The 113651-nt window shown below is 72.3% G+C and carries 103 protein-coding genes, 7 tRNA genes, 1 pseudogene and 1 riboswitch (1 of these 112 running past the window's edge); of the genes and pseudogenes, 75 read left to right on the top strand and 36 right to left on the bottom strand.

Annotation, left to right across the window (positions count from 1 at the left end; translation table 11 throughout):
* Positions 1-139 precede the first annotated feature (139 nt).
* Positions 140-361 carry a hypothetical protein gene (locus tag ACFZB9_RS27565; RefSeq protein WP_391451520.1) on the top strand — a complete coding sequence of 74 codons (222 nt, stop codon included), beginning with the start codon at positions 140-142 and terminating at the stop codon, positions 359-361.
* 796 nt (positions 362-1157) lie between these two features.
* Here ACFZB9_RS27565 and ACFZB9_RS27570 read toward each other — a convergent pair.
* The gene (locus ACFZB9_RS27570; RefSeq protein WP_391451522.1) at positions 1158-1586 is read right to left on the bottom strand and encodes a hypothetical protein; all 429 of its coding nucleotides are present in this window, start codon (positions 1584-1586) and stop codon (positions 1158-1160) included.
* Positions 1587-1854: 268 nt separating this feature from the next.
* On the opposite strand from ACFZB9_RS27570, the gene ACFZB9_RS27575 reads away from it, so the two are divergent.
* Positions 1855-2475: an MBL fold metallo-hydrolase gene (locus ACFZB9_RS27575; protein ID WP_391451524.1), complete on the top strand. Its 621-nt coding sequence runs from the start codon at positions 1855-1857 to the stop codon at positions 2473-2475.
* A gap of 24 nt (positions 2476-2499) precedes the next feature.
* Here the strand turns inward: ACFZB9_RS27575 and ACFZB9_RS27580 are convergent, their stop codons facing one another.
* The 5 genes from ACFZB9_RS27580 to ACFZB9_RS27600 all read right to left on the bottom strand — a co-directional run bounded on the left by ACFZB9_RS27580 (position 2500) and on the right by ACFZB9_RS27600 (position 7859).
* A complete protein-coding gene (locus ACFZB9_RS27580; protein WP_391451526.1) occupies positions 2500-3426 on the bottom strand; it encodes a MerR family transcriptional regulator in 927 nt (308 codons plus the stop codon).
* A 140-nt stretch (positions 3427-3566) separates the two neighbouring features.
* Positions 3567-4742, bottom strand: coding sequence for a hypothetical protein (locus ACFZB9_RS27585; protein ID WP_391451528.1), 1176 nt, complete (start codon positions 4740-4742; stop codon positions 3567-3569).
* 200 nt (positions 4743-4942) lie between these two features.
* Entirely contained in the window at positions 4943-5323 is a 381-nt protein-coding gene (locus ACFZB9_RS27590; RefSeq protein WP_391451530.1) for a YybH family protein, read from the bottom strand.
* 136 nt (positions 5324-5459) lie between these two features.
* Positions 5460-6323: a class II glutamine amidotransferase gene (locus tag ACFZB9_RS27595; protein WP_391451532.1), complete on the bottom strand. Its 864-nt coding sequence runs from the start codon at positions 6321-6323 to the stop codon at positions 5460-5462.
* A 231-nt stretch (positions 6324-6554) separates the two neighbouring features.
* Positions 6555-7859 (bottom strand): phosphatase PAP2 family protein, encoded by a 1305-nt coding sequence (locus tag ACFZB9_RS27600; RefSeq protein WP_391451534.1) that lies wholly within the window; start codon positions 7857-7859, stop codon positions 6555-6557.
* 434 nt (positions 7860-8293) lie between these two features.
* On the opposite strand from ACFZB9_RS27600, the gene ACFZB9_RS27605 reads away from it, so the two are divergent.
* The 3 genes from ACFZB9_RS27605 to ACFZB9_RS27615 all read left to right on the top strand — a co-directional run bounded on the left by ACFZB9_RS27605 (position 8294) and on the right by ACFZB9_RS27615 (position 10911).
* Entirely contained in the window at positions 8294-9106 is an 813-nt protein-coding gene (locus tag ACFZB9_RS27605) for an SDR family NAD(P)-dependent oxidoreductase (RefSeq protein WP_391451535.1), read from the top strand.
* Positions 9107-9110: 4 nt separating this feature from the next.
* Complete coding sequence (locus tag ACFZB9_RS27610; RefSeq protein ID WP_391451537.1) at positions 9111-10265, top strand: S-adenosylmethionine:tRNA ribosyltransferase-isomerase; 1155 nt, start codon at positions 9111-9113, stop codon at positions 10263-10265.
* A 136-nt stretch (positions 10266-10401) separates the two neighbouring features.
* Positions 10402-10911 (top strand): hypothetical protein, encoded by a 510-nt coding sequence (locus ACFZB9_RS27615; protein WP_391451539.1) that lies wholly within the window; start codon positions 10402-10404, stop codon positions 10909-10911.
* Positions 10912-10988: 77 nt separating this feature from the next.
* On the opposite strand, the gene ACFZB9_RS27620 is transcribed toward ACFZB9_RS27615, so the two are convergent.
* Positions 10989-12209, bottom strand: coding sequence for a serine hydrolase domain-containing protein (locus ACFZB9_RS27620; RefSeq protein ID WP_391451541.1), 1221 nt, complete (start codon positions 12207-12209; stop codon positions 10989-10991).
* Between the two features lie 201 nt (positions 12210-12410).
* On the opposite strand from ACFZB9_RS27620, the gene ACFZB9_RS27625 reads away from it, so the two are divergent.
* The gene (locus ACFZB9_RS27625; protein WP_391451543.1) at positions 12411-13649 is read left to right on the top strand and encodes a methyltransferase; all 1239 of its coding nucleotides are present in this window, start codon (positions 12411-12413) and stop codon (positions 13647-13649) included.
* Between the two features lie 76 nt (positions 13650-13725).
* Here the strand turns inward: ACFZB9_RS27625 and ACFZB9_RS27630 are convergent, their stop codons facing one another.
* Positions 13726-14958 (bottom strand): GNAT family N-acetyltransferase, encoded by a 1233-nt coding sequence (locus ACFZB9_RS27630; protein WP_391451545.1) that lies wholly within the window; start codon positions 14956-14958, stop codon positions 13726-13728.
* A gap of 209 nt (positions 14959-15167) precedes the next feature.
* Here ACFZB9_RS27630 and ACFZB9_RS27635 point away from each other — a divergent pair, with 209 nt between their 5' ends.
* The 5 genes from ACFZB9_RS27635 to ACFZB9_RS27655 all read left to right on the top strand — a co-directional run bounded on the left by ACFZB9_RS27635 (position 15168) and on the right by ACFZB9_RS27655 (position 22934).
* Positions 15168-16889 carry a sensor histidine kinase gene (locus ACFZB9_RS27635; protein ID WP_391451547.1) on the top strand — a complete coding sequence of 574 codons (1722 nt, stop codon included), beginning with the start codon at positions 15168-15170 and terminating at the stop codon, positions 16887-16889.
* On the top strand, positions 16886-17599 hold the full coding sequence (locus tag ACFZB9_RS27640) for a response regulator (protein WP_391451549.1): 714 nt from the start codon (positions 16886-16888) through the stop codon (positions 17597-17599). Before ACFZB9_RS27635 ends, ACFZB9_RS27640 begins: the two co-directional genes overlap by 4 nt.
* A 189-nt stretch (positions 17600-17788) precedes the next feature.
* Positions 17789-18574, top strand: coding sequence for an ABC transporter ATP-binding protein (locus ACFZB9_RS27645; protein WP_391451551.1), 786 nt, complete (start codon positions 17789-17791; stop codon positions 18572-18574).
* Between the two features lie 60 nt (positions 18575-18634).
* Complete coding sequence (locus ACFZB9_RS27650) at positions 18635-21214, top strand: ABC transporter permease (RefSeq protein WP_391451552.1); 2580 nt, start codon at positions 18635-18637, stop codon at positions 21212-21214.
* A gap of 190 nt (positions 21215-21404) precedes the next feature.
* Positions 21405-22934, top strand: coding sequence for an FMN-binding glutamate synthase family protein (locus ACFZB9_RS27655; protein ID WP_391451554.1), 1530 nt, complete (start codon positions 21405-21407; stop codon positions 22932-22934).
* A gap of 59 nt (positions 22935-22993) precedes the next feature.
* Here ACFZB9_RS27655 and ACFZB9_RS27660 read toward each other — a convergent pair whose 3' ends face one another.
* Genes ACFZB9_RS27660 through ACFZB9_RS27680 form a run of 5 tightly spaced genes read right to left on the bottom strand, consistent with a single transcriptional unit; the run spans position 22994 to position 27108 of the window.
* Entirely contained in the window at positions 22994-23569 is a 576-nt protein-coding gene (locus ACFZB9_RS27660; RefSeq protein WP_391451556.1) for a hypothetical protein, read from the bottom strand.
* Positions 23566-24957, bottom strand: a complete 1392-nt coding sequence (locus ACFZB9_RS27665) for a hypothetical protein (RefSeq protein ID WP_391451558.1) — start codon at positions 24955-24957, stop codon at positions 23566-23568. The genes ACFZB9_RS27660 and ACFZB9_RS27665 overlap by 4 nt, the downstream gene beginning before the upstream one ends.
* Positions 24954-25763 carry an ABC transporter ATP-binding protein gene (locus ACFZB9_RS27670; RefSeq protein WP_391451560.1) on the bottom strand — a complete coding sequence of 270 codons (810 nt, stop codon included), beginning with the start codon at positions 25761-25763 and terminating at the stop codon, positions 24954-24956. The genes ACFZB9_RS27665 and ACFZB9_RS27670 overlap by 4 nt, the downstream gene beginning before the upstream one ends.
* 20 nt (positions 25764-25783) lie before the next feature.
* Complete coding sequence (locus ACFZB9_RS27675; protein ID WP_391451562.1) at positions 25784-26608, bottom strand: zf-HC2 domain-containing protein; 825 nt, start codon at positions 26606-26608, stop codon at positions 25784-25786.
* The gene (locus tag ACFZB9_RS27680; protein ID WP_391451828.1) at positions 26605-27108 is read right to left on the bottom strand and encodes an RNA polymerase sigma factor; all 504 of its coding nucleotides are present in this window, start codon (positions 27106-27108) and stop codon (positions 26605-26607) included. The genes ACFZB9_RS27675 and ACFZB9_RS27680 overlap by 4 nt, the downstream gene beginning before the upstream one ends.
* Before the next feature lie 211 nt (positions 27109-27319).
* Here ACFZB9_RS27680 and argC point away from each other — a divergent pair, with 211 nt between their 5' ends.
* The 18 genes from argC to ACFZB9_RS27770 all read left to right on the top strand — a co-directional run bounded on the left by argC (position 27320) and on the right by ACFZB9_RS27770 (position 49599).
* Positions 27320-28348 carry an N-acetyl-gamma-glutamyl-phosphate reductase gene (argC, locus tag ACFZB9_RS27685; protein ID WP_391451564.1) on the top strand — a complete coding sequence of 343 codons (1029 nt, stop codon included), beginning with the start codon at positions 27320-27322 and terminating at the stop codon, positions 28346-28348.
* Complete coding sequence (argJ, locus tag ACFZB9_RS27690; protein ID WP_391451566.1) at positions 28345-29517, top strand: bifunctional glutamate N-acetyltransferase/amino-acid acetyltransferase ArgJ; 1173 nt, start codon at positions 28345-28347, stop codon at positions 29515-29517. The genes argC and argJ overlap by 4 nt, the downstream gene beginning before the upstream one ends.
* A 110-nt stretch (positions 29518-29627) precedes the next feature.
* On the top strand, positions 29628-30503 hold the full coding sequence (gene argB / locus ACFZB9_RS27695; protein ID WP_391451829.1) for an acetylglutamate kinase: 876 nt from the start codon (positions 29628-29630) through the stop codon (positions 30501-30503).
* Positions 30500-31795, top strand: coding sequence for an acetylornithine transaminase (locus ACFZB9_RS27700; protein ID WP_391451568.1), 1296 nt, complete (start codon positions 30500-30502; stop codon positions 31793-31795). Before argB ends, ACFZB9_RS27700 begins: the two co-directional genes overlap by 4 nt.
* Positions 31796-31813: 18 nt before the next feature.
* A complete protein-coding gene (locus ACFZB9_RS27705) occupies positions 31814-32368 on the top strand; it encodes an arginine repressor (protein WP_391451570.1) in 555 nt (184 codons plus the stop codon).
* A gap of 151 nt (positions 32369-32519) precedes the next feature.
* Positions 32520-32768 carry a ferredoxin gene (locus ACFZB9_RS27710; protein WP_391451573.1) on the top strand — a complete coding sequence of 83 codons (249 nt, stop codon included), beginning with the start codon at positions 32520-32522 and terminating at the stop codon, positions 32766-32768.
* Complete coding sequence (locus ACFZB9_RS27715) at positions 32765-33943, top strand: cytochrome P450 (protein WP_391451575.1); 1179 nt, start codon at positions 32765-32767, stop codon at positions 33941-33943. The genes ACFZB9_RS27710 and ACFZB9_RS27715 overlap by 4 nt, the downstream gene beginning before the upstream one ends.
* Positions 33944-34059: 116 nt before the next feature.
* Positions 34060-35253: an argininosuccinate synthase gene (locus ACFZB9_RS27720; RefSeq protein WP_391451577.1), complete on the top strand. Its 1194-nt coding sequence runs from the start codon at positions 34060-34062 to the stop codon at positions 35251-35253.
* Between the two features lie 156 nt (positions 35254-35409).
* Positions 35410-36834 (top strand): argininosuccinate lyase, encoded by a 1425-nt coding sequence (gene argH / locus ACFZB9_RS27725; protein ID WP_391451578.1) that lies wholly within the window; start codon positions 35410-35412, stop codon positions 36832-36834.
* 346 nt (positions 36835-37180) lie between these two features.
* Positions 37181-37684 carry a GNAT family N-acetyltransferase gene (locus ACFZB9_RS27730; protein WP_391451580.1) on the top strand — a complete coding sequence of 168 codons (504 nt, stop codon included), beginning with the start codon at positions 37181-37183 and terminating at the stop codon, positions 37682-37684.
* 449 nt (positions 37685-38133) lie between these two features.
* Positions 38134-39156, top strand: a complete 1023-nt coding sequence (locus ACFZB9_RS27735) for a methionine ABC transporter ATP-binding protein (protein WP_391451582.1) — start codon at positions 38134-38136, stop codon at positions 39154-39156.
* Entirely contained in the window at positions 39153-39854 is a 702-nt protein-coding gene (locus tag ACFZB9_RS27740) for a methionine ABC transporter permease (protein WP_391451584.1), read from the top strand. Before ACFZB9_RS27735 ends, ACFZB9_RS27740 begins: the two co-directional genes overlap by 4 nt.
* Positions 39855-39985: 131 nt before the next feature.
* Entirely contained in the window at positions 39986-40813 is an 828-nt protein-coding gene (locus tag ACFZB9_RS27745) for a MetQ/NlpA family ABC transporter substrate-binding protein (protein ID WP_391451585.1), read from the top strand.
* Positions 40814-40980: 167 nt separating this feature from the next.
* Positions 40981-41607 carry a GNAT family N-acetyltransferase gene (locus tag ACFZB9_RS27750; protein WP_391451587.1) on the top strand — a complete coding sequence of 209 codons (627 nt, stop codon included), beginning with the start codon at positions 40981-40983 and terminating at the stop codon, positions 41605-41607.
* A 206-nt stretch (positions 41608-41813) separates the two neighbouring features.
* Complete coding sequence (gene cbiE, locus ACFZB9_RS27755) at positions 41814-43034, top strand: precorrin-6y C5,15-methyltransferase (decarboxylating) subunit CbiE (protein ID WP_391451589.1); 1221 nt, start codon at positions 41814-41816, stop codon at positions 43032-43034.
* A 489-nt stretch (positions 43035-43523) separates the two neighbouring features.
* Entirely contained in the window at positions 43524-47396 is a 3873-nt protein-coding gene (gene cobT, locus ACFZB9_RS27760; RefSeq protein WP_391451591.1) for a nicotinate-nucleotide--dimethylbenzimidazole phosphoribosyltransferase, read from the top strand.
* A gap of 102 nt (positions 47397-47498) precedes the next feature.
* Positions 47499-48749 carry a uroporphyrinogen-III C-methyltransferase gene (cobA, locus tag ACFZB9_RS27765; protein ID WP_391451593.1) on the top strand — a complete coding sequence of 417 codons (1251 nt, stop codon included), beginning with the start codon at positions 47499-47501 and terminating at the stop codon, positions 48747-48749.
* A 43-nt stretch (positions 48750-48792) separates the two neighbouring features.
* Positions 48793-49599, top strand: a complete 807-nt coding sequence (locus ACFZB9_RS27770) for a TrmH family RNA methyltransferase (RefSeq protein ID WP_391451594.1) — start codon at positions 48793-48795, stop codon at positions 49597-49599.
* Between the two features lie 7 nt (positions 49600-49606).
* Here ACFZB9_RS27770 and ACFZB9_RS27775 read toward each other — a convergent pair whose 3' ends face one another.
* Positions 49607-50563, bottom strand: a complete 957-nt coding sequence (locus ACFZB9_RS27775) for a hypothetical protein (RefSeq protein WP_391451596.1) — start codon at positions 50561-50563, stop codon at positions 49607-49609.
* A gap of 863 nt (positions 50564-51426) precedes the next feature.
* Positions 51427-52797 (bottom strand): annotated as a pseudogene (locus tag ACFZB9_RS27780) (serine/threonine-protein kinase); the annotation flags it as partial.
* Positions 52798-53277: 480 nt separating this feature from the next.
* Between ACFZB9_RS27780 and ACFZB9_RS27785 the strand changes: the two are divergent.
* Positions 53278-53496, top strand: coding sequence for a hypothetical protein (locus ACFZB9_RS27785; protein WP_391451598.1), 219 nt, complete (start codon positions 53278-53280; stop codon positions 53494-53496).
* A 221-nt stretch (positions 53497-53717) separates the two neighbouring features.
* Here ACFZB9_RS27785 and ACFZB9_RS27790 read toward each other — a convergent pair.
* The 5 genes from ACFZB9_RS27790 to ACFZB9_RS27810 form a co-directional block, all read right to left on the bottom strand.
* Positions 53718-53789 (bottom strand) — tRNA-Val (locus tag ACFZB9_RS27790).
* Between the two features lie 95 nt (positions 53790-53884).
* A tRNA-Val gene (locus ACFZB9_RS27795) sits at positions 53885-53956 on the bottom strand.
* Positions 53957-54051: 95 nt separating this feature from the next.
* A tRNA-Val gene (locus ACFZB9_RS27800) sits at positions 54052-54123 on the bottom strand.
* A gap of 30 nt (positions 54124-54153) precedes the next feature.
* Positions 54154-54227 (bottom strand) — tRNA-Cys (locus tag ACFZB9_RS27805).
* A gap of 53 nt (positions 54228-54280) precedes the next feature.
* Positions 54281-54353: transfer RNA gene (locus ACFZB9_RS27810), tRNA-Gly, on the bottom strand.
* Between the two features lie 241 nt (positions 54354-54594).
* Between ACFZB9_RS27810 and ACFZB9_RS27815 the strand changes: the two genes are divergently transcribed.
* From ACFZB9_RS27815 to ACFZB9_RS27825, 3 genes are all read left to right on the top strand, one after another.
* On the top strand, positions 54595-55662 hold the full coding sequence (locus ACFZB9_RS27815; protein WP_391451600.1) for a chorismate-binding protein: 1068 nt from the start codon (positions 54595-54597) through the stop codon (positions 55660-55662).
* Positions 55663-55702: 40 nt separating this feature from the next.
* Entirely contained in the window at positions 55703-56518 is an 816-nt protein-coding gene (locus tag ACFZB9_RS27820; protein WP_391451602.1) for an aminotransferase class IV, read from the top strand.
* A gap of 73 nt (positions 56519-56591) precedes the next feature.
* Positions 56592-57431 (top strand): GNAT family N-acetyltransferase, encoded by an 840-nt coding sequence (locus ACFZB9_RS27825; protein WP_391451604.1) that lies wholly within the window; start codon positions 56592-56594, stop codon positions 57429-57431.
* Between the two features lie 9 nt (positions 57432-57440).
* Here ACFZB9_RS27825 and ACFZB9_RS27830 read toward each other — a convergent pair whose 3' ends face one another.
* The gene (locus ACFZB9_RS27830) at positions 57441-57929 is read right to left on the bottom strand and encodes a DsbA family protein (protein ID WP_391451606.1); all 489 of its coding nucleotides are present in this window, start codon (positions 57927-57929) and stop codon (positions 57441-57443) included.
* A 148-nt stretch (positions 57930-58077) separates the two neighbouring features.
* Here ACFZB9_RS27830 and ACFZB9_RS27835 point away from each other — a divergent pair, with 148 nt between their 5' ends.
* Positions 58078-58578, top strand: coding sequence for a hypothetical protein (locus ACFZB9_RS27835; protein WP_391451608.1), 501 nt, complete (start codon positions 58078-58080; stop codon positions 58576-58578).
* 64 nt (positions 58579-58642) lie between these two features.
* On the opposite strand, the gene ACFZB9_RS27840 is transcribed toward ACFZB9_RS27835, so the two are convergent.
* Entirely contained in the window at positions 58643-59227 is a 585-nt protein-coding gene (locus ACFZB9_RS27840; protein ID WP_391451609.1) for a CGNR zinc finger domain-containing protein, read from the bottom strand.
* A gap of 319 nt (positions 59228-59546) precedes the next feature.
* On the bottom strand, positions 59547-59960 hold the full coding sequence (locus ACFZB9_RS27845; RefSeq protein ID WP_030056266.1) for an SsgA family sporulation/cell division regulator: 414 nt from the start codon (positions 59958-59960) through the stop codon (positions 59547-59549).
* 399 nt (positions 59961-60359) lie between these two features.
* Between ACFZB9_RS27845 and ACFZB9_RS27850 the strand changes: the two genes are divergently transcribed.
* Together ACFZB9_RS27850 and ACFZB9_RS27855 are read left to right on the top strand one after the other, a co-directional pair.
* Positions 60360-60431 (top strand) — tRNA-Val (locus tag ACFZB9_RS27850).
* Between the two features lie 247 nt (positions 60432-60678).
* Positions 60679-60750 (top strand) — tRNA-Val (locus tag ACFZB9_RS27855).
* Positions 60751-60848: 98 nt separating this feature from the next.
* On the opposite strand, the gene ACFZB9_RS27860 is transcribed toward ACFZB9_RS27855, so the two are convergent.
* Positions 60849-61619: an exonuclease domain-containing protein gene (locus ACFZB9_RS27860; protein WP_391451610.1), complete on the bottom strand. Its 771-nt coding sequence runs from the start codon at positions 61617-61619 to the stop codon at positions 60849-60851.
* A 298-nt stretch (positions 61620-61917) separates the two neighbouring features.
* On the opposite strand from ACFZB9_RS27860, the gene thrS reads away from it, so the two are divergent.
* On the top strand, positions 61918-63897 hold the full coding sequence (thrS, locus tag ACFZB9_RS27865) for a threonine--tRNA ligase (protein ID WP_391451612.1): 1980 nt from the start codon (positions 61918-61920) through the stop codon (positions 63895-63897).
* A gap of 88 nt (positions 63898-63985) precedes the next feature.
* Positions 63986-64537: an HIT family protein gene (locus ACFZB9_RS27870; protein WP_391451614.1), complete on the top strand. Its 552-nt coding sequence runs from the start codon at positions 63986-63988 to the stop codon at positions 64535-64537.
* 59 nt (positions 64538-64596) lie between these two features.
* Here ACFZB9_RS27870 and ACFZB9_RS27875 read toward each other — a convergent pair whose 3' ends face one another.
* Positions 64597-66243 carry a hypothetical protein gene (locus ACFZB9_RS27875; RefSeq protein ID WP_391451616.1) on the bottom strand — a complete coding sequence of 549 codons (1647 nt, stop codon included), beginning with the start codon at positions 66241-66243 and terminating at the stop codon, positions 64597-64599.
* A gap of 153 nt (positions 66244-66396) precedes the next feature.
* On the opposite strand from ACFZB9_RS27875, the gene ACFZB9_RS27880 reads away from it, so the two are divergent.
* The 16 genes from ACFZB9_RS27880 (at position 66397) to ACFZB9_RS27955 (ending at position 82446) form a co-directional block, all read left to right on the top strand.
* Positions 66397-66813 (top strand): thiol-disulfide oxidoreductase DCC family protein, encoded by a 417-nt coding sequence (locus ACFZB9_RS27880; protein WP_391451618.1) that lies wholly within the window; start codon positions 66397-66399, stop codon positions 66811-66813.
* A gap of 126 nt (positions 66814-66939) precedes the next feature.
* Positions 66940-67608: a phosphatidylinositol phosphate synthase gene (pgsA, locus tag ACFZB9_RS27885; RefSeq protein ID WP_391451620.1), complete on the top strand. Its 669-nt coding sequence runs from the start codon at positions 66940-66942 to the stop codon at positions 67606-67608.
* 9 nt (positions 67609-67617) lie between these two features.
* On the top strand, positions 67618-68577 hold the full coding sequence (locus tag ACFZB9_RS27890) for a phosphatidylinositol mannoside acyltransferase (protein WP_391451622.1): 960 nt from the start codon (positions 67618-67620) through the stop codon (positions 68575-68577).
* Between the two features lie 16 nt (positions 68578-68593).
* On the top strand, positions 68594-69763 hold the full coding sequence (locus ACFZB9_RS27895) for a glycosyltransferase family 4 protein (RefSeq protein ID WP_391451623.1): 1170 nt from the start codon (positions 68594-68596) through the stop codon (positions 69761-69763).
* Between the two features lie 61 nt (positions 69764-69824).
* Positions 69825-70370 carry a hypothetical protein gene (locus ACFZB9_RS27900; protein ID WP_391451625.1) on the top strand — a complete coding sequence of 182 codons (546 nt, stop codon included), beginning with the start codon at positions 69825-69827 and terminating at the stop codon, positions 70368-70370.
* A gap of 164 nt (positions 70371-70534) precedes the next feature.
* Entirely contained in the window at positions 70535-71449 is a 915-nt protein-coding gene (pdxS, locus tag ACFZB9_RS27905) for a pyridoxal 5'-phosphate synthase lyase subunit PdxS (RefSeq protein WP_391451627.1), read from the top strand.
* 106 nt (positions 71450-71555) lie between these two features.
* Entirely contained in the window at positions 71556-72185 is a 630-nt protein-coding gene (pdxT, locus tag ACFZB9_RS27910; RefSeq protein WP_391451629.1) for a pyridoxal 5'-phosphate synthase glutaminase subunit PdxT, read from the top strand.
* Positions 72186-72264: 79 nt separating this feature from the next.
* A complete protein-coding gene (locus tag ACFZB9_RS27915) occupies positions 72265-73029 on the top strand; it encodes a YebC/PmpR family DNA-binding transcriptional regulator (protein ID WP_391451631.1) in 765 nt (254 codons plus the stop codon).
* Positions 73030-73194: 165 nt separating this feature from the next.
* Complete coding sequence (gene ruvC / locus ACFZB9_RS27920) at positions 73195-73740, top strand: crossover junction endodeoxyribonuclease RuvC (protein WP_391451633.1); 546 nt, start codon at positions 73195-73197, stop codon at positions 73738-73740.
* Positions 73737-74351, top strand: coding sequence for a Holliday junction branch migration protein RuvA (gene ruvA, locus ACFZB9_RS27925; protein WP_391451634.1), 615 nt, complete (start codon positions 73737-73739; stop codon positions 74349-74351). Before ruvC ends, ruvA begins: the two co-directional genes overlap by 4 nt.
* A 55-nt stretch (positions 74352-74406) precedes the next feature.
* On the top strand, positions 74407-75522 hold the full coding sequence (ruvB, locus tag ACFZB9_RS27930; RefSeq protein ID WP_391451636.1) for a Holliday junction branch migration DNA helicase RuvB: 1116 nt from the start codon (positions 74407-74409) through the stop codon (positions 75520-75522).
* A gap of 161 nt (positions 75523-75683) precedes the next feature.
* Positions 75684-76103 carry a preprotein translocase subunit YajC gene (gene yajC / locus ACFZB9_RS27935; protein ID WP_391451638.1) on the top strand — a complete coding sequence of 140 codons (420 nt, stop codon included), beginning with the start codon at positions 75684-75686 and terminating at the stop codon, positions 76101-76103.
* 111 nt (positions 76104-76214) lie between these two features.
* Entirely contained in the window at positions 76215-78116 is a 1902-nt protein-coding gene (secD, locus tag ACFZB9_RS27940; RefSeq protein WP_391451640.1) for a protein translocase subunit SecD, read from the top strand.
* Positions 78117-78120: 4 nt separating this feature from the next.
* Positions 78121-79254, top strand: a complete 1134-nt coding sequence (gene secF / locus ACFZB9_RS27945; RefSeq protein WP_391451642.1) for a protein translocase subunit SecF — start codon at positions 78121-78123, stop codon at positions 79252-79254.
* Positions 79255-79270: 16 nt separating this feature from the next.
* The gene (locus tag ACFZB9_RS27950; RefSeq protein WP_391451643.1) at positions 79271-79822 is read left to right on the top strand and encodes an adenine phosphoribosyltransferase; all 552 of its coding nucleotides are present in this window, start codon (positions 79271-79273) and stop codon (positions 79820-79822) included.
* A 71-nt stretch (positions 79823-79893) separates the two neighbouring features.
* Positions 79894-82446: a RelA/SpoT family protein gene (locus ACFZB9_RS27955; protein WP_391451645.1), complete on the top strand. Its 2553-nt coding sequence runs from the start codon at positions 79894-79896 to the stop codon at positions 82444-82446.
* 71 nt (positions 82447-82517) lie between these two features.
* Here the strand turns inward: ACFZB9_RS27955 and ACFZB9_RS27960 are convergent, their stop codons facing one another.
* Positions 82518-83747 (bottom strand): DUF349 domain-containing protein, encoded by a 1230-nt coding sequence (locus ACFZB9_RS27960; RefSeq protein ID WP_391451647.1) that lies wholly within the window; start codon positions 83745-83747, stop codon positions 82518-82520.
* A gap of 242 nt (positions 83748-83989) precedes the next feature.
* Positions 83990-84799 carry a peptidylprolyl isomerase gene (locus ACFZB9_RS27965; protein ID WP_391451649.1) on the bottom strand — a complete coding sequence of 270 codons (810 nt, stop codon included), beginning with the start codon at positions 84797-84799 and terminating at the stop codon, positions 83990-83992.
* Positions 84800-85081: 282 nt separating this feature from the next.
* Between ACFZB9_RS27965 and ACFZB9_RS27970 the strand changes: the two genes are divergently transcribed.
* The 4 genes from ACFZB9_RS27970 (at position 85082) to ACFZB9_RS27985 (ending at position 89460) form a co-directional block, all read left to right on the top strand.
* On the top strand, positions 85082-85804 hold the full coding sequence (locus ACFZB9_RS27970) for an MBL fold metallo-hydrolase (protein WP_391451651.1): 723 nt from the start codon (positions 85082-85084) through the stop codon (positions 85802-85804).
* A gap of 11 nt (positions 85805-85815) precedes the next feature.
* On the top strand, positions 85816-87078 hold the full coding sequence (gene hisS / locus ACFZB9_RS27975; RefSeq protein ID WP_391451653.1) for a histidine--tRNA ligase: 1263 nt from the start codon (positions 85816-85818) through the stop codon (positions 87076-87078).
* On the top strand, positions 87075-88865 hold the full coding sequence (gene aspS, locus ACFZB9_RS27980) for an aspartate--tRNA ligase (protein ID WP_391451655.1): 1791 nt from the start codon (positions 87075-87077) through the stop codon (positions 88863-88865). Before hisS ends, aspS begins: the two co-directional genes overlap by 4 nt.
* Positions 88866-88941: 76 nt before the next feature.
* On the top strand, positions 88942-89460 hold the full coding sequence (locus ACFZB9_RS27985; RefSeq protein ID WP_391451657.1) for a GNAT family N-acetyltransferase: 519 nt from the start codon (positions 88942-88944) through the stop codon (positions 89458-89460).
* Here the strand turns inward: ACFZB9_RS27985 and ACFZB9_RS27990 are convergent.
* From ACFZB9_RS27990 to ACFZB9_RS28010, 5 genes are all read right to left on the bottom strand, one after another.
* Positions 89447-89776, bottom strand: a complete 330-nt coding sequence (locus ACFZB9_RS27990; protein ID WP_391451658.1) for a hypothetical protein — start codon at positions 89774-89776, stop codon at positions 89447-89449. The two genes, ACFZB9_RS27985 and ACFZB9_RS27990, sit on opposite strands and share 14 nt — an antisense overlap.
* Positions 89777-89833: 57 nt before the next feature.
* Positions 89834-90805: a sporulation-delaying protein SdpB family protein gene (locus tag ACFZB9_RS27995; RefSeq protein WP_391451660.1), complete on the bottom strand. Its 972-nt coding sequence runs from the start codon at positions 90803-90805 to the stop codon at positions 89834-89836.
* A complete protein-coding gene (locus tag ACFZB9_RS28000) occupies positions 90796-91377 on the bottom strand; it encodes an SdpA family antimicrobial peptide system protein (RefSeq protein WP_391451661.1) in 582 nt (193 codons plus the stop codon). Before ACFZB9_RS28000 ends, ACFZB9_RS27995 begins: the two co-directional genes overlap by 10 nt.
* A 148-nt stretch (positions 91378-91525) precedes the next feature.
* The gene (locus ACFZB9_RS28005; RefSeq protein WP_391451663.1) at positions 91526-92182 is read right to left on the bottom strand and encodes a sporulation delaying protein family toxin; all 657 of its coding nucleotides are present in this window, start codon (positions 92180-92182) and stop codon (positions 91526-91528) included.
* 59 nt (positions 92183-92241) lie between these two features.
* Positions 92242-92607: an SdpI family protein gene (locus ACFZB9_RS28010; protein ID WP_391451665.1), complete on the bottom strand. Its 366-nt coding sequence runs from the start codon at positions 92605-92607 to the stop codon at positions 92242-92244.
* A 369-nt stretch (positions 92608-92976) separates the two neighbouring features.
* Here ACFZB9_RS28010 and ppk2 point away from each other — a divergent pair, with 369 nt between their 5' ends.
* The 10 genes from ppk2 to ACFZB9_RS28060 all read left to right on the top strand — a co-directional run bounded on the left by ppk2 (position 92977) and on the right by ACFZB9_RS28060 (position 104864).
* Complete coding sequence (ppk2, locus tag ACFZB9_RS28015) at positions 92977-93843, top strand: polyphosphate kinase 2 (protein WP_391451667.1); 867 nt, start codon at positions 92977-92979, stop codon at positions 93841-93843.
* Between the two features lie 31 nt (positions 93844-93874).
* Positions 93875-95245, top strand: a complete 1371-nt coding sequence (locus ACFZB9_RS28020) for a replication-associated recombination protein A (RefSeq protein WP_391451669.1) — start codon at positions 93875-93877, stop codon at positions 95243-95245.
* A 340-nt stretch (positions 95246-95585) separates the two neighbouring features.
* Positions 95586-96200: a 30S ribosomal protein S4 gene (gene rpsD, locus ACFZB9_RS28025; RefSeq protein WP_391451670.1), complete on the top strand. Its 615-nt coding sequence runs from the start codon at positions 95586-95588 to the stop codon at positions 96198-96200.
* Between the two features lie 197 nt (positions 96201-96397).
* Positions 96398-96874, top strand: a complete 477-nt coding sequence (locus tag ACFZB9_RS28030; protein WP_391451672.1) for a DUF948 domain-containing protein — start codon at positions 96398-96400, stop codon at positions 96872-96874.
* Between the two features lie 6 nt (positions 96875-96880).
* Positions 96881-97249, top strand: coding sequence for a DUF6167 family protein (locus tag ACFZB9_RS28035; protein WP_391451674.1), 369 nt, complete (start codon positions 96881-96883; stop codon positions 97247-97249).
* Positions 97250-97264: 15 nt separating this feature from the next.
* Positions 97265-99934 carry an alanine--tRNA ligase gene (alaS, locus tag ACFZB9_RS28040; protein ID WP_391451676.1) on the top strand — a complete coding sequence of 890 codons (2670 nt, stop codon included), beginning with the start codon at positions 97265-97267 and terminating at the stop codon, positions 99932-99934.
* The gene (gene ruvX, locus ACFZB9_RS28045; RefSeq protein WP_391451678.1) at positions 99934-100437 is read left to right on the top strand and encodes a Holliday junction resolvase RuvX; all 504 of its coding nucleotides are present in this window, start codon (positions 99934-99936) and stop codon (positions 100435-100437) included. Before alaS ends, ruvX begins: the two co-directional genes overlap by 1 nt.
* Before the next feature lie 92 nt (positions 100438-100529).
* On the top strand, positions 100530-101765 hold the full coding sequence (mltG, locus tag ACFZB9_RS28050) for an endolytic transglycosylase MltG (protein ID WP_391451680.1): 1236 nt from the start codon (positions 100530-100532) through the stop codon (positions 101763-101765).
* 212 nt (positions 101766-101977) lie between these two features.
* Complete coding sequence (mltG, locus tag ACFZB9_RS28055; protein WP_391451682.1) at positions 101978-103972, top strand: endolytic transglycosylase MltG; 1995 nt, start codon at positions 101978-101980, stop codon at positions 103970-103972.
* 61 nt (positions 103973-104033) lie between these two features.
* Entirely contained in the window at positions 104034-104864 is an 831-nt protein-coding gene (locus ACFZB9_RS28060; protein ID WP_391451684.1) for a shikimate dehydrogenase, read from the top strand.
* A 33-nt stretch (positions 104865-104897) separates the two neighbouring features.
* On the opposite strand, the gene ACFZB9_RS28065 is transcribed toward ACFZB9_RS28060, so the two are convergent.
* On the bottom strand, positions 104898-105149 hold the full coding sequence (locus tag ACFZB9_RS28065) for a hypothetical protein (protein WP_391451686.1): 252 nt from the start codon (positions 105147-105149) through the stop codon (positions 104898-104900).
* A gap of 21 nt (positions 105150-105170) precedes the next feature.
* A riboswitch (guanidine-III (ykkC-III) riboswitch) is annotated at positions 105171-105234 on the bottom strand.
* Between the two features lie 177 nt (positions 105235-105411).
* On the opposite strand from ACFZB9_RS28065, the gene aroC reads away from it, so the two are divergent.
* The 6 genes from aroC (at position 105412) to ACFZB9_RS28095 (ending at position 110493) form a co-directional block, all read left to right on the top strand.
* Entirely contained in the window at positions 105412-106596 is a 1185-nt protein-coding gene (aroC, locus tag ACFZB9_RS28070) for a chorismate synthase (RefSeq protein WP_391451688.1), read from the top strand.
* Entirely contained in the window at positions 106593-107123 is a 531-nt protein-coding gene (locus ACFZB9_RS28075; RefSeq protein WP_391451690.1) for a shikimate kinase, read from the top strand. The genes aroC and ACFZB9_RS28075 overlap by 4 nt, the downstream gene beginning before the upstream one ends.
* Entirely contained in the window at positions 107120-108214 is a 1095-nt protein-coding gene (gene aroB, locus ACFZB9_RS28080; protein WP_391451692.1) for a 3-dehydroquinate synthase, read from the top strand. The genes ACFZB9_RS28075 and aroB overlap by 4 nt, the downstream gene beginning before the upstream one ends.
* The gene (gene aroQ / locus ACFZB9_RS28085) at positions 108211-108651 is read left to right on the top strand and encodes a type II 3-dehydroquinate dehydratase (RefSeq protein WP_391451694.1); all 441 of its coding nucleotides are present in this window, start codon (positions 108211-108213) and stop codon (positions 108649-108651) included. Before aroB ends, aroQ begins: the two co-directional genes overlap by 4 nt.
* Before the next feature lie 144 nt (positions 108652-108795).
* Positions 108796-109608: an AAA family ATPase gene (locus ACFZB9_RS28090; protein ID WP_391451695.1), complete on the top strand. Its 813-nt coding sequence runs from the start codon at positions 108796-108798 to the stop codon at positions 109606-109608.
* A gap of 78 nt (positions 109609-109686) precedes the next feature.
* Positions 109687-110493 carry an Fpg/Nei family DNA glycosylase gene (locus ACFZB9_RS28095; RefSeq protein WP_391451697.1) on the top strand — a complete coding sequence of 269 codons (807 nt, stop codon included), beginning with the start codon at positions 109687-109689 and terminating at the stop codon, positions 110491-110493.
* A gap of 7 nt (positions 110494-110500) precedes the next feature.
* Here the strand turns inward: ACFZB9_RS28095 and ACFZB9_RS28100 are convergent, their stop codons facing one another.
* The gene (locus tag ACFZB9_RS28100; RefSeq protein WP_391451699.1) at positions 110501-111856 is read right to left on the bottom strand and encodes an MFS transporter; all 1356 of its coding nucleotides are present in this window, start codon (positions 111854-111856) and stop codon (positions 110501-110503) included.
* 128 nt (positions 111857-111984) lie between these two features.
* Positions 111985-112422 (bottom strand): MarR family winged helix-turn-helix transcriptional regulator, encoded by a 438-nt coding sequence (locus ACFZB9_RS28105; RefSeq protein ID WP_391451701.1) that lies wholly within the window; start codon positions 112420-112422, stop codon positions 111985-111987.
* Positions 112423-112506: 84 nt separating this feature from the next.
* Here ACFZB9_RS28105 and ACFZB9_RS28110 point away from each other — a divergent pair, with 84 nt between their 5' ends.
* The gene (locus ACFZB9_RS28110; protein WP_391451703.1) at positions 112507-113439 is read left to right on the top strand and encodes a zinc-binding alcohol dehydrogenase family protein; all 933 of its coding nucleotides are present in this window, start codon (positions 112507-112509) and stop codon (positions 113437-113439) included.
* A gap of 18 nt (positions 113440-113457) precedes the next feature.
* Here the strand turns inward: ACFZB9_RS28110 and ACFZB9_RS28115 are convergent, their stop codons facing one another.
* Positions 113458-113651: the final stretch of a lipase maturation factor family protein gene (locus tag ACFZB9_RS28115; RefSeq protein ID WP_391451705.1), read on the bottom strand. The gene runs 1213 nt beyond the window's last position; only the last 194 of its 1407 coding nucleotides appear in the window; its start codon lies off the right edge, out of view — the gene reads right to left on this strand; its stop codon occupies positions 113458-113460.

The following is a 113651-nucleotide window of genomic DNA, read 5'->3' on the forward strand; positions in this document are numbered from 1 at the left end:
CGTTGCGATTAACGTCGCACGACGGGTTCGGGAGGAGGCCGCTGGGAAAAGGACCAAGCCCACGGGCTGGTACCTCGCCCGGCGGCCCACCTCACACTGGACACCGCCGCGTGAACCAGGCCCACACGAGGAGCCCGGCATGGGAGACCTGATCCGCCTCCCCACCCGGCCGCCCCGCGTCGAGCGCGCCATCGTCACCCACCTCGACGTCGCGCCCACCCCCGACGCAGCCGTCGGCCTTGATCTCCACCTCGGCCCGGGCGAACACCTCGCCTTCGCCCTCACCCGCCACCAGGCCGAGGACCTCCTCCACGCCCTCGCCGCCCACCTGGGCCACCGCGTCCTCGGAGTCCGCCGGTAAAAGTCGACCCGGCGGACTTTGCGAGCCACTCCAAGTGCGGGAAAGGGACGACCACCTCGGTGATCACACCAGGTACGCAGTGATCATTCCACGGGGGACAGGGGCCTCTGGGCGGGGGATAGCCGAGTTCAGGCCCGCCGTGCCACCACGTCGGTCCAGAATGCCTTCGTGGCTGAGAAGCCAGAAGGTATGGAGAAGGCGCGAGCGTTCCTGGCGTGCGTCGCGGAGGTGGCGCGGCTCCTGGGGGTCGACGTCAACGCGCCAGGGGCAACAGCCATGGGGCAGGCGCGAAGCCTGGCCGTTGGGGTGAGGCGGCCCTTGTCGAGTATCTGAGGTCGGGCAGCGAGGCCGAGCGGGCGGGCGCAGTCCGTGCCTGGTACTGGGCGCATGGTCCGCTTCGCGCCCAGCGGTCGCCGGCCTACTCCCCGGACGGAGTCCGCGACCCCGCCCTGGATGCTTCGCAGGAAACCACGAACGCCTGGCTGGAGGTGTCCATGCAGGTTTTTGCCGAGTCCACGGACCCGAAGATGCAACACCGAGTCCTGCTCGGGTTGCCTCGCTCGCGCGAGGCCTACCCGCCCCGGCTTCACCACATACTCGAAAGCACCCTCACCGTCGCACGGGCTCACCCTGACGAGCACATCCGCCGCTGGGCCACTGCCAGGACTGCGTGAAGACCTGAGAGTGCCGACAAAGCCCACGGTTCCCGGGTAAACCGCTCCTACCTGCGCAGACGCCGGATCGGGTGCACCATCCCGGAGAAGGCCGACCAGGTCCGCAACCGAAGGAAGCTCGGCTAGCAGGTCGGGCCGGAGTGGTAGCCGGACCACCAGTTGACGATCTGGTGGTTGTTCTGGTCGAACTCGATGACCAGCTCGTCGACGCAGGTGCCGGTTCCGTTGATGCGCACCGGGCCGGCGAAGGTGGTGTAGTTCCCTTCGTCGAACCCGCCGTGGACTCCGCCCTGCGTGGTGATGGAGATCTCGGTGAGTGTCTTGACCCCCGCGTACTCCGACTTCACGAAGACCGAGCAGTTGTTGGCGCCGTCCCAGTAGTCGTAGACCCAGCCCGCCGCGTGGCCGCTCATGTCGGTCACCTCGTGGGACCACACGAGGCTGCCCGCGCAGCCGTAGCTGTCGGCGGAGGCGTTCGGGGCCGCGATGACACCGCCCAGCATCGTGAGGCCGAGGACGGAGAGGCCGGATATGAACCTGCGTGCGCGCATGGCGGGGTCCTTGCGATGGAGACGGCCTGACGTGACATCAGGCAAGGGCGTCGATGATCTTAGTGATGCCGGTACGTGTTGATCAACGATCCCCAGCCCAGCCCAGCCCAGCCCAGCCCAGCCCAGCCCCGTCCCGGATCACCGGTGCCGATCAGCCCCAGCCCCTTGGAACGGACCTTTCCGGCCCTGCACGGATGGTGCCCTTGTCGGCCCGGGGCCGCGCGATATTGGCTGCGCGTCGCCCGGGGCCGGTCGGTAGGTTGGGCGGATGCGTCTGACCAAGTACGGCCATGCCTGCGTGCGCCTCGAAGCCGGCGATCGTGTCCTCGTGATCGACCCGGGCACCATGTCCGAGACGGAGTCACTCTCCGGTGCGACCGCCGTGCTCATCACCCATGAGCACGACGACCACATCGACGTCGACAAGCTGAGGGCGGCTCAGGCCGCCAACCCCGCGCTGACCGTCCACACCTACGCCTCGCTGGCCGCGGAGCTCGGCGAGGGCGCGACGGCGGTCGCACCGGGGGACACGTTCACCGCGGCGGGGTTCACGGTGCGCGCGGTCGGCGGCCGGCACGCCGAGACTATCGACGGCCTGCCGGACTGCGCCAACCTCGGCTTCCTCGTGGACGGTGTCTACCATCCCGGGGATTCGTTCTTCGTCCCCGACCAGGCGGTCGACACGCTCCTGGTCCCGGCGTCGGGTCCGTGGCACAAGCTCGGCGAAGCCATCGAGTTCGTCCGGGCGGTGAGTCCGGGTCGGGCGTTCCCCATCCACGACGCCAACCTCAGCGAGGTGGGCCAGGAGAACTTCGACGGATGGCTCGAGGAGAAGGGACGGACCGCCTACGCCCGCATCCCGTTGGGCGGATCGGTCGATCTGCCGTGATCGACGCCAACGCCGGTCTGTCCGTCAGACCCGCAGGGCCTGGATGAGCCAGGAGTACGCCGGGATCAGGCCCGGTACCACCTGCCAGCCGTTGACGATCCAGACCAGCCGCCAGTACCGGTCCACCGCGGGATCGTGCGCCTCTTCGAACCGCGCGGCCAGCCAGTCCCGGAACTCCTTGTCAGGCGTGCGGGCGAGAACCTTGCCGAAGCGCCGCACAAGGTCGTCGACGACGATGGCGGCCCGGTCGGTGAGCGGGTCGATGCCGGACTCCATGGCGTCGGCCACCTGCTGACGGGTGAAGGCCATCAGTTCCTCGCCGGCCTCGCTCTCGATGGCGGGCGGGTGCCCGGCGGTCCGGTGCAGGGTCGCTCGGCGCATCCGGACCCGGAACCCGTCGTCGCCGACCAGCGCGGCGAGTTCCACCCAGGCGGCGACCTGCTCGCTGGACGGGTCGTCGGGGAGACGGGGAGTGGCGGCACGAACCATGGCCACCGCGGCCGGGTCGGCGTCCACCGTGCCGAAGGTGCCGTCCACGAAGTCGTCGATCAGACGTCGGCGCTCCTCGTCGGACAACTGCGTGAGTCTGTGCATGAGTGTGGTCTCCTCGGGATCGGAGCCGCGTTCGGCGACGACCTGCAGAACACTCCGACGCAGTCGCAGCGTCCGGATCTGGACGTCGATGGCGTCGGTGTACGCAGCGGCGACCTCCGCGATGGAGAGCTCACGGTCCATGACCCGCTGGATCGTGGCCAGGTCGATGCCCAGCTCACGCAGTGTGCGCAGGAGTTCCAGGCGAAGCAGTGCGTCGAGGTCGTAGAGCCGGTGTCCGGCGGGACTTCGGGTGGTCGGCGCGGCCACCCCCGAATCGGAGTAGAACCGGATGGTCCGCACGGACAAGCCGGTCCGCCGGGACAGTTCCCCGATCGAGTAGAGGGTCGTCGCGTTCATGGCCCCTACTCTGCCCTCTCCACCTGGTGGAGGTTCAAGGCTCTTTCCGCAGCTGGGCGCCCACCCGCCGCGCGAGCGGCGGCGGGCCTGCGCCGCCGCACGAAACGCGGCGGCGGCGCAGGCTGCTCGACCGGACGTGCTCAGCCCTCGGCGGAGCGGCGGCGGCCGGCGCGGGTCAGGGCCGTACCGGCGCCCAGGGCGACGACGGCGCCGCCGACCAGCCACGGGAGCTCGGTGCCGCCGCCGGTGAAGGCGAGCCGGGTGTGACCGGCGACCGGGGTCGACGCGTCGTAACCGGCGCCGGCCAGGGCGGCAGAAGCCGTGGGCGCGGCGGCGGGGGCCGTGCTGGGAGCCGCGGTGGCGCCCGTGGACGGCCCGGTCTGGTTGGCCTGCAGGGTCGTCACCGCCACCGGCTTGACGCCGGCATCGATGCCGGCCGGCTTGCTCGGGTCGGCGGGGGTCGGCCGAACGGCCTGGCCGCCGCCCGCGTTGGCGTCGGCACCGCCACCGGTGCTCGGGTTCGGGTTCGGGGACGGCGTGTTCTTGGCCGCGTCCTCGGCGGCCTTGTCCTTTGCGCGGGCCTCGAACTGACCCACCTCCAGGAAGTGCTTGATGTCCTCGGCGCTGCCGTTGACCGCCGCCTCGGCCGCCGCCTTCACCGCGGGGCCACCGGCGCTGAAGATCTGGGTCACGCGCACGCGGTCGTCATTGAGGCGGGCTTCGAACTGGCCGACCTCCAGGAAGTGCTTGACCGCCTCGGGGCCGCCGTTCATCGCCTCCCGGCCCGCCTTCTGCACGCGGGGGCCGCCGACGTCGATGATCTGCGCGACGCGCACCCGGTCGTCGTCCTCGCGGGCCACGAACTGGCCCACCTCCAGGAACTGCTTGACGTCCTCGGCCGTGCCGTCGAGCGCGGCCGCGGCCGCCTCCTTCACGATGGGGCCGCCGGCAGCCATGATCTGGGTCGCGCGCACCCGGTCGTCGATGATGTGGGCGTCGAACTGGCCGACTTCCAGGAAGCGCCGCACATCCTGCGGCGTCCCGTCCAGCGCCTTCTGCGCGGCCTCCCGGACGCTCACGCCCGTGCTCGGGTCAGCGAGCATCTTCAGGACCGCGATCCGGTCCTCCTCCGCGGCCTTGTCCTGCGTGGCCTTTTCCTGCACGGAATTGGCCTGGGTGCTCTGCCCCGGGTCTGCGTCGGGCACCGAGGTGCCGGGGGCCTGGCCGGTGTCGGATGCGTTCGCGTACGACGGGAGGAGGACGGCCGGCGCTATCGCGACGGCGGCGATGACCGCCGACACACGGGCCAACTTCATCTGTTCAACCTGCTTCCTAGCTGATCTGAAAATCGTCCTCCGATGATAGGCGAGCTTTGATCTGTTCTTTACCCCGCCTTGGTTCCTTGACGGAATCCGGCGGACTGTCCGTCACCGGCCCTCGCGCCGGCTCGTTCGTGGACACTCCATAACCAGCGAAAAGCGGACATAACGAGCCGTCGGAACGCTCCGACACGGACTCAGGCGATCCCGAGCGGGTTGAGGAGGGTGAAGCGCCAACCGCCGTCGGCGTCCCGGTGGGCGATGTTGGCGGTGGTGCCGGTCGGGGAGATCCGGTCGCCGCCGGGGCCGTCGATCTCCATGGTCCAGTCGGTGACCAGGAGCGCGGTCTGCGCGCCGACGAGCGCCTGCCGCGGGACGTTCGTCAGCTTGCCGCGGGCGGCGACGGTTCCGCCGATCTCCGCCCGGAGCGCCTCGGTGCCGGTGATCTGTTCGCCGGTCACCGTGCGCATGCCCGCACCCGGAGCGAACAGGGCCAGCACACCCTCGATATCGCCGGCATTCAGGGCGTCCTGGAACAGCATCGGCAGCTTTGCGGGGTCGGTGACAACAGGGAGCACGGTGAAACGTCCTTACGTGACGAAACGTCATGAACAAGTGGGGTAAAGGCCTTTCGGCCTTGCCTCCACCATGCCCCTGTAACCGCCCTCCGGACGAGGTGCGGCCCGGACTCGGAATGATCGAAAGTGGACAGCGTCACGCACGCTGCGGCGCGAAGCGAAAGGTCTCGTCCCGGCCGTTCTCGATGATGCTGTAACTGCTCTCGTCCACCGGCCGCCACTCGTCGGGCAGGTCGGTGAGCGGCTCGGAGACCACCACGCGCGTCCGGTCGGAGACCAGGCGCAGGTTCGCGTTCTCGGGGTGCAGGGACTGGAGCGCTTCGATGCTCGTGCTGTAGAAGAGCGAAGGCGCGGGAGGCTCGCTCGCGTAGCGGAAGGCCCAGATCCGGACCCCGTCGGAGACGGCCACCGTCATCTGCACGGGGTCGGGCACGCCGTGGTGTCCGGCGGTGGCCTCGACCAGCCCGACCATCCGCTCCACCGCGCCGGGCACGTCCTTCGTCAGGCCGAAGGTGAGGGCGAGGTAGAACATGGTCTCGGTGTCGGTGGTGCCTTCGACCAGGGGGAAGAGCGCGGGGTCGATCGCGAGCACGAGGTCCCGGCGCAGCTCCGGGAACCGGTTGATCCCGCCGTTGTGCATCCACAGCCACCGGCCGTTGCGGAACGGGTGGCAGTTGGTCTCCTGGACCGCGGCGCCCGGGCTGCTCGCGCGGATGTGGGCGAAGAACAGGCCGGAGCGGACGTGGGCGGACAGGTCCCGCAGATTCCGGTCGCCCCAGGCCGGTTCGATGCCGCGGAACAGCGCCGGAGTCTCGTCGGGGTCGAGCGGCTCGTCGCTCGGGTCGGTGTACCAGCCGGTTCCGAAGCCGTCGCCGTTGGTCGTGCCGGCGTCGCCCCGCAGGCGCGAGTGCTGGCTCTGGTCGATCAGCGAGTGCTCGGGCTTGTAGAGGAGTTCTTCGAGGAGGATGGGTGTCCCGGTGTAGGCCAGCCATCGGCACATGAGTGTCACCACCTTGCCGGCGCGCAGCGCGCACGGCGTCGACGCATGCCGTCCTTCCCACGGTAGGGCGGTTCTCCCGAGGGGGCGCGTCGCTGTGGCCCTCGTCCGCGGCCGAGCCGGGCCGGCTCAAGCCCGGGCCAGGCCGGGTCAAGCCCGGGCTGGGCCGGTTCGAGCCCGAGCCGGGCCGTGGTGAGCGGGAAGCGCTCGGCCCACGACCCGACGCGGCATGACTCAGACCAGTTCGAGCTGCGGTTCCGGCAGCCGCACGGGAACGGCCTTCGGCTCCCACGACCTGGTGGTCCGGATGTAGCTGTAGATCACCGAGGCCGTCGCCAGGATGAGCAGCGGTCCGAACGCCCACCGGTGTGCGGCCAGCTCCATCGGCAGATAGCGGTAGGCCAGCAGGAACGCGACGAAGACGGTCGTGCCGTGCGCGACCAGCTGGATTCCCGACCGGTCCCAGCCGCGATCGAGCGCGCGCAGCGCCGCCTCGATCGTGAGGGCGAACACCACGCCGGCGATGATGTCCGTGCCGTAGTGGTAGCCGAATCCCAGCGTCGCGCAGAACGTGGCGAACAGCCAGAAGGCGCCCGCGTAGCGCAGAATCCTCGGGCCCTTGCGGGAGTGTACGAAGATCGTGGTGGCCCAGGCTATGTGCAGGCTGGGCATGCAGTTGCGCGGGGTGAGCTCGTCGAACGGCATTGTGTGCGGGGTGTGGATCGGCACCGGCGTGTGCGGCCACAGGTTCGCCAGCGCCCAGTGCCCGCCCTCGGAGCCGTAGGCGAAGATCGGTCCGACCACCGGGAAGAGCATGTAGATGCCCGGCCCGAGGAGGCCGATCACCAGGAAGGTGCGCACCAGGTGATGGCCCGGGAAGCGGCGCTCGATCGCCACGTTGCGCAGCTGGTACAGCGCGACCATGCCCGCGGCCACCGGAAGCTGAATGTAGACGAACTCGAGCACGTGGGTGCCGATCGGGCCGGTGGCATGGACGAGCCGGCCCACCAGCCACGACGGGCTGCCCAGCGCGTGATCGGCGGTCGCCACGTACTGGTCGAGCACCATCGGGCGGGTCTTCGCCGTGATGAGCAGCCAGATGTCACCGGTCTTGCGGCCGGCCACCAGCAGCAGACCCAGGCCGACACCCTTCAGCAGCAGGACGCGTTCCGGGCCGGTGCGGCGCGTGAGGGCGATGACCCCGTAGCCCAGGACCACCAACAGCGCGCCGTTGCCGAAGTTCATCCTGGCGTCGATCGCCCACCGCACCAGGCAGAGGACGATGTCGATGCCGATCGCGATGCCGGCCGCGATGAACCGTTCCCGCCAGGTGAGCACCACCATCATCAGTGCCATGCCGGTGTACAGCAGTGGCCCCGACTTGGGGGTGAGGACGACCTCTCTCGCCTGATTGGTGATCGGCCCCGGTACGCCGTAGTGACGCGCGACGATCTCCAGCGTGATGAGGAATCCGAGGGCCACCACGCCCGCCGCGGTCCACAGCATCGCCCGCGGCTGACGCCACGCGGCGAACGTCATTCTCCAGTTTATTCGCGAAAACACCCGCGATACTATAGATATCAATTTTGGCCGATTTGGTAGGTTTTATTTAAATAGGTCATGCTTCATGCTGGATGGCATGGTTTCCCGGCGAAGGATGGGCGATGACGGTGATGGGGCTGGCCGCCGCGATTTCTATCATGTTATCGGAGCGGCACCGGCGGGTTTCGCGCGGGCAACGAGTCGGGGTGCCCGAACTCGACGGGTGCCAACTGCCCTTGGCTTGATCACCGGCCGGATCATCGCGAACTCGCCCCGGGAGAAGGCTGGTTCGACTGCGTCCCAGCGGCCGTCGGCGAAGACGCATCAGTCCGGTGGTCCTAGGACGGCCCACGACCCTAGGACCATCGGACCACCCCCGCCCGAGCCCTGGGCCTGATCCGGGCCCGACCCGGCGGCGGGACAGTACAGACATGGACACCACCGCGCACACCGCTCTCCCGCACACCGCCACCTCCACCCCGCAGAGCACCCCGTCCCGCCCGCCGGTCGCCGTCATCACCGGCGCCTCCCGCGGGCTCGGCCTGGAACTGGCCCGCGCCCTGGCCGCCGACGGCTGGCACCTGGTGATCACCGCCCGCACCGCCGCCGACCTGGCCGCCGCCGAGGCCGAACTCGCCGCCCGCACCACCGTGGTCGCGCTGCCCGGCACCGTGGTGGACGACGACCACCGCGCCGAGCTGGCCGCGGCCGCCGACCGGCTCGGCGGGGCGAGCCTGCTGATCAACAACGCCTCCACCCTCAACGGTGCCGCCGACGAGTCCGCCCCGCCGCTGCCGCCGCTCGCCGCGATCCCGCTGCCCGACCTGCTGGAGACCTTCGAGGTCAACGCCCTGGCGCCGATCGCCCTCACCCAGCTGCTGCTGCCCCAACTGCGCGGGCGCAGCGGCGCGGTGCTCAACCTCAGCTCGGACGCGGCGGTCGCGGCCTACCCGGGCTGGGGCGGCTACGGGGCCGCCAAGGCCGCGCTCGACCACGCCTCGGCGGTGCTCGCCGAGGAGGAGCCCGAGCTGCGGGTCTGGGCCGTCGACCCCGGCGACCTGCGCACCCGGCTGCACCAGCAGGCCTGCCCCGACGCGGACTTGTCCGAACTGCCGCCGCCGAGCAGCGTGGTGCCCGCCTTCCGTACCCTCTGGCGCGACCGCCCGGCCTCCGGCCGCTGCCGTGCGGCCGACCTCGCAGCGGACCTCGCAGCGGACCTCGCGGCCGTGCCGGCGGGGGTCTGACGCGATGCCCACCGCCCGCACCGCCCGCACCGCCCCCACCGCCCCCACCGCCCTCACCGCCCGGGACCCCTTCGACTTCACCGTCCCACCCGAACTCTCCGCCTCCGCCCCCGCCGAGGCCCGCGGCCTGCGCCGCGACGCCGTGCGCCTGCTGGTCGGCCGCGGCGGTCGTGGCGGCCGCGGCGGCCGCGCGGACACCGCACCGACCGCCGAGCACCACCGCTTCACCGACCTCCCCGAGGTGCTCCGCCCCGGCGACCTGCTGGTGGTCAACAACTCGGCCACCCTGCCCGCCGCCCTGCCCGCCCTGCTCCCGGACGGCGGCCGGCTCGCGCTGCACCTCTCCTCCGCCCACCCCGACCCGCGCGGCGACCACCTGATCGAGCTGCGCCGGCCCGCCCGCGACGGCACCGGAGCGGCGCAGTACCTGCCGCCCGCCGAGAACCCCGCCCGCCCCGGCCTGCGGCTCACCCTGCCCGGCGGCGGCCGGGCCGTGCTGACCGCCGCCTACACCGCGCGGCTCTGGTACGCCCGGCTGACCCTCCCGGCGCCCCTGCCCGACTACCTGGCGGCCCACGGCAAGGCGATCCGGTACGGCTACGTCGACCGGGACTGGCCGCTCGGCGCCTACCAGACGGTCTTCGCCGCCGAACCCGGCAGCAGCGAGATGCCCAGCGCCGCCCGCCCGTTCACCGCCGAGCTGGTCAGCGCCCTGGTCGCGCGCGGCGTGCTGATCACCCCGATCACCCTGCACACCGGGGTGGCCTCGCCCGAGCTGCACGAGGCGCCCTACCCGGAGCGCTACCGGGTGCCCGCGGCCACCGCCGCGCTGGTCGCCCACGTGCGGGCCACCGGCGGCCGGGTGATCGCGGTCGGCACCACCGCCGTCCGCGCCCTGGAGTCCGCCACCACACCCGACGGCCGCACCCACCCCGCCGACGGCTGGACCGACCTGGTGATCACCCCGGAACGCGGTGTGCGCGCGGTGGACGGCCTGCTCACCGGCTGGCACGAACCGCGCGCCTCGCACCTGCTGATGCTCGAAGCCATCGCCGGCCGCCCCCTGCTCGTCCACTGCTACCGCGAGGCGCTGGCCACCGGCTACCTCTGGCACGAGTTCGGTGACGTCAACCTGCTGCTGCCGTCCGACACCGGGTGAGGCGCGACCGCCGAGCCGTTCCCCGCTGGCCAACTCCGGTACGACTAATGCCTGCTGAGGCGTGGCGGGCTGTGACCCTTCGCCGCCGTACGGTCGAATGTGGCTCGCCCGCACCCCTTCGCAAGGAGTCAGCCCGATGCCACGACCGTCCTCCCTCCTGCGCGCCCTGCGGCTCTTCGCCACCGTCCTGCCGGTCCTGCTCGCCGCGGGGCTGGCCGCGCCCGTCCCGGCCGCCGCCACCGGTCCCGCCGTCCGGCACTGCGCCACCGTGGTCAGCCCGACCCGGACCCTCGGGCAGGCCTGTTCCGACCGCTCCACCGCCGACGCGCTCAGCCGGATCGGCGCCGAGCCCGGCCAGCCGGCCGACCGGACCCTGCTGCTGGAGGAGTACAAGGACATCGACTACGGCGGCGGCATCCTCTACTCCTTCTACGGCGACGCCGGCGGCTGCGACGCGACCGGCTACCACCTGGTCAACGACATCGGCGTGGCGCTCAACGTCTCCTCGATGAAGGGGTACCACGACTGCGACGCCGTCCACCTGTGGTCCACCCTGAGCGTGGAGAAGACCATGGACCTGCCGGCGCCCCAGCTGGGCGGGAACTTCAACGACTCGGTGCGCGAACTCCAGGTCTTCCACCGCTGACGGCCTCGGCGGGCGCGCCGGGCTCGGCGCGCCCGCACCGGTCGGTCCACTCGGTCCGGTCGGTCCGCTCGGTCCGCTCAGTCCCCCAGCGCCTGATACGCCGAGGTCCAGAAGTCCTGCACCACCGGCGGCGCCACCGGCGAGGTGAACGCCCGCGTGGTCAGGATGATGCCGATCACCTGGTCCACCGGGTCGATCGCCCAGGAGGACCCGAGGCCGCCGTCCCAGCCGTACTGGTAGAGCGGGTGCCCCAGTTCGGTCTGCCGGGTGACCACCGAGACGCCGTAGCCCCAGCCGCGGGTGTCGAAGAAGCCGGGGACGAGCTCGGAGGCCGCCTTCTGCTCCGGCGTCAGCTGGTCGCTGCTCAGCAGCTCGACCGAGGCGCGCGAGAGGATCCGCTCCCCGGTGCACCGGCCGCCGTCCAGCAGCATCCGGCTGAACGCGAGGAAGTCGTCCACCGTGGAGACCAGACCGCTGCCGCCGGACGGGAAGGCCGGGGGAGTGGCCCACTGGCCGCCCGCCGCCTCGTCGTAGACGGCGCGCGCCCCGGTGGCGGGGTCGGTCCAGTAGCAGGTGGTGAACCGGTCCAACCGGTCCGGGGCGACCGAGAAGCCGGTGCTCCCCATGCCCAGCGGCCCGAACAGGCGCTCGCCGAGGAACCGCTCGAACGGCTGCCCGCTCGCGCGCGCGACCAGCACGCCGAGCACGTCCGCACCGGTGTTGTAGAGCCAGCGCTCACCGGGCTGGTGCATCAGCGGCAGCGTGCCCAGCCGGGGCAGCCACTCGTTCGGCGCGGGCACGTCGGCGGGCTGCGGCGGCCCCTGGCCGAGGTCGAGGACCGCCATCGCCTGCAGGATCGGGTGGCTGTCCGGCGGTGCCATCAGCAGGCCGGTGCCCATGGTGAAGGTGAGCAGGTCGCGCACGGTGATCGGGCGATGGGCCGGGACGGTGTCGTCGAGCGGGCCGTCGACCCGGCGCAGCACCCGGCGGTTGGCCAGCTCCGGGAGCAGCTCGTCGACCGGCTCGTCCAGCCGCAGCCGGCACTCCTCGACGAGCATCAGCGCGGCGACCGCGGTGACCGCCTTGGTCATCGAGGAGATCCGGAAGACGGTGTCCCGGGTGACCGGCGCGCCGCCGATCGTCCGTTCGCCGAGCGCCTCGACGTGCGTCTCGTCACCGCGGGCGACCAGCGCGACCAGACCGGGCACTCCGTCCGGCCCGACGTGCCGGGCCAGCACGGTGCGCAACCGGTCGAGGCGGGTCCTGACGAAGCCCTTGCTGTGGCCGGTGGGAATCATCTGGTCCTTCCCGTAGTGCTGGTGACGTGCCGTCGGCGGCACCTGCGGGGCCGACGGCGCTCCGATCCTCGCAGCCGTCCCGGACGATCCCGCGCAGGCACGCCACCGCCCCGGGCCGCCCGCTCCGCACGCCCGCCCCGCACGCCTTCCCACCGGTGCCGCGTGCCGGGCCGCGCGCCGAACGGTTAGCCTGGGCGCACAATGAACCGTTTCACCACGTCATGGGGCGACTTCCAGCTCACCCGATTCCCCGAGGACCCGCGCGAGCAGCTGCGCGCCTGGGACGCCGCCGACGAGTACCTGCTGCGCCACCTGCACGGCGACCAGCCGCAGCCGGCCCAGGGCGCCGAAGCCACCCCGGCCGAGGCCACTCCAGCCGGGGCCACCCCCGCCGCGCCGGTCGAGCTGCGCGGCACCGTGGTGGTCCTCGGCGACCGCTGGGGCGCGCTCGGCACCGTGCTGGCCGCGAGCCGGCCGGACGCCGAGCTGGTCCAGATCGGCGACTCCTACCTCGCGCAGCAGGCCACCCGCGCCAACCTGGCCAGGGCCGGCCTGGCCCCCGACGCGGTCCGCCTGCTGACCGGCACCGAGGCGCCCCCGGAGCGCATCGACGTGCTGCTGGTCCGGGTCCCGAAGAGCCTGGCCCTGCTGGAGGACCAGCTGCACCGGCTGGCCCCGGCCGTGCACCCGGGGACGGTGGTGCTCGGCACCGGCATGGTGACCGAGATCCACACCTCCACCCTCCAGCTCTTCGAGCGGATCATCGGCCCCACCCGCACCTCCCTCGCGGTGAAGAAGGCGCGGCTGATCTTCTGCACCCCGGACCCGGACCCGGCCCTGGTCCGCCCGGCGAACCCCTGGCCGCTGAGCTACGCGCTGCCCGGCGACCTCGGACCGGCCTCGGGGCGCACGGTGGTCAACCACGGCGGCATCTTCTGCGCCGAGCGCCTGGACATCGGCACCCGCTTCCTCCTCCAGCACCTGCCGGCCCGCCGCGGCCACGAACAGGTCGTCGACCTCGGCTGCGGCAACGGCATCGTGGGGACGGCGGCGGCGCTGGCCAATCCCGAGGCCGAAGTCACCTTCATCGACGAGTCGTTCGCCGCCGTCGCCTCGGCGGAGGCGACTTTCCGGGCGAACACCGCGCCCGGCGCGCCCGCCCACTTCCGGGCCGGTGACGCCCTGGCCGCCGTCCCGGCCGACTCGGTCGACCTGGTGCTCAACAACCCGCCCTTCCACTCGCACCAGGCCACCACCGACGCCACCGCCTGGCGGATGTTCACCGGCGCCCGCCGTGCCCTGCGCCCCGGCGGCGAGCTGTGGGTGGTGGGCAACCGGCACCTCGGCTACCACGTCAAGCTCCGCCGGCTCTTCGGCAATTGCCAGACGGTGGCGGGCAACCCGAAGTTCGTGATCCTGCGCGCGGTCAAGCGGTCCTGAACAACCTGCCGAAGCGGCAGCCTTTCCCCATCGGCACGCTGGTCTGCCTCGCGGTCGTCGGTCCGCGTGCGCGGGGTCAGAACCAGTGCAGGCAGTGCGGGGCGCGCTCGGCGCGGAAGAGGGCGTCGGCCAGGGCGGCCGCGCCGGGGCGGTGGGCCCGGATGTGTCCGGCACGCACGAGCGTGCTCGGGGCGGTGCCGCCGAGGTAGACCGAGCCCAGGTCGCTCACGTCCAGGGACAGGTCCGGCTCCCGGTCCGTCGGGACGCAGTCGGCCTTGCCGTCCCGGACGGTCAGCAGGTAGCGGCCGTGCTCGCCGAGGAACGGGTCGTCGACGTCGAGCACGAGCTCGCCGTCCAGGAACCAGCCGCGCGCGGTCAGCGCACGGGGGATGTCCAGCAGCCGCACCCAGAGCCAGTCGGTGTCGCCGCCCAGCTGGGCGGCGCTGAAGTCCGCCAGCTGCCAGCGCAGCGGGTGGTCGGGCGGGACGTGCTTGAACACGACCTGGGTGACCAGGTCGTGGCCGAGCACGAACCGGGCCAGGGCGGTGGTGGCATCGTCGCTGGTGGCGATGGTCTCGTCGACCGTCAAGGTGCCGGCCTCGTCGAGCGAGTAGCTGGCGTACCCGTCCGGGACGCCGTCGGCGTCGCGGTGGACGGCGACGTAGCGCGGCGCCGCGGAGATCGGGGGCTGCCCCGCGCCCGAGGCCCACCAGCGGTGCGGCCGGGACAGCGCGCCGGGCTGGGCGCGGCGGTACCGGTCGTAGACCTCCTCCAGTATCTCGCCGCACTCGGCGCGTCGCAGCAGCTCGACCGAGCCGGTCGCCGGGGCGTCGGCCGCCGCACCGCTCGTCGGGCGCGCCCGGGGGAGGGCGAAGGCCGCCTTGTGGCGCGGCACCGTCAGCCGCCGCGTGCAGGTCGCCGGTCCGTAGCCGAACCTGCGGTAGATCAGGGCCTCGGAGGCCAGCAGGACGGAGAGGATCTCGCCCCGGGCCCGCAGCTCGGTGAGCTGATGCCGCATCATCGCGCTGAGCACGCCTTGGCGCCGGTGCGTGGGAATGACGCCGACGGCGGTCACCCCGGGGGCGGGGACGAGCACCTCACCGGGCAGGGTGAGCTCGAACGAGTACGCGCCGGCGGTCCCGACGGGCCGCCCGTCCGGCGTCAGGGCGAGCAGGTTGCGGTCCATCTCCAACGCCGACCACCAGACCCCGGCGCCCTCGCCCGGGGTTTCCGGGAAGCGCCCGAACGCGGCATGGAGTGTGTCGACGAAGACATCGAGGTCCTCGTCGGTCGTCGAACGGATCTCCATCGCTGCCGCTTCCTCCCCTGGCCACCGGCACCCCGACTCGTGGTGCCCGCCACAGTGCAGCCGTTGACGTGCCGCCGGGTCAAGCGGATTACCTCGTCGTCGGTGCGCGCCCCCGGGCACGCCTGATCCACGCCTCCGGCTTTCGGCAGAGCGGTACCTCATCCCCAGGTCGCATGAGGACACGCACCACCGCCCCCGACAATGGGCCGATGGCCCCCACCCCCACCTCCCGACATCCGTTCACGGCCCCCGGCAGACCGAGCCGGGGAGTGTGGCGCGCGCTCGCGGAAGTGACCGGCAGCGCGGTGCTGATGGTCCTCACCCAGCAGATCCTGCGGGGCCCGGGCCCCTCCGACGCGACCAGGCTCCACCTCGGCCTCCTCGCCCTTCCGCTGATCGCCGTGCGCCGCCGATTCCCCACGATGAGCCTGCTGGGCATCTCCGTCGTGCTGGGCCTGCTGCCCGCCGCCGGACTGCCGGCCGCCATGACCGCGTACACCACGGTCAAGCACCTGACGGCCCCTCGGCGCCGGAGCGCCGTGCTGCTCGCCTCGGCCGTGCTGGCGACGCTGACCTGCGCGGCCTTCGCCCCGGGCATCGGGTTCAGCAGCCACTCGTTCGGGCTCGCGGTCGGCGCCGCCCTCGCCGCCACCACGCTGCTGGTGCCGGGACTTCTCGGCAGCACGGGCGGGCAGGAGGACCGGCTGCTGCGGGCGCTGCGGGAACGGGCCGCCGCCGCGGAGGCGGCCCGTCGGCTGGCGGAGAGCGAGTCGCGGATCCACGAACGGTCCCGGATCGCCGCCGAGATGCACGACCTGATCGGCCACCGGCTCAGCGTGATCTCGCTGCACACCGGCGGTCTGGAGATGGCGCTGCAGAAGGAGTCGCCCGAACTGCGCGACGAGGCGGCCCTGGTGCGCCGGGCCGTCGCGGAGGCGATGCGGGAGCTGCGCGAAGTGCTCGGTGTCCTGGGCCCGTTGGGGCGGGACACCGGGACCGACGCGCTGACCGACACGACGGGCACCCGGTCCGATGTCGAGGCGCTGGCCGAGGAGTCGCGCTCCGGTGGCATACCCGTCGAGCTCACCTGGGAGGGGCCCGACCTGCACGACCGCGCGGCCCAGGTGCGGCGTGCGGTGCACCGGGTGGTGCGCGAGTCGCTGACCAACGTGCACCGGTACGCCCCCGGGGCCCGGGTCACCGTGGCGGTCACCCACACCGACGACCGGGTGGCGGTGCTCGTACGCAACGGGCCCCCGCCCGTGGCCCCGCCGGCGGAGACCGGTCTGGGTTCGGGGCGCGGCCACATCGGGCTGCGGGAACGGGTGGCGCTGCTCGGCGGCACCCTGGAGGTGGGCCCGACGCCCGCCGGTGGCTTCGCGGTGACGGCACGGATCCCGGCGCAGCCGGCTCCGGGGGCGAGCCTGGCCGCCACCGGCGCTCCGCTGCCTGAAACACCGCCCGAATCGCCGTCCGGGCCGCGCGTCGACCACCCGCCCGCCGGGGTCCAACGCCGTGTCGTGAATGCTCTCAGCGGGCTCCTCGGCCTCATCGGCGTGGGGGTGCTGATGATGTGCGGCCTCTTTCTGGTCAGCCAGACGTTCCCGCAACCCGACTCCACCGGTCGCGACTCCGCCGGTCACGGACCGCCCCGGATCGGGATGTCCCGCACGGCGGTGGAGCAGATCGTGTACGACAGCTCACTGGCGCGTGCGGCGGCGACGGGATGGGAGCCGGCCCACCCGCCGTCCGCGACGAGCTGCATGTACTCGACGGCCTCGTTCGACAACTCCGCGCCGCCGGAGGGCGCCGAGGAGCTCCCCGGCCACCTCGGCATCACCCGGTACTGCTTCCGTGGCGATACGTTGGCCACGATCGACCGCTTCACCGTGCCCATGGTGTCGCGCACACCACCGTGGGGGACCCCGTGACCGACCTTCCCGCTTCCGACCACCGCCCGATCCGGGTCCTGCTCGCCGACGACGAGGAGCTGATCCGCCACGGCGTGCGGCTGATCCTGCGTCATGCCGACGGCATCGAGGTGGTCGGCGAGGCGGCGAACGGGGAGGAGGCCGTGCGGGTCGCAGGCGAGACCCGTCCCGACGTCGCCCTGATCGACATCCGGATGCCCGTGCTCGACGGGCTCGCCACGATCGAGCGGCTGCTGGCCCTGCACCCCCGGCCGCAGGTCGTCATGCTCACCACCTTCGGGGACGAGCGGAACGTGACGCGTGCGCTGCGGTCCGGCGCCACCGGCTTCCTCCTCAAGGACGAGGGCCCGCAGGAGCTGATCAGCGCGGTACGGGCCGCCGCCGCGGGCGACGCCGTCCTGTCGCCCAAGGTCACCCGCACCGTCATCGGGCACATGCTCGACGGAGATGCCGGCAAACCGGCACCCGAGGGGGCGTCGGCACCGGCCCCCGGGTGCGACCCCGGACAGCGACTGGCAGCGCTCACCGGCCGCGAACGCGACGTCCTCGCCCTGCTCGGCCAGGGCCTGGCCAACGCGGAGATCGGCCGTCAACTGGGCATCGGCGTGGGCACGGTGAAGACCCACGTCAGCGCCGTCCTGGTGAAGACGGGCACGGACAGCCGGGTCCAGGCGGCGGTCCTCGCCTACCGCACGGGCCTGCTGTCCTGAGCGGCGGCCCCGCGCACCGGCTCTGCCGAAGGACAGAGCCGGCCGTCCACCCCGCGGAGTACGCGCGCCCTGGGCCCCGACCTTCGGCAGACGCCTCAGTCACGCCCTGAGGCTGACGGTTCGACAGCACGGCGGATCGAGGATGAGAGGAAGTCACCGAACCTCCTCCTCGTCACTTTCGGAGCTGACATGTCGATCCAGGCAGCCGTCCCCGTGCCCGCCCACTCCGCCACGGGTTCCGTCGCCGCCCGGGCCACCGGACTGTGCAAGGTCTACGGCCAGGGCGACACCCGGGTCCTCGCCCTGGACTCGGTCTCGTTGGAGTTCGGGCGTGGCCGGTTCACCGCGATCATGGGCCCGTCCGGCTCCGGCAAGTCGACGCTGATGCACTGCATGGCGGGTCTCGACTCGGTCTCCACCGGCTCCGCACAGATCGGCGACACCGAGCTGTCCAGCCTGAACGACCGACAGCTCACCCGGCTGCGCCGGGACAGCGTCGGCTTCGTCTTCCAGGCGTTCAACCTGCTCCCCACGCTGACGGCGCTGGAGAACATCACGCTGCCGATGGCCATCGCGGGCCGCAAGCCGGACCAGCGGTGGCTGGACACGGTTGTGGCGACCGTGGGCCTGTCCGGACGACTGGGCCACCGCCCCGCCCAGCTGTCCGGCGGCCAGCAGCAGCGGGTCGCCGTGGCACGCGCCCTCGCGTCCCGGCCGGAGATCATCTTCGCGGACGAGCCGACCGGCAACCTGGACTCCCGCTCCGGCTCCGAGATCCTGGGCTTCCTGCGGGAATCCGTACGGGAGTGGGGCCAGACCGTCGTGATGGTCACCCACGACCCGGCGGCCGCCGCCTACGCCGACCGCGTGGTCTTCCTCGCCGACGGCCGACTCACCGACGAGCTGCTCGCACCGACCGCCGAGGGCGTGCTGGACCGGATGCGGCAGTTCGACGCCAAGGCCCGCACGAGCTGACCCGACCGCCCGCTCCTCGCACGGACCTTCGCCACGCACCCCAGAACCAGGACCACCGCCATGCTGCGTACAGCCCTGCGCAACGTCTTCGCGCACAAAGCCCGACTGGTCATGACCGCCCTCGCGATCGCGCTCGGCGTCGCCTTCGTCTGCGGCACGCTCGTCTTCGGCGACACCGTCGCCCAGGCCCTTCGCGGCGCCTCGGCCAAGAGCTTCAAGGACGTCGCCGTCTCCGTACAGGCCGAATCCCGGCAGAACACCGACGACGCGGCCAACGACGCCCGGACCACGGCGCTCACCGGTGATCTCGTCGACAAGGTCCGTGCCGTGCCCGGCGTCACGTCCGTGCACGCCATCGTCGACGGCGCCGCCACCCTGGCGGCCAAGGACGGCCGACCGCTGAACGCCGACAGCAGCTGGCAGAACCTGGCGATCAACTACGCACCGGACACACCGAACACGGACCGGGACAGCCGTTTCCCGCTCATCGCCGGACGCGCCCCCACCGCGGGTGACGAGATGGCGCTGGACCGGCGTACCGCGGAGAAGGCCGGCTACACCATCGGTGACCTGGTCCGCTTCGCCGTCCAGGGCCCCACCCTCAGCAAGAGGCTGGTCGGCATCGTCACCACCGACGACCCGCGCGTGACCGCGGGCGGCAGCCTCGCACTCTTCGACACCGGCACCGCACAGCAACTCTTCCTGCAGCCGGGCCGGTTCGACGAGCTGGCCGTCGGCTCCGCACCCGGCACCGACAACCAGGAGCTCACCAGCAAGGTCCGCGCGCTGCTGCCCGCCGAGGGCATCACGGTCACCAGCGGAGCCCAACTCGCCGACGAGCAGGCGCAGCTGATCGCCGAGAGCACCAAGGGCCTCACCCGGATGCTCCTGGCCTTCGCCGGGATCGCACTGTTCGTCGGCGTCTTCGTCATCGCCAACACCTTCACCATGCTGATCGCCCAGCGAAGCCGTGAGACCGCGCTGCTGCGCGCCGTAGGGGCCTCGCGCCGCCAGGTGGTCCGCGCGGTCCTCACCGAGGCCGGGCTGCTCGGACTCGGCGCCTCCGCGGCCGGGATCGCGCTCGGCATCGGTATCGCGACCGCCATGAGGCCGATCCTCAACGCGGGCGGTGCGGACCTGCCGGACGGCCCCCTGGTCATCGCCACGGACGCGCTCGTCCGGTCCCTCCTGGTCGGCGTCGGCGTCACCGTGCTCGCCGCCTGGCTGCCGGCCCGCAAGGCCGCGAAGACCGCGCCGGTCGAGGCGCTGACCACCGTCGACCTGACGCCGCCCAGGCGCAGCCTGGTGCTCCGCAACAGCCTCGGCGCGCTGTTCACCGGCGCCGGTGTCCTCATCATGCTGTACGTCTCCATGCGGAGGAACGGAGCCGACAGCAACCTCCAAGCCGCCGCACTCGGCTCCGTGCTCGTGCTGATCGGCATGATCGTGAGCGCACCGCTGCTCTCCCGGCCGCTGATCCGGCTCGCGGGCGCGGTCACCACCCGGCTCTTCGGCGTCAGCGGCAAGCTCGCCAAGGAGAACGCGCTGCGCAACCCGCGCCGCACCGCCGCCACCGCCTCCGCCCTGATGATCGGGCTCACCCTGATCACGGGTCTGAGCGTGACCGGCAGCTCCATGGACGCCGCTCTCAGGGCGGCGGCAGTGGCGGGCCTGACCGCGGACTACAAGGTGTCCGTCAGCGGCTCCGCCACCATCGACCCCGCGCTCGCCGCGAAGGTCGCCGAAGTCCCGGGCGTCGCGGAGTCGGTGCCCGTCGCCTCCGCGGCCCTGGTGGCGCGGGGCCGGGGCGCCACGCTCACCGGCGCGGACCCGCGGCTGCTCGCCAAGGTCTGCGACCTGCGGTTCAGCAGTGGCTCGCTCGCCGACCTCGGCCCCGGCAAGGTCCTGCTCTCCGACCGGCTGGCCAAGGACACCGGCCTGTCGAAGGGCGACACCTTCCAGGGCAGGGTGGGCGCCGGCAGCAACAGCACGAGGGAACTGACCGTTGTGGGTGTCTACCGGCAGACCCGCGCCTTCGGCGGCGCCATCGGCACCATGGACGACGTCCTGCCGGAGGCGTTCGTCGCGGGAAAGCTCGACAGCATTCTGGTCAGGGCCGCATCCGAGCGGAGCACCAGCGGCCTCGACCAGGACATCCGCAAGGCCCTCGGCAACAGTCCGCTCCTGCGGGTGCAGAACCAGGACCAGTTGACGAAGGAGCAGTCCGGCGGGAGCGACGTCATGCTCAACATGATGTACGGCCTGCTCGGCATGACCGTCGTCATCGCGGTGTTCGGTGTCATCAACACCCTGGCCATGTCGGTCGTCGAGCGGACCCGGGAGATCGGGCTGCTGCGCGCGATCGGCCTCGACCACAAGGGCGTCAAGCAGATGGTGCGCCTGGAGTCGGTGGTGATCTCGCTCTTCGGCGCGGTCCTGGGCATCGGCACCGGGATCTTCCTGGCCTGGACGTGCGGCAGCCTCAGCACATCCACGCTTCCGCAGTACGAGATCGTGCTGCCGTGGGCTCGGCTCGGCCTGTTCCTGCTGCTCGGCCTGGCGATCGGGGTGCTGGCGGCGCTCTGGCCGGCCCGGCGGGCGGCCCGCCTGAACATGCTGCGGGCGATCAACGCGCAGTGACGCGGGGCGGACCGGCGCCCACCACAGGACCCCCCTGACCACGTGCCGGTCCGCGAGGCCTCCTACTATCGTCTCGCATTCTTCGACGGACGCTGATGCCTGCCTGGTCGTGTGCCCGCCGTCCAACGCCCGACACGACACAACGACTCCACCGCACAGTGGTGGAGTCGTGCATCCAGGAGGAACGTTCATGCACGCCCGGAAGATCGGCGCGGCCGCCGCAACAGCGGTGGCGCTTCTGGCTGCCCGCGACCTCATCCAGAAGAGGCACGCACTGCTGCGGAACTTCCCGGTGGTCGGGCACGCCCGGTACCTGTTGGAGACGATCGGGCCGGAGCTGCGGCAGTACATCGTGACCTCCAACGAGGAGGAGCGCCCGTTCAGTCGTGACCAGCGCAGCTGGATCTATGCGTCGGCGAAGGAGGAGAACAACTACTTCGGGTTCGGCACCGAGGTCGACGTCGAGCACGTGCAGGGGCACGCCTACCTGAAGCAGCGCACCTTCGCCGCCGGCGCCCTGCCCGACGCACACGACCCGCAGTCCCCGCTGCCCTCGGCCAAGGTGCTGGGCGGACCGCGCGGGCGCGCCAAGGCGTTCCGACCGGCGAGCGTGGTGAACATCTCGGCGATGAGCTTCGGTTCGCTCTCCGGCGCGGCCATCACGGCGCTCAACAAGGGGGCGGCGCTGGCGGGCACGATGCACAACACGGGTGAGGGCGGCCTGTCGCCGTACCACCGCAACGGCGGCGACCTCGTCCTTCAGATCGGTACGTCGTACTTCGGCTGCCGCAACGAGGACGGCACCTTCAACCTCGACAAGCTCAAGGACGTGGTCGCCGGCGCCCCGGTCAAGGCGATAGAGATCAAGCTCTCCCAGGGCGCCAAGCCGGGGCTGGGCGGGATGCTGCCGGGCGCGAAGGTGACCGAGGAGATCGCCGCGATCCGCGGCATCCCGGTCGGCCAGGACTGTGCCTCCCCGTCGCGGCACACCGCGTTCAGCGACGTCGACTCGATGCTCGACTTCGTCGAGCTGCTCGCCGCCGAGACCGGTCTGCCGGTCGGGATCAAGAGCGCGGTCGGCGAGATGGGCTTCTGGCAGGAGCTGGCCACGCTGATGGCGCGTGGCGACCGTGGTGTCGACTTCGTGACCATCGACGGCGGCGAGGGCGGCACCGGGGCGGCGCCGCGGATGTTCGCCGACTCGGTGTCGCTACCGTTCCGGATGGGCTTCTCCCGGGTCTACGGCACCTTCGCCGAGCTGGGGTTGACCGACGAGCTGACCTTCATCGCCTCCGGCAAGCTCGGCCTGCCCGAGAACGCCGCGGTCGCCTTCGCCCTGGGCGCCGACATGATCAACGTGGCCCGTGAGGCGATGCTGTCCATCGGCTGCATCCAGTCGCAGAAGTGCCACACCGACAAGTGCCCCACCGGCATTGCCACCCAGAACCCGTGGCTGGCCCGGGGTCTCGACCCGACCTCGAAGGCCACCCGGGCCGCCGTCTACCTGCGCACCCTGCGCAAGGAGCTGATCAAGGTCTCCTCGGCCCTGGGCGTCGCCCACCCGGCACTCATCACGGCCAACGACATCGAGGTCATGAACGGCGACTACGAGGCCCGCACCCTGGCCGGGGTCTACGGCTACAAGGAGGGCTGGGGCGAGCTCGGCCCGCACCTCGCCGACGAGATCACGGCACTGCTCGCCACCAGGCCGGCCGTCTGACCAGCTGACAGCGACACGCCCCGTGCTCCCCCTCTCGGTCGGGGCACGGGGCGTGTCCGCTACCGCCTCGGTCCTGCCGCGGCGTACAGCACGGTTCCGCTCACCAGCAGCACCCACGCGGTCGCGGTGGACGCCGCTGTACCGGGGAGGACGATCATCCACTTGGCCACCTCTCCCACCATGCCGGGCGGTGCCGGGCTGAGGAGGGTGTACGTGAGCCAGACGGTCGGCAGGGCCCAGGCGAACGGTGCCCCGCACAGCACCGCCCCGAGTGCGGCCAGGCCGGCCAGGCCCGCGCTGTCGCGGACCACGAGCGCGGCCGGGGCGAGCTCCGGCCCCGCCGCGTGGACTGCCAGCAGCCCCGCCCCGGCGGCCGTGGCGATCAGCAGCACGTGCGCCGCGCGGCGGGGTACCCAGCGGATCGCGGCTGTCCGCTCCAGCTCTTCGTCCTGACCCCCGAGCCCGGCGGAAGCTGCCATCACGTTCGCGGTGAGAACCAGGACCGCGATCCCCAGGTTCGTCGAGCCGTCGCCGTGCCCCTGGTCGAGGGCCCACACCGCCAGCGCGACGAGCGTGACCGCGGCGGCCGAGACGGGCACCTGCCGTGAACGCGCGTACAGCATCAGCCACCTCATGAGGATGCCTCCCCCGTCAGCGCCGGGAGCTCGTTCTGGCAGGAGAGCGCGGCGGCATGCGCCTGGGCGATCCGCGAGCGCTGCTCGGCCGCCGGCAGGGCCGTCAGCTTCTGCCAGGCGGCGTCGGCGTTCGCCCACGTACGCTGCGAGTACTGGTCGGTGTCCGGCTTCTGCAGCGGTACGAGCTGGTGATCGCCGAGGGCCCAGCTCGCGGCGATGCTCTGGACGGGGATGTCGAGCACCCCGTCGCCCTCCCACACCGTGCGCGGATGGCAGTTCGGGGCCAGGCCCTGGGCGACCAGTGCGCGGGTGAGGTCCTCGCCCGTCGCACGGGAGATCAGCGGGTCCTCGAAGTTGATCAGCACCGCGTCGCCGGAGAGTTGGCGTTCGTCACTGAGTCCGCGCAGCGCGGTCTCCTCCCGTACCGAGGTCGGTGCCTGGTCGCCCAGGGCGTCGTGCAGCACGCGCAGCGCGTCCTTGCCGCGCGGCGCGAGTTCGGACAGGTGCGAGCGGTTCGCCTGGGTCACGCATACCGGGCCGTCGCAGACCAGGGTGGCGGCGGCCTTGTCGACGACGTAGCTGTCGCGCGGTTCGGCGGGCAGGATCAGCAGGGCCAGGGCCACGCCGGCCAGGACGGGGGCCACCGCGAGCAGCCGGGCCCGGCGGGTGGCGGCCGCCAGCAGTGCGAAGCCGGTGGCGAGCAGGCCGAGCAGCCAGAGCGTCTGGCCCAGGTCCACCGAGCCGGACAGGGTCAGCAGCATCTCGCGCGGCTGCACGAGCCCCGGTGACAGCAGGGCGAGCCGGTTCGGTGCGATGCCCGAGGGCAGTTGCCCGTCCATGGTCTGCCGCAGGAACATGACCGCCGCCAGGAAGAGCACCACCAGGGCCGGCGGGGTGAGCACGGAGGGCAGGGTCCGTGCGACGCCCATGCCGAACACGGCTCCTGCGACCAGGGCCAGTGCCGCCACCAGCGAGATCGGCAGCCAGCCGAGGGACAGGTAGGTGGTGGGGCCGAGGGCCACCTGGACTCCGCCCACCACCACGAGCAGGCCGAAGCCCGATGCGAGCGTGATCGCCGTCGCGCCGGCCGGCAGCGCCGCACGGCGCCAGGCGGGCAGTGGTGCGGTCGTCAGCAGTTCGGTCATCCGCGAGCGGGAGTCGCGCAGCCCGTACACCGCCCCCAGACCCACTGCCAGCGGCCACCAGTAGGGCAGCCAGTACCGGGTCCACATGGCCATGGTGGTCCACTGGGCCGTCCACCCCGCGGTGCCCTGCCACCAGATCCCGTTGACCAGGAAGAAGATCGCCAGGCTGGCGCCGAGGACGACCAGGCCGGGCCACGGGGCGATGGAGCGCTTCAGCTCGATGCGCAGGAGACGCCCGTTCACCAGGTGCCTCCCTGCTGCTCGGAGCCCTGGAGCAGTGCCGAGTAGCCGCGCTCCAGGGGGCTGTCGCCCGGCAGGTCGGGGCTGCCGGCCGCGGCCAGGTCCTGTGGTGTGCCCTGGAAGACGAGGCGGCCCTCGGCGAAGAGCACCACATCCGAGCAGGCGGCCGCCACGTCCTCGACCAGGTGGGTGGAGACGACCACGCAGGCCTCGCGGCCCAACTCCTGCAGCAGCTCGCGAAAGCGCAGTCGCTGCGCGGGGTCCAGGCCGGCGGTCGGTTCGTCGAGCAGCAGCAGGGTGGGGTCGTTGACGATGGCCTGGGCGATGCCGGCGCGGCGCACCATGCCTCCGGACAGGGTCTTCATCCGGTGGTCGGCGCGGTCGGCCAGGCCCACCCGTTCCACGGCGCGTTGGACGGCCGCGGGGATGTCCGCTTTGGGGACCTCCTTGAGCCAGGCCATGTACTCGACGAACTCGCGTACCGTGAAGCGCTTGTAGTAGCCGAACTCCTGGGGCAGGTAGCCGATCCGGCGGCGCAGGGCGCGCAGGTCGCCCATTCCGTTCACCGGCCTGCCGCACAGCTCCAGTTCGCCCTCGGCGGGGCGCAGCACGGTGGCCAGGGACCGGATCAGGGTGGTCTTGCCTGCTCCGTTGGGTCCCAGGAGGCCGTGGGTGCCGGTGCCCAGGGCGAGATCGAGTCCGTCGACGGCCATCTTCTTGCGTCCGGCCCGAACTTTCAGGCCGGTGGCCCGGATCTCCCAGGCGTAGGTCTTCGGCGCGGTGTCGGCCGCGCTCGTCGTGGGTTGCATGCGGTGGTGCCTTTCGAGGGTCAACGATGGTTGCGCAGCGCTGAGTAGGTGTTTCTGCGGGCGATCACGGTGCCGGTGCCGATGGCGAGGAGCAGGGCCCACAGCGGGAGTTGGTGCGGTTGCAGGGCAAGGGGGACGCGGCCGGTGCCCCAGGCGGGTGCCGCGACGACGGCGGCCCAGACGGCCACCAGTGCGGCGGCGGCGCGGGTCACGCCGATGAAGCTGCCCAGGGCCAGGGCGGTGGAGGTGAAGGCCAGTGAGGGCAGCAGCCACTGCGCGGCCGTCATGGCTCCGGTCAGCCAGCCCTCCACCAGGAGCAGCGGCAGGGCCACGGCCAGGACGGCTGTGGTGCGCCGCAGCAGCAGGGGCAGACCGGCGCGGGCGGTTGCGGCCGTCAGTTCGTACGCCGGGTCCAGGGCGCGCGACCACGATGCCGCGACCGCGCACAGCGGCAGCACCGGCGCGATCAGCAACTCGGGCGAAGCGGCTCCGAAGAGCGCCGCGCCGCCCGCGTCCAGCAGCAGCGCGATCAGGACGACCGCGACGATCATGGCCAGCCACGGGGCCATCGCCGGTGTCACCCAGGCCGACACCCACCGCGGCCGGTATCGCCGCGAGGGCATCGGGACGGCGGCGTCCAGCTGCGGTCCCAGACTCGCCCGCACGGTGTCGACGAGCGCGGCGATGCCGGGCGCCTCGGTGACCACACTGTCCGCCAGCCGGCTGCGGCACAGCGCGCAGGTTTCCAGATGGGCCTCCAGCGCCCACACCGTGTCCGGGGCCATCCCCGCATCACCACGGGCGTAGTCGTCGATCAACCGCAACGACGCGTGTTCCTCGCTCATGTCAGTGCCTCCCGCATCGCGATCCGGGCCCGGCGGGCGCGGGTCTTGACGGTTCCTTCGGGCAGTCGCAGCAGGACGGCGGTCTCCCGGACGGACAGCCCGTCGAGCACCATCGCCTGCAGTACCTGGCGCAGTTCCGGCGCCAGCTGCCGCAGGGCATCGCCCACGTCACCCCCGACGGTCCCCGCCAACACCTCGTCCTCCGCCGCGGGCACCACCGCCCGCTCGGCAGCGGCCACCGGCGGCTCGGCGTGATGGGCACGACGCCGGAACGCATCGACGAGGCGGCGCGCCGCGATCGTCCACACCCACCCGACGCCCGTCCCACCGATGGCGCTCCCGGCGAACGCACCGGCCGCGCGCCACACCGCCAGATAGGTCTCCTGCATGACCTCGGCGACGATCTGCTCATCCGCGCAGCGCCGGCGCAACCGCACCGCCAGCCATGGCGAGGTGCGCCGGTACAACTCGTCGAACGCCGCGCGGTCACCTCTGGCCACCAGCCGGAGGAGGTGTTCCTCGTCCAGCTCATCCAGTGCTCTCCTGCGTGATCTCACACCAGCCAGACGGCCGGTACGGCGCGCAGGTTCTGCATCTGCCGTGATCTGCGTCACAGGGTGTCGGGTGCGGAGGTCTGCGATCCCCTCGAAGCTCCTTGCATGAATGTTCCGCAGTGCGTATATTCATGCCTAGTCCTGAGGAGGAGTGGTCATGACGTTGCGAGTCGCCGTTGCCGGAGCCAGCGGGTATGCGGGCGGCGAGGTGCTGCGTCTGCTGCTCTCGCATCCGGAGGTGGAGATCGGGGCGCTGACCGGTGGGTCCAACGCCGGTACGCCGCTCGGGGAGTTGCAGCCGCATCTGCTGCCGCTGGCCGAGCGGGTGCTGGAGCCGACCACGCCCGAGGCGCTCGCCGGTCACGACGTCGTCTTCCTCGGGCTGCCGCACGGGCAGTCCGCGGCGGTGGCGCAGGCGCTCGGCGAGGACGTGCTGGTGATCGACTGCGGGGCGGACTTCCGGCTCAAGGCGGCGGCGGACTGGGAGCGGTTCTACGGCTCCGCGCACGCCGGGACCTGGCCCTACGGGCTGCCCGAGCTGCCGGGGCACCGGGCCGCACTGAAGGGCACGAAGCGGATCGCCGTGCCCGGCTGCTACCCGACGGCCGTCTCGCTCGCGCTCTTCCCCGCCTACGCGGCCCAGCTGGCCGAGCCGGAGGCCGTGATCGTGGCGGCCAGCGGCACCTCGGGCGCCGGCAAGGCGGTCAAGACGCACCTGCTGGGCAGCGAGGTGATGGGCTCGGTGAGCCCGTACGGGGTCGGCGGGGTGCACCGGCACACGCCGGAGATGTCGCAGAACCTCAGCGCGGTGGCGGGGGAGCCGGTGAACATCTCCTTCACCCCGACCCTGGTGCCGATGTCCCGCGGCATCCTGGCCACCTGCACGGCCAAGGCCAGGCCCGGCGTCACCAGCGGTGACGTGCGCGCCGCCTATGCCACCGCCTACGCCGACGAGCCGTTCGTGCGCCTGCTGCCCGAGCTGCAGTGGCCGCAGACCAAGTCGGTGTACGGCGCCAACTCCGCCCTCGTCCAGGTCACGCTGGACGAGCACGCCGGGCGGATCATCGCGATCAGCGCGATCGACAACCTGGTCAAGGGCACCGCCGGCGGCGCGGTGCAGAGCATGAACATCGCGCTCGGCCTGCCCGAGACGCTCGGCCTTCCTGTGAACGGAGTCGCACCGTGACCACCCATCAGAACAGCGTCGGCGTCACCGCCGCCAAGGGCTTCCGGGCGGCCGGGGTGACGGCCGGCCTCAAGGCCTCCGGTTCTCCGGACCTGGCCCTGGTGGTCAACGAGGGCCCGTCCTTCGCCGCGGCGGGGGTCTTCACCGGCAACCGGGTCAAGGCCGCGCCGGTGCTCTGGTCCCAGCAGGTGCTGAAGGGCGGCCGGTTGGCCGCCGTGGTGCTCAACTCCGGTGGCGCCAACGCCTGCACCGGGCCCCAGGGGTTCCAGGACACGCACGCCACCGCCGAGCGGGTCGGCGCCGACCTGGGTGTCGGTGCCGGCGAGGTGGCGGTCTGCTCGACCGGACTGATCGGCGAGCGCCTCCCGATGGACCTGCTGCTGCCCGGCGTCACGCTCGCCGTCAAGGAGTTGGCGGCGGACGGCGGCGAGGCGGCGGCCATCGCCATCAAGACCACCGACACCGTGCACAAGACCGCGCAGGTGACCAACGGCGGCTGGACGGTCGGCGGGATGGCCAAGGGCGCGGGCATGCTCGCCCCGGGCCTGGCCACCATGCTGGTCGTGCTCACCACCGACGCCGCCCTCACCGCCGGGCAGTTGGACGCCGCGCTGCGCGGCGCCACCCGCACCACCTTCGACCGGGTGGACTCCGACGGTTGCATGTCGACCAACGACACGGTGCTGCTGCTCGCTTCCGGCGCCTGCCACATCACCCCGGACGAGGCGGAGTTCGCGGCGGCGGTCCAGCAGGTCTGCGCCGACCTGGCGCGGCAGCTGATCGGTGACGCCGAGGGCGCCAGCAAGGACATCCGGATCGACGTGACCGGCGCGGCCACCGAGGACGAGGCCGTCACGGTCGCCCGCACCATCGCCCGCAACAACCTGCTCAAGTGCGCCCTGCACGGCGAGGACCCCAACTGGGGCCGGGTGCTGGCCGCGATCGGCACCACCTCGGCCGCCTTCGACCCCGACCAGCTGGACGTGGCGATCAACGGGATCTGGGTCTGCCGCGGCGGCGCCGTCGGTGAGGACCGCGCACTGGTCGACATGACGGACCGTCAGGTGGTCATCACCGCCGACCTGCACGCGGGCCAGGCCCAGGCCACGGTGTGGACCAACGACCTCACCGCCGACTACGTGCACGAGAACAGCGCCTACTCCACCTGATCCTCGCACCGCCTCACCCATCGGCGACTGACACCTCATCCGGGACTGACACCGTGCAGATCGCACCCAAGGGCGAACAGGCCCGCAACAACACCGCGTTGCCGAAGGCGATGACCCTCATCGAGGCGCTGCCCTGGCTGGAGCGGTTCCACGGCAAGACCGTGGTGATCAAGTTCGGCGGCAACGCCATGGTCGACGAGTCGCTCAAGGCGGCCTTCGCCCAGGACGTGGTCTTCCTGCGCTACGCCGGTCTGCACCCGGTCGTCGTCCACGGCGGCGGCCCGCAGATCAGCGCGCAGCTGGAGAAGCTGGGGCTGGAGTCCTCGTTCACCAACGGCCTGCGGGTCACCACGCCCGAGACCATGGACGTGGTCCGGATGGTGCTGGCCGGACAGGTCCAGCGCGAGCTGGTCGGGCTGCTCAACGAGCACGGGCCGTTCGCGGTCGGCATGACCGGCGAGGACGCGCACACCATGACCGCCGTCAAGCGGTACGCGGTGGTGGACGGCGAGCAGGTGGACATCGGCCTGGTCGGCGACATCGTCAACATCGAGGCCGGCGCGGTGAAGGCGCTGATCGCCGACGGCCGGATCCCGGTGATCTCCAGCATCGCGCGCGGCACCGACAGCCACGTCTACAACATCAACGCGGACACCGCCGCCTCGGCCCTCGCGGCCGCGCTGGGCGCCGAGATGCTCGTGGTGCTCACCGACGTCGAGGGGCTCTACGCGGACTGGCCGAACTCCGACGACGTGATCAGCCAGCTGACCGCGACCGAGCTGGAGGCCATACTGCCCACGCTGAGCAGCGGCATGGTGCCCAAGATGGAGGGCTGCCTGCGCGCGGTGCGCTCCGGTGTGGGCACCGCCCGCGTGCTGGACGGGCGGGTCCAGCACAGCCTGCTGCTGGAGATCTTCACCGACGAGGGGATCGGCACCATGGTGGTGCCGGACGACGAGAGCACGGTACTGGGGGGACTGGCATGAGCGGCACTCAGGACAGCCATGGGGCAAGCGGCAACGACGAGTTGACGAAGCGCTACCAGGACGCCTTCGCCAACAACTACGGCACCCCGCGCCTCCCGCTGGTCCGCGGCGAGGGCGCGCTGTTCTGGGACGCCGACGGCAACGAGTACCTGGACCTGCTCGGCGGCATCGCGGTCAACGCCCTCGGCACCGCGCACCCGGCGGTGGTCGCCGCGGTGACCGCGCAGATCGGGCGGCTCGGCCACGTCTCCAACCTCTTCACCGCCGAGCCCACCATCGCGCTGGCCGAGCGGCTGCTCGCGCTGGACGACCGCCCGGGCCGGGTCTTCTTCTGCAACTCCGGCGCCGAGGCCAACGAGGCCGCCTTCAAGATCAGCCGGCTGACCGGGCGCACCCACCTGGTGGCCCTGGAGGGCGCCTTCCACGGCCGCACCATGGGCTCCCTGGCGCTCACCGGCCAGCCCGCCAAGCAGGAGCCGTTCCGGCCGCTGCCGGGGGACGTGACGCACGTCCCGTTCGGCGACATCGAGGCGCTGCGCGCGGCCGTCAGCACCGCGACCGCGGCCGTGGTGCTGGAGCCGATCCAGGGCGAGAACGGCGCGATCCCGCTGCCGCCCGGCTATCTGCGGGCGGCCCGCGAGATCACCCGGGCGACCGGCACCCTGCTGATCCTGGACGAGGTGCAGACCGGCATCGGCCGCACCGGCCACTGGTTCGCCCACCAGGCCGAGCAGGGCGTCGAGCCGGACGTCATCACCCTGGCGAAGGGCCTGGGCGGCGGCCTGCCGATCGGCGCGGCGATCGCCTACGGCGCGGCGGGGGACCTGCTCCAGCCGGGGCAGCACGGCACCACCTTCGGTGGAAACCCGGTGGTCGCCGCCGGTGCGCTCGCGGTGCTCGACACCATCGAGAGCCAGGGCCTGCTGGCCCACGTGCGCACGGTCGGTGACCGGCTGCGCCGCGGCATCGAGGCGCTCGGCGACCCGTTGATCTCGCACGTGCGGGGCGCCGGCCTGCTGCTCGGCATCGTGCTCACCGAGCCGGTGGCGGCCAGGGTCCAGGCGGCGGCCCAGCGGGCCGGCTTCCTGGTGAACGCGGCCGTGGCGGACGCGGTGCGACTGGTGCCGCCACTGATCCTCACCGAGGCGCAGGCCGACGCCTTCCTGGCCGCGCTCCCCGCGCTCCTGGACAGCGTCCGGGCCGAGCCGGGCGCGGTGGCCGAGCCGGGCACAGCGCCGGAGCCGGGCGCGGCGGCCCGGCCGGGCGACCCGGCCGCGCAGGCCCGCGGGTAGTCCGGGAGAATCATCAACATGAGCGTGCCCCCATCCGACCAGACCCCCGCCGGCCCGACGTCGCAGGTCCCGCAGACCCGCACCGCGCGCCACCGGCGGATTGTGGACCTGCTGACCCGTCAACCAGTCCGCTCGCAGAGCCAGTTGGCCAAGTTGCTGGCCGACGACGGGTTGGTGGTCACCCAGGCCACGCTCTCCCGGGACCTGGACGAGCTGGGCGCGGTCAAGATCCGCAACCGGGACGGCGCGCTGATCTACGCCGTCCCGGCCGAGGGCGGCGACCCCACGCCGCGCGCGCCGATGGGGGAGTCGGCCAGTGAGGGGCGGATGGCCCGGCTGGCCGGTGAGCTGATGGTCTCGGCCACCGCCTCCGGCAACCTGGTGGTGCTGCGCACCCCGCCGGGGGCCGCGCAGTTCCTCGCCTCGGCGATCGACACGGCCGGGGTGCACGAGATCATCGGCACCATCGCGGGCGATGACACGGTGCTGCTGATCAGCCGTGACCCGGCCGGCGGCCAGGCGCTCGCGGACCACCTGATGCAGCTGGCCCAGGCCCGCGCGGACCGGTCCTAGGACCTATCACGGCGTAGGGGCGGAAACCGGCCATTCTCGGGCCGCCTCCGCGCCGCCCTCGCATGGACACCACAACAGCGGGCTAAGTTGAGCCCAAGGAATGCCGGTTGCCGCACGCGACCGGCCCCTTCGCGCCCAACGAGGTTCCGCCATGCACGTGACTGTCGATCAGGATCGCTGCTGCAGCTCAGGCCAGTGTGTGCTGACCGTCCCCGAGGTCTTCGACCAGAGCGAGGAGGACGGGCTGGTGCGGCTGCTCCAGGACCGTCCGCCCCTCGCCCTGCTGCCCCGGCTCCGCACCGCCGCCGCCCTCTGCCCGGGCGGCGCCATCACCGTGACCGCCGACCCGCCCCCGGCCACCGCCCCGGCGCGGGCCACCCCCGCGCAGGCCGGCGCATGAGTATCGTCGACGACATCGCCTTCCCGGCCCCGCGCCAGTCGGGCTGCCCCTTCGACCCGCCGCCCGCCTACCGCCGCCGCGCCACCCGGCTGACCCTGTGGGACGGGAACCCCTGCTGGCTGCTGACCGACTACCAGGACGTCCGCACCGTGCTGAGCGACCGCCGGTTCAGCGCCGACGCACGCAACCCGGGCTTCCCGATCCTCGTCCGCGGCCAGCAGGAGCTGCGCAACGAGACCCCGAGCTTCCTGCGCCTGGACGATCCGGAGCACGCCCGGCTGCGCCGGATGCTGACCACCGAGTTCCTGATCAAGCGGGTGGAGGCGATGCGCCCCGGGATCCAGCGCATCGTGGACGAGGCGCTGGACGCCATGGTCGCGCATGGCCCGCCGGCCGACCTGGTCGCCGAATTCGCGCTGCCCATCCCCTCGTTGGTGATCTGCGAGCTGCTCGGTGTGCCCTACGGGGACCACGCGTTCTTCCAGCGTCAGAGCTCTCGGATGCTGGACACCACCGCGCCCGCCGAGACCACCCGCAGCGCCTTCGAGGCGCTGACCGAGTACCTCACCGAGCTGGCGAGCGGCCGGCAGGGGCGGGCGGACGGCATCCTCGCCAAGCTGGCCGCGCGCAGCGACCTGACGCTCCCGGAGGTCGCGGTCACCGGCCTGCTCCTGCTGGTCGCGGGCCATGAGACCACCGCCAACATGACCTCGCTCTCCACCCTGGCACTGCTGCGGCATCCGACGCAGGCCGAGCGGCTGCGCGAGCAGCCGGAGCTGATCAACGGCGCGGTCGAGGAGCTGCTGCGCTACCTCACCATCATCGGCTCCGGACTGCCCCGGGTGGCCCTGGCCGACGTCGAGCTGCCCGGTGGCACCCTGGTGCGGGCCGGCGAGGGTGTGCTGGGCATGCTCTCCACCGCCAACCGGGACGAGGAGCTCTTCCCCGGCGGCGCGGAGCTGGACGTCACCCGGGACGCCCGCCGCCACCTCGCCTTCGGCTTCGGTGTGCACCAGTGCCTGGGGCAGCCGCTGGCCCGGGCCGAGCTGCAGATCGCGCTCTCGACGCTGCTGCGCCGACTGCCCACGCTGCGGCTGGCCGTGCCGTTCGACGAGGTCCGGTTCCGCAACGAGACGGTCATCTACGGCCTGCGCGAACTCCCGATCGCCTGGTAGCCGGGCAGGCGCCCCCGGCCGTTGCTCCACCCGTCACGTTCAGGGCTTTGAGTTTCATGCAGAGTGGTGCATACTTATGCTCATCACCGCATGAGACACCGAAGAAGGAGAAAGCCGTGACCGAGCGCGTCGTACTCGCCTACTCGGGCGGTCTGGACACGTCCGTCTGCATCGGATGGATCGCCGAGGAGACCGGCGCCGAGGTCATCGCCGTCGCCGTCGACGTCGGCCAGGGCGGCGAGGACCTCGACGTGATCCGCCGGCGCGCCCTGGACTGCGGCGCGGTCGAGGCCGAGGTGGCCGACGCCCGCGACGAGTTCGCCAACGAGTACTGCCTGCCGGCCATCAAGGCGAACGCGCTCTACCAGGGCCAGTACCCGCTGGTCTCGGCGCTCTCCCGCCCGGTGATCGTCAAGCACCTGGCCGCCGCCGCCCAGAAGCACGGCGCCACCACCGTCGCGCACGGCTGCACCGGCAAGGGCAACGACCAGGTCCGCTTCGAGGTCGGGATCAACTCCCTTGCCCCGGGCCTGAAGTGCATCGCCCCGGTGCGTGACTACGCGATGACCCGGGACAAGGCGATCGCCTTCGCCGAGGCCAAGGGCCTGCCGATCGCCACCACCAAGAAGTCCCCGTACTCGATCGACCAGAACGTCTTCGGGCGGGCCGTCGAGACCGGCTTCCTGGAGGACATCTGGAACGCCCCGATCGAGGACGTCTACGAGTACACCCAGAACCCGGCCACCCCCCGTGAGGCCGACGAGGTCGTCATCACCTTCGAGGCCGGTGTCCCGGTGGCCATCGACGGCCGCAAGGTGACCGTCCTGCAGGCGATCGAGGAGCTCAACAAGCGGGCCGGCGCCCAGGGCATCGGCCGGCTCGACATGGTCGAGGACCGGCTGGTCGGCATCAAGTCCCGGGAGATCTACGAGGCCCCCGGCGCGATCGCGCTGATCACCGCCCACCAGGCGCTGGAGAACGTCACCGTCGAGCGCGAACTGGCCCGCTACAAGCGGCAGGTCGAGCAGCGCTGGGCCGAGCTGGTCTACGACGGCCTGTGGTTCTCCCCGCTCAAGCGCGCGCTGGACGGCTTCGTCAACGAGGCCAACGAGTCGGTCTCCGGCGAGATCCGGATGGTGCTGCACGGCGGGCGCGCCGTGGTCAACGGCCGCAAGTCGGACCAGTCGCTGTACGACTTCAACCTCGCCACCTACGACACCGGCGACACCTTCGACCAGTCGATGTCCAAGGGCTTCATCGAGATCTTCGGGATGTCCTCGAAGATCGCCGCCCGCCGCGACCTGGCCTGAGCCGCACCGCCTGAGCCGCACCGGCTGAACGCCCCCTTCGCACCACTCTCCCCGCGAGCCCCGACCGCCCCCCTCGGTCGGGGCTCGCACTCCACCGCCCCACCCCCGCCGACCGCACACCCGACCGCAACCCGACCGCACGCAAGGAGCGCCCCGATGTCGTCCGAAAAGCCCGCTGACGTCCGCCTCTGGGGCGCCCGCTTCGCCGACGGCCCCTCCGAGGCGCTGGCCAGGCTCTCCGCCTCGGTCCACTTCGACTGGCGGCTCGCGCCGTACGACATCGCCGGCTCCAAGGCGCACGCCCGGGTGCTGCACGCCGCCGGGCTGCTGACGGCCGAGGAGCTGTCCGCCATGCTCGCGGGCCTGGACCAGCTGCTGGCCGACGTCGAGTCCGGTGCCCTCACCGGCACCATCGCCGACGAGGACGTGCACACCGCGCTCGAACGCGGGCTGCTGGAGCGGCTCGGCCCGGACCTGGGCGGCAAGCTGCGGGCCGGGCGGTCCCGCAACGACCAGATCGCCACCCTGTTCCGGATGTACCTGCGGGACCACGCCCGGATCATCGGCGGCCTGGTCCTGGACCTCCAGGAGGCGCTGGTGGGCCTGGCCGAGGTGCACCCGGACACCGCGATGCCCGGCCGCACCCACCTGCAGCACGCCCAGCCGGTGCTCTTCGCCCACCACGTCCTCGCGCACGTGCAGGCCCTCGGCCGGGACGCCGAGCGGCTGCGCCAGTGGGACACCCGCACCGCCGTCTCGCCCTACGGCTCCGGCGCCCTGGCCGGCTCCTCGCTGGGTCTCGACCCGCAGGCGGTCGCCGCCGAACTCGGCTTCGAGCGCGGCTCGGTCGGCAACTCGATCGACGGCACGGCCTCGCGCGACTTCGTCGCCGAGTTCGCCTTCGTCACCGCGATGATCGGGATCAACCTCTCCCGGATCGCCGAGGAGGTGATCATCTGGAACACCAAGGAGTTCGGCTTCATCACCCTGCACGACGCCTTCTCCACCGGTTCCTCGATCATGCCGCAGAAGAAGAACCCGGACATCGCCGAGCTCGCCCGCGGCAAGTCCGGCCGGCTGATCGGTAACCTGACCGGCCTGCTGGCCACCCTCAAGGCACTGCCGCTGGCCTACAACCGGGACCTGCAGGAGGACAAGGAGCCGGTCTTCGACTCCTGCGACACCCTTGAGGTCCTGCTGCCGGCCTTCACCGGCATGATGGCCACCCTCACGGTCCACCGCGAGCGGCTGGAGGAGCTGGCCCCGGCCGGCTTCTCACTGGCCACCGACATCGCCGAGTGGCTGGTCAAGCGCGGCGTGCCGTTCCGGGTGGCGCACGAGGTGGCCGGCGGCTGCGTCAAGGTCTGCGAGGCGCAGGGCATCGAGCTCTGGGATCTGACGGACGGGCAGTTCGCCGAGATCTCCGAGCACCTGACGCCGGAGGTCCGGGAGGTGCTGAGCGTGCACGGCGCGATCGGCGCCCGGGACGGGCGCGGCGGCACCGCGCCCGGCGCGGTGGCCGTCCAGCTGGCGGAGGTCAAGGCGGACCTGGCCATCCAGCGCGAGTGGAGCGGTCACTGACCGGCTGCCGGACACGGCCCGAGGTGCCGGTTCGCCGATCCGTCGTCGGCTACCGGCACCGGCCGCTCATCGGCCCGCCACTCATCCGGCACTCATCCGGCCGCTCAGCCGTCCGTGGGCGACACACCGGGACGTTCGAGTGATTTCCGCCACCAGAGACTGCCGGCTGGTTGAGAACAGCTGAAGGCTGGGTAGAGCGCTGGCGAACGTATCGCCGATTTCGGCTGATACGGTCATGCGCTGTTCCCGGCCAGGGCCGATCCTCGGCCGGGCGACCTCCGGCAGGCCATCCGGTGCGAAACCCTCACCATGCGCGCCGGGCATTGACGATGGGAGGCCCCCGCACATGGGCATGAGCGTGATCATCTCGGTGGCGACCGAGCAGGACACCGAACAGATCCTCAAACTCCAGTACCTCGGCTACCAGGGTGAGGCCGAGCTCTACGGCGACTGGTCGATCGAGCCGCTCACCCAGAGCCTGACGAGCCTGCGCGAGGAGTTGGCGGACCGTCACGTCCTGGTCGCCCGGCTCGGCGGCGAGGTGGTCGGCTCGGTGCGCGGCTGGGTCGAGGAGGACGGCATCGGCCGGATAAGCCGCCTGGTCGTGCACCCGCGGATGCAGCGGCACGGTCTCGGCGGCCGCCTGCTGCGCGCGGTCGAGGAGCGGCTGCTGGCCGGCGACCACCCGGTGCGGGCCTTCCGCCTGAACACCGGCCACCGCAGCCTGGGCAACCTGCGCCTGTACGCGCGCCAGGGCTACCGGCAGATCGGCACCCGCCAGGTGACCAGCGAGCTGAGCTTCGTGGACCTGGAGAAGCCGGTCGAGATCCCGCTGGCCGCCGCGGTCTGACCGCCGCCCGCGCAACTGGTCTGAACCATTCGACGCCGAACGGCCCCGCCTCCCGAGGTGGGGCCGTTCGGCGTTCCCCTTGCTGCGCCCGGGTCGTGTCCGCAATGCGGACGTCACAGACTGTTTATTGGGACGCAGCACTCTCATCTGTTTTACTGGTTTCATGACTGCGACGACGAAGACCACCGCCACCGGCACCATGCCGGCAGGTGTGCGTGGCATGTGTTGTCGAATGTGTCACTGCTGATCGGGCCTCTCGCCCCGCGGGCCACTGCCCGTCCTCCTGCTCGATCTGCCGCCTCCCGCTGAGCGTTCTCGGGACCTTCGGCAGTATCCGATCGAGCCAGACCACCTCGCGTCACATCCTGCGCCCCCGGCGATGGCGTCCACACGCCCGCGTCCGGGCCCGGCTGTGCGCGACCACCGACCCCGACCATCGGAAAGCAGCTGTGATCACCACCAAGGCCCTGACAAAGGTCTACACCTCACGCGGCCGCCAGGTCAGCGCCCTGCGCGGCGTCGACCTGCACGTGCGCGAAGGCGAGGTCTACGGCGTCGTCGGCACCTCCGGCGCGGGCAAGAGCACGCTGATCCGCTGCGTCAACATGCTGGAGCGCCCCAGCACCGGCACGGTCACCGTGGACGGGGTCGAGCTGACCGCCCTGCGCGGCAGCGAGCATCGCGCCGGCCGCGAGCTGCGGGCCGCCCGCAGCAGGATCGGCATGGTCTTCCAGCACTTCAACCTGCTCTCCTCGCGCACCGTGCAGCAGAACGTCGAGCTGCCCCTGGAGCTCGCCGGGCTGGACCGCACCGCGCGCCGCCGCAAGGCCGCCGAGCTGCTGGACCTGGTCGGCCTCGGTGACAAGGCGGGCAACTACCCGAGCCAGCTCTCCGGCGGCCAGAAGCAGCGGGTGGGCATCGCCCGTGCGCTGGCCGGCGACCCGAAGGTGCTGCTCTCCGACGAGGCCACCTCCGCGCTCGACCCGGAGACCACCCGCTCCATCCTCAAGCTGCTGCGCGACCTCAACCAGCAGCTCGGCCTGACCGTGCTGCTGATCACCCACGAGATGGAGGTCATCAAGTCGGTCTGCGACTCCGCCGCGCTGATGCGCGACGGGCAGATCAGCGAGGCCGGCACGCTGACCGACCTGGTCGCCACCGACGGCTCCGAACTGGCCCGCGAGCTCTTCCCGCTCAGCGACTTCGGCACCGGGCGCCCGGGCGGCACCGTGCTGGAGATCACCTTCCAGGGCGACACCTCCGGCCGGCCCTTCGTCTCCCAGCTCGCCCGGACCTACCAGGTCGACGTCAACATCCTGGGCGCCGCGGTGGAGACCATCGGCGGCCGCCAGGTCGGCCGGATGCGGGTCGAGCTGCCCGGCAGCCACCAGGACAACGTGGTGCCGATCGGGTTCCTGCGTGAGCAGGGCCTCCAGGTGGACGTCATCAGCGCGAACGGAGTACTGGCATGAACTGGGACGACATGCAGCCCCTGCTGCACGACGCGACCATCGAGACCCTCCAGATGGTCGGCATCGCCACCCTGATCACGCTGGTCGTCGGCCTGCCGCTGGGCGTGCTGCTGGTGCTCACCGACAAGGGCGGGCTGCTGCGCAACGTCGCGGTCAACAAGGTGATCGGCGCGATCGTCAACGTCGGCCGCTCGCTGCCCTTCGTGATCCTGCTGGTCGCGCTGATCCCCTTCACCCGCTGGGTGGTCGGCACCACGATCGGCTGGCAGGCGGCCACCGTGCCGCTGGCCGTCGGCGCGATCCCGTTCTTCGCCCGGCTGGTGGAGAGCGCGGTGCGCGGCGTGGACGGCGGACTGGTCGAGGCCGTCCAGTCGATGGGCGGCGGCACCTGGGCCGTGGTCCGCAAGGCCCTGCTGCCCGAGGCGCTGCCCGCCCTCATCTCCGGCCTGACCACCACCGTGATCGCGCTGGTCGGCTACTCGGCGATGGCCGGCACGGTCGGCGGCGGTGGCCTGGGCAACCTGGCCATCACCTACGGCTACATGCGCTTCGAGACCAACTTCATGATCGTCATCGTGATCGAGCTGGTGATCCTGGTCACCCTGGTCCAGCTGCTCGGTGACTTCGCCGGGCGCCGCCTGGCCCACCGCGGTGCCTCGGCCGGCCTGCTGGCCCGGCTGCGCCGCCCGGCCGCCTGAGCGGCCCGCCGCACCGCCGCGCCACCGCGCCACCGCGCCACCGCACCGCCGCGCCACCGCACAAACAGAGACTTCCGCCCCCGGACCCCGGGTGCGCGGCCCCCTGGTAACAACGGAGAAAGGCACTTTTCGTGCGTACCGTCCTGAAGTACACCGCAGTCCTCGCCACCGCCGGCCTCGCGCTCTCCGTGGCGGCCTGCTCGTCCGGCTCGTCCAGCTCCTCGAACAACGCGGACAAGCCGCTCGTCGTGGTCGCCAGCCCCACCCCGCACGCCCAGATCCTGGACTACATCCGGGACAACCTGGCGGCCAAGGCGGGCCTGAAGCTGACGGTCAAGGAGGTCTCGGACTACACCCAGCAGAACCCCGCCGTGCAGGACGGCTCCGCCGATGCCAACTTCTTCCAGCACGTCCCCTACCTGACCGACTTCAACAAGACCCACGGCACCGACATCGTGCCCGTGGAGAACGTCCACCTGGAGCCGCTGGGCGTCTACTCGAAGAAGGTCAAGAAGGTCGCGGACCTGGCCGACGGCGCCTCGGTGGCTGTCCCCAACGACGCCACCAACGAGGGCCGGGCGCTCAAGCTGCTCGCCGACAACCAGGTGATCACCCTCAAGGACGGCGTCGGCACCGGCGCCACCATCCGCGACATCACCGCCAACCCGAAGCACCTCAAGTTCAAGGAGCTGGACGCCGCCCAGCTGCCGCGCGCGCTGGACGACGTCGACGCCTCGGTGATCAACGGCAACAACGCGCTGGGTGCCGGCCTCAAGCCGGCCACCGACGCGATCCTGCTGGAGAAGGCCCAGGGCAACCCCTACGCCAACGTGCTCGCGGTCAAGAAGGGCCACGAGAACGACCCGCGCGTGCAGAAGCTGGCCCAGCTGCTGCACTCCGACGAGGTGAAGAAGTACATCGACGACACCTTCCAGGGCTCGGTCATCCCGGCCTTCTGAGCCTGATCCAAGCCCGCTCGCCCACCGAACCGGGCCCCGCCGCGTGCTGCGGCGGGGCCCGGCGCGCGTGGGGCGGGCCGTCGGATCTGACGCTCCGTCGACCCACGGCGGCACCCGGCGCGCGTGGGGGCGTACGGTGGGTGCACCACCCGGCGAGGAGAGACGGTATGCCAGCGAGTTTCCCCGAGACCGCGATCAGCACCGAACGGCTGCTGCTGCGCCCTCTGGAGGAGGGCGACGTGCCCGGGCTGGTCGCCATGATGGCCGACGACCTGGTGCTCAGCTGGACCGACGTCCCCCAGCCCTACGGCCATGAGTACGCGCTGCACTGGGTGCGCCGACAGGTGCCCGCGCTGCGCGCGGAGGGGCGCGGGATCGCCTTCGCCATCACCGAGCACCTGACCCAGCGTCTGGTGGGCACCGTCGAACTGCGCAACACCGACTGGCGGCTGCTGAGCACCGAGGCCGCCTATGTCACCGCGCCCTGGGCCCGCGGCGAGGGCTATGCGGTCGAGTCGCTGCTCGGGGTGGCCCAGTGGCTCTTCGAGGACCGTGGCTTCCACCGTCTCGAACTGCGCACCGCGGCCGGCAACACCGCCGCCCAGCAGGTCGCCCAGAAGATCGGCTGCATCAGCGAGGGCGTGCTGCGCAGCGCCTGGATAGTGCGCACCGGCGAGGTCGGTTCGGCGGGGGAGGAGAGCCGCAGCGATCTGATCGTCTGGAGCCTGCTGCCGGAGGACCTCGAACCGCTGGAGCCGGCCTATCCCTCCTACGCCGGGTTCCACCGCGACTGACCGGCGTCACCAGGACCGACCGGCCGCCACGACGACCGAGCGGTCACAGCGCCCACCCCACCAGGTAACCTCCTCTGCGGGACGGATGACCTTGTGGCGGGGGTGGGTACACCTCGCGCCCGCACCCGGACCAGCCCAGAGCCAGCCGCGCGACCGCCGCGCGCCGTGGCCAGTCGTGAGGCGGGAATCGAGGGAGAACAGCCGCGATGGCGGACCGGATCACGGTCATCGGGTGGGACGGCACGCCGCTGACCGAGGCGGCCGCTGCCGCACTCGCCGCGGCCACCCTGGTGGCGGGGGCGCCCTACCAGCTCAACGCACTGCCGGTGCCGGCCGCCGCCGAGCGGATCGCGCTCGGCAGCGTCGAACTGGCGGCCCGTCGGATGGCCGAGCACCGCGGGGCGGTGGTGGTGGTCGCCGAGGGCGATCCCGGCTTCTTCGGCGTGGTGCGCACCCTGCGGCGGCCCGAGTACGGCCTGGAGCTGGAGGTACTGCCGGCCGTCTCCTCGGTGGCCGCCGCCTTCGCCCGGGCGGGCATGCCGTGGGAGGACGCCCAGGTGGTCAGTACGCACGGCGGACGGCTGCGCCGGGCGGCCAACGTCTGTCGCGCCCACTCCAAGGTCGCCGTGCTGACCAGCCCCGACGCCGGGCCCAGCGAGCTGGCCCTGATGCTCCGTGGGGTGCACCGCACCTTCGTGGTCTGCGAGGCGCTCGGCACCGAGGACGAGGACGTCACCGTGCTCACCTCCGACCGGGTGCCCGACCACGACTGGCGTGAGCCCAACGTGGTGCTGGTGATCGGCGGCAACGCGCAGACCCAGGCCGTGGACGCGCCCTCCGGCTGGCTGGCCGGCCGCCCGGTCGGCTACCCGGCCGCCGAGCGCGGCTGGGCGCTGCCCGGCGACGCGTACGACGGCGAGAGCGCGCAGACCCTCTCCCCGCAGGCGCGCGCGGTGGTCCTGGCCCGGCTCGGCCCGGGGCCGGGCGACCTGGTCTGGAACGTTGGCGCCGGCAGTGGCGCGCTCGCCGTCGAGACGGCGCGTTTCGGCGCGGCCGTGGTCGCGGTGGAGGCGGACGCGGCCACCTGTGCGCGGATCGCGGTCAACGCGCGCCGGTACGGGGTCGAGGTGGAGACGGCCGCCGGCCAGCCGCCCGAGGTGCTCGGCGGGCTGCCGGAGCCGGACGCGGTGGTGGTGGAGCACGGCGGTGCCGAGGTGGTCGCCGCGGTGCTGACCCGCCGTCCGGGCCGACTGGTGGCGCTGGCCCGCACCCTGGGCGAGGCCGAGGCGATCCGGAGCGTGGTCGCGGCCGCCGGCTACCAGGTCGAGGGCGCACTCCTGCAGTCCGCGCCGCTCACCGTCGACGGCGGGCTGACCATCGGCCCGGGGGAGAGCAGCGTGCTCCTGTGGGCCGAGCCCAGCGCCTGACCCCGCCACGTCCCACCTGCTGGGAAGTCCGTTCCTGACGAACTGACAATCGAGGACGAATCGGACACCGTACCGCTGAGCGGTCAGTCGAGGCCGGTAGTCTGACGATCCGACCGCCGCTCGGGATCTTCGTGCGGCGGTCGGCGCCGACGTGGTGCAACCCACACGCAGATCGGCGGGTGGGCATTCGACTGACGCCAGCCCGACCGGGAGAATGTCCCGGGGCCCGGGCCGGTCGTGCCGGTTGCCCCGGGCTGTCGTTAGTTCAGGTGACGGTGCACGGTGACCGGCTACCCCGATCGGGGCCGGTCAGCGCCGCCGAACGCCGGGACCACCGGGCGGCCCACGGCTGCCGCACACCACGTGCGACGGCCGGCAGGTAGGACTGTGGGGTGGGCCGGCACGCGGCTTGGACCCGAAGCGGGCGGTGCGCCTTGGTCGGCGACCGGGCCGCCAAGGACGCGGAAGCGGCCTGGAAGGAGTGTTGACATGACCGACGGCGGTCACGTCCCCAACGAGGGACGGCCGGAGCACCTGCTCCCCGGAACCGGGACTGATCCGGCACAGGGAGGTGGCGGGTGGGGCACCGACCTCGTCGGCCAGGCCGTACCGGCAGTGGTGCCGGGTGCGGGCTACACCTTCATCGACCAGCCCGACCGGGTGGACCAGCTCGACGAGGAGGACGACGTCCTGCTGATGCCGGGGCCGCAGGGCTCCTGGAGCGACGCCTCCACCGCGCCGGTGGTCCCGCTCGGCGAGGCGCTCGCGCCGCAGGGCGGCCTGCCGGGTACGGGCTACCCGGTCTACACCGCGGACGGAGTGGCCTTCCCGTCCGCCACCGTTCCGGTGCCCACCCCGATCGCCCCGGCCGGCGCCGCGTCCGCCCTGGCCGCACCGACTCAGACCGTCCCGCAGCCGGTGGCGCCGCAGGCCGTCCCACCGCAGCCGGTGGCCGCGCCGGAGCCGGCCCCCGGGCTCGTCTCGGTCGCCCCGGTCTTCCTGGAGCCGGTCGCACCGGTCGCACCGGTCGCACCGGTGCAGCCTGACGCCGGGTCGGCCGCCGCCGTCGCCGCGCCCGCCGCGCCGCACGGACAGGCCGGCGAGCAGGTCGCGGAGCAGCCGCAGGCCGGTATCCCGGTCGAGCCGTCCTGGCCGCCGGTGGACCCGCCCGGCCTGGTCGCCGAGGCCGCCGCCCCGGTCGAGCCGGACCCGCAGACCGTCGTCCTCACCGCGCCCGTCGTGCCGGTCGCCGTGCCGCAGGTCGCCGCACCGGCCGAGCCGGTGGCCGCGCCCGCGCGCCGTCCGCTGCACGCGGGTCCGCCGATTCCGGACCCCTCACTGATGACCGGTCAGGTGGCGGTGCGTTCGCTGGCCGACCGCGGCCCCTCCGCGCCGGGTGGCACGCCGCCGCACGGCATCCCGGTCGTGACGCCGCCGGCCCCGGTGGCGGTGGCCACCCCGGAACCGGCCGAGCCGCAGGCCGACGCGGTGCTGATCCCGGCCCAGGCCACCCCGAGCGAGGCACCGTCGGCGCCCGCCCCCGCGGTCGCGGAGGCGGCCCCGGTGGCGGAGCCCGTCCCGGCGGCCCCGGACGCCGAGCCGACCACAGCCGAGCCGACCGCCCCCGAGCAGGGCGCCCCCGAGCAGAGCGTCGACACCGCCACTGTCGAGGCCGCCAGCCCGGTCGAACCGGTGGCCGCGCCCGCCGAGTCCACCACCCCCGAGGCCGCGAGCGCCGAGCCCGTCAGCACCGAAGCCGCCGCGCCGCAGACCGCCGCACCGGCCGAGCAGGCTGCCGAGACCACGCCCGCGGCGCCCGCCGCCGAGCAGTCGGTCGCCGAGCCGGCCGAGGCACCCGCTGACGCACCGTCGGCGGAAGCCGCCCCGGTCGCCGCCCCGGCCCCGGAGAACAACCAGGCTGAGGAGCCGACCCTGACTTCGACGCCCGCTCCGGCCCCTTCCGCGACCCCGGCCGAGGCCGCCTCCGTGGCGCCGGCCGCCGAGCCCGTCACGGAGCCCGTCGTCGCCGAGCCCGTGGTGTCGCAGCCCACCGAGGCTGCCGCTGAGCCCGCCGCTGAGGCCGTCCCCGAGGCCGCCCCGGCCCCCGAGGTCCCCGCCCAGGCCGCCCCGCCGCGTCGGATCGCCGCCTTCCTGGCCGCACCCGCCCCGCTCGGCCTGATCGTGGAGCCGGCCGCCGCCGAGCCGCAGCCCGAGGCCGTGCCCGCCGAGCAGCCCGCCCCGGCCGAGCAGCCCGAGGCCCAGACGCCCGTCACCCCGGCGGCCGACCCGGCCCCCGGGATAGCGCCCGCCACGGAGCCCGCTGCCGAAGCCGTCGCCGAGCCTGTCGCGGCACCCGTGGCCGAGCCCGCCGCCGAACCGGTGGCCGAGTCGGCCCCGGAGGCCGTGGCCGAGCCCGCCGCTGCCGAAGCCGCCGCGGAGGCCACCGCAGCCCCCGGAGCCGCTGCCGAGGCCCACGAGATCCCCGAGGCCGCACCGGAAGCCGTCGCCCCTGAGGCGTCCGCCACCGCCGAAGCCGCCGAGGCCCCGGAAGCCGCTGAGACCCCGGAAGCCACCGAGCCCGAGGCCGCCGAGCCCGCCGAGCCCCGCCCCCCGGCGGCCCCCGGCTACGACGACCCGATGCGCGAGGCCGTCCACCAGGTGATGCGCGAGCGCCGCGACATCCGCAACGGCTTCCGCCCCGACCCCGTCCCGCACGAGGTGCTGCTGCGCGTCCTGGAGGCCGCCCACACCGCCCCCAGCGTCGGCTACTCGCAGCCCTGGGACTTCGTGGTGATCCGCTCCTCCGAGACCCGGCAGCGGATGCACGAGCTGGCCGTCCGTCAGCGCGAGGCCTACGCGGACTCGCTGCCCAAGGGCCGGGCCAAGCAGTTCAAGGAAATCAAGATCGAGGCCATCCTCGAAACCCCGGTGAACATCGTGGTCACCGCCGACCGCACCCGTGGCGGCCGGCACACCCTGGGCCGCCACACCCAGCCCCAGATGGCCCCGTACTCCGCCGCGCTGGCCGTGGAGAACCTCTGGCTGGCCGCCCGCGCCGAGGGCCTGGGCGTCGGCTGGGTGAGCTTCTTCGACGAGGAGGAGATGGTCCGCGAGCTCGGCCTGCCCGAGCACCTGGAGGTCGTCGCCTACCTCTGCGTCGGCTACGTGGACGCCTTCCCGGACGAGCCCGAGCTGCAGCAGCAGGGCTGGGCCAAGAAGCGCCCGCTCTCCTGGGTGGTGCACGAGGAGCAGTACGGCAACCGCGCGCTGCCCGGCGAGGAGCCGCGCGGGGTGCTCGCCGAGGCCCTGCGCACCATCCGCCCGCTGGACGCCAAGGCGCTCGGCGAGGCCTGGGACCGCCAGAAGCGGATGACCAAGCCGGCCGGCTCGCTCGGCATGCTGGAGATCATCTCCGCCCAGCTGTGCGGCCTGTCCCGCAAGTGCCCGCCGCCGATCCCCGAGCCCGCCTGCGTGGCGATCTTCGCGGCCGACCACGGCGTGCACGCCCAGGGCGTCACCCCGTGGCCGCAGGAGGTCACCGCCCAGATGGTGGCCAACTTCCTGGCCGGCGGCGCGGTGGTCAACGCCTTCGCCGGCCAGATCGGCGCCGAGGTCTGCGTGGTCGACGTGGGTGTGGCCGGCGAGCTGCCGGCCGCCGTCCAGCAGGGCCGCACCACCGGACTGCTGCCGCGCAAGGTCAAGCCGGGCACCGACGACATGACCCAGGGCCCGGCGATGAGCCGGGAGGAGGCGCTCAAGGCGCTGGAGATCGGCATCGAGACCGCCCGCGACCTGGTCGCGGCCGGCAACCGGGTGCTGATCACCGGCGACATGGGCATCGCCAACACCACCGCCTCAGCGGCCATGATCGCCGTCTTCACCGGCATCGACCCGGCCGAGGTCACCGGGCGCGGCACCGGCATCGACGACGAGACGCACGCCCGCAAGGTCGAGGTGATCCGCCGCGCGCTGGAGCTGCACCACCCGGACCCGGCCGACCCGCTCGGCGTGCTGGCCGCGGTCGGCGGCCTGGAGCACGCGGCCATCGCCGGCTTCCTGCTCGGTGCGGCCAGCCTGCGCACGCCGGTGATCCTGGACGGCGTGATCGCCGGTTCGGCGGCCCTGGTCGCCAAGGCCATCGCCCCCGAGGTGCTGGCCGCCTGCATCGCGGGCCACCGCTCGGCCGAGCCCGGCCACCAGGCCGCGCTGGCCAAGCTCGGCCTGCGCCCGCTGATCGACCTCGATCTGCGGCTCGGCGAGGGGACCGGCGCTCTGCTGGCGCTCCCGCTGGTGCAGAGCGCCGCGCGGGCGATGCACGATGTAGCCACCTTCGACTCCGCCGGCGTCACCGAGAAGCGCTGACGTTCCTCCCCCGACCCCGTACCGGCCCGAGGGCGTGCCGGTACGGGGCCGTGTTGCCACCGGACCCCGCGACCGACCCCTCACCAGCTCAGGAGTAGCCAGATGACCGCGCCGAACCCGCACCCGGGCACCGAGGGCCGTACCCCCTACCCCGTGGGGCTGCTGCTGACCGGCCGACGGGTCGTGGTGGTCGGCGGCGGCCAGGTGGCCCAGCGCCGGCTGCCCGCGCTGATCGCCGCCGGGGCCCGGGTCGAGCTGATCTCCCCGACCACCACCCCCGCCGTCCAGGCGATGGCGGACGCCGGTGAGATCACCTGGCAGCGGCGCGGCTACGCGGACGGCGACCTGGCCGAGGCCTGGTACGCGCTGGTCGCCACCGACGACCACGCCGTCAACGAGGCGGTCAGCGCCGAGGCCGAGCGCCGCCGGGTCTTCTGCGCCCGCAGCGACGACGCGGCGGCCGCCACCGCCTGGACCCCCGCCACCGGCCATGACGAGGGCACCACCGTCGCCGTGCTGACCGGCGACCCGCGGCACTCCGCCGCGCTGCGCACCACCATCGTCGAGGGCCTGCGGGACGGCAGCCTCAGCGCCCGCCAGTACCGGCAGCGCACGGCCGGTGTGGCGCTGGTCGGCGGCGGCCCCGGCGACCCCGACCTGATCACCGTGCGCGGCCGCCGGCTGCTGGCCGACGCCGACGTGGTGGTCGCCGACCGGCTGGCCCCGCGCGGGCTGCTCGCCGAACTCCCGCCGCACGTCGAGGTGGTCGACGCCTCCAAGATCCCCTACGGCCGGGCGATGGCCCAGGAGGCGATCAACCGCACGCTGATCGAGCACGCCAAGGCCGGCCGGTTCGTGGTCCGGCTCAAGGGCGGCGACCCGTACGTCTACGGCCGCGGCGGCGAGGAGCTGCTGGCCTGCGCCGAGGCCGGCGTACCGGTGACCGTGGTGCCCGGCATCTCCAGCTCGATCAGCGTGCCCGCCGCCGCCGGCATCCCGGTCACCCACCGCGGCATGACCCACGAGTTCACCGTGGTCTCCGGCCACGTCGCCCCCGAGGACCCGCGTTCGCTGGTCAACTGGGAGGCGCTGGCGGGCATGACCGGCACCCTGGTGCTGCTGATGGCGGTCGAGCGGATCGGCGCCATCGCGGCCCGGCTGATCGCCGGCGGCCGGTCGGCCCGGACGCCGGTCGCGGTGATCCAGGAGGGCACCACCGCCACCCAGCGCCGGCTCGACGCCACCCTCGGCACGGTGGCCGACACCGTCGCCGCCCAGGGCGTGCGGCCGCCGGCGGTCATCGTGGTCGGTGAGGTGGTGCACGTCCTGGACCCCGCCACCCGCACCGCCTGACCGCCCCAACCTCCGCCCGACGGAACCACCAGCCGAGAGCAGCATGAGCGAGCCGCAGACCATCACCGATCCCGCCGATCCCCGGCTGGCCGACTACACCGGCCTGACCGACGTCGAACTGCGCCGCCGCCGCGAACCGGCGCAGGGGCTGTTCATCGCCGAGGGCGAGAAGGTGATCCGCCGCGCGCTCGCCGCCGGGTACGCGATGCGCTCGATGCTGCTGACCGCCAAGTGGCTCGACGTGATGGCCGACGTGATCGCCGAGGCCGACGCCCCGGTGCACCTGGTCGAACCCCGGCTGGCCGAGCAGGTCACCGGCTACCACGTGCACCGCGGCGCGCTCGCCTCGATGGCCCGCAAGCCGCTGCCCGACGTGCTGGAGGTGCTCACCGGTGCGGGCCGGGTCGCCGTGCTCGAAGGGCTTGTGGACCACACCAACCTCGGCGCGATCTTCCGCAGCGCCGCCGCCCTGGGCATGGACGCGGTGCTGCTCTCCCCGGACTGCGCCGACCCGCTCTACCGGCGGGCGGTCAAGACCTCGATGGGCGCCGTCTTCTCCGTCCCCTACGCCCGGCTCGACCCGTGGCCCGGCTCCCTGGCCACGCTGCGCGACGCGGGCTTCCACCTGCTCGCCCTCACCCCCGCCGAGGGCTCGGTCGACCTGGCCGCCGCCGCGCCGCACCGTCTGCCCAAGGCCGCCCTGATGCTCGGGGCCGAGGGCGACGGACTGACGGACCGGGCGCTGGCCGCCGCCGACCAGCGCGTGCGGATCCCGATGGCGCACGGGATCGACTCGCTCAACGTCGGCGCGGCGGCGGCCGTCGCCTTCTACGCCGTCAACGCGGGCTGACGGTCCGTCAACTCTCGCGCTCCACCGCCCAGTCCACCCAGGCCCGCACCCAGTCGGCCAGCAGCTCCGCCGTGTTCTCGTCGGTCACCTGCTGCTGCGCCGCCCAGTACCGCTCCCAGCGCAGCTGCGCCGTCTCACTGGCCACCGGCTGGCGCAGCCCGACGTACCGCAGCAGCTCCTCCAGGGCCGCCGCCCGCGGCCCGTCCCGTTCGGTGAACCAGGGCGCCCGCAGCCGCAGCTGGGAGAGCTGGTTGACCATCGAGTAGATCTGGTCCTCGGCCTGCTCGGTGCCGCAGCCCAGCACTTTGCCCAGCTCCGTCACCGCCCGGCGGGCCAGCGCCCGGTAGGCCGGCCCCGCGTCCGGGCCGCCCGGCACGAAGGTCTCCAGAAACGCCCGCACCGCCGCCACCCCCGAGGCGGGCGGCAGCTGCGGCTCCGGCAGCGCCCGCTGCTCGGCCGCGAGCCGGGCGACCTGCGCGTTGCGCTCCAGCACGTAGGGGAGCAGGTCCGCCACCGGGCCGAGTTCGACGTCCTCGGGGGCGGGACCGTGCCCGAGCACCGTCACCGCCTGATCGCCGATCGCCGTGCGCAGTGCCCAACTGTCGCCCAGCAGGCACAGCTCGCCCTGCGGTGATGTCCGGCATATCGGCTCCGCCCGGCTGCGCGGCAGCCGGCCCGCCCGGATCTCGCGCAGCAGGGCCTTGAGCAGATCGGCACGCCGCCCGGCGCTGCCCGGTGGCTCGGTGGTCACGGTCAGGTACGGGCCGTCGGTGTCCCGCCAGTCGCCGTAGGCCAAGGTGGCGGTGACCGTCTCCTCGTTCTCGGTCTCCCAGCCGGCCAGGGCGGCAGGCGCCACGACCGGCCGCCGCAGCCCGTGCACGGGATAGGGCGGTCTCGCGGCGAACTCGCGCAGCCGCTGCTGATACTGCTCGAGGCGCTCGGGATCGGACGGCATCCGTTTCATGCCGGAGAGTCTCGCACTCATCACTGACAGTCAGAACCCCGGCGCCCGCAGCAAAGCCCGACCGCGCCCCTTGCGCTCCAACGCGCCCCCGGGCCCGTGCAGGCGCCCCCAGGCCCTCAGCCCGCGCTGGCGGCCGCCGCGGCGCGCGGCCCGGTCCCGGTGCCGCCGCTGATGCCCGCGCCCGGCCAGGACTCGTCCAGCGTGCCGTCCGCCCGCACGGTGTAGCGGGTGGTGGCGATCGCACCGGTCTGGGTCACCCGCTCCTCCCGCACCAGGGCGCCCTCCTCCAGGTGCCAGCTGGCGGTGGACAGCGGGTCGGCGGCGGAGCTGCGGGCGGTCAGCGGGACGGGGGAGTCGCCGTTGAAGCCGAAGAGCTCCACCAGGTCCACGGGGACGGAGCCCTCGGTGCGCCGCAGTACCACCACGGTGGCCGGGGTCCCGCGGTAGTGGGCGGGCAGCACGCCGGCCAGGGTGACCACCGGTGCGCCGGGCGTCGGATCGGCCGAACGGCCGGCGCGCAGCGCGATCGCCGGGCCCCCGGCGGGGTCGGCGTAGCTGCGGTCGGGCCAGTCCACGGCGGGACCCGCGGCCGTGGCCGGGCCGAACCCGGCGACCACCGCGGGCACCGGGCCGCCGGTGCCACCGTTGGTGCGGGCCGCCGGGGCGACCGGCGGCGAGGCCTGGACGCCGTCCGCCGACAGTCCGATCGCGGGCCCGGGAGCGGCGGCCTCGGCCCCGCCCGGGCCCGACCCCGCATTCGTACCGGCATCGGCCGCCGAGCCCGCCGCGGTGCTCGAACCGCTCGGGCCGCCACCAGCGGATGCGCTGTTCGACGCCGTGCTCGGCGTGACGGCCGGCGGTGGCAGGCCCTGCGAGTGCCGGTTCTCACACCCCTGCGCGGCGGCGATGGCCAGCGCCACCCCGATCGTCACGGTGATGAAGACCACCACGCGCTGGCGCAGCAGCCGCTGCCGCGGGTTCAACGGCCGCCCGGGCGGCGGCGTGTGCTGGCGGTCGCGCGGCTGCCCACGCCCCCCGGTGGCCGGCCGGACCGGCCGGCCACCGGGGGGCGTGGCCGCCACGGGGCGCCCGCCCTGGTGCTCGCCCGGCCCGGGCGTGCGCACCGGCTGGGCGGTTCTGGCCGCGGCGGGGCCCGCCGCCCCCTGGCCCGCGCTGCCGGCGCTGTGCGGCGCCGGGTAGGGCTGCGAGCGCGCGAACCGGGGCCGGCCCTGGGCACGCGCCTCGTCGGCCTCCCGGGCCACTCGCTCGGCTCGTTCCGCCTCCCGCGCGGCCGCCTCCCGCCCGGCGCCCTCGCGAGCCGGCACCCCGTGCTCGTGCTCACGCACCGGGACGGGTACCGCGGGCGTGGGCACCGCATCGCCGCTCGCGCCGCTGCGGCCGCGCCCGCCGGTCGCCGCCCGGGCGGCCAACTCGCTGAGCCGCTCGTGCAGGTGGGCCGCGCCGGGCCGGTCCAGCGGCTCCTTCGCCAGGCAGGCCCCGATCAGCGGCGCGAGCGGCGCGGGCACCTCGGAGAGGTCCGGTTCCTCGTGCACGACGCGGTAGAGCATCACCTCCGAGGAGGCGCCGGAGCCGAAGGGCGTGTCACCGGTGAGCGCGTACGCCAGGGTCGCCCCGAACGCGAAGACGTCGGTGGCCGGCGTCACGGCCACCCCGCGTACCTGCTCGGGGGCCAGGAAGCCGGGCGAGCCGACCGCGGTGCCGACGTGGGTGAGCGTGCTGGCACCGCGCGACCAGGCGATGCCGAAGTCGATGATCCGCGGTCCCTTGGGCGAGAGCAGGATGTTGGAGGGCTTGAGGTCGCGGTGCACGACCCCGGCCTCGTGGACCTTGACCAGCCCGTCCGCCAGCGCCGCCCCGATCCGGGCCACCTCGGGCCACGGCAGCGGCCCCTCGTCCCCGACCCGCTTGTACAGCGAGGGCCCGGGCACGTACGCCGTGGCCAGCCAGGGCCGCTCCGTCTCCAGGTCGGAGCCGACCACCCGGGCGGTGCAGCCCGCCCTGATCCTGGAGGCGGCCGCGACCTCGCGGGCGAACCGGGTGCGGAACTCCGCGTCCTCGGCCAGCTCGGCTCTGATCAGCTTCAGGGCGACCCGCTGGCCCTTGCGGTCGGAGCCCAGGTAGACCACGCCCATCCCGCCGGCACCGAGTCGCCGGTGCAACCGGTACGGGCCGACGATGCGGGGGTCCTCACGCCTCAGCCGCATCATCGCCATGTCGTCCCCGTCAGCCCGTGAGGTGGGCAACCCGTGAGGTGGGCCCCACAGACTGGGGCATCGTCAGTTGCTGTCGGGGCACAGCTTACGGACTGTCGGCTGCGGTGTGCTGATACGCAACACGCGAACCGCCGGTGGGATTGTCCGATCTCCGTGACGAGCTGTCACCGGACCGTCGCGGGACCCTCCCGGAGCAGGCCCGGAGCAGGCCCGGAACGGGCCCTCAGGGCTGCCTCTCAGGGTTCCCTCGGGGGTTGACAGCCCCGCTCCTCCGTCTGCGGTAGTACGTCGGACGAGCCGGCGTCATCCTCCCGGACCGCTGGCGAACGATACGCGGGCATGACGCCACGGCCCTTGCCCCCGCCTAGGGTTGATCTCAGCGGTGGACGGGGTGCTCGTCCCCCGAGGTTTCCGTCCACCGCTACTCGGCAGACCCACCCACGACGTCCAGACGATGCGCACCGGGGCAGGAGCAGGATCATGGCAACGCAGTTCACCGGCGCCCGCGAGCACCGGCGACCGGTCGCCGAGCGTATTCAGCGGCCGCAGCGCACTCACGGTTCCAGCCGTGAGCAGCGCCACCCGGCCGTCGCGCTGGCGATCGCGCTGCCCTGTGCGATCGCGCTGATGATGCTCTTCGGCGGGTGGGAGCAGATGGTCACCCAGACCAAGGCGGTGGCCGACATGATCGGGCGCTGATCCCAAGGGACAGGGATCGGACGCCGGCCGGCGGCGCGCCCCCGCGGGGACACGCGGACGGGCGACAAGCGGAGGTGCGCGCCGGCCAACCAGCGAGTGCCGTGGACAGACGTCGGTGAGGGCGGCTGTCCACGGCACTCGCATGTCCGTGGCCCGGAGCCGAGCCCCAACGACCAAGGGCCGGACCCTCGATGAGGATCCGGCCCTTGAACATTCTCCGGTGCGCGATACTGGGATCGAACCAGTGACCCCTACCGTGTCAAGGTAGTGCTCTCCCGCTGAGCTAATCGCGCCGGTCCGCTGACGTCTCCGGCAGCGTTCTGGCTGGTGACCACGGTGCGAGCCGTGATCCGAGGCCCCGAGGGGCCGGGGTCCCGAAGGACCTGAGTGCGCGATACTGGGATCGAACCAGTGACCCCTACCGTGTCAAGGTAGTGCTCTCCCGCTGAGCTAATCGCGCCGGTCCGCTGACGTCTCCGGCAGCGTTCTGGCTGGTGACCACGGTGCGAGCCGTGATCCGAGGCCCCGAGGGGCCGGGGTCCCGAAGGACCTGAGTGCGCGATACTGGGATCGAACCAGTGACCCCTACCGTGTCAAGGTAGTGCTCTCCCGCTGAGCTAATCGCGCGGGAAGACCCCCGGCAGGCCGGGGGACCTCTGGAGGTGGAGACGGGATTTGAACCCGTGTAGACGGCTTTGCAGGCCGTTGCCTCGCCTCTCGGCCACTCCACCAGGCAACTTCGGTTGAACCATATCAGGAAGAACGATCATGCTGTCCTTCACCGAGCGGACGACGAGATTCGAACTCGCGACCCTCACCTTGGCAAGGTGATGCTCTACCAACTGAGCCACGTCCGCCTGTCTTCCGGTCTCTTCCCCGCTTTTGGCGGCTCCGTTTCCCGGCGACGTGTTGAACTTTAGCGGAAACCTGGGCCAGCTCAAATTCCGTATCCGGAGTGCGCCGCCGACCACCCCGCGCGCCCCACCGATCACGGCCCCGCCGGCGACCTCGGCGTCCGCGCAGGTCATCCGGCGAACCGGCCCTCGCGCGGGCGGCCACCTAGACTTCGACCCACCGCGCCCCACCCGCAGGAGAACCGTGTCCAGCGCCAGCCCCGCCCCGCGCCCCGACCAGCCGATCGCCCGCTTCGGCGGCCGGCTCGCCACCGGACTGCTCGATGTGACCGACGACCCCGCCGCACTGGAGAGTGCCGGCTGGTGGGCGGTCGCCCACGACTACGAAGGCCGCCTGACCTGCGCCCGGTTCGCCGAGGTCCGCACCGACCCGGCGCCCGCCCCGGCCGCCCACCGGTGGCGCGGCCCGGGCTCCGGCGACTGGCACAGCTCGCTCGACCGCGCCGCCTACCTGGCGGGCGTGCGGCGGATCCGCGAGCACATCGCGGCCGGTGAGGTCTACCAGGCCAACCTCTGCCGGGTGCTGACCGCACCGCTGCCCGACCCCGACCCGGCCCACAGCGACATCGACGCCCTGACCGGCCTGCTGGCCCGCGGCAACCCCGCGCCCTACGCCGGCACCATCCGGCTGCCCCGGCACGGCGTGGAGCTAGCCACCGCCTCCCCGGAGCTCTACCTGAGCCGCCGCGGCCGCACCGTGGCCTCCGGGCCGATCAAGGGCACCGGGCGCACCGAGCACGACCTGCTGGAGAAGGACCACGCCGAGAACGTGATGATCGTCGACCTGGTCCGCAACGACCTCGGCCAGGCCTGCGCGACCGGCAGCATCACCGTCCCCGACCTGTGCGTGGTCGAGAAGCACCCGGGCCTGGTCCACCTCGTCTCGACGGTCGAGGGCACCCTGCGGGCGGACGCCGGCTGGCCCGAGCTGCTCGCCGCCACCTTCCCGCCCGGCTCGGTCACCGGCGCACCCAAGTCCAGCGCCCTGCGCATCATCGACGCCCTGGAGCGGGCCCCCCGCGGTCCCTACTGCGGCGCCGTCGGCTGGGTCGACGCCGATCGCGGCGAGGCCGAACTCGCGGTCGGGATCCGGACGTTCTGGATAGACCGGAGCGATCCCGCCGCCCCGGTGCTGCACTTCGGCACCGGCGCGGGCATCACCTGGGGCTCCGACCCCGAGGGCGAATGGGCCGAAACCGAACTCAAGGCCGCCCGGCTGGTCGCGATAGCGTCGGGCGAACACCCGGAGTAGAGCCCTCCACTCCGGGCTCCCAGCGGTGGAGGAGTGACCGATGATCTGGCTCAACGGCGCGCTGATCGACGAGGCAGCCGCCGAGGTCTCCGTCTTCGACCATGGACTGACGGTCGGCGACGGCGTCTTCGAGACCGTCAAGGCCGTGCACGGCCAGACCTTCGCACTCACCCGCCATCTCGACCGACTGGCCCGCTCCGCCGCCGGCCTCGGCCTGCCCGCCCCCGACCTCGAAGAGGTCCGCAAGGGCTGCCAGGCCGTGCTCGCCGCCACCCCGATCCCGCTGGGCCGCCTGCGGATCACTTACACCGGGGGAGTGGCCCCGCTCGGCTCCGACCGCGGCGACGCCCCGCCCACCCTGGCCATCGCGCTCGGCGCGGCCGCCCCCCGCCCCGACACCACCGCCGCGGCCACCGTCCCCTGGACCCGCAACGAGCGCAGCGCCGTGGCCGGCCTGAAGACCACCTCCTACGCGGAGAACGTGATCGCGCTCGCCCACGCGCACCGCCAGGGCGCCAGCGAGGCGCTCTTCGCCAACACCACGGGAGCGCTCTGCGAGGGCACCGGATCGAACGTCTTCGTGGTCCTCGGCGGCCGCCTGCTCACCCCGCCGCTGTCCGCCGGCTGCCTGGCCGGCGTGACCCGCGCCCTGGTCGTCGAATGGTGCGAGGCCGAGGAGGCGGACCTGCCGTACCAGGTCCTGCGCGAGGCCGAGGAGGTCTTCCTCACCTCCACCCTGCGCGATGTGCAGGCCGTCGACCGGATCGACGACCACCAGCTGCCCGCCCCCGGCCCGGTCACCGCCCGCGCGATGGCCGCCTTCGCCGCCCGCGCGGCCGATGACCTGGATCCCTAGGCCCGGGGCGCTCGGGGCCAGGGTGGGCCGGATCCTCCGTTACGCGGCCACCCGCCCAGGGAAGAGAGCAGCCATGACCACCACCCTGCGCCCGGCCGGGCCCCAAACGGCGACCCCGGACGGCGGAGCCGATCGCCGCTGGCTGATCTGCGCCAACGGCCGCCCGGTCGGCACCGTGCGCACCGTCGCCCGCCGCTACGGCTCCTACCGGGTCGGCCGGATCGAGGAGTTGGAGGTCACCGACGGCCTTCGTCGCGGCCGGGGCACCGTCGCGGTGCTCGCCGCCGAGGAGGTGCTGCGGGCCTGGGGGTGCCACCGCGCGGAGGTCACCGTCCCGGTCCAGGCCCAGCCCGCGCTCGCCCTGGCGCTCGCCCTCGGCTACGTCGAGACCAACCTGCACCTGCTCAAGCGGATCGGCCGACCGGCGCCGCTCGGCGGCGGACTGACGATCCGTCCGATCGGCCCGGCCGAGTTCCCCGACTGGCTCGCGGCCACCAAGGCCGAGTTCCAGGCCCACCTGCGGGCAGCCGGCTTCAGCGCGGACCAGGCCGCCCAGCGCTGCGCCGCCGAACACACCCGCCTGCTGCTCCAGGGCCACGCCACCCAGGACGCCGCGCTGCGCCGGCTGCTGGTCGAGGGCCGGCCCGTCGGCAGCCTCTGGCTCGCGCTGGACAACGGCCTACTGCCCGACGGCAGCCCGCTGGCCTGGGTGATGACCATCGAGGTGGCCCCCGAACACCGCGGAAACGGCTACGGCCGCGAGCTGCTGCTCGCGGCCGAACGTGAATGCCTCGCCGCCGGGGTGCGCGACCTCGGCCTGAACGTCTACTCCGGCAATACGGTCGCGCTCGGTCTCTACGCCTCGCTGGGCTACCGCACCGCCCGCCGGGTGCTGACGAAAACGCTGCTGTGAACCCCGGGCTCAGGCCTCCAGCAGCTCGATGATCCGCTCCCGCAGGCCCTCCTGGCTCTGCCCGCCGTCCAGCCGCTGCCCGGCCACCAGGTAGGTCGGCGTCCCGGTCACCCCGATCGCCTTGCCCTCGGCCTGGTCGGCATCCACCACCAGCGTGTGGCGACCGTCGATCAGTGCCAGCTCGACCTCCTCGGCGTCCAGCCCGACCGCCGCGGCCACCTCCAGCAGCAGCTGCGGTCCGCGCCGCTCGAGCTCGTCCACCCGGGCCAGCACGGCCTCCACGAACGGCCACCCCAGCCCCTGCGCGAACGCCTCCTCGGCCGCCTCGGCCGCGGCGTACGCGTGCTTGTGCTTCTCGAGCGGGAAGTGCCGCAAGGTGACGGTCAGCGCGTCGCCGTACCGCTCACGCAGCGCGCGGACGTCGTCGAGCGCGGTGCGGCAGTCCGGACACTGCAGCTCGCACCAGAACTCCAACTGGGGCAGGGAACCATCGGTCATGCGCCCAGTGTTCCACTAGCGGGGACCTGCACCGACCAGGACGGAGAGCCATGCGCACCAGCGACTCGACCCCGCGCCCGAGATCAGGCCCGGCGCGTCCATCGCCGCGCCCCGCCGACCCGGCCGCCCGCACGCTCTGGGCCCGGCCATGCTGACCGGCGCCATCTGTTACGCGCTGAGCGCCGCCGGCCTGGCGCTGGCCGCCACCCACGGCCTGCGCCGCCGCTGGCGCAGCGCCACCCGCTGGGCGGGCCTGGCGCTGCTGCCGGCCGGCGTCTACCTGACCGGCCTGGTCCCGGTCGGCACCGCCATCGGCCGCGCGGTCGGTCACTGGGCCACCAAACTGGTCTTCGACCCCCGGGTCTGGACGGGCATCGGCCTGCTCGGCATCGCCGTCCTGCTGCTGGTGCTCAGCCGCCTGGGCACCACCGGCCGCGAGGGCGGATCGGGCCGCGCCGAGGCCCCGGCCGAGCCGGTCGGCCGCGGCCAGGCGCGCTCCCGTGAGGGCCGGGCGGCCCCGCCCGCCGCCACCCCGCCCGCCGCCACCCCGCCCGCCGTGGCCCCGGCTCCCAAGGGCAAGAAGAGCGCCGCCGACGAGCTCGGCGACTTCTCCGACATCGAGGAGATCCTGCGCAAGCGCGGCATCTGAGCGGCGAACCCGGGCACCCGGGCACCCGGGCCTTGTCCGCGGCGCCCGGGGCGGCCCAGGCGGGTCAGCCCACGACGACGGCGACGTCGTCCGCCGCCCCGGCCGAGCGCTGGCGTGCCCGGTAGGCGGCGACGTGCATCCGGTTCCCGCAGGTCCGGCTGTCGCAGTAGCGGCGCGAGCGGTTGCGCGACAGGTCGACGAAGACGCGTGCGCAGTCCGGCGCCTCACAGCGCCGCAGCCGCTCGCGCTCGCCGGCCATCAGGATCAGGCCCAGCGCCATCCCCAGCTCGGCCGCCAGGTGGTCGGCCAGCGCCGCGTGCGGGGCGAAGTAGTGCATGTGCCAGCCGTGGCCGTCGTGGTCGGTCAGCCGGGGTGTGGCGTTCACCGCCGCCACCAGCGCATTGACCAGCTCGGCGGCGATCCGGGTGGAGGGAGCGGTGAAGATGTCGCGCAGTTGCCCGCGCAGCCGGTGCACGGCAGCCAGGTCCACCGCCGTGACGGAGTCCACCTCGCTGATGTTGCCGCGCACCACGAAGGCGTCCAGGGCGGCCACATCCGGCAGCTGCTCGGCGCCCGCCACCTCCGGGGCGGTGTTGAGCAGCTCGACCAGAAGGCCCAGCGCGCACTCGGTGTCATGGGTGATCAGCACGTGGGAACTCCTCGCGTGCGCCGGGGGCGGTCGGTGCCGCCCGCTTCGGGCTCATCACCGGCGAACTCTACCGGCCCATCCCTGCGAGCGTGCCGAAGGCGCCCGGCGCCACGGCCCGACCCGCGGCAGCGGGCCAGGCACCGTGGCGCCGGACGCCTTCGGCGGGGCCTGCGCGCCGCTCACGCGTGAACCCCTTGGACGACCGGCCCCGAGACCGCGAAGCGCGGTTGAATCGGTGGCCGTGCCCCCGAGTAGGACAGCCACCTGAGAGGTCGACGACCACTGTCGACCGAGCGACCGGGGGAGCACCCCCGGAGCTTCAGCTCTCGGCAAGGATGTGCGACAGCTCCCGATCCAGATCGAAGTGGCGATGCTCGGTGCCGGGCGGCACGGCGGCGTCGGTCCGCTTGAGGAAGGACTCAAGCGCCCGGGCCGGTGCTTCCAGCAGGGCTTCCCCCTCGGGGGAAGACAGCGCGATGCAGACGACTCCCTGTCCGTGACTGCGTGACGGCCACACCCGCACGTCTCCGGTCCCGGTGGGTCGGTGTAGACCCTCCGCGAGCAGGTCGCGGGCGAACACCCACTCCACGGTCTCGTCGGCACCGGTGTGGAAGGTGGCGTGCACGGCATAGGGGTCGGCGGTGTCGTAGCGCAGGCCCGCGGGGACGGGCAGTGAAGACTCGCTCGACACGATGAGGCGCAGGTGCAGCTCGCAGCTGACCGTGGTGTTCATAAGCGCCAGGGCCTTTCGCTCAGTGTGCGCTCGGGGAATCGCACGTCGGCGAACGGACCATCCCACCCCCAGCGGCGATGTAAACCCCTCTGTCCCGATTCGGGGCCCTGCGGTAACCCTTCCGGCGCATTGCGCAATCGCCCGGAAGCGGTGCGGAACCGGGCTGGAAGCGGATATCGGTCGGAACGGCGAGAGACGGGGTGAGTGGCCGGGCGGGAGTCCGCGCGGAGCTTCGGGGGACCCTCGCGTGAATCGTGAGGAATGGTGACGGATCGTGACGGAGGGCGACGGTCGGGCTGGTGGGACTTGGTCCGGGCCGGTCCGGACGGCGATCGAGCGTGACGGGGCGGGGGTGGCGCGGAGCACCCCTCGGGATGCGGTAATGTTTTCCCTGCAGCCGGGCGATTAGCTCAGCGGGAGAGCACTTCGTTCACACCGAAGGGGTCACTGGTTCGATCCCAGTATCGCCCACCGGATTGCAAGTAAGGCGTAGGACCCCGGTTATTTATTGACCGGGGTCCTACGCTTTTTTGTTGTTCCGCTGCGGATAGCCGAGCGTCCGGGATCCGTCTTGTCGGAGCTGTTCCGAACTGAGGACTCGTCATCAGGCCTTTCCCCGCTGGTTGCTGTCGCCGCGTCGGGTGGCCACCGGCGGGTCGCCGGCCGGACCGAGTTGTACGGCACCCCCCAGGCGGTGCTATTGTTCTTCTCGTTGCCCGGGCGATTAGCTCAGCGGGAGAGCACTTCGTTCACACCGAAGGGGTCACTGGTTCGATCCCAGTATCGCCCACCGGACAACATCGGGCCCCAACTGCCACGGCAGTTGGGGCCCGATGCATGTTCCGGCGAGACCTTCCGGTGGTGCGCCACGGGGAGTTCGGTGCCGGGTCAGGCAGCACTCTCACAGCTGTGCCCGACGCTCGGCAGAGCGCCGCAGACACAGCGGACCGGGCGCAGCGGCCAGGAGCGGTCCACCTGCTCCGGGGTGCCGGACCGGTCGAACCAGTCCTGCAGCCCACGCGCTTGGGCCGCGTGCCAGCGGGCCTGACGCAGGTGCAGCTCGGCCGTCGAGAACTCGCCCAGCGCCGTGCTGTACCGCCGGCCCACCGCACGCACCAGCTGCAGGGCGGCCCAGGCGTCGGCGCATGCGTCATGCGCGTCGGCGAGCGCTATGCCGTAGTGCGCGCACAGGTCGGTGAGGGTGCGGCGGCCCTTGCGGTAGCGGTCCACGTGCTTGTCCAGTACTCGCGGATCGACCACCAGCAGCTCGGCGTCGGCGAGCACGGCGGCCAGCGAGCTCTGCCGGTGGCGGCGCAACTCCCGGTCCAGCAGGGTCAGATCGTAGGGCGCGTTCATCACCACCAGGGGGACCCCGGCCCGGGCCTGCTCGGCCAGCGCCCGGGCGATCTCGGCGGTGACCACCACCGGCGAGCGGCCGTGGGCACGGACCTGCTCGTCGGTGATGCCGTGCACCGCGCGAGCCCCCTCGGGGATCGGGACGCCCGGGTCGACCAGCCAAGTCAGCCGCTCCACCGGTGCGTCGGGCGCGGGCTGCAGGACCAGGGCGGCGGAGACCACCCGGTCCTGCTCCACGTCCACGCCGGTGGTCTCGGTGTCGAAGGAGGCGAGTGGGCCTTCGTACCAGTGGAGGTTCCGCATCGTGACCACCCCTCAACTCCCCTGACGTGCCCCCGGACCCGGCCTGGTGCACCGTCGAGGACTGACGGTGCACCGGCGCACGGTGCGGTTCCGAGCAGGTGATACCCCGCGCCGGTACTGCTTCAATCCCGCCGGGCGCGGGCGGCTGGGAATCGCGACGGCCTTCTGCCGACCCGCTGTCGGGCCGGCGACCGGGCCGGTGGACGCAGGTGTACGGCGAGCACGGTGGGCTCGGTACCATCGGGGAGCGCAGTACCAGCTGCGGCCCCCATCACAGCCAGCACGTCAGGAGAGACCGGTGACGGACGTCCGGGTAATCATCAACCGCGAACCCGATCGGGAAGAGCGCGTGGTGACCACGGGCACTACCGCCGCCGAGCTGTTCGCCGACGACCGCGGCGTGATCGCGGCCCGGGTCGCGGGCGCGCTGAAGGACCTCGCGTACCAGCTGCAGGACGACGACGAGGTCGAGCCGGTCGAGCTCACCAGCCCCGACGGCCTGAACATCCTGCGCCACTCCACCGCCCACGTGATGGCGCAGGCCGTGCAGGAGATCTTCCCCGAGGCGAAGCTGGGCATCGGCCCGCCGATCAAGGACGGCTTCTACTACGACTTCGACGTCGAGAAGCCGTTCCACCCCGATGACCTCAAGGCCATCGAGAAGCGGATGCAGGAGATCATCAAGAAGGGCCAGAAGTTCTCCCGCCGCGTGGTCACCGACGAGGCGGCCCGCGAGGAGCTGGCCGGCGAGCCGTACAAGCTGGAGCTGATCGGGCTCAAGGGATCGGCGGCGAGCGCGGGCGAGGGCGCGGACGTCGAGGTGGGCAGCGGCGAGCTGACCATCTACGACAACCTGGACCCGAAGAGCGGCGAGCTGTGCTGGGGCGACCTGTGCCGCGGCCCGCACCTGCCGAGCACCCGGATGATCCCGGCCTTCAAGATCATGCGCTCGGCCGCCGCCTACTGGCGGGGCAGCGAGAAGAACAAGCAGCTGCAGCGCCTCTACGGCACCGCCTGGCCGACCAAGGACGAGCTGAAGGCCCACCTGGACTTCCTCGCCGAGGCCGCCAAGCGCGACCACCGCAAGCTCGGCAGCGAGCTGGACCTCTTCTCCATCCCCGAGGAGATCGGCTCCGGCCTCGCGGTCTTCCACCCCAAGGGCGGCGTGATGCGCCGGGCCATGGAGGACTACTCGCGCAAGCGGCACGAGGAGGCGGGCTACGAGTTCGTCTACACCCCGCACGCCACCAAGGGCACGCTGTTCGAGCTCTCCGGTCACCTGGACTGGTATGCCGACGGCATGTACCCCCCCATGCAGCTCGACGGCGAGAACGACTACTACCTCAAGCCGATGAACTGCCCGATGCACAACCTGATCTACCGCTCGCGCGGTCGGTCCTACCGTGAACTGCCGTTGCGGCTCTTCGAGTTCGGCACGGTGTACCGCTACGAGAAGTCGGGTGTGGTGCACGGCCTGACCCGCGCCCGCGGCTTCACCCAGGATGACGCGCACATCTACTGCACCAAGGAGCAGATGGCCGGCGAGCTCGACTCGCTGCTCACCTTCGTGCTGGACCTGTTGCGCGACTACGGCCTGACCGACTTCTACCTGGAGCTCTCCACCCGGGACCCGCAGAAGTCGATCGGCTCGGACGAGGACTGGGAGGAGGCCACCGAGACGCTGCGCGCGGCGGCCGAGAAGCAGAACCTCGAACTGGTCCTCGACCCCGAGGGCGCGGCCTTCTACGGCCCGAAGATCTCGGTGCAGGCGCGGGACGCGATCGGGCGCACCTGGCAGATGTCGACCATCCAGGTCGACTTCCAGCTGCCGAACCGCTTCGAGCTGGAGTTCCAGGGCGCGGACGGCAACCGGCAGCGGCCGGTGATGATCCACCGGGCGCTGTTCGGCTCGATCGAGCGGTTCTTCGCGGTGCTGCTGGAGCACTACGCCGGTGCGATGCCGCCGTGGCTGGCGCCGGTCACCGTGGTCGGCATCCCGATCACCGAGGAGCACGTGCCGTACCTCCAGGAGGTGGCGGCCGAGTTGAAGAAGCGCGGGATCCGGGTCGAGGTGGACGCCTCGGACGAGCGGATGCAGAAGAAGATCAGGAACGCTCAGAAGAGCAAGGTGCCGTTCATGATCATCGCGGGCAACGACGACGTCGAGGCCGGCGCGGTGAGCTTCCGCTACCGCAGCGGTGAGCAGAAGAACGGGGTCCCGGTCGCCGAGGCCGTGGCGGAGATCGTGGACGCGGTCGAGCGCCGTATCCAGGTGTGACCTGAGTGACGGATGTGGGGCGGACTCCTTCAGAGGAGTCCGCCCCACTCTGGTTTGGCGGGGGGTCCGGCCGAATATGCTGATCAGCATGACGAGTGAGCCGGAACTGCAGCAGGGTGTCGGGGAGCCGGACGGCTTCCGGCGCCTGTGGACGCCCCATCGGATGGCCTACATCCAGGGCGAGAACAAGCCCACCGGGCCCGCCCCCGATGACGGTTGTCCGTTCTGCTCGATTCCGTCGCTCAGCGACGAGGACGGGCTGATCATCAAGCGCGGGCTGCACGCCTTCGCGGTGCTCAACCTGTACCCGTACAACGGGGGTCACCTGATGCTGGTCCCGTACCGGCACGTGGCCGACTACACGGAGCTGACCGAGGAGGAGACCGTCGAGGTCGCGCTGCTGACCAAGCAGGCGATGACCGCGCTGCGGGCGGCCTCGGGGGCGCACGGCTTCAACATCGGGATGAACCAGGGCGCGGCCGCCGGGGCCGGGATCGCCGCGCACCTGCACCAGCACGTGGTGCCGCGCTGGGGCGGGGACACCAACTTCATGCCGGTGGTGGGGCACACCAAGGTGCTGCCGCAGCTGCTGGCGGACACCCGCAAGATGCTGGCCGAGGCCTGGCCGCAGCAGCCGTAGCGGAAATGGTGCGGGGCCCGGTGCGAACACCGGGCCCCGCACCACACTTCGACGGCTGGTCACCAGGCGTCGTAGACATCCGACTTGAACGGCCGCACGCCCTGCAGCTCGGAGCGCATGATCAGGCCGCGGTTGGTGAAGCGGTCGGTGCTGATGTCGTGGTCGGACAGGAACCCGATGGTGGCGGCGAGCACCGCGCTGACCACCGGGGTGACGATCCGCATGGAGTCGTCGGCCATGAAGCGGCTGCTCCAGGGCCCGGTGGCCCAGGCGGTGCGCAGGCCGAAGGGCTCCGGGAGCTTCATCGTGCCGCCGAGCCAGGCGAGCAGCCCGGGGGACCGCAGGAACGGGGCGCGCAGGGCCTGGCGGACCACCTCGTCGTTGGTGATCAGCGGCAGCTGGATGGTCTCCTCCTCCCAGAACTTGCCCGTCTTGGCCCGGGTCATCTCCTTGGGCTTGGGCTTGTCGTGGAAGACGCCGGCCACCGGCCCCAGGGTGTGGCCGTTGACCGAGACCCGCAGGGTGTTGCCGAGCACGGTGACGGTCACCAGGACGCTGACGACCAGCCGGCCCTTGTTCAGCACGAACTGGGTGCCCAGGTAGTGCCGGGGGCCGTCGAGGCCGAAGCCCTGGCGGTTGGCGATGTTGACCACGGCATGGTCGCGCATCCGCGGGCCGTCCATGTCGGGACCGCTGGGGCGTCCGATCTCGTCGGCCCCGGCGCCGACCTCCATGATCACCCACTGCTCGACGGAGGAGTGCGGCACGCCGCCGTTGCCGACGTCGCTGCGGCCGAGCCCGTTGAGCCGGTCGGTGATCTTCTTGACCAGGTCCCAGGTGTGGAAGGTGCGGAAGTCCTCGTGGCCCTCGGCGGGCCGCAGGTCCTCCACCAGCTCCCAGGAGCCCCAGCGCTTGCCGAGGCCGAGTATCCCGTTGACGCCGGCGTAGTGCAGGACGTTGGTGTCCTGCTCCAGGGAGAGTTCGGTGAGCTTGACCTTGAGCTGGGCGGCGCGCTCGTCCTGGTCGTGGCGCGGGACGGCCTGGGGGACGACGGCGACCGCGTTGCCGTCGATCACCTCGGACCACCGGGCCCGCAGCTCCTTGAGGGTGCGCAGGCAGATCCGCTTGGCGAGGAACCAGCCCACCACCGGGGCGAGCATGACCGCCCGCGTGTACACGCCGAGCGGCCCGCCGAACGGCGGCCGCCAGGCGAGCAGCGCGGCCAGCCCCAGCAGCACGGTCACCACGATCGGGCCGTAGAGCCCCTCGCGGCGCGACTCCGCGGCGCGCAGCCAGATCCGCAGCCGGAAGCCGATCAGCCACAGCAGCGTGCCGGGGAGGAAGAGGACACCGGTGAGCAGCGTCACCAGCATCAGCCTGCGGTCCCGGGTGGCGCGCACCTCCTCGGCGGCGAGGCAGTGCTCGACCACCATCCGGGGCTCGGTGCCGAAGGAGGGCACGATCGGCTTGCGCCCGGCCCCCAGCGTGCGGGCGATCACAGCCTTGCTGTAGGCCTCGCCGAGGTTGGGGCGCAGCAGCTTGAACCGGCCGGTCTTGCCGGTGACGCCTGGCTGGACGGCCTCGACGAAGCCGTCCACCTCGCCGTCGCGGTAGGCGACCGACGCGAGTGCCTGGGTGACCGCGGTCTGCGGTGCGGCATCCGTGCGGGGTATCTGCGCACCCGGGGTCATGTCGAGCTTGCTCATGGCTGCGGCCTCCCCTCCTCCCCTGTCAGCGGCAGGGTATCGCGCCGCAGACCTGTCGCGTCGATGATCGTCTGAAGAGCCGTCACCTGAACGGTGTGGCACGAGTCTTCCCCGTCTGCGGCAGTTCGATCCGGATGGTGCAGGATCGGTGCCATGGTTACTGAGGAAGCTCTGATCCGGGCCGCGGATCCGGTGCTGGTCTTCGACGGGGACTGCGCGTTCTGCACCTCGTGCGTGCGGCTGGCCGAGCGGTATCTGCGCCAGACGCTGGCCTCGGGGGGCTGGACGGCGCGGCCGTTCCAGTTCGCCGACCTCGCGGCGCTGGGGGTGAGCAAGGAGCGTGCGCAGCGGGAGGTGCTCTGGGTGACGCCCGCGGGGGAGGTGTTCGGCGGGTCCCGGGCGGTGGCGAAGCTGCTGCTCCGGTCGGGGAATGCCTGGGCGTACCTTGGCGCGGTGTTGACGCTGGCGCCGGTGCGGCCGCTCGCGGCGGGCCTCTACCGGCTGGTGGCACGGTACCGGCACCGGCTGCCGGGTGGCACCGCGGCCTGTGCGCTGCCGCGCCGGGCGTAGCGGGTCCGATGGCCTGGATACCATGGGTCACGCCGGGTGGGCTGATCCACTCGGCCGCCCGGCGCTGCCGCAGCTGATGGCCGCCGGTGAACTCCCCGAAGTGAGATCGGAGCGGTCGGGAAGGCCATGCTCAACAAATACGCGCGTGCCTTCTTCACACGTGTCCTGACCCCGTTCGCCGCTCTGCTGCTGCGCTGGGGGGTGAGCCCCGATGCGGTGACGCTGGTCGGTACGGCGGGTTCGGTGGCCGGTGCGCTGGTCTTCTTCCCGCGCGGTGAGTTCTTCTGGGGAACGATCACCATCACCCTGTTCATCTTCTCGGACCTGGTGGACGGGAACATGGCCCGCCAGGCGGGCACCTCCAACAAGTGGGGGGCGTTCCTGGACTCCACGCTGGACCGGGTGGCGGATGCGGCGATCTTCGGCGGTCTGGCGCTCTGGTACGCGGGCAGCGGTGACAACGACCTGCTCTGCGCGATGGCGGTGCTCTGCCTGGCGAGCGGCCAGGTGGTGTCGTACACCAAGGCGCGGGCCGAGAGCCTGGGGCTGCCCTGTGACGTGTCCGGGTTGGTCGAGCGGGCCGAGCGGCTGGTGATCAGCCTGGTGGCGGCCGGTGTGGCGGGTCTGCACACCTTCGGGGTGCCGTACGTGGAGTGGCTGCTGCCGGTGGCGCTCTGGGTGGTGGGCATGGGCAGTCTGGTCACGGTGCTGCAGCGGATGCTGACGGTGCGCCGGGAGGCCATGGAGGCGGCGGCGCTGGCCGCGCGGGACACCGACGGCGCACGGAAGAGCTGAGGCGGGCGGATGCGCGAGAAGCTGGTCGATTCCGGATATGCCGCAGGCTGGGCGGCGCTGAAGCTGCTGCCCGAGCCGGTGGTGCGGGTGCTGGGCGACCAGCTCGCCGACTTCACCTGGCGGCGGCGCGGGCGCGGGGTGCTCCAACTGGAGAAGAACCTGGCCCGGGTGCGGCCCACCGCCTCGCCGGCCCAGGTGCGCGAGCTCTCCCGGGCCGGGATGCGCTCGTACCTGCGGTACTGGATGGAGTCGTTCCGGTTGCCGACCTGGAACGACCGCAAGATCGCCGACCGGATGCAGGTCGAGGGCACCGAGCATCTGGTGGCGGCGATGGAGGCGGGCCGGGGTGCGGTGATAGCGCTGCCGCACATGGCGAACTGGGATCTCGCGGGTGCCTGGGTGGTGCGGCACCTGGGGTTCAACTTCACCACGGTGGCCGAACGGCTCAAGCCGGAGTCGCTCTTCGACCGGTTCGTGGCCTACCGCGAGGGCCTGGGCATGGAGGTGCTGGCGCTGACCGGCAGCGACATCTCGGTGATCGGCACGCTGGCCCGGCGGCTGCGCGCGGGCAAGCTGATCTGCCTGGTGGGGGACCGGGACCTGTCGGCGGCCGGGCTGCCGGTGGAGTTCTTCGGTGAGACCACCCGGATGCCCGCGGGTCCGGCGGCGCTGGCCCAGCGGACGGGTGCGGCGCTGCTGCCGGTGACGCTCTGGTACGACGGGCCGGTGATGCGGGCCCGGATCCATCCGCCGATCGAGGTGCCGGACGACCCGGACCGGCAGGCGGCCAAGGCGGCGATGACGCAGGCGATGGCCGATGTCTGGGCGACGGGGATCGCCGAGCATCCGCAGGACTGGCACATGCTGCAGCGGTTCTGGGTGGCCGACCTGCCGTCCGAGGGGGCTGCGCGGCCGCAGGACGCGCAGCAGGAGCAGGAGACGTCGGCCGAGCCGACTTCGCATGCCTAACCGCGGGGGAGCGCCCATGAAGATCGGTATCGTCTGCCCGTATGACTGGGACGTCCCGGGTGGGGTGCAGTTCCACATCCGGGATCTGGCCGAGCACCTGATCGCCCTGGGCCACAAGGTCTCGGTGCTGACACCGGCCGAGGACGAGTCGGCGCTGCCGTCGTACGTGGTCTCGGCGGGGCGGGCGGTGGCCGTGCCCTACAACGGTTCGGTGGCGCGGCTCAGTTTCGGGATCCTGTCCGCCACCCGGGTGCGGCGCTGGCTGCGCGACGGCGAGTTCGACATCCTGCACGTGCACGAGCCGACCGCGCCGAGCCTGTCGATACTGGCCGCCTGGGCGGCCACCGGGCCGATGGTGGCCACCTTCCACACCGCCAACCCGCGCTCGCGGGTGATGGTGGCGGCCTCGCCGATCCTGCAGCCGGCGCTGGAGAAGATCAGCGGCCGGATCGCGGTGAGCGAGTACGCCCGGCGCACGCTGGTCGAGCACCTGGGCGGCGACGCGGTGGTGATCCCCAACGGCGTGGACGTCTCGTTCTTCGCCGAGGCCGAGCGGGACGAGCGCTGGACGGGCGCGACGATCGGTTTCGTCGGGCGGATCAACGAGCCGCGCAAGGGGCTGCCGACGCTGCTCGCGGCGATGCCCGCGATCCTGGCCGCGCATCCCGAGGTGCGCCTGCTGGTGGCGGGCAAGGGCGACCAGGCGGAGGCGCTGGCCGGGCTGACACCCGAGGTCCGGGCCCGGGTGGAGTTCCTGGGCATGGTCAGCGACGTCGAGAAGGCGCGGCTGCTGCGCAGCGTCGACCTGTACGTGGCGCCCAACACCGGCGGGGAGAGCTTCGGGATCATCCTGGTGGAGGCGATGTCGGCGGCCACGGCGGTGCTGGCCAGCGATCTGGACGCGTTCGCGCAGGTGCTGGACGGCGGGCGGGCCGGCGAGCTGTTTCCGGTGGAGAACGCCGAGGCGCTGGCGGCGGCCGCGGTGCGGCTGTTGGACGATCCGGCGCGGCTGGCCGAGCTGCGGGTGGCCGCGGCCGAGCATGTGCGGCGCTTCGACTGGTCGACGGTCGGCGCGGACATCCTGGCGGTGTACGAGACGGTGACCGACGGGATGGGCAGCGCGCCCAAGGTGCGCGAGGACGAGCGCAGCGGCTGGCGCGAGCGGCTGGGGCTGACCCGGGACTAGGACGCGGGACCAGCAGGGGGCGGGCCGGGGGAGCCGTCCGCGGCCGGTAGCGTTACGCCTCGTGACTACCTGGATCTGGGCCGCGGTGGCGGTGGTGCTCTTCGCGGTCTATCTGAGCTGGACCGCGGGCCGGCTGGACCGGCTGCACGCGCGGATCGATGCCGCCCGCGCGGCGCTGGACGCCCAACTGCTGCGCCGCGCCTCGGTGGCGCAGGAGCTGGCCACCTCCTCGCTGCTCGACCCGGCCACCTCGATCGTGCTCTACGAGGCCTCGCACGCCGCGCGGCAGGCCGACGAGGAGCACCGGGAGGTGGCGGAGAGCGAGCTGAGCCAGGCGCTGCGCGCGGTCTTCGCCGAGCCCGAGCAGGTGGCCGAGCTGCGGGCGGCGCCCGGTGGCGAGGAGGCGGTGCGCGATCTGACCTCGGCGGTGCGCCGGGTGCCGATGGCCCGGCGGTTCCACAACGACGCGGTGCGCGCGGCGCGCGCGGTGCGCACGCACCGGCTCGTGCGGTACTTCCGGCTGGCCGGCCGGGCGCCCTTTCCGCTCGCCTTCGAAATGGACGACGAGCCTCCGGCGGCCCTGGTACCGCAGGGCACGGTGGCCTAGACCAGGGCTCGGCGGGGCACCGTACCCTGCTCGTGCGCGGCCCGGAAACGGCCTGATTGTCGTATCGATTCGGTGTGCCTGGACTCGATGGCGCATCGATCAGGTACCCGAACGGCCTACCATAGGGCGATAGCACACCGGTTCGTCTTCGAGTGAGGTCTCACGTGTCCACCAGCACTCCCGCTTCCGCCGACCAGCCGCAGATCGGTACCGCCCGGGTCAAGCGCGGCATGGCCGAGCAGCTCAAGGGCGGTGTGATCATGGACGTGGTCAACGCCGAGCAGGCCAAGATCGCCGAGGATGCCGGTGCCGTCGCCGTCATGGCCCTGGAGCGGGTCCCGGCCGACATCCGCAAGGACGGCGGCGTGGCCCGGATGTCCGACCCGGACATGATCGACGGCATCATCAACGCGGTCTCCATCCCGGTCATGGCCAAGTCCCGGATCGGCCACTTCGTCGAGGCCCAGGTGCTGCAGGCGCTCGGTGTCGACTACATCGACGAGTCAGAGGTCCTGACCCCGGCCGACGAGGTCAACCACTCCGACAAGTGGGCCTTCACCACCCCCTTCGTCTGTGGCGCCACCAACCTCGGTGAGGCGCTGCGCCGGGTCGCCGAGGGTGCGGCCATGATCCGCTCCAAGGGCGAGGCCGGCACCGGCAACGTCGTCGAGGCCGTGCGCCACATGCGCCAGATCAACGCCGACATCCGCCGCCTGACCACCCTGGACGAGAACGAGCTCTACGTCGCGGCCAAGAACCTGCAGGCCCCGTACGAGCTGGTCAAGGAGGTCGCGCAGCTCGGCAAGCTCCCGGTCGTGCTGTTCTCCGCCGGTGGTGTGGCCACCCCGGCCGACGCCGCGCTGATGATGCAGCTGGGCGCCGAGGGTGTCTTCGTCGGCTCCGGCATCTTCAAGTCCGGCGACCCGGCCAAGCGCGCGGCCGCCGTGGTGAAGGCCACCACCTTCTACGACGACCCGAAGGTGATCGCGGACGTCTCCCGCGGTCTGGGCGAGGCCATGGTCGGCATCAACTGCGACACCCTGCCCGAGACCGAGCGCTACGCCAACCGCGGCTGGTAGTCAGCCCGGGTTTGTCGGCCCGCCGCGCACCTGGGGTCGCGGCGGGCCGCTCCGTGCGGATGTGACCGCACCGAACCGCAGTACCGACGTGAAGAGGAATTCCACCGTGTCGAGCAGCACTCCCGTCATCGGCGTCCTGGCCCTGCAGGGCGATGTCCGTGAGCACCTGATCGCGCTCGCCGAGGCGGACGCCCTGGCCCGTCCGGTCCGCAGGGTCGAGGAGCTGGCCGAGGTCGACGCCCTGGTGATACCCGGCGGCGAGTCGACCACGATGTCCAACCTGGCGCTGGCCTTCGGCCTGATGGAGCCGCTGCGCGCCCGGGTGGCGGCGGGGATGCCGGTCTACGGCTCCTGCGCGGGCATGATCATGCTGGCCGAGAAGATCCTGGACGGTCGCGAGGACCAGCAGAGCGTGGGCGGCATCGACATGACGGTGCGCCGCAACGCCTTCGGCCGGCAGAACGAGTCCTTCGAGTCGGCGATCTCCTTCGCGCACCTGGACGGCGAGCCGGTGCACGGCGTCTTCATCCGGGCTCCGTGGGTGGAGTCGGTGGGCGCGGGCGTCGAGGTGCTGGCCGAGCTGCCGGCGGCCGACGGTGCCGAGAGCCGGATCGTGGCGGTGCGCCAGGGCAACCTGCTGGCCACCTCGTTCCACCCCGAGCTGACGGGGGACCACCGGGTGCACGCGCTCTTCGCGCGGATGGTCGAGCAGGCGCTGGAAGCGGCGCGGGTCTGACCGGTGACCGGTGCGCCGGTTCGACACCGGTAAGATCTCCCCTGTTTCATTTCCCTTTGGCGACGTAAAGGAGCTGGTGATGTCCGGCCACTCTAAGTGGGCTACCACCAAGCACAAGAAGGCCGTGATCGACGCCAAGCGCGGCAAGCTCTTCGCCAAGATGATCAAGAACATCGAGGTGGCGGCGCGCACCGGCGGCGGTGACCCGGCCGGCAACCCGACGCTCTACGACGCCATCCAGAAGGCCAAGAAGAGCTCGGTCCCGATCGACAACATCAACCGCGCGGTCAAGCGCGGTTCGGGTGCCGAGGCCGGCGGGGCCGACTACTCGACGATCATGTACGAGGGCTACGGCCCCAACGGTGTCGCGGTGCTGATCGAGTGCCTCACCGACAACCGCAACCGCGCCGCCTCCGACGTGCGCGTGGCGATGACCCGCAACGGCGGTTCGATGGCCGACCCGGGCTCGGTGTCGTACCTGTTCAACCGCAAGGGCGTGGTGATCGTCCCCAAGAGCGACGGCGTGGACGAGGACAAGGTCCTCGAGGTCGTTCTGGAGGCCGGGCTGGACGTCGAGGAGGTCAACGACCTCGGTGACACCTTCGAGGTGCTCTCCGAGGCGACCGACATGGTCGCGGTGCGCACCGCGCTCGTCGACGCCGGTCTCGACTACGACTCGGCCGACGCCAACTTCGTGCCCAGCATGCAGGTCGAGCTGGACGTGGACGGCGCCCGCAAGATCTTCAAGCTGATCGACGCGCTGGAGGACAGCGACGACGTGCAGAACGTCTTCGCCAACTTCGACATCTCCGACGAGGTGGGCGCGCAGCTCGACGCCGAGTGAGCTGAGGTCTCGTCAGCGTGACGTCCACCGGCCCGGCGGTCCTTCAGGGACCGCCGGGCCGGTGTCTTTGGCGGCGCTGTCGCAGCGGGCGGCTATGGTCTGACCTGGTTGGACCGACTCCGGGTCGGTTGTTCCGGTCCGGCAGGACTGACGGAGGGTGGGAGCGTGCGGGTACTGGGCGTGGACCCTGGGCTGACCAGGTGCGGCGTCGGCGTGGTCGACGGTGCGCCGGGCCGGCCGCTGCGGATGATCGGGGTCGGAGTGGTGCGCACCCCGGCCGAGGAGGAGGTCCCGCGCCGGCTGCTCGCGATCGAGCAGGGCCTGGAGAGCTGGCTCGACACCCACCGGCCCGACATCGTGGCCATCGAGCGGGTCTTCGCCCAGCACAACGTGCGCACCGTGATGGGCACCGCGCAGGCCAGCGCCGTCGCCATGCTCTGTGCCACCCGGCGCGGCCTGCCGGTGGTACTGCACACCCCCAGCGAGGTCAAGGCCGCCGTCACTGGCTCGGGCCGGGCCGACAAGGCGCAGGTCACCGCGATGGTGACCAGGCTGCTGCGGCTGGACGCGCCCCCCAAGCCGGCGGACGCCGCGGACGCGCTGGCGCTGTCGATCTGCCACATCTGGCGCGGCACCGCGAACGGAAAGCTCGCCGCCGCACTGGCCAACACCACGTCAACCCGTCTGGTTCCCAAGGAGTACCGCGCGTGATCGCCTTCGTCCAGGGCCCGGTCATGGCCCTCGCCCCCGGCAGTGCCGTCGTCGAGGTGGGCGGCGTGGGGCTCGCGGTGCAGTGCACCCCGAACACCCTGTCCGTCCTGCGGCTGGGCGAGCCGGCCAAGCTGGCCACCTCGCTGGTGGTCCGGGAGGACTCGCTGACCCTCTACGGCTTCGCGGACGAGGACGAGCGGGCCACCTTCGAGGTGCTGCAGGCCGCCCCCGGGGTCGGGCCGCGCCTGGCGCAGGCGATGCTCGGCGTGCACAGCCCCGAGGCGCTGCGGGTCGCGGTGGCCGGCGGGGACGAGCGGGCACTGATCAAGGTGCCGGGGATCGGCAAGGCCAAGGCGGCCAAGCTGCTGCTGGAGTACAAGGACAAGCTGGGCCACCCGCACGGCAGCGTGGTCCCGGCGCAGCAGCCCGTCGCTGCGGGCCCCGCGCCGTGGAGCGAGCAACTGCACGCGGCCCTGGTCGGCCTCGGCTACGCGCCGCGCGAGGCGGACGAGGCGGTGGTCGCGGTCACGCCGGAGGCCGAGGCGCAGCCGCGCACCGACGTCGGCGCGCTGCTCAAGGCCGCGCTGCGCAGCCTGAACCGCACCCGCTAGCCGTCCCCTTATCCCTCTGACGACTCGTCACTTTGTCGACTTGGAGCCCGCCCTGATGAGCCCGTACGACTCCGATCCCGAAGGCCGGCTGGTGGCAGCCGCCGCCGACGATGCGGACCAGGCGGTCGAGGCGGCGCTGCGTCCCAAGCTGCTGGACGAGTTCATCGGCCAGGAGCGGGTGCGCGAGCAGCTCTCGCTGGTGCTGCGGGCGGCCCGCAAGCGCGGGGCGGCGCCCGACCACGTGCTGCTCAGCGGCCCGCCCGGGCTGGGCAAGACCACCCTGTCGATGATCATCGCGGCCGAGCTGAACGCGCCGATCCGGATCACCTCGGGTCCGGCCATCCAGCACGCGGGCGACCTGGCCGCGATCCTCTCCTCGCTGACCGAGGGCGAGGTGCTCTTCCTCGACGAGATCCACCGGATGTCGCGGCCCGCCGAGGAGATGCTCTACATGGCGATGGAGGACTACCGGGTCGACGTGATCGTCGGCAAGGGGCCGGGCGCCACCGCGATCCCGCTGGAGCTGCCGCCCTTCACCCTGGTCGGCGCCACCACCCGGGCCGGACTGCTGCCGCCGCCGCTGCGCGACCGCTTCGGCTTCACCGGGCACATGGAGTTCTACGCGCCCGTCGAACTGGAGCGGGTGGTGCGCCGCTCGGCCGCGCTCCTGGACGTGGAGATCGACCCGGTCGGCGCCGCCGAGATCGCCGGGCGCTCCCGGGGCACGCCGCGGATCGCCAACCGGCTGCTGCGCCGGGTGCGCGACTACGCGCAGGTGGAGCACGACGGGCGGATCACCCAGCAGATCGCCGCGAAGGCCCTCGCGGTCTACGAGGTGGACGCACGTGGTCTGGACCGGTTGGACCGGGCGGTGCTGGACGCGCTGCTGCGGCTGTTCGGCGGTGGCCCGGTGGGCCTGTCCACGCTGGCCGTCGCGGTGGGTGAGGAGGCCGAGACGGTCGAGGAGGTGGCCGAGCCGTTCCTGGTCCGCGAGGGTCTGCTGGCCCGCACCCCGCGCGGGCGGATCGCCACCGCCGCGGCCTGGCAGCACTTGGGCCTGACCCCGCCGCTGCAGTCGCCGGGCGGCCGCTCGGGGGTGCCGGGACAGCAGCACTTCTTCGCGCCCGAACCGGTCTCCGGACCGGGCGGGCAGGAATCCGCCGAGGACTGACCGTGTCGGGGACTCGCCACCTTTGGCGGCAGGATGCGATGCTTGGCGTTGTCCGATCAGAGCGGGTCTCCTAGACTTCGCCGGACCGTCCCGTCTCACCTGCCGGGCCGACCATCGCCACTGGCCATTCATCGGATGGCCTGTTTAAGGACCTTGCTGCTGTGCAACTCATCATTCTCCTCCTCCCGATCGCCGCGATCTTCCTGATGTTCCGATCGCAGAAGAAGCGGCAGGCGCAGGCCCAGCAGATGCAGTCGGCCATGGAGCCGGGCTCGGCGGTGCGCACCATCGGCGGCATGTACGCGCAGGTCAAGTCGATCAACGACAGCACCGTGGAGCTGGAGATCGCTCCTGGTGTGGTGGCCCACTTCGCCAAGAGCGCGATCGCCGCGGTGATCGACTCGCAGGAGTACGACGAGATCATCAACGGCCGTCCCGAGGAGGACGAGTCCGTCGAGCTCGCCGACGCCGAGTCCATCGAGGAGATCGACTCCATCGAGGCCGACTCCGTCGAGGACGCGCGCGAGCAGGAGAGCATCAGCCTGGCGAAGGCCGACGGCGACAAGCCCGCAGCCAAGTAGTACGGACGGTCTGCAGCACTTTCACGGTTGTCCGCGGTCAGCGCCGCCTCCTGCCTCAGCGCGGGCCGGCGGCGCTGGGCCAGCGGCATGGGACAGGGAGAAACGAGCAAGGTGGCAGCACCCAAGTCGCGTCCGCGCGACGGTTATCCAGGAAGGGCGCTGGCCCTGATCCTGGTGGTCACCGTCGGACTGGTCGCCCTCATGTTCGGGACAGGCCACAAGACGCCTCGCCTCGGGATCGATCTCGCCGGCGGCACGAGCATCACGCTGACGGCTTCCTCGCAGGACAAGGCCGCGATCACCCCGTCCAACATGGACATCGCGGTCGGGATCATCCAGAAGCGCGTCAACGCCTTCGGTGTCTCCGAGGCCGAGGTTCAGACCCAGGGCAACGACAACATCATCGTTGACATCCCCAAGGGCACGAACAGCGCGCAGGCTGCCAAGCAGGTCGGTACCACGGCCAAGTTGTACTTCCGCCCGGTGCTGGCCGAAGCGCCCACCGGTGTGACCCTGCCCCCCGCCAGCCCCAGCCCCAGCGCGAAGCCGAGCGCCAGCGGTTCGGCCAGCCCGTCGGCGAGCGGTTCGGCCAGTGCCTCCGCCTCCGCCAGCGGTTCGGCCTCCGCCAGCGCCAGCGCCAGCGCCAGTGCTAGTGCCAGCTCCGGCGCCAGCAAGGCCGGCAAGGCGCTCTCCGCGGGCCTGCTGGCCGCCGACCCGAGCGGTACGCCGAGCGCGAGCGCCTCCGGTAACGCCTCGCCCTCCAGCGCCGCCTCGCCGTCCGGCAGCGCCGCGGCCACCGGCAGCCCCTCCGCGCCCTCGTCCGCGCTCCCCCCCGTGCCGACCAGCCCCGCCGACATCTCGGCCGCGCTGACCGCGGGCACCGTGCCGCCGGACCTGGCGCAGCAGTTCACCGCGCTCGACTGCTCCGACCCCACCAAGCGGGTGGACTACCAGCAGGTCGACCCGACCAAGAACACCGTCGCCTGCTCCTACGACAAGGAGAAGGTCGCCACCGGGGGCACCGGCTGGTACAAGTTCGCGCTCGGCCCGGTCCAGGTCAAGGGCCAGGACGTCACCAAGGCCTCGGCCGGCTTCGACACCCAGCAGGCCGGCGGCTGGCAGGTCCAGCTCGCCTTCAACGACGCCGGCTCCAAGGCGTTCGCCTCCACCACCGGTGCCCTGGCCACCCAGCAGTCGCCGGCCAACCAGTTCGCCATCGTGCTGGACGGCCAGGTCGTCTCGCACCCCATGGTCAACCAGTCGATCACCGGCGGCAACGCGGTGATCAACGGCAGCTTCAGCCAGGACGACGCCACCAGCCTGGCCAACGTGCTGAGCTTCGGCGCGCTGCCGCTGAGCTTCAACCAGAGCGACATGACCACCGTCAGCCCGCAGCTGGGCGGTGACCAGCTGCACGCCGGTCTGCTGGCCGGTGCGATCGGTCTGGCGCTGGTCGTCCTCTACTCGCTGATCTACTACCGCGGCCTGGGCCTGGTCTCGATCGCCGGCCTGGTGGTCTCCTCGATCCTGACCTACACGATCATGTGCCTGCTCGGTGCCAGCATCGGCTTCGCGCTGAACCTGCCGGCCGTCTGCGGTGCGATCGTGGCGATCGGTATCACCGCCGACTCCTTCATCGTGTACTTCGAGCGCATCCGCGACGAGGTCCGCGAGGGCGCCCAGCTGCGTCCGGCCGTGCAGCGCGCCTGGCCGCGGGCCCGGCGCACCATCCTGGTCTCCGACTTCGTGTCGCTGCTCTGTGCCGTGGTGCTGTACATCTGCTCGGTCGGCAAGGTCCAGGGCTTCGCGTTCACGCTGGGTCTGACCACGCTGCTCGACGTCGTGGTGATCTTCCTCTTCACCAAGCCGATGATCACGCTGCTGGCCCGCCGCAAGTTCTTCGCGGACGGTCACCCGTGGTCCGGCCTGGACCCGAAGCGTCTGGGCGCCCGCCCGCCGGTGCGCGGCGGCCGCCGTCGCCCCGCCACCTCCGCCGCCGTCAAGGAGGCCTGACGTCGTGTCACGCTTCAGCAACCTCGGCCACCGTCTCTACCAGGGCGAGGTCAGCTTCGACTTCGTCGGCCGGCGCAAGCTCTGGTACAGCATCTCCGCGGTCATCGCCGCCGCGGCGCTGTTCGGCCTGACCGTGGTCGGCCTCAACCTGAGCATCGAGTTCAAGGGCGGCTCGGTCTACACGGTCAAGAAGCCCGGCCTGACGATCAGTCAGGCGCAGGACTCGGTCAACAAGATCGTCGGTGACTCGACCCCGCAGGTGCAGTCCACCGGTGACGGTCAGATCCGGATCCAGGTCAGCGCCAACGAGAAGATCCCGTCGAGCGAGGTCACCCAGAAGCTCGCCGGCGACCTCTCGATCTCCGAGGCGAACATCAACACCCAGGTGGTCGGCCCGAGCTGGGGGCACCAGATCTCCCAGAAGGCGCTCACCGGCCTGATCATCTTCATGGTCCTGGTCACCGCCTACCTGGCGATCGCCTTCGAGTGGCGGATGGCGCTGGCCGCCCTGGTCGCGCTGGTCCACGACCTGGTGATCACCATCGGTGTCTACGCCCTGGTCGGCTTCGAGGTCAGCCCGGGTACGGTGATCGGCTTCCTGACGATCCTCGGTTACTCGCTCTACGACACGGTCGTCGTCTTCGACACCGTGCGGGAGAACACCAAGGGGATCGAGAAGCAGAACAAGCTCACCTACAGCGAGGCGGCCAACGCGGGCCTCAACCAGACCCTGGTCCGGTCGATCAACACCACCGTGGTCGCCCTGCTGCCGGTGGCGGCGCTGCTCTTCATCGGTGGTGGCCTGCTCGGGGCCGGCACCCTGAACGACATCTCGCTCGCCCTCTTCATCGGCCTGTCCGCCGGTGCGTACTCCTCGATCTGCGTCGCCACCCCGCTGCTCGCGCAGCTCAAGGAGCAGACTCCGGAGATGCGGGCGCTGGCCAAGCGGGTCGCGCTGCGGCGCTCGGCCGACGCCAAGGCGGCGGCCAAGGCCGCCGAGACGGGCGAGCCGCTGGACGACGTGGACGAGGACTCGGCCGAGGGTCAGGCGGCCGGTGTCGCGGCCGGTATGGTCGGACAGCGCAATCAGCCGGTCGGTCGCGCCCGTGGCAAGGGCCGGCCCTCCGGCAAGCACTGACGACCAAAGGACTCCTGTGACCTCCGCTGACACCGCCTTGACCGAGCTGCTCAACAGCCGGATCAAGGACGTGCCCGACTACCCGAAGCCCGGGGTGCTGTTCAAGGACATCGCCCCGCTGCTGGCCGACGCCGAGGCGTTCGCCGCGCTCACCCGGGCGCTGGCGGACCGGGCGCGGGAACTGGGCGCGACCAAGGTGGTGGGCCTGGAGGCACGCGGGTTCGTGCTGGCGGCCCCGGCGGCCTTCGCCGCCGGGCTCGGCTTCGTGCCGATCCGCAAGAAGGGCAAGCTGCCCGGGGCGGTCTTCGAGCAGTCCTACGACCTGGAGTACGGCTCGGCCACCCTGGAGGTGCAGTGCGACGCCTTCGCGCCCGGTGAGCGGGTGCTGGTGGTGGACGACGTGCTGGCCACCGGCGGCACCATCGCGGCCTCGCTCGACCTGGTGCAGCGCGCCGGGGCGGAGCTGGTCGGTGTGGTGGTGCTGATGGAGCTGGGCTTCCTGGACGGCCGCGAGCGGCTCGCCACCCACCTGGCCGGGGCTCCGCTGGAGACGCTGATCACGGTGTGAGCGGCGCTCTCGGACGAGAGCGGTGAACTGATTCGAGAGCGGTGATCGCACAGGCGATCACCGCTCTCGGCATGTCAGGCCCGGGCGGCGGAACACCGGCGGGTCACCCTCGGTACCATGAAGGTTCATCCGGTGCGTACCGAGGAGTGTCCTTGCCCGACGAGGTAGTGCCCACGGCCGCAGCCCAGGACGGCCAGTCCGCCGGCCAACCGCCGACGGGCGACAAGCCCGCGCCCGCCGGGGCCACCCCCATGCGTCCGGCGGCGTCCCCGTCGGGCCTGGCCCGCGCGGTCGCCCCCGCCCTGCGCCAGGCCTCCTCCTCCGGTGGCATGCGGGCCCGCCTGGCCCGCTTCGGCGGCCAGCGCCAAGCGGTGCTCAACCCCGTCCTGGAACCGCTCTTCCGCACCATCCGGGCGGGCGACCCGAAGGCCGACCCGGCCCTGCTGCGCGACATCGAGCGCGCCTACGCGGTCGCCGAGCGCTGGCACCGCGGCCAGAAGCGCAAGAGCGGCGACCCGTACATCACCCACCCGCTCGCGGTCGCCACCATCCTGGCCGAGCTCGGGATGGACGCGTCGACCCTGATGGCCGGCCTGCTGCACGACACCGTCGAGGACACCGACTACGGCCTGGAGACCCTGCGCCAGGACTTCGGCGACTCGGTCGCCCTGCTGGTGGACGGCGTCACCAAGCTGGACAAGGTCAAGTTCGGCGAGGCCGCGCAAGCGGAAACGGTTCGCAAGATGGTCGTCGCGATGGCCAAGGACCCCCGGGTCCTGGTGATCAAGCTCGCCGACCGCCTGCACAACATGCGCACCATGCGCTACCTCAAGCGGGAGAAGCAGGAGAAGAAGGCCCGCGAGACGCTGGAGATCTACGCCCCGCTGGCGCACCGGCTGGGCATGAACACCATCAAGTGGGAGCTGGAGGACCTGGCCTTCGCCATCCTCTACCCCAAGATGTACGACGAGATCGTGCGTCTGGTGGCCGAGCGCGCCCCCAAGCGGGACGAGTACCTGGCCACCGTCATCGACCAGGTCCAGGGCGACCTGCGCGGCGCCCGGATCTCCGCCTCGGTCACCGGCCGTCCGAAGCACTACTACTCGGTCTATCAGAAGATGATCGTCCGAGGCCGCGACTTCGCCGAGATCTACGACCTGGTGGGCATCCGGGTCCTGGTCGACACCGTCCGCGACTGCTACGCGGCGCTCGGCACCATCCACGCGCGGTGGAACCCGGTCCCCGGCCGGTTCAAGGACTACATCGCGATGCCCAAGTTCAATATGTACCAGTCGCTGCACACCACGGTGATCGGTCCCGGCGGCAAGCCGGTCGAGCTGCAGATCCGCACCTTCGACATGCACCGCCGCGCCGAGTACGGCATCGCCGCGCACTGGAAGTACAAGCAGCGCGCGGTGGCCGGCGCCTCCAAGGTGCGCACCGACACCCCCGCCCAGGTCCGCAAGGACGACAAGGCCGGCGCGGTCAACGAGATGGCCTGGCTGCGCCAGCTGCTGGACTGGCAGAAGGAGACCGAGGACCCGAGCGAGTTCCTCGAGTCGCTGCGCTTCGACCTGTCCAACAACGAGGTCTTCGTCTTCACACCCAAGGGTGACGTGATAGCGCTGCCCGCCGGGGCCACCCCGGTGGACTTCGCCTTCGCGGTGCACACCGAGGTCGGGTACCGCTGCATAGGGGCCCGGGTCAACGGGCGACTGGTGCCGTTGGAGTCGACCCTGGAGAACGGCGACCTGGTGGAGGTCTTCACCTCCAAGGCCGAGGGCGCCGGACCGTCCCGCGACTGGCTCGGCTTCGTCAAGTCGCCGCGCGCCCGCAACAAGATCAAGGCCTGGTTCTCCAAGGAGCGCCGCGAGGAGGCGATCGAGCAGGGCAAGGAGTCCATCGCCCGTGCGATGCGCAAGCAGGGCCTGCCGATCCAGCGGATCCTGACCGGCGACTCGCTGGTCACCCTGGCGCACGAGATGCGCTACCCGGACATCTCCTCGCTCTACGCGGCGATCGGCGAGGGCCACGTCTCGGCGCAGTCGATCGTGCAGAAGCTGGTCCAGGCGCTCGGCGGTGAGGAGGGCGCGACCGAGGAGTTCGCCGAGACCGCCACTGTGCCGACCCAGGACGGCCGTGCGGCGCGCAGGCAGCGGGCCAAGGGCGACCCCGGGGTCATCGTCAAGGGCGTGGACGACGTCTGGGTCAAGCTGTCGCGCTGCTGCACCCCGGTGCCGGGCGACCCGATCGTCGGCTTCGTCACCCGCGGCAACGGCGTCTCGGTGCACCGGGCGGACTGCGTCAACGTGGACTCGCTGACCCAGCAGCCGGAGCGGATGATCGAGGTCGAGTGGGCGCCGACCCAGTCCTCGGTCTTCCTGGTGGCCATCCAGGTGGAGGCGCTGGACCGCTCGCGACTGCTCTCGGACGTCACCCGGGTCCTCTCCGACCAGCACGTCAACATCCTGTCCGCGGCCGTGCAGACCTCCCGGGACCGGGTGGCGATGAGCCGGTTCACCTTCGAGATGGGCGACCCCAAGCACCTGGGGCACGTGCTCAAGGCGGTGCGCGGGGTGGAGGGCGTCTACGACGTCTACCGGGTGACCTCGGCCCGCAAGTAGCGGGCGGCGCCCACGCGAAGAGGCCCCGCCGTTCTCCTCGAACGGCGGGGCCCCTTTGGCATCGGCACAGGTCAGCCGCTGAACTCCTGCAGGCTCTTCAGCGCCTGGTCGAGCAGCGCCTGGCGCCCGGCCAGCTCGTTCTCCAGCTTCTTGGCCTTGCCCTCGTTGCCGGCCGCACGGGCCTTCTCCAGGTCGGCCTTGAGCTTGTCGACCGCGCCCTGCAGCAGCCCGGTCATGCCGGCCGCGCGGGCCTTGGCCTCCGGGTTGGAGCGCTGCCACTCGGCCTCCTCGGCCTCGCGGATCGCCCGCTCCACCGTGTTCAGCCGCGCGTCGAGCTTCGGCTTGGCCTCGCGCGGTACGTGGCCGATCGCCTCCCAGCGCTCGTTGACCTCGCGCAGGGCCGCCTTGGCCACCTTGAGGTCGGTGATCGGCAGGATCGCCTCGGCCTCCAGCAGCAGGGTCTCCTTGAGCTTCTGGTTCTCACCCTGCTCGGCGTCGCGCTCGGTGAAGACCGCCGAGCGAGCCTGGAAGAAGACGTCCTGGGCGCCGCGGAACCGTGCCCACAGCTCGTCCTCGGCGTCCCGCTGGGCCCGGCCCGCGGCCTTCCACTGCGCCATCAGGTCGCGGTAGCGGGCGGCGGTGTCACCCCAGTCGGTCGAGTTCGACAGCGATTCGGCCTCGGCGACCAGCTGCTCCTTGAGCGCCTTGGCCTGGTCCCGCTCGGCGTCCAGCGCGGCGAAGTGCCCCTTGCGGTGCTTGGAGAAGACCGACCGGGCGTGCGAGAACCGGTGCCACAGCTCGTCGTCGCTCTTGCGGTCCAGTCGCGGCAGGCCCTTCCAGGTGTCCACCAGCGCGCGCAGCCGGTCGCCGGCCTCCCGCCACTGGGTGGACTCGGCGAGCTGCTCGGCCTCGGCGACCAGCGCCTCCTTGGCCGTGCGGGTCTCGTCGGCCGCCTTGGCGCGAGCCGCCTTCCGCTCCACCTGGCGCGACTCGATCTCGCCGGCCAGGGTGTCCAGCCGCTGGGCGAGCGCGGCCAGGTCGCCGACCGCGTGCGCCTCGGTCACCTGGGCGCGCAGGTGCTCCAGTGCGGTCTGCGCCTCCTTGGCGGCCAGGTCCGTCTTGCGCACCCGGTGCTCCAGCAGGCCGATCTCGGCCGCCAGACCCTGGTACTTGCGCTCGAAGTAGGCGAGAGCCTCCTCGGGGGAGCCCGCCTGCCAGGAGCCGACGACGCGTTCGCCCTCGGCGGTCCTGACGTAGACGGTCCCCTGCTCGTCGACACGGCCCCACGGGTCGCTGCTCACAGCGCCTCCTCCACATGACGGTTCGCCCACGGCTCGGTGGTACGGATCCGTCGTCCACAGTTGAATGTGCGGCGGACCGATGGTCCGCCGTCCCCGCCCGCCCGATCGGTTCGGCTGCCGAGGGTGACGGCGAGCGGGTCAGGGCACCCTATACAACAGCAACATAGGCGACCAGGCCCGGTGCTGTCCGCATCCGGGCCGGGCCAATTCACGCGCCGGTCGGCCCGGGCTCACGCCACCGGTCAGGCCTTGGTCGCGGTCACCGAGTTGAGCACCACGTTCGCGTTCGGCGCACCGTCGCCGCTACCGCCCTGGACACCGCCGTTGGCGATGTTGTTCAGCACGTCCATACCGCCGGTGATCTTGCCGAACGGGGTGTAGCTGGGCGGCAGCTGGGTGTCCTTGTAGACCAGGAAGAACTGGCTGCCGTTGGTGTTCGCGCCGGCGTTGGCCATCGCCACGGTGCCGGCCGGGTAGGTGGCGCCGCTCAGGTTCTCGTCGGTGAACGAGTAGCCGGGGGTGCCGCTGCCGCTGCCGGTCGGGTCGCCGCACTGCAGGACGTAGATGCCCTGGGTGGTCAGCCGGTGGCACTTGGTGTGGTCGAAGTAGTTCTGACCGGCCAGGAACACAAAGGAGTTGACCGTGTGCGGGGCCTTGGACGGGTCCAGTTCGAGGTTCACCGCGCCGCAGCTGGTGTTCAGCGTGACGTCGTACTTGGCGTTGGTGTCCACCGACATGGCCGGCTCGGTCTTCCACTGCTTGCCGTTCGGCGAACCCGCCGCAGGCGTGCTGCACCCCTTGACCGCCACCGGGCTGGCCGCGGGTGCGGTGGCCGACTGGCTGGGGGCCGACTGGGCGTCGGTCTTCTTGGCGTCGGACTTGAACGCGCCGCCCGCCCAGGCGCCGCCGCCCGCGAGCACCACCACGGCGAGCGCGGCGCCCACAATGGCGTTGCGGCGCTTGGCCTTGGCCGCGGCCTCGACGCGGTTGTTCTGCTGCCGCTCGTACTTCTCGCGGGCGAGCTGCCGTCGCCGCTGTTCGCTGCTGACCACCGGCCGTGTCTCCTCTATCGCACCGAATGTGGATGTTCGGGGGATCATCGCATCCACCGGCCGCCAAGTGTAGGGACCTTGTCTGTAAGCACGCGGTCAAGTGGCCCGATGGACGTAGCACGGCGGCCCGCCGACCGGGATCTGGTTCGCTACCGACCCCTTACCGCCGGTAGGCTGCACCGGGAGACTTTTCCGCCCGACCTGCCGTGCCACCCCGATCGATCCGCCAGAGGCCGACCCGTCCGAGATCGACCCCGCCGACCCCGCCTGAGAAGGACTGCCGTGTTCATCGCCGGATTTCCCGCCGGAGCGTGGGGCACCAACTGCTACCTCGTGGCGCCGGCCGCCGGCGAGGAGTGCGTGATCGTCGACCCGGGGATGGACGCCACCGAGGGTGTGGAGGCGATGATCCGCGAGCACCGGCTCAAGCCGGTCGCCGTGGTGCTCACCCACGGCCACATCGACCACGTGGCCTCGGTGATGCCGATCTGCGGTGCCAAGGGCGTGCCCGCCTGGATCCACCCCGACGACCGGTTCATGCTGACCGACCCGGAGAAGGCGCTGGGCCGCTCGCTCGGCGCGCAGCTCCTGGGCGAGCTGACCATCGGCGAGCCGGACGACGTGCGGGAGCTGACCGACGGCTCGGTGCTCGACCTGGCGGGCCTCAAGCTCACCGTCGACCACACGCCCGGCCATACCAAGGGGTCGGTGACGTTCCGGACGCCTGCCACGGAAGAGATCCCTCCGGTCCTCTTCTCGGGCGACCTGCTCTTCGCCGGCTCCATCGGGCGCACGGACCTGCCCGGCGGCGACCACGACGCGATCATGCGCTCGCTGGCCCGGGTGTGCCTGCCCCTCGACGACGCCACCGTGGTCCTGTCCGGCCACGGCACCCAGACCACCATCGGCCGCGAGCGCGCCACCAACCCCTACCTCAGGCAAGCGGCGGGGGCGATCCCCACGGCGGGCGACGCAGCTCCCGCGGCCGTGCGACGAGGAATGTGACGGAAGACCAGTTGAGCACCTTCACCGCCCCCAAGGGCACCTACGACCTGCTGCCGCCCAGCTCCGCGACCTTCCTGGCGGTGCGCCAGGCGCTGGCCGCACCGCTGCGCCGGGCCGGCTACGGCTACATCGAGACCCCGGTCTTCGAGGACGTCAAGCTCTTCTCCCGCGGCGTCGGTGAGTCCACCGACATCGTCACCAAGGAGATGTTCACCCTCACCAAGCGCGGCAAGGAGGACCTCGCGCTGCGCCCCGAGGGCACCGCCTCGGTGGTCCGCGCGGTGCTCGAGGGCAACCTGCACAAGCTCGGCAACCTGCCGGTCAAGGTCTGGTACTCGGGCAACTTCTACCGCTACGAGCGGCCGCAGAAGGGCCGCTACCGGCAGTTCTCCCAGGTCGGCGCCGAGGCGCTGGGCGCCGAGGACCCGGCGCTGGACGCCGAGGTGATCATCCTGGCCGATGACGCCTTCCGCTCGCTGGGCCTGCGCGACTACCGGCTGCTGCTCAACAGCCTGGGCGACAAGCAGTGCCGCCCGGTCTACCGCGCCGCGCTGCAGGAGTTCCTGCGCGGCCTGGACCTGGACGAGGACACCCGCAACCGCGCCGAGATCAACCCGCTGCGGGTGCTGGACGACAAGCGCGAGGCCGTGCAGGCCCAGCTGACCGGCGCCCCGCTGCTGCGCGACTACCTGTGCGAGGACTGCAAGGCCTACGACGAGCAGGTCCGCGCGCTGCTGACCGCGGCCGGTGTGGACTTCGTCGACGACCCCAAGCTGGTCCGCGGCCTGGACTACTACACCCGCACCACCTTCGAGTTCGTCCACAACGGCCTGGGCGCGCAGTCCGCGATCGGCGGCGGCGGCCGCTACGACGGCCTGTCCGAGATGCTCGGCGGCCCCTCGCTGCCCTCGGTCGGCTGGGGCCTGGGTGTGGACCGGATCTACCTCGCGCTGGAGGCCGAGGGCATCGAGCTCGACGTGCCCGCCACCACCTCGGTGTACGCGGTGGCCCTCGGCGAGGAGGCCAAGAACGTGCTCTTCGCCAAGGTGACCGAGCTGCGCCGGGCCGGCGTGGCCACCGACCTCGCCTTCGGCGTCAAGGGCATCAAGAACGCCATGAAGTCCGCCGACCGCTCCGGGGCCCGCTTCGCCCTGGTCGCCGGTGACCGTGATCTCGCCGAAGGGGTCGTCCAGCTCAAGGACCTGACCACCGGCGAGCAGAACCCGGTCGCACTCGAAGCACTCGTCACCACCCTGAAGGAGAAGCAGCTGTGATCCGCACGCACGACGCGGGCACCCTCCGCGCGGAGCACGCCGGCGCGACCGTCACCCTGGCCGGCTGGGTCGCTCGCCGCCGCGACCACGGTGGGGTGGCCTTCATCGACCTGCGCGACGCCTCCGGCACCGTGCAGGTCGTGGTCCGCGATCTGGATTCGGTGCACGGCCTGCGCGCCGAGTACTGCGTCAAGGTGATCGGTGACGTCCGGGTCCGCCCGGAGGGCAACGAGAACCCGGACATCCCGACCGGTGCGGTCGAGGTCGTGGTCAGCGCGATCGAGGTGCTCTCCGAGGCCGCGCCGCTGCCCTTCCAGGTCGCCGAGTACGAGCCCGGCACGGTCAACGAGGAGGTCCGGCTGCGCTACCGCTACCTGGACCTGCGCCGTGAGGGCCCGGCGCGCGCGCTGCGCCTGCGCTCCAAGGTGAACAACATCATCCGCCGGGTGATGGAGGAGAACGACTTCCTCGACATCGAGACGCCGTACCTGACCCGCTCCACCCCCGAGGGCGCCCGCGACTTCCTGGTCCCGGTCCGCCTGCAGCCCGGTCACTGGTACGCCCTGCCGCAGTCGCCGCAGCTCTTCAAGCAGCTGCTGATGGTGGCCGGCATGGAGCGGTACTACCAGATCGCCCGCTGCTTCCGCGACGAGGACTTCCGCGCCGACCGGCAGCCGGAGTTCACCCAGCTGGACATCGAGGCCTCGTTCGTCGACCAGGAGGACATCCTGGCCCTCGGCGAGAAGCTGGTCGCCGCCGTCTGGCGCGAGGTGCACGGGTACGAGATCCCCAACCCGCTGCCCCGGATGAGCTACGCGGACGCCATGAGCCGCTACGGCTCCGACAAGCCGGACGTCCGCTTCGGCCAGGAACTCACCGACCTCACCGAGTACTTCAAGGGCACCGAGTTCCGGGTCTTCCAGGCGCCGTACGTCGGTGCCGTGGTGATGCCCGGCGGCGCCTCGCAGCCGCGCAAGGCGCTGGACGCGTGGCAGGACTGGGCCAAGGCGCGCGGCGCCCGGGGCCTGGCCTACGTGATCATCGACGCGGAGACCGGCGAGCTGCGCGGCCCGGTGGCCAAGAACCTCTCGGCCGAGCACCTGGCGGGCCTGGCGGACGCGGTCGGTGCCAAGAACGGCGACGCGGTCTTCTTCGCGGCCGGCAAGGCCACCGCCTCGCAGGAGCTGCTGGGCGCCGCCCGGCTGGAGATCGGCCGCCGCTGCGAGCTGATCGACCAGTCCCAGTGGGCCTTCCTCTGGGTCGTCGACTTCCCGATGTTCGAGCCGATCGAGGACGACAAGGGCGTCTTCCAGGGCTGGCACGCGGTGCACCACCCGTTCACCGCGCCCACCGCCGAGTCACTGGCGACCTTCGACACCGACCCGGGCAGCGCCCTGTCCAACGCCTACGACCTGGTGCTCAACGGTTCGGAGCTGGGCGGCGGTTCGATCCGTATCCACCAGCGGGACGTGCAGAAGCGGGCGTTCGACGCGATCGGGCTCTCCGAGGAGGAGGCGCAGTCGCAGTTCGGCTTCCTGCTGGACGCCTTCAACTACGGCCCGCCGCCGCACGGCGGGGTGGCCTTCGGCCTGGACCGGATCGTCACGCTGCTGGGCGGCTACGACACCATCCGCGACGTCATCGCCTTCCCGAAGACCTCCACCGGTGGTGACCCGCTGACCGGGGCGCCGACCCCGATCACCCCGGCCCAGCGCCGCGAGGCCGGCGTCGACGCCAAGCCGAAGAGCGAGACCAAGCCCGAGTCCGAGGCCCCGCAGGCCTCCTGACACTTGATCACAATCCACCTCCGGCCGGTGTGCAGTTCGCGCACCGGCCGGAGTGCGTTCCACAGAGGAGTGGGCCGTGAAACTGCGCACCAGAGTCGAGGAGCCCGCGGACGCGCCTGCCGTCAGACGGGTGCACATGGCGGCCTTCCCCGGTCCCGAGGAGGCCGACCTGGTGGACGCGCTGCGCCGCGATCCGGCGTGGCTGCCGGACCTCTCCGTGGTGGCCGTCGACGGGGGCGGGCTGGTGGTGGCGCACGCGCTGCTCACCCGGTTGCGGATCGGCCGGGGCAAGGGTCTGGCGCTGGCCCCGGTGGCGGTGGCGCCCGAGTGGCAGCGCCGCGGGGTGGGCGAGCGGGTGGTCCGGGCCGCGCTGGAGGCGGCGGAGGGAGCGGGGGAGCGGCTGGTCGTGGTGCTCGGCGACCCCGCCTACTACGGCCGGTTCGGGTTCATCCCGGCGGCCCGGCACGGGGTGACCGGGCCGTTCGAGGTCCCCGAGGAGGTCTTCCAGGTGCTGCCGCTGCCGGCCTTCGACGGCAACCCGCGCGGGCACTGCGGGTACCCGGAGCCGTTCGAGACGACGGCTAACGGGAGCTGACGCCCTCTCCGGTGATCCGGAAGGCGCTGGAGTTGCGCACGCCGAGCTGGGCCCGCACCCGCAGCCGGGGCGGCCCGTCGGCGGTGAGGACCGCGCGGCCCTCACCCAGCCGGGCGGCGTGCTGGCCGCGGTAGCGGAAGTACACGCTCAGGCGGTGCTCGCCGGGGGTGAGCCGAAGCGTCGTGGCGGCGCCCCAGGAGGTGCGGTGCTCGGTGTCGTCCACCTCCACCACCGGGAAGGTGAACAGGTGGTGGAAGACGGCGGCGAAGCCCGAGGGGCGCACCGTGATGTCCAGGTGTGCGGGACTGTCTGACATGACGTCAACCTTCGTTCGGATCAAGGGGAACAGCGGCGGTCGGGCGGGTCGGGCCACTCAGTGCGCGGGCACGGTGGTCTTCGGCAGGTCGGTGACCACGGCGAGGGCCGGCGGCTCGGCCGGGTGCGCGGCGGGCCGGCGCGGACCCGGTGTCGCGGTGATGATCGAGGCTCCGATCATCACCAGACCGAAGCTCCACAGCCCCATCGTCATGATGATCATCCCGTGCAGCGCGATGTCCAGCGCCAGGCCCACCTTGCGCCAGCGCTCCGAGGAGAGCACGCAGACGGCGATCGCCAGCTCCATCACCAGGGCGCCCCAGGTCATGCCGACGACCACCAGGGTGTTGCGCGAGAGCGCGTAGAACATCCCGGACAGCGGGTGGGCGACGCCGAACATGTTGTCGCGCAGGAAGTAGTACTCCGCCGTCCCGTTGGCCCAGTCGGCCACCCCGAACTTGCTGATCGCGGTGTCCAGGTAGATGTAGGCGACCTGGAGGCGCAGCGCGCAGAAGGCGGCGAAGGCGAGCACCCGCAGGTCGGGCGCGGGCGCGGTGGTGGCCGGCCGCCAGTGCCAGGGGCGGTCGTCGGCGATCGCGAGCGGGACCATCAGCAGCGAGACGATCAGGGCGATCGACTCGCCGCCGTCGGGCACCGAGATGCTGGTGGCGATCGAGTAGACCGCCCAGAGCTGCGGCAGCACGGTCCAGCGCGGCCGGTAGCCGCTGGCGGCCACGGCCAGGACCAGCACCAGCAGCCAGCGCGGGTACTCGGCGCCGATCGCGTGGTGGCCCAGACAGAAGGCGGAGAGTGCCTGCACCGAGCCGCATTTGGGCCCGTCCGAGATGCCGAGGACCGGCACCAGCAGCGCCTTGGCGGGGGTGAACAGCAGGACCGAGAGCTCGGCCAGGCAGAGCACGGTGCGCCCCACGCCGAACCAGCGGTTGCGGGCGTCGAAGCGCGACAACCTGCGGTCCAGGGCACCGGCGGCGCGGTTCAGGGCTGCTTCGAGGGCGAGGGCTAGGCGCATGTCACGTCCAGATGGGCGATCTTGACGACCCGCTTGCGGTACGCGACGAGGTTGCGGTACTCCCAGGGCACGGTCTTCTCCTCGGTGAGGTAGGCATCACCGCAGACGGTGGGGATCGGGCTGGTGTTGCGCACCCGCTGTGCGGGCGTGCCGGACGCGCTGTGCAAGCAGCTGTCGAGCAGCCCCGCGCAGTCCGTCCAGTCATTGGTCTCGGCATTCACGTAACCGATTTCCGGCCCCTGGGCGCGCTGCTCGCGGGAGAGTCCGAAGAAATTCGACGGATTTCCCTGCGGAGTCCTCATCAGGCTGCGCGCACTCGTTCCGTCAAAAGCGTAGACGCCGAGTTGTACGGTTTCCGGATTCCGGGTGAAGAATGCCCAGTCCTGCGGTGCCAGGGTGTTGAAGAGTGTTCTGGCACCCTTCGAGTGGCGGCTGCTCAGGGCATTGCTGGGCAGCGTGTAGAAGACCGACAGGACGAGGAAGGAGAAGAGGACCGCGCTGCTGGTGGCGAAGAGCGCGAGCCGGCGCCGCGCGGCTCTCGATTCGCCGGCCCGGGCGGTGGGGCTGGCCATGGGAGTGTCCTTGGGTGGGGTCTTGGTGGAAGGGGGCCGGGTGGGCCGGGTGAGGGGCCGGGTCGTCCCGCCGCGCCGCGGACGCGGCGGGACGACCCGGCCCCGGACGTGACGTCCGGTCGGCCTCGGGCCACGGCCCGGGCGTTCGTCAGAGCGCGGCGGCGACCGCGGCGACCAGGCCGTCCTCGTCGAGGGTGTTCGACTGCTTCATGTCGAAGCCGTAGCTGACCGCGTCCGGCACCACGACGAGGGCGACGGCGACCTCGGTGGCGCCCGCCACGTTCGCGTAGCCGAGCACGTTGATCGCGGCCACACCGTTGATCTCGGTGAACACGTTGGCGTCGTGCCAGACGAAGCCGTTCGGGCGCACGGCCGCGTTGTTGCGCGCGGTGCTCGCGCCGGCGTTGCTGATCACCGTCTTCAGGTCGTCGTTGAGCCGCTCCATGCCGGCCTGCACGACGAACGGGTCCTTGGCCTGGACGGCCTGGGTGACCTCGCCGTGGTAGGCCGGGTCGACGGCGGTGAGCTGCTGGGTCAGCTCGGTGACCTGGGCGTCCGACATCGGGGCCAGGGCGCTGTGCACGTTCTTGATCTTCTCGGCCAGTGCGGGGTGCTCGGTGGCGGCCCGGCCGCCGGCGAACAGCAGCAGGCTGAGCACCTCGCCGTCGCTGTACGAGCCGGTGGCCTTGGCGGCGGGCGCCGCGGGGGCACTGCCCGGGGTGGCCGCCATGGCGGAGGTGCCGAGGCCGCCGATCAGGCCGGCGGCGAGGGTCGCGCAGATCAGCGACCGGGTCTTGAGGTTCATTTGTCCACTCACCTTCAGGTGTTCTCCCGGCGAGCGTCAGGGTGCCGCACGGCGGGCACTCAGCCGCGCCGGGCCGCCGAACGGGCGGCCCGGACGGCCGTGGTGGCCGTGACGAGGTCGGCGGCACCGCAGACGATCGCGATGACGAGGAATATCCAGAACGGGCCCCGCAGGATCCCGTTGACCAGTGACGCTCCCGCCGCCAGGGCCAGCAGCGGCAGCACCAGCCGGTACCGGCGCGCTGCCGCGAGCTGGGCGGCCCGCCAGCTGGAGTCGTCGGAGGTGGTGGCTCTGGTCCTGACCCCGACCAGGGGGTTCTTCGGCAGACTGCCGACCGTTGCCTTGCGGCCCACGGTCGTGATCACCGCGCCGGCGCCGGCGAGGGTGAGCGCGAGCAGGATTCCCACCGTGAAGTGTGCGTTCATTTCCACCACTCCCTCGGACTGTCGGATATTCCGGGGAATGCCGAGGAAATGCCACCGGTGCGTTGAATGCACCGGTGCCCCCGTAAAGATCATCCCCCGTTGGTCCGGTGCTCTGGTCACCGGCCGTCCCGAATCATGGCATCGGCCCATCGGGGCGTCAACGAAGTTCGTTCGGAGGCAGTGTGGCGAGGGTGATCCGAGTGGATTTGAGCCGGGGCCGGGAAGGAATTCCGTAAAGATCCGGACCGACCCGTTCCTGTTGCTTGCGCGCTGTTGACGCGATCCCTCGCCCGCCAGGCCGCGCTGCGCGATGGGCCGATCCGCCCTAACGTGAAAGGTCGTCAGCTCCGCTCCCCGGGAGGCGTCGCCGTGACCGATCAGCCCGCCAAGCAGCCCCGCCTCGCCAAGGCGCCCTACGAGGCCGAACTGCTCAGACTCCAGAACGAGCTGGTGAAGCTGCAGGAGTGGGTGCGGGTCGAGGGGATGCGCCTCGTGGTGGTCTTCGAGGGGCGGGACGCGGCGGGCAAGGGAGGGGTCATCAAACGGGTGACCGAGTTCCTCAACCCGCGGATGGCCCGGATCGCCGCCCTGCCCGCCCCGACCGAGCGCCAGCGCGGCCAGTGGTACTTCCAGCGCTACGTGGAGCAGCTGCCGGCGAGGGGCGAGATCGTCCTGTTCGACCGCAGCTGGTACAACCGGGCCGGGGTCGAGAAGGTGATGGGCTTCTGCACCGACGAGGAGTACTGGCAGTTCCTGCACCAGTGCCCCACCTTCGAGCGGATGCTCATCGAGGCCGGCATCGAGCTGCGCAAGTACTGGTTCTCGGTCAGCGACACCGAGCAGGAGCGCCGGTTCCGGTCCCGGCTCGCCGATCCGATGCGGCGCTGGAAGCTCTCCCCGATGGACACCGAGTCGATCAGCCGGTGGGAGGACTACTCGCGGGCCAAGGACGAGATGTTCGTCTACACCGACATCCCCGAGTCGCCGTGGAACGTGGTGGAGAGCGACGACAAGCGCCGGGCCCGGATCAACATGATCGCCCACCTGCTCTCCACGCTGCCCTACACCGACGTCACCAAGCCGCCCGTCGCCCTGCCGCCGCGCCCGGCCTCCAAGGGCTACCAGCGTCCCCCGCGCGACCTGCAGAAGTACGTCCCGGACCGCGCCGCCGCACTGGCGGAGGTCGAGCCCCCGGCGCACAAGGGCAAGCACAAGCACAAGCACAAGCACGACTAGGCCTGTCGGTCCCCTCGCATAGGGTGGCGGGGTGGACGAACCGGACCTCTTCACCGCAGCCGCCGAGGACCGCCAGGCGCAGGAGCCCGGGCGCGCCCCGCTGGCGGTGCGGATGCGCCCGCGCACCCTGGACGAGGTGGCCGGGCAGCGCCACCTGCTGGCCGACGGCTCGCCGCTGCGGCGGCTGGTGGCCGGCTCGCGGGGGCCGGCGGCGACCAGTTCGGTGATCCTCTGGGGCCCACCCGGGACGGGCAAGACCACCCTCGCGCACGTGATCAGCCAGGCCGTGGAGGGCCGCTTCGTCGAGCTCTCCGCGATCACCGCCGGCGTCAAGGAGGTGCGCGCGGTGATCGAGGGCGCGCGCCGCGCGGTGGGCATGAGCGGCAAGGAGACGGTGCTCTTCCTGGACGAGATCCACCGCTTCTCCAAGGCCCAGCAGGACTCGCTGCTGCCCGCGGTGGAGAACCGCTGGGTGACGCTGATCGCCGCCACCACCGAGAACCCGTACTTCTCGGTGATCTCCCCGCTGCTCTCCCGCTCCCTGCTGCTCACCCTGCAGTCGCTGACCGACGAGGACATCCGCGCCCTGCTGCGCCGCGCGGCCACCGACGAGCGCGGCCTGGCGGGCAGCGTGGTCCTCGGCCAGGAGGCCGAGGACCACCTGGTGCGCCTGGCCGGCGGCGATGCCCGGCGGGCGCTGACCACGCTGGAGGCGGCCGCCGGAGCCGCGCTGGAGCAGGGCGAGGCCGAGCTCACGCTGGCCACCACCGAGACCGCCGTCAACCAGGCCGCCGTGCGCTACGACAAGGACGGCGACCAGCACTACGACGTGGCCAGCGCGCTGATCAAGTCGATCCGGGGCAGCGACGTGGACGCCACCCTGCACTACCTGGCCCGGATGATCGAGGCGGGGGAGGACCCGCGGTTCATCGCCCGGCGCCTGATGATCTCCGCCAGCGAGGACATCGGCCTGGCCGACCCGACCGCGCTGCCCACGGCCGTCGCGGCCGCCCAGGCGGTGGCGCTGATCGGCTTCCCGGAGGCCCGGATCATCCTCTCCCAGGCCGCCATCGCGCTGGCGCTGGCGCCCAAGTCCAACGCCGCCTACCTGGCCATCGACGCGGCGCTGGCCGACGTGCGCCAGGGGCTGGCCGGCGCCGTCCCGCCGCACCTGCGCGACGGCCACTACGCCGGCGCCACCAAGCTCGGCCACGCGAAGGGCTACCAGTACCCGCACGACCTGCCCGGCGGAATCGCCGCCCAGCAGTACGCGCCGGACACGGTGCACGGCAAGGCCTACTACCAGCCGACCCGGCACGGCGGCGAGGCCAGGTACGCGGACATCGTGGAGTGGACCAGGGCCCGCCTCAAGGGGGAGCGGCCCAAGCCCGAGGGCGAGTGAGCGGGCGGCCCGCCGGTCATCGGCCGGGTGATCAGCCGGTATACTCGGCCGAAGTGCCTTGTTCCGGGTCCGGCAGCCGCATGGCTGACCGGCCGCACCAGCGGGACAGTGGCCCGCGGCTTCCCTTGCGGGAGCCGCCAGGAGCGTCGCGCACCTTCACAGGTGTCGCGGGCGGCCCGTCGCCTTCACCGGATGACGCGACCGCGCGTGTGCATGCACGTCAGTGCCCGGCCTCGGAGAGCGGCTGACCACCCCGGTGGTTTTTCTCCGGACCGCGAGAGGCGACCTCCGTCAACACCTGGTGAAGCCGTATTCGCACACTGAAAGAGGTAATGGTTCCATGGCGAACCAGAAGCGTCCCAAGGTCAAGATCGCGCGTGCCCTTGGCGTGCCGCTGACCCCGAAGTCCGTCAAGTACTTCGAGGCCCGCCCGTACCCGCCCGGCCAGCACGGCCGTGGCCGCAAGCAGAACTCGGACTACAAGGTCCGTCTGCTCGAGAAGCAGCGTCTGCGCGCCCAGTACGACCTGAGCGAGAAGCAGATGGCCCGCGCGTTCGACCGCGCGAAGAAGGCCGAGGGCAAGACCGGTGAGGCGCTGGTCGCCGAGCTCGAGACCCGTCTCGACTCGCTGGTGCTGCGTTCGGGCATCGCCCGGACCATCTACCAGGCCCGCCAGATGGTCGTGCACGGTCACATCGAGGTCAACGGCGGCAAGGTCAACAAGCCGTCGTTCCAGATGAAGCCGGGCTTCGTCGTCACGGTCAAGGAAAAGTCCAAGGAGAAGGTCCCGTTCCAGGTCGCCCGTGAGGGTGGCTACGCGGGTGAGGGCCAGACCCCGAAGTACCTCGAGGTCAACCTCAAGGCCCTGGCCTTCCGCCTGGACCGCGCCCCGCAGCGTCGTGAGGTCCCCGTGATCTGCGACGAGCAGCTGGTCGTCGAGTACTACTCGCGCTGACCCGCGAGCCCGGTACCCCGGTACCGGGGCGGGAGCCCCCGCGGCCTTCGGGCCGCGGGGGCTTTCGCGTTCCCGGCGCCGCCCGGCCCCGGGCCCCGCGGCGGCGGGCACGACCCGCGCGGCCAGCGCTTTATCCGGTCCGACCACGGTCCGCGGCGCGATAGGGTTCCACTCTGAGGAGTGAAGGGAGCACGCGGGTGTCCGTGGGAGAGCTGGCCGGCCTACTGGTTGCCGTGGGCTGGATCGTGCTGGTCACCCTGCTCGCCGTCGTCCTGGTGCGCCTGTCCAAGGTGCTGCGCGAGGCCACCGTGCTGGTCTCGGCCGTCACCGAGCAGGCCGTCCCGCTGCTGTCCGACGCCAGCGCCGCCGTGCGCAGCGCCCAGGAGCAGCTGGAGCGGGTCGACGACATCACCGCCAACGTGCAGGACGCCGCCGCCAACGCCAACGCGCTCTCCTCCACCGTGGCCGCCACCCTGGGCGGCCCGCTGGTCAAGATGGCCGCGTTCAGCTACGGCGTGCGCAAGGCCGTCGGCCGCCAGCAGGCCGGGCCGACCGTGCCCGCGCAGAGCAGCGAGCGCGAGGCGCTGGCCCAGCTGATCCGTGCCGAGGTGCGGGCCGCCACCGCCCCCAAGGGCGGGCTGCTGTCCCGTGTCCGGCGAGCCGTGAAGGGCTGATGCACCGTGGTACGTCGCATCTTCTGGATGACGGTCGGCGCCGGCGCCGCGGTCTGGGCCATGAACAAGGCCAACGAGGCCACCCGCCGCCTCACCCCTGACAGTCTGTCGGGCGCCGCCGCCCGCGGCGCGCTGCACCTGGGCGACACGGCCAAGCGCTTCGCCCTGGACGTGCGGGCCGGCATGGCCGAGCGCGAGGAGCAGCTGCGGGCCGACCTCGGCCTGGACGGCACCGCGGTGGTCGAGCCCCGAGCTATCCCGGCGGCACCAGGCCCAGGCCAGGTCGCCGCCCTGCCCCCGTCGCGCGTCATCACCCCTTACGTCATCGCGTCAACGCCCCGTCAGCTCGAACAGCGCCGGGACAAGCACCCTTAACCGGAAGGACCACTCATGGAGTCGGCAGAGATCCGCCGCCGCTGGCTGCGCTTCTTCGAGGAGCGCGGCCACACCGTCGTTCCGTCGGCGTCCCTGGTCGCCGACGACCCCACCCTGCTGCTGGTCAACGCCGGCATGGTGCCGTTCAAGCCGTACTTCCTGGGCGAGGTCAAGCCCCAGTTCTCCCGTGCCACCAGCGTCCAGAAGTGCGTGCGCACGCTGGACATCGAGGAGGTCGGCAAGACCACTCGGCACGGCTCGTTCTTCCAGATGTGCGGCAACTTCTCCTTCGGCGACTACTTCAAGGAAGGGGCCATCAAGTTCGCTTGGGAGCTGCTCACTTCCTCCGTCGCCGACGGTGGCTACGGCCTGGAGAAGGAGAAGCTCTGGATCACCGTCTACAAGGACGACGACGAGGCCGAGCTGATCTGGCGGGACGTCATCGGCGTGCCCTCGGAGCGGATCCAGCGCCTGGGCATGAAGGACAACTTCTGGTCGATGGGCGTGCCGGGACCGTGCGGCCCCTGCTCGGAGATCAACTACGACCGCGGCCCCGCCTACGGCGAGGAGGGCGGCCCGGCCGTCAACGGCGAGCGCTACCTGGAGATCTGGAACCTGGTCTTCATGCAGTACGAGCGCGGCCACGGTGACGGCAAGGACGGTTTCGAGATCCTCGGCGACCTGCCGAGCAAGAACATCGACACCGGTCTCGGCCTGGAGCGCCTGGCCGCGATCCTGCAGGACGTCGACAACCTCTTCGAGATCGACACCAGCCGCCTGATCCTGGACCGGGCCGCCGAGCTGACCGGCCACACCTACGGCGCCGACCACAAGTCCGACGTCTCGCTGCGCGTGGTCACCGACCACATCCGCACCGCCGTGATGCTGATCGGCGACGGCGTCACCCCGGGCAACGAGGGCCGCGGCTACGTGCTGCGCCGCATCCTGCGCCGTGCCATCCGCAACATGCGCCTGCTCGGCGCCACCGCCCCGGTGGCCAAGGAGCTGGTCGACATCACCATCAAGGCGATGGCCCCGCAGTACCCGGAGCTGGAGGCGGACCGCAAGCGGATCGACACCGTCGCCGTCGCCGAGGAGTCCGCCTTCCTGCAGACCCTGCGCAGCGGCACCCAGCTGCTGGACGCCGCGGTCACCGAGACCAAGCAGGCCGGCCACGCCGCGCTCAGCGGCGAGCAGGCGTTCAAGCTGCACGACACCTACGGCTTCCCGATCGACCTCACCCTGGAGATGGCCGAGGAGCAGGGCCTGGCGGTCGACGAGGCCGGCTTCCGCCGCCTGATGCAGGAGCAGCGCGACCGCGCCAAGGCCGACGCCAAGGCCAAGAAGATGGGCCACGCCGACGTGGCCGCCTACCGCGAGGTGGCGGACCGGTCCGGCGCCTCCGTCTTCACCGGCTACAACAGCACCGAGGGCGAGGCCACCGTGGTCGGCCTGCTGGTGAACGGGGTTCCGGCACCGGCGGCCACCGAGGGCGACGAGGTCGAGGTCATCCTCGACCGCACCCCCTTCTACGCCGAGGGCGGCGGCCAGCTCGCCGACCACGGCCGGATCCGGCTCGACTCCGGTGCGGTCGTCGAGATCCGCGACGTGCAGCAGCCGGTGCCCGGGGTGGTCGTGCACTCCGGCGGGGTGCTCTTCGGTGAGGTGGTGCTCGGGGCCTCGGCCTACGCCACCATCGACATCGAGCGCCGCCGCGCGGTCTCCCGCGCCCACAGCGCCACCCACCTGACCCACCAGGCGCTGCGCGACGCGCTCGGCCCCACGGCCGCCCAGGCCGGTTCGGAGAACGCCCCCGGGCGCTTCCGCTTCGACTTCGGCTCGCCCGCCGCCGTGCCCGGCAGCGTGCTGACCGACGTCGAGCAGAAGATCAACGAGGTGCTGACCCGCGAACTCGACGTCACCGCTGAGGTGATGACGATGGACGAGGCCCGCAAGCAGGGCGCCATCGCGATGTTCGGCGAGAAGTACGGCGACTCGGTGCGCGTGGTGACCATCGGCGACTTCTCCAAGGAGCTCTGCGGTGGCACGCACGTCGGCAACACCGCCCAGCTGGGCCTGGTGAAGCTGCTCGGCGAGTCCTCGATCGGCTCCGGGGTGCGCCGGGTGGAGGCGCTGGTCGGCGTGGACGCCTACCGCTTCCTGGCCCGCGAGCACACCGTGGTGGCCCAGCTCACCGAGCTGGTCAAGGGCCGTCCGGAGGAGCTGCCGGAGAAGATCTCCGGCATGCTCACCAAGCTCAAGGACGCCGAGAAGGAGATCGAGAAGTTCCGCGCCGAGAAGGTGCTGGCCGCGGCCGCCGGTCTGGCCCAGGGCGCCGAGGACGTCCGGGGCGTGGCCCTGGTCGCCGCCCGGGTCGCCGACGGCACCGGCGCGGACGAGCTGCGCAAGCTCGTCCTGGACGTGCGCGGCCGGCTGGGCTCGCGTCCGGCCGTGGTCGCCGCGTTCACCGTGGTGAACGACCGTCCGCTCACCGTGATCGCCACCAACGAGGACGCCCGTTCGCGCGGCGTCAAGGCCGGTGAGCTGGTGCGCGCCGCCGCCAAGACGCTCGGTGGCGGTGGCGGCGGCAAGGACGACGTGGCCCAGGGCGGCGGCACCAACGCGGCCGCCGTCGGCGAGGCCATCGAGGCCGTGCGCGCCCTGGTCGCGGAGCGCGCCGCCTGATGGACTCGCAGCACTCGCCCGGGCTCACCCCGGAGCCCGAGCCCTGGCGCCGGGGCCGGCGGATCGCCGTCGACGTCGGTGACGCCCGGATCGGGGTCGCCTCCTGCGACCCCGACGGGCTGATCGCCACGCCCGTGGAGACGGTCCCCGCCGGGGGCCGCTCCCAGGCGCGGCTCAAGGCCATCGTCGAGGAGTACGACGCCATCGAGGTGGTGGTCGGCCTGCCGCGCTCGCTCAGCGGCAAGGAGGGCCCGGCGGCCGCGAAGGTCCGCGGCTACGCGGGCCGGCTGGCCGCCCTGCTCGCCCCGGTGCCGGTGCGGCTGGTGGACGAGCGGATGACCACCGTGACCGCAGCTCAGGGCATGCGCGCCGCGGGCGTGAAGGCCAAGAAGGGGCGCTCGGCGATCGACCAGGCCGCGGCCGTGGTGATCCTGCAGAGTGCCCTGGAGGCCGAACGAGTGAGCGGCCGGCCACCCGGTGAGAGTGTCGCACCAGTGGGCTGATCACTCTTCCTAATGTGTGCTCAGGGGCCCGTCCGGACGCGTCCGGACGGGCCTCCTCGCTGACCGGGCAGGGCACACAAGGGGCAGAGGCGATGGACCAGGACGCGGTGCCCGGGCTGAGCCCGGGTCATCTCGGGGCCCCGGCCTTCGAGCCGGCCCCGGCTCCCGAGGGCCCCGTCGGGCCGGACTCCCTCGCCGGGCCCGACGGGGCCGACGAGCTGGCCGAGCCGCCGTCGAAGCACCCCGACCGCACGGGCCTTGCCTGCGGGCTCACCCTGCTGCTGCTCGCGGTGCTGGCCGGCGGCGCGCTGCTGGGCCTGCGGACCGTGTTCGTCCACTCGGGGCCGAGCCGCCCGGCCGACTACGCGGGACCCGGACACGGCACCGTGATCCAGATCTCGGTCCCGCAGGGCGCCAGCCTCACCAGGATCGGCCAGATCCTGCAGCAGAACCAGGTGGTGGCCAGCGTCAAGGCGTTCACCTCCGCCGTGGCCAACAGCACCGCCAGGATCCAGCCCGGCACCTACGCGCTGCGCCACCGGATGTCGGCCGGAGCCGCGCTGGGCGTGCTCGGCAACCCGGCCAACGCCAACGCGCTGACCATCCCGGAGGGCCGCCGGGCCAGCCAGGTCTACACCGCCATCGACCAGCGGCTGAACCTGCCGCCCGGCACCGCCCAGCACACCGCCGAGCAGCACCTGGCCGACCTCAGCCTGCCGGACTACGCGGGCGGCAACCCGGAGGGGCTCTACTACCCCTCCACCTACAGCGTGACCGGCGACACCACGGCGCTCGGCCTGCTCCAGCAGATGGTGGCCCGGGCCGGCCACGAGTTCGGCACCGACGACCTCGACCACCCCGAGATCAGCGGACTGACGGGCTACCAGGCGCTGGTGGTGGCCAGCCTGGTGCAGGGCGAGTCGGACAACCCGGACGACATGGCGAAGGTGGCCCGGGTCATCTACAACCGGCTGGCCCGCTCGATGCCGCTCCAACTGGACTCCACGATCAACTACGCGCTGGGCCGCACCACGCTGCACACCACGGTGAGTGACACCCAGCTCGACTCACCGTTCAACACCTACCGGGTGCCCGGCCTGCCGCCGACCCCGATCGACAACCCCGGGCACGACGCGATCCAGGCCGCGCTGAACCCGGCACCGGGGGACTGGATCTATTTCGTCACAGTGCGCCCGGGCGACACCAGGTTCACCGACAGTGAGCAGCAGCAGCGCAAGAACGTCGACGAGTTCAACGCCTACCAGGCCCGGCACTCCGCCTCCCCCAGCCCCAGCGTTGCCGCTCCGCCCCAACCGACCGGGCACTGACGGGCAGTTGACCGGTCGCCGACGCGTCGCCGACGCGTCGCTGACGCGCGGTCGGGGCGTGACGCGGCAATGAGGGCACAGGGAGTACCGTGCGGTACGGTAACGTCTCCCCTCAGCCGTCGCGCTAGCACGCCGGTTCGAGGTACTGCCGGGACGCCGTCCCGGACGGCCGGTCCGATCAACCGTCCGTCTCCGTCGGCCTAAGGGATTTCATGACTGATCTTGGTCGGGGCTACGGCTCCCAGCCGTGGCAGCCCACCGAGCCCGGCTACGCTGAGCAGTCGGCGCAGGCCGCCACTGCCGGCGAGTCGGAGTACCTCCCGCAGGATCCGTACGGGCAGCAGAACCACCAGTACCAGGCGCAGGGGCAGGAGCAGTACGGGCAGCAGCAGGCCTATGTGCCGCTGGATCCGTACGCCCAGCAGCAGTGGCAGCAGCAGGCGTACCAGCAGCAGTACCCGCAGCAGCAGGGCTACCCGCAGCAGGGCGGCTACGTCCAGCAGGCCGAGTACCCGCAGCAGACCCAGTACCAGCAGCAGGGCTTCCCGCAGCAGACCGGCGGCTACCAGCAGGTGCCGCAGCAGTTCGCCCCGGACCAGTTCGGCCAGCAGCAGGTCAGCCAGCAGCAGACCGGCCAGCAGCAGACCGGCCAGCAGCAGTTCGGTCAGCAGCAGGGTCAGCAGCAGGGCTTCCCGCAGCAGATGCAGCCGCAGCAGCAGACCGGCACGCAGCAGATGCCCCAGCAGGTCCAGCAGCACCCGGCCGCCCAACAGCCGGTCGCGCAGCAGCAGATGGCGCCGCAGCAGGCCGCGCGCCGGCAGCCCGCGCCGCAGCAGGCCCGGCAGCCCGCGGGACCGGGGCCGGACGGCATCGACTGGGAGGCCGAGGCCGCCGCGCTGGAGGCCGGCGCGCACCCGGAGCAGTACACCGAGTCCACCGAGGGCGAGGAAACCGCGTTCGACGAGACCGCCGAGGGCGAGTACGTCGACGAGGAGTACGAGGAGCACGCCGAGGACGGCGAGCACACCGAGGACGAGTTCGCCGAGGAGGACCGCCAGGGCTTCCTCGGCCCGCAGGACCTCAGCCAGGAGGCGGAGGCCGAGCGCAAGGCCAAGGGCAAGAAGTCCGGGCGCCGCAACGGCGGTGCCTGCCTGCTGGTGGCCCTGGTGCTGCTCGGCGGCCTGGGCGGCGCCGGCTGGTGGGGCTACGGCTTCTACCAGACCACCTTCGGCCCGCCGCCGGACTTCAAGGGCAACGGCACCGGCAACGTGCAGATCCAGATCCAGGACGGCTCCTCGGCCGGCGACATGGCGCAGGTGTTGCAGAAGGCCGGCGTGGTGAAGAGCGTGAAGGCCTTCAACAACGCCTACACCAACGCGAACAAGCCCATCCAGCCCGGCTACTACTCGATGCAGTTGCAGATGTCCGGCGACGCGGCGGTGGCGCTGATGATCAGCGAGGCCGGCGGCGACTCGCTGATCATCCCCGAGGGCAAGAAGGCCTCGGACATCTACACGATGATCGACACCAAGCTGAAGCTCTCCCCGGGCACCACCGCGAACGCGGCCAAGGCGAACGTGGCCAACCTCGGCCTGCCCGCCTACGCGAACAACAACCCCGAGGGCTTCCTGTGGCCGACCAAGTACTCGGTGGCCCAGGGCATGAAGCCGGAGGACCTGCTCAAGCAGATGGTGAGCAACGCGGTGGCCGAGTACAGCCAGCTCAACCTGGACACGGCGGCCCAGGCCGTCGGCCTGAAGAACGCCTACGACGTGATCACCGAGGCGAGCATCCTGCAGGCGGAGGGCAACAACGTCGCCGACTTCGGCAAGATGGCCCGGGTCATGGACAACCGGCTCAACGGCCCGCTCACCAAGGACCTCACCAAGCACGTGCTCGGCATGGACACCACGCTGCAGTACTCGCTGGGCACCAAGACGCTGACCTTGGCGCAGATCGACGACGGGTCGAACAGGTACAACACCTACATCAACCCGGGCCTGCCGCCGAGCCCGATCTCCAACCCGGGCGATGCCGCGATCAAGGCCGTGCTCAACCCGACCCCGGGCGACTGGATCTTCTTCATCGCGATGAGCCCGACCGAGACGCGGTTCTCTGCCACCAAGGCCGAGCACTCGCAGAACGTCCAGCAGTACTGCACCGCGCACGGCCAGGGCTACGACGCGGGCAACATGACCTGCAAGTAGCGGGCGCGCGGCGGCGGGTAGGTTGGTCCGGCTCTGTCCGGCAGGAAAGGTGACCAGGCTCGTGACCATCCACCACCGCGCGGCCGTGCTCGGCTCGCCCATCGCGCACTCGCTCTCCCCGGTGCTGCACAACGCCGCCTACCGGGCGCTGGGGCTCGACGACTGGGAGTACGGCCGCTTCGAACTGGACGAGGCCAGGTTGCCGGGCTTCCTGGCCGGCCTCGCACCGGGCGGCTGGGCGGGCTTCTCGCTGACCATGCCGCTGAAGCGGGCGGTGATCCCGCTGCTGGACGAGGTGAGCGAGAGCGCGCTGGCGGTGGACGCGGTGAACACCCTGGTCTTCGAGGCCGACGGCCGGCGCACCGGTGACAACACCGACGTGCCGGGCCTGGTCGCGGCGCTGCGCGAGCGCGGCATCGAGAAGGTGCCCGCGGCGGCCGTGCTGGGCGCCGGTGCCACCGCCTCCTCCGCGCTGGCCGCGCTCGCCCGGCTCGGCGCCGGGCAGATCACCGTCTACGTGCGCAGCCCGGAGCGGGCCCGGCAGATGCGGGAGCTGGGGGAGCGGCTGGGGGTGGCGGTGCTGACCGCCGACTGGGCACGCGGCGCCGAGGCACTGGCCGGCCCGCTGACCGTCTCCACCACCCCGGTCGGCGCCACCGACGGCTTCGCCGAGGAGCTCACCGCCACCCCGGGCGCCCTGTTCGACGTGCTCTACCACCCCTGGCCGACCGCGCTCGCCGCCGCCTGCGCCGAGCGCGGTGCCACCGTGCTCGGCGGCCTTGACCTGCTGGTCCATCAGGCGGTGCTGCAGTGCGAGCGGTTCACCGGGATCACCCCGGGGCCGCTGGCGGCGATGCGGGCGGCGGGCGAAGCGGCACTGGCGAGCAGCTAGCGCCTGTTAGGGGACCCCTACTGGCGGACCCTCTTAGTGCTGCGCGCTCGGTGCCCGGCCGCGCAGCACGGCCACCAGGCCGAGCAGCGAGACCACCGCCCAGACGCCCTCCAGCAGCAGGAACCCCCACTGCGAGGTCAGTGCGGCCTGGGTGGCCAGGATCGCCGAGCCGCACAGGTTCAGCAGCAGGTAGCCGCGCGAGCGCGCGTCGAGCTTGCCCCACTGGGCGAGCGCGAACGGGATCAGGATGAGTATCGAGCCGAAGATCTGCACGGCCTGTTCCATGACGGGGACCCCTCCCATGGGTCTGCGTCGTCTTGTCAGTCCGGGTACGGCGCGTCTCGTCCGGTGGCCGCGGGAAGCGGTCGAACACCATTCTGCCTGATCAAACGCGGGACGAACATGTCCGCTCCCCGGACCGTGGCCCGCGTGCGGGCGAGGTCGTGAAAGGATTCACCACAGGGCTCGCCGCACGGGCCCGCAGACCGAACCCCGGCCGGGAGCGCCGCGCGAGCGCCGTGACCGGACCGCTGACGAAGGAGCACCGTTGGGTACGTTGCGCTGGCTCACGGCGGGGGAGTCGCACGGCCCCGCCCTCGTTGCCACCCTGGAGGGCCTGCCCGCGGGCGTGCCCGTGACCACCGCCGCGGTGGCGGACGCGCTGGCCCGGCGGCGTCTGGGCTACGGGCGCGGCGCCCGGATGAAGTTCGAGCAGGACGAGGTGACCTTCCTCGGAGGGGTGCGGCACGGCGAGACCATGGGCAGCCCGGTGGCGATCATGGTCGGCAACACCGAGTGGCCCAAGTGGCAGCAGGTGATGTCGGCCGACCCGGTCGACCCCGAGATCCTGGCGGGCCTGGCCCGCAACGAGGCGCTCACCCGCCCCCGCCCCGGCCACGCCGACCTGGCCGGCATGCAGAAGTACTCGATCGACGAGGCCCGCCCGATCCTGGAGCGTGCCAGCGCCCGTGAGACGGCCGCCCGGGTCGCGCTCGGTGTGGTGGCCCGGGCGTTCCTCAAGGAGACCTGCGGCATCGAGATCGTCTCGCACGTGGTCGAGCTCGGCGCCGCCAAGGCCCCGGCCGGCGTGCTGCCGCAGCCCGCCGACGAGGCCCGGCTCGACGAGGACCCGGTGCGCTGCCTGGACGCGGACGCCTCGAAGCGGATGGTCGCCGAGATCGACCAGGCCCACAAGGACGGCGACACGCTCGGCGGCGTGGTCGAGGTGCTGGCCTACGGCGTGCCGGTGGGCCTGGGCTCGCACGTGCACTGGGACCGCCGCCTGGACGCGCGGCTGGCCGCCGCGCTGATGGGCATTCAGGCGATCAAGGGCGTCGAGGTCGGCGACGGCTTCGAGCTGGCCCGGATCCCCGGTTCGCAGGCGCACGACGAGATCGTGCCGACCCCGGACGGTGTCAGGCGCACCTCCGGCCGGTCCGGCGGCACCGAGGGCGGCCTGTCCACCGGTGAGCTGCTGCGGGTGCGGGCCGCGATGAAGCCGATCGCCACCGTGCCGCGCGCGCTGCGCACCATCGACGTGCGCACCGGCGAGGAGGCCAAGGCGCACCACCAGCGCTCGGACGTCTGTGCGGTGCCGGCCGCCGGCATCGTCGCCGAGGCGATGGTCGCGCTGGTGCTGGCCGACGCGGTCAGCGAGAAGTTCGGCGGGGACCACGTCAGTGAGACCCGGCGCAATGTGCAGGGCTACCTCGACAACCTGATCGTCCGATGAGCGCTGCCGCATCCGGCGGACCCAGGGTCGTGCTGGTCGGCCCTCCGGGAGCCGGCAAGAGCACCGTGGGCCGGCTGCTCGCCGAGCGGCTCGGCTGCGCCTTCCGGGACACCGACGCCGACATCGAGCAGCGGGCCGGCAAGCCGATCCCGGACATCTTCATCGAGGACGGCGAGCCGCACTTCCGCGAGCTGGAGGCCGCCGCGGTCGCCGCCGCGCTGGCCGGGCACGAGGGCGTGCTCGCGCTCGGCGGCGGCGCGGTGATGACGGACGCCACCCGGGCGCTGCTGGCCGGTCGGCCGGTGGTCTACCTGGAGGTGGCGCTGCACGACGCCGTCAAGCGGGTGGGCCTGGACGCGCCGCGCCCGCTGCTCGCGGTCAACCCGCGCCAGCAGTGGCGCGAGCTGATGGAGCGTCGCCGACCGCTCTACCTGGACGTGGCCGCCGCCACGGTGGCCACCGAGGGGCGCACCCCGGAGCAGGTCGTCGACGCCGTACTGGAATCCCTGGAGTTGAAGGACGCATGAGCAGCACCGACACCGTCACCATCCACGTCGGCGGCTCGGCCGGCCACGCGCCGTACGACGTGCTGGTCGGGCACCAGCTGCTCGGCGAGCTGAGCGGGCTGATCGGCAACCAAGCGCGCCGGGTGGCGATCATCCACCCCGAGGCGCTGTCGGCCACCGGTGAGGCGATCCGCGAGGACCTGGCCGCCGAGGGCTACGAGGCGATCGCGCTGCAGGTGCCGAACGCCGAGGAGGCCAAGAGCGCCGAGGTCGCCGCCTACTGCTGGTCGGTGCTCGGCCAGACCGGGTTCACCCGCTCCGATGTGATCGTGGGCCTGGGCGGCGGCGCCACCACCGACCTGGCCGGCTTCGTCGCCGCCAGCTGGCTGCGCGGGGTGCGCTGGGTCGCGATGCCCACCACGCTGCTGGGCATGGTGGACGCGGCGGTCGGCGGCAAGACCGGCATCAACATCGCCGAGGGCAAGAACCTGGTCGGCGCCTTCCACCCGCCGGTGGGCGTGCTGGCCGATCTGGCCACCCTGGAGACCGTGCCCAAGCACGACTACGTCTCCGGTCTGGCCGAGGTGATCAAGTGCGGCTTCATCGCTGACCCGGTCATCCTCGACCTGGTGGAGGCCGACCCCGCGGGCGCCGCGACCCCTGGCGGGCCGCACACCGTGGAGCTGATCCAGCGCGCCATCCAGGTCAAGGCCGACGTGGTCTCCGGCGACCTCAAGGAGTCGGGCCTGCGCGAGATCCTCAACTACGGCCACACCCTGGCGCACGCCATCGAGCGCAACGAGCGCTACAAGTGGCGGCACGGCGCCGCGGTCTCGGTCGGCATGGTCTTCGCCGCCGAACTGGGCCGGCTGGCCGGGCGGTTGGACGACGTGACGGCCGACCGGCACCGCACCGTGCTGGCCTCGGTGGGCCTGCCGCTGAGCTACCGGGCGGACGCCTGGCCGAAGCTGCTGGACGCCATGAAGATCGACAAGAAGTCGCGCGGCGACCTGCTGCGCTTCATCGTGCTCGACGGCCTGGGCAAGACCTCCGTGCTGGAGGGCCCGGACCCGTCGCTGCTGGTCGCGGCCTACGCGGAGGTCTCCGGATGAGCAGGGTGCTGGTACTGAACGGTCCCAACCTGGGGCGCCTGGGCAGCCGGGAGCCGGACGTCTACGGCGCCACCTCCTACGGCGGGCTGGTCGAGCGCTGCACCAAGCTCGGCCGGGAGCTGGGCTTCGAGGTGGAGGTCAAGGAGACCAACTCCGAGCAGCAGATGATCGAGTGGCTGCACTGGGCGGCCGACGAGAAGACCCCCGTGGTGATCAACCCGGGTGCCTTCACGCACTACTCGTACGCGCTGCGCGACGCGGCCGCCCAGCGCACCGCGCCGCTGATCGAGGTGCACATCTCCAACCCGTACGCCCGCGAGGAGTTCCGGCACAACTCGGTGATCGCCGCGATCGCCTCCGGCACCATCGCGGGCTTCGGCCTGGGCTCCTACGAGTTGGCGCTGCGCGCGCTGGCCGAACAGCTCACCACCCGCTGACGGCGCGCCGGCCGCTCGTCGGCCGGCTCCGCACACGGCCCGGTGCCGGGGCCTGTCCGACAGTTCGCGTCGGACAGGCCCCTGGGCCCGCAACTGGGCTCGGCGCCGGGCCGCCGTGTAGTGTCCCCGCCGGGAGGTGTGTCCGTGACGCAGCAGTACGCAGGGGGAGTGCCCCCGCGCCCGGTAGTGCCGCCGCCGGTGGCGCCGCGCCAGAGCGTGCAGCCGTATCCGGCCACCCAGGGCCGTCCCGTGCCGCCCCCCGCACTGCCCCCGGCCGCCGCCCCGCAGGCCGCGCCCGCCGGTGCCCCGAGCGCTGCGGCGCCGGCCGGGGCCACCGGGCACTTCGTGATGCCCACCGGTGCGCCGGTCCAACTGCCGGCCGCCGCGCCGCCCCAGCACGTGGGGCCGCTGGCGGTGCTGCTGATCGGTCCGGCCGGCGCGGGCAAGACCACGGTCGCCCGGCACTGGGCCGAGCGGCGGCCCACCACCACCGCGCACATCAGCCTGGACGACGTCCGCGAGTGGGTGTGCTCGGGTTTCGCCAACCCGCAGTCCGGCTGGAACAACGCCTCCGAGGCCCAGTACCGGCTGGCCCGCCGCACCTGCGGCTTCGCCTGCCGCAACTACCTGGCCAACGGCATCTCCTGCATCATCGACGATGCGGTCTTCCCCGACCGCCCGGCGATCGGCCTGGGCGGCTGGAAGCGGCACATCGGCCCCGGCATGATCCCGGTGGTGCTGCTGCCCGGCCTGGACTCGGTGCTCGCCCGCAACGCCCGGCGCTCGGGCAACCGACGGCTCAGCGACGAGGAGGTGGCGCTGATCCACGGCCGGATGGCGGGCTGGTACAACTCCGGGCTGCCGATCATCGACAACTCGCAGCTGGACGTCGCCGCCACCGCCGAGGCGCTGGACCGGGTGATCGCCGCCCGGCTGGCCGGCCAGCCGGTGCGCTGAGCAGCCGCCGACCCCCGTGGTCCGAGAACCGAGAACGCCGAGAACCGAGAACGCCGAGAACCGAGGACAGCGAGCCCCATGCCCGAAGGCCACATCCTGCACCGGCTCGCCGCCCAGCACCAGGCGGCCTTCGGCGGCCGGCCGGTGGCCGTCGCCAGCCCGCAGGGCCGCTTCGCCGAGGGCGCCCGGCTGGTCGACGGGCGGCCGCTGGAGCGCGCCGAGGCCGACGGCAAGCACCTCTTCCTCGGCTTCGGCGAGGCCTGGGTCCACATCCACCTGGGCCTGTACGGCGTCGTCACCTTCGGACCGGCCCCCGCACCCGCGCCGGTCGGCCTGATCCGGCTGCGGCTGTCGAACGGGGACCAGTACGCCGACCTGCGCGGACCGACCACCTGCGAGCTGCTCACGCCCGCCGAGAAGGACGCCGTACACGCGCGCCTCGGCCCGGACCCGCTGCGCGCGGACGCCGAGCCCGAGCGCGCCTGGCAGCGGATCAGCCGCAGTCGCAGCACCATAGCGGCGCTGCTGATGGACCAGAAGATCCTGGCGGGGGTGGGCAACGTCTACCGCGCCGAGGTGCTCTTCCGGCACGGCATCGACCCGCACCGAGCCGGTCGCGACCTGACGGCGGCCGAGTGGGAGCTGATCTGGCACGACCTGGTGGAGCTGATGCGCGAGGGGGCGGCGATCGGACGGATCGACACCGTGCGCCCCGAGCACACACCCCAGGCGATGGGCCGCCCGCCGCGGGTGGACGACCACGGCGGCGAGGTCTACGTCTACCGGCGGGCCGGTCAGGCCTGCCTGGTCTGCGGCACCGAGGTGCGCACCGAGCAGCACGCGGCCCGCAACCTGTTCTGGTGCCCGCGCTGCCAGCAGCGCTGACCTGCCGTCAGGAGGCGGAGGCGGCAAGGCGGTTGGACATGTCGGCCGGTGCGGCCGGCGTGCTGGGTGCCGCGGGCGACGGCGCCGCCAGCCGCCGCAGGCAGGCCCGCCGCTGCACCAGGCCGAGCCCCGCGACCGCCGTGCCGAGCGCCAGCCAGCCGGCCGGCCCGGCGGTCATCACCGCGCCGGTCAGCAGCAGCGGGCCGACCGACTTCTGTACGGACTGGGACATCCCGGCCACCCCGAGGTAGGAGGCGCGGGCCTGCGGCGGCGCCAGTCGCACCGCCAGCTCCCAGGAGCTCACCGAGCGCATCAGCTCCGCCAGGGTGACCAGCGCCGCCGCCCCGAGCATGGCGAGCGAGGCGGGCAGGGCCCCGCCGCCGGTCGCGGTCGCCGGCACCGCGCAGCAGGCGAGCATCGTCACCCCGTACACCGCCACCGCCCCCGCGGCCCGGCGCGGCCCCTCGGCCCGGGCCGAGACCCGCAGTTGGAGGGCCACCACCAGCACGGTGTTGAGCAGCAGGAAGGCCGGCACGAAGGCGTGCGGCGCGCGGGTGTGGTCCACCAGCCAGAGCGGCAGGCCGACGCCCAGCACCGAGTCGTCGAGGTTCATCGGAATGTCCAGCAGCACGAAGAGCAGGTAGCCGCGGTCGCGCCATGGGCTCGGTACACCGTCAGGGCCTGTCCTGGGGCCTGTCCTGGGCCGCCCGGCGGCGTCGCCCGCGTCGCCCGCCTCTGGCACGGTCCGCTCCTGCGCCCGCGGTTCCCGGGTGCGCCGGACCAGCGCGGCGGCCAGCGCGAAGGAGAGTGCGTCGCACAGGATCAGCGCCCGGTAGGCGTCCCTGGTGCCCACCGCCAGGCCGAGCGCCGCGATCCCGGCGCCCAGCGCGTATCCGGCGTTGGCCGCGCTGCGCGACAGCGCCTGGTAGGTGGTGCGCCGCTCGCCCGCGACCCGGGTGGCGAAGAGCATCTCCAGGGTCTTGGCCGCCCGCTCGCCGAGGCAGGTCACGGCGACCACGGGCAGCAGCGCCGCGAAGCCGTCGCAGACCAGCAGCAGGCTCATCGTGCCCAGGCGCAGCAGGTGGCACCCGATCAGCAGTCCGCGCACCGGCAGCCGTTCGGCCAGCCATCCGGCCAGTGGCGACCCGGCGATGCCCGCCACCGCGGCGACGCCCAGCAGCAGGCCCACCTGCCGGGCGTCCAGGCGGCTGACGACGGTGAAGTACAGCACCGAGGCCGCACCCCAGACCCCGGTCCCGGTCCGGTCGAGGAACTGGGTGAGCAGCATGGTCCGGGCGTCCCGCCCGCCCGGCGGGTGGCGCAGCTGCGCCACCAGGGTCTGTCCGTTCCCGCTGCGCCGCATGACCGGCCCCCGATCCGCTCCGGACGCCGCGGAGCCACCGTGGCCGCAGGGGAGCACGGAGCAGCCTGTCCGATATCAATCTTGATGTCAAGATACTTGATATCAACAGATCCCAGGATGTCAACAGGTCAGATGCGGCCCTCGATCACCCTCGCGACCAGCGACAGCAGCTGCTCCCGCTCCTTCGGGGCCAGGGGGGCCAGTAGCTCCTCGTTCGCCGCCTCGCCCAGTCGCTCCAGGCGGGTCAGCAGCTCGGCGCCGGTCGGGGTCAGGGCGATCGCGTTCTTCCGGGCGTCCCGCGGGTCCTTGCCGCGCAGCACCAGGCCCTGGGTCTGCAGCTCGTTGAGGATGCCCACCATGTCCTTCGGGTCGATCCGCACGGTGCGCGAGAGTTCGGCCTGGGCGAGCGGGCCGAACTCGGCCACCGCGCAGAGCACCGCGTGGTGGCCCATCCGCATGCCCTCCTCGCTCAGCGCCTCGGTGACCAGGCGGTGGGCGAGGGCTCCGGCGCGGCCGAGGAGCCAGCTGGGGAGGGTCTGCAGGCGGGAGAACGGGGCTTCGGTCATGGGGGCATCCTAAAGTCGTTGGGGCTCCCAATGGAACTCTGATAACGTTGGGACCACCAACGGTTCTCGAAGGGGGAGCGCGCCATGCGCAAGGTCAGGTTCCACCGGTACGGCGGCGCCGAGGTGCTGCGGCTCGACGAGGTCGCCGCGCCGGTGGCCGGGCCGGGCGAGGTGCTGGTGGCGGTGGAGGCGGCCGGGGTCAGCCTGATGCTGCTGAAGATGCTCGCCGGCGTCGGCCACCCCCCGCTGCCGGGTTCGCCCGGTGGCGGCTTCGTCGGCCGGATCACCGCACTCGGATCCGAGGTGGCGGGGTACCAGGTCGGCGACCGGGTCGGCGGCGTCGCCGCCGAGGTCTACGCCGACCAACTGGTCGCGGCGCCCGCCCTGATCACGCCGGTGCCCGAGAGCGCGAGCGCCGCCGACGCGCTCAGCCTGGTCCACGGGGGACTGGTGGCGCTCGCGGCGCTGCGGGTCGGCGCCCTGGAGCCGGGGCAGTCCGTCCTGGTGACCAACGCGGCCGGCGGGGTCGGCCACCTGATCGTCCAACTGGCCAAGGTCCTCGGCGCCGCCCGGGTGGTCGCGGCGGTCGGCGGCCCGGGCAAGGCGGACTTCCTGCGCTCGCTCGGCGCCGATGAGGTGGTCCGTTACCAGGAGCCGCACTGGGGCGAGCCGGTTGACCTGGTCCTGGAGGGGGCCGGCGGCGAGGTGCTGCCGCGGGCGCTGGCCGCGCTGGCCCCGTTCGGCCGCCTGGTCACCCTGGCCGGTTACGGCGGCACCCTGGACGCCGGCGTCGTCCTCGGTTCGGCGGCCACGGTCACCGGCCTGTCGATGGGTCAACTGGCCCGTCACCGGCCCCAGGTGGTCGCCGACTGCCGCGCCGAGCTGTGGCGGCTGCTCGCCGAGGAGCGGCTGCGGCCCGCCTGCCAGGTACTCCCGCTGGCGCGCGCGGCCGAGGCGGCGGCGCTGCTGGAGTCCCGGAGCAACCTCGGCAAGGTGGTCCTGGAGGTCCGCGGCTAGCGCCCGGCCGGACAGGCCCTAGCGTGGGCGCGTCATCGGGGCCAGGTAGACCCGCAGCCGGGTCCGGTGCCACCAGGCGCCGGTGGCCCGCCGCTCCTGCCGGGTGGTGAACCGGTAGCGGTAGAGCACCGCCCGCACATGGGCCGGAGGCGCCTCGGGGAAGGGGTTGTGCCGCAGCAGCCGCAGGGTCGTCCGGTCGCCGGCCAGCAGCC

The organism is Kitasatospora sp. NPDC008050, from assembly GCF_042957465.1.
In the GTDB taxonomy this organism is placed as follows: Bacteria; Actinomycetota; Actinomycetes; order Streptomycetales; family Streptomycetaceae; genus Kitasatospora.

Bases quoted from the DNA above. Each gene is read 5' to 3' on its own strand.
- ACFZB9_RS27565 (WP_391451520.1), top strand. From the start codon at position 140: ATGGGAGACCTGATCCGCCTCCCCACCCGGCCGCCCCGCGTCGAGCGC.
- ACFZB9_RS27570 (WP_391451522.1), bottom strand. From the start codon at position 1,586: ATGCGCGCACGCAGGTTCATATCCGGCCTCTCCGTCCTCGGCCTCACG.
- ACFZB9_RS27575 (WP_391451524.1), top strand. From the start codon at position 1,855: ATGCGTCTGACCAAGTACGGCCATGCCTGCGTGCGCCTCGAAGCCGGC.
- ACFZB9_RS27580 (WP_391451526.1), bottom strand. From the start codon at position 3,426: ATGAACGCGACGACCCTCTACTCGATCGGGGAACTGTCCCGGCGGACC.
- ACFZB9_RS27585 (WP_391451528.1), bottom strand. From the start codon at position 4,742: ATGAAGTTGGCCCGTGTGTCGGCGGTCATCGCCGCCGTCGCGATAGCG.
- ACFZB9_RS27595 (WP_391451532.1), bottom strand. From the start codon at position 6,323: ATGTGCCGATGGCTGGCCTACACCGGGACACCCATCCTCCTCGAAGAA.
- ACFZB9_RS27600 (WP_391451534.1), bottom strand. From the start codon at position 7,859: ATGACGTTCGCCGCGTGGCGTCAGCCGCGGGCGATGCTGTGGACCGCG.
- ACFZB9_RS27605 (WP_391451535.1), top strand. From the start codon at position 8,294: ATGGACACCACCGCGCACACCGCTCTCCCGCACACCGCCACCTCCACC.
- ACFZB9_RS27610 (WP_391451537.1), top strand. From the start codon at position 9,111: ATGCCCACCGCCCGCACCGCCCGCACCGCCCCCACCGCCCCCACCGCC.
- ACFZB9_RS27615 (WP_391451539.1), top strand. From the start codon at position 10,402: ATGCCACGACCGTCCTCCCTCCTGCGCGCCCTGCGGCTCTTCGCCACC.
- ACFZB9_RS27620 (WP_391451541.1), bottom strand. From the start codon at position 12,209: ATGATTCCCACCGGCCACAGCAAGGGCTTCGTCAGGACCCGCCTCGAC.
- ACFZB9_RS27625 (WP_391451543.1), top strand. From the start codon at position 12,411: ATGAACCGTTTCACCACGTCATGGGGCGACTTCCAGCTCACCCGATTC.
- ACFZB9_RS27630 (WP_391451545.1), bottom strand. From the start codon at position 14,958: ATGGAGATCCGTTCGACGACCGACGAGGACCTCGATGTCTTCGTCGAC.
- ACFZB9_RS27635 (WP_391451547.1), top strand. From the start codon at position 15,168: ATGGCCCCCACCCCCACCTCCCGACATCCGTTCACGGCCCCCGGCAGA.
- ACFZB9_RS27645 (WP_391451551.1), top strand. From the start codon at position 17,789: ATGTCGATCCAGGCAGCCGTCCCCGTGCCCGCCCACTCCGCCACGGGT.
- ACFZB9_RS27650 (WP_391451552.1), top strand. From the start codon at position 18,635: ATGCTGCGTACAGCCCTGCGCAACGTCTTCGCGCACAAAGCCCGACTG.
- ACFZB9_RS27655 (WP_391451554.1), top strand. From the start codon at position 21,405: ATGCACGCCCGGAAGATCGGCGCGGCCGCCGCAACAGCGGTGGCGCTT.
- ACFZB9_RS27660 (WP_391451556.1), bottom strand. From the start codon at position 23,569: ATGAGGTGGCTGATGCTGTACGCGCGTTCACGGCAGGTGCCCGTCTCG.
- ACFZB9_RS27670 (WP_391451560.1), bottom strand. From the start codon at position 25,763: ATGCAACCCACGACGAGCGCGGCCGACACCGCGCCGAAGACCTACGCC.
- ACFZB9_RS27675 (WP_391451562.1), bottom strand. From the start codon at position 26,608: ATGAGCGAGGAACACGCGTCGTTGCGGTTGATCGACGACTACGCCCGT.
- argC (WP_391451564.1), top strand. From the start codon at position 27,320: ATGACGTTGCGAGTCGCCGTTGCCGGAGCCAGCGGGTATGCGGGCGGC.
- argB (WP_391451829.1), top strand. From the start codon at position 29,628: ATGACCCTCATCGAGGCGCTGCCCTGGCTGGAGCGGTTCCACGGCAAG.
- ACFZB9_RS27700 (WP_391451568.1), top strand. From the start codon at position 30,500: ATGAGCGGCACTCAGGACAGCCATGGGGCAAGCGGCAACGACGAGTTG.
- ACFZB9_RS27705 (WP_391451570.1), top strand. From the start codon at position 31,814: ATGAGCGTGCCCCCATCCGACCAGACCCCCGCCGGCCCGACGTCGCAG.
- ACFZB9_RS27710 (WP_391451573.1), top strand. From the start codon at position 32,520: ATGCACGTGACTGTCGATCAGGATCGCTGCTGCAGCTCAGGCCAGTGT.
- ACFZB9_RS27715 (WP_391451575.1), top strand. From the start codon at position 32,765: ATGAGTATCGTCGACGACATCGCCTTCCCGGCCCCGCGCCAGTCGGGC.
- argH (WP_391451578.1), top strand. From the start codon at position 35,410: ATGTCGTCCGAAAAGCCCGCTGACGTCCGCCTCTGGGGCGCCCGCTTC.
- ACFZB9_RS27730 (WP_391451580.1), top strand. From the start codon at position 37,181: ATGGGCATGAGCGTGATCATCTCGGTGGCGACCGAGCAGGACACCGAA.
- ACFZB9_RS27740 (WP_391451584.1), top strand. From the start codon at position 39,153: ATGAACTGGGACGACATGCAGCCCCTGCTGCACGACGCGACCATCGAG.
- ACFZB9_RS27750 (WP_391451587.1), top strand. From the start codon at position 40,981: ATGCCAGCGAGTTTCCCCGAGACCGCGATCAGCACCGAACGGCTGCTG.
- cbiE (WP_391451589.1), top strand. From the start codon at position 41,814: ATGGCGGACCGGATCACGGTCATCGGGTGGGACGGCACGCCGCTGACC.
- cobT (WP_391451591.1), top strand. From the start codon at position 43,524: ATGACCGACGGCGGTCACGTCCCCAACGAGGGACGGCCGGAGCACCTG.
- cobA (WP_391451593.1), top strand. From the start codon at position 47,499: ATGACCGCGCCGAACCCGCACCCGGGCACCGAGGGCCGTACCCCCTAC.
- ACFZB9_RS27770 (WP_391451594.1), top strand. From the start codon at position 48,793: ATGAGCGAGCCGCAGACCATCACCGATCCCGCCGATCCCCGGCTGGCC.
- ACFZB9_RS27775 (WP_391451596.1), bottom strand. From the start codon at position 50,563: ATGAAACGGATGCCGTCCGATCCCGAGCGCCTCGAGCAGTATCAGCAG.
- ACFZB9_RS27785 (WP_391451598.1), top strand. From the start codon at position 53,278: ATGGCAACGCAGTTCACCGGCGCCCGCGAGCACCGGCGACCGGTCGCC.
- ACFZB9_RS27820 (WP_391451602.1), top strand. From the start codon at position 55,703: ATGATCTGGCTCAACGGCGCGCTGATCGACGAGGCAGCCGCCGAGGTC.
- ACFZB9_RS27825 (WP_391451604.1), top strand. From the start codon at position 56,592: ATGACCACCACCCTGCGCCCGGCCGGGCCCCAAACGGCGACCCCGGAC.
- ACFZB9_RS27830 (WP_391451606.1), bottom strand. From the start codon at position 57,929: ATGACCGATGGTTCCCTGCCCCAGTTGGAGTTCTGGTGCGAGCTGCAG.
- ACFZB9_RS27835 (WP_391451608.1), top strand. From the start codon at position 58,078: ATGCTGACCGGCGCCATCTGTTACGCGCTGAGCGCCGCCGGCCTGGCG.
- ACFZB9_RS27845 (WP_030056266.1), bottom strand. From the start codon at position 59,960: ATGAACACCACGGTCAGCTGCGAGCTGCACCTGCGCCTCATCGTGTCG.
- ACFZB9_RS27860 (WP_391451610.1), bottom strand. From the start codon at position 61,619: ATGCGGAACCTCCACTGGTACGAAGGCCCACTCGCCTCCTTCGACACC.
- ACFZB9_RS27870 (WP_391451614.1), top strand. From the start codon at position 63,986: ATGACGAGTGAGCCGGAACTGCAGCAGGGTGTCGGGGAGCCGGACGGC.
- ACFZB9_RS27875 (WP_391451616.1), bottom strand. From the start codon at position 66,243: ATGAGCAAGCTCGACATGACCCCGGGTGCGCAGATACCCCGCACGGAT.
- ACFZB9_RS27880 (WP_391451618.1), top strand. From the start codon at position 66,397: ATGGTTACTGAGGAAGCTCTGATCCGGGCCGCGGATCCGGTGCTGGTC.
- pgsA (WP_391451620.1), top strand. From the start codon at position 66,940: ATGCTCAACAAATACGCGCGTGCCTTCTTCACACGTGTCCTGACCCCG.
- ACFZB9_RS27890 (WP_391451622.1), top strand. From the start codon at position 67,618: ATGCGCGAGAAGCTGGTCGATTCCGGATATGCCGCAGGCTGGGCGGCG.
- ACFZB9_RS27895 (WP_391451623.1), top strand. From the start codon at position 68,594: ATGAAGATCGGTATCGTCTGCCCGTATGACTGGGACGTCCCGGGTGGG.
- ACFZB9_RS27915 (WP_391451631.1), top strand. From the start codon at position 72,265: ATGTCCGGCCACTCTAAGTGGGCTACCACCAAGCACAAGAAGGCCGTG.
- ruvB (WP_391451636.1), top strand. From the start codon at position 74,407: ATGAGCCCGTACGACTCCGATCCCGAAGGCCGGCTGGTGGCAGCCGCC.
- ACFZB9_RS27955 (WP_391451645.1), top strand. From the start codon at position 79,894: ATGTCAGGCCCGGGCGGCGGAACACCGGCGGGTCACCCTCGGTACCAT.
- ACFZB9_RS27990 (WP_391451658.1), bottom strand. From the start codon at position 89,776: ATGTCAGACAGTCCCGCACACCTGGACATCACGGTGCGCCCCTCGGGC.
- ACFZB9_RS27995 (WP_391451660.1), bottom strand. From the start codon at position 90,805: ATGCGCCTAGCCCTCGCCCTCGAAGCAGCCCTGAACCGCGCCGCCGGT.
- ACFZB9_RS28000 (WP_391451661.1), bottom strand. From the start codon at position 91,377: ATGGCCAGCCCCACCGCCCGGGCCGGCGAATCGAGAGCCGCGCGGCGC.
- ACFZB9_RS28005 (WP_391451663.1), bottom strand. From the start codon at position 92,182: ATGAACCTCAAGACCCGGTCGCTGATCTGCGCGACCCTCGCCGCCGGC.
- ACFZB9_RS28010 (WP_391451665.1), bottom strand. From the start codon at position 92,607: ATGAACGCACACTTCACGGTGGGAATCCTGCTCGCGCTCACCCTCGCC.
- rpsD (WP_391451670.1), top strand. From the start codon at position 95,586: ATGGCGAACCAGAAGCGTCCCAAGGTCAAGATCGCGCGTGCCCTTGGC.
- alaS (WP_391451676.1), top strand. From the start codon at position 97,265: ATGGAGTCGGCAGAGATCCGCCGCCGCTGGCTGCGCTTCTTCGAGGAG.
- ruvX (WP_391451678.1), top strand. From the start codon at position 99,934: ATGGACTCGCAGCACTCGCCCGGGCTCACCCCGGAGCCCGAGCCCTGG.
- mltG (WP_391451680.1), top strand. From the start codon at position 100,530: ATGGACCAGGACGCGGTGCCCGGGCTGAGCCCGGGTCATCTCGGGGCC.
- mltG (WP_391451682.1), top strand. From the start codon at position 101,978: ATGACTGATCTTGGTCGGGGCTACGGCTCCCAGCCGTGGCAGCCCACC.
- ACFZB9_RS28065 (WP_391451686.1), bottom strand. From the start codon at position 105,149: ATGGAACAGGCCGTGCAGATCTTCGGCTCGATACTCATCCTGATCCCG.
- ACFZB9_RS28075 (WP_391451690.1), top strand. From the start codon at position 106,593: ATGAGCGCTGCCGCATCCGGCGGACCCAGGGTCGTGCTGGTCGGCCCT.
- aroB (WP_391451692.1), top strand. From the start codon at position 107,120: ATGAGCAGCACCGACACCGTCACCATCCACGTCGGCGGCTCGGCCGGC.
- aroQ (WP_391451694.1), top strand. From the start codon at position 108,211: ATGAGCAGGGTGCTGGTACTGAACGGTCCCAACCTGGGGCGCCTGGGC.
- ACFZB9_RS28095 (WP_391451697.1), top strand. From the start codon at position 109,687: ATGCCCGAAGGCCACATCCTGCACCGGCTCGCCGCCCAGCACCAGGCG.
- ACFZB9_RS28100 (WP_391451699.1), bottom strand. From the start codon at position 111,856: ATGCGGCGCAGCGGGAACGGACAGACCCTGGTGGCGCAGCTGCGCCAC.
- ACFZB9_RS28105 (WP_391451701.1), bottom strand. From the start codon at position 112,422: ATGACCGAAGCCCCGTTCTCCCGCCTGCAGACCCTCCCCAGCTGGCTC.
- ACFZB9_RS28110 (WP_391451703.1), top strand. From the start codon at position 112,507: ATGCGCAAGGTCAGGTTCCACCGGTACGGCGGCGCCGAGGTGCTGCGG.